This is a genomic window from Streptomyces sp. NPDC051064 (assembly GCF_044455985.1).
Lineage (GTDB): Bacteria > Actinomycetota > Actinomycetes > Streptomycetales > Streptomycetaceae > Streptomyces.
Genome location: NZ_JBITFK010000006.1, coordinates 1 through 109,055, shown reverse-complemented (window position 1 = coordinate 109,055; position 109,055 = coordinate 1). Strand labels below are relative to the sequence as shown.

Sequence of the window (109,055 nt, the reverse complement as noted above, 5' to 3'; positions counted from 1 at the left end):
GCCCGGCCCGGGACCGGCCGGTGAGCGTAGGGCCGGCCCCGGACGGCCCAGGACCGGCATTCGGGCAGAGCGGCCACGCTCCTCACCGCCCTGGCGGGAGTTCCGGCGAGGGGCGGGGGCTGCTCGTCAGGCTGGGGCTGCGCCGGCCGGGGCGCGGTGATCGATAAAGCGATTGCGCGGGGTGGTCCGCCGGGGCATCTTGGCCTCCATGCTGATCAGGGAAGCCACCGACAAGGACTGGCCCGCCATCTGGCCGTTCTTCCATGCCATCGTCGCTGCGGGCGAGACGTTCACCTACCCCGTGGAGCTCGGTGAGGACGTGGCCCAGGACTGGTGGCTCCTCCCGGAGCCGGCCCGCACGGTTGTCGCGGTCGACGACGCCGGGACCGTCCTCGGCACGGCCAAGATGAACAGGAACCACATGGGCAACGGCTCGCACATCGCCAGTGCCAGCTACATGGTGGCCCCCGAGCACTCGGGCCAGGGCGTGGGCAGGGCCCTCTGTGAGTACACAGTGGACTGGGCGCGTACGGCGGGGTATCGCGCCATGCAGTTCAACGCCGTGGTGGAGACGAACATCCACGCCGTCCGTCTGTACCGCTCGCTCGGGTTCGAGGTCATCGGGACCCTGCCCGAGGGGTTCAACCACCCCGCGCAGGGCTATGTGGGACTGCACATCATGCACAAGCCCCTCTGAAATCACCCTCACAGAGCGCCGGAAGGACTGTGAGCGCAGTGGCTTCCGGCCATCCTGGCGTGTCCGTCATGTCACAAGTAGCGGTGATCTGGGCGCGGTTGGCGCACAGCTGAGGCATGGGGCGGGTGCGCCCCCTGGGATGGGGAGCAGTACTGTGCGCCCACCGCCATCTCAGCGGTGAACTCATATGGAGGAAGAATCCATGACCATACCCAGGAGATCGTGGCGCGGCGCGGGAGCATTCGCGGCCGCCGCGGTAGTCGGCCTGGCCGGCGGAGTCCTCTCCGCAGGACCGGCCGCAGCTCACACCCCCACCTGGGCCGTGACCTGCTCCGAAGTGACGCTCAACCTGACGGCCTACTCGGCCGACGCCACCAACGAGGTGACCGTTTCCGTCGTGGGCGGGGACGATCTGCTTGCCACGACCCAGTTCGGCCGCGACTTCAGCACGAAGACGCCGCTCCAGCTCCCGGAGCACGACAAGGAGCTGACTGTCCGCCTCGTCGTCAAGGCCGGGGACAGCGACACGTACTCCGTCGACGCCACGAAGACCGCTCCGGTGTGTGAGGACGACACCCCGTCGCCCACCCCGACCGAGGCGACGCCTTCGGAGACCCCGAGCACGGAGCCGCCGGCCTCGGAGGCCCCCGAGCCCAGTGCTACGCCGAGCGAGACCGCCACGGAGGCCGCACCGGCCCCCGCGAAGCCGAGCGCCAGCGCGCCGGACCTGGCCGAGACCGGTTCGTCGTCCGCCACTCCCGTCATCGGCGGAGCCGCTCTCGCGGTTCTGCTCGCCGGCGGCGGCATCCTGTGGTCCGTCCGTAAGCGCCGCAGCGCGCAGCACTGACGCATCCCGGCACGGTGGTGGCAGAACACCCGCGGGCCGGGCGGGGGCGCACCGCATCAACTCCGTTGCGGTGCGCCCCCGCGCCGTTCCACCGCAGCGCCGCCCGCCGCTCCGTAGCCGCGCACCAGCCGCCTCCGCAGTCGGAGGATCAGGAGGCGGGACCGATCTCGCACCAGACGGCCTTGCCTTCTCCCCGGGGCTCGATGCCCCAGCGTTCGGCAACCGCGTCGAGCAGCAGCAGACCACGTCCCGAGGTCGACGTCTCGCCCGGAGTGCGCCGCCGCGGCCAGACGCTGGAGCGGTCCTGGACCGACAGCCTGATGCGCCGCACGGGTTCCGGCAGGACCTCCAGCGTCAGTACCGCCCCGCCCTCCGTATGCAGCAGCACATTGACCAGCAACTCCCCGGTGACCAGCTCCGCGTCGTCCGCCAGTCCGGCGAGCTCCCAGTCCGTCAGTGCCTGACGGACGATGGACCGGGCCTCCGACAGGCCCTGGGGGTCCGCCTGATGGACGTACTGGTGCAGCCGGGGCGCACGCGGAGACCCGAGATCCGGGCTGCGTCTCAGGACCAGCAGTGCCACGTCGTCGCCCGAACCCCACCGCTCCCACAGCCGGTCCGACAGATGGTCGGCCAGCGCCTCGGCGCCGTCGGGCCCGTCGCTCACCTCGTGGATCAGCGCCGCCACCCCCGTGTCGACGTCGGCCCCCGGTTCCTCGACCAGGCCGTCCGTGTACAGGACGAGGGTCTCGCCCGGCACCAGGTCCAGGCGTGTCTCCGGATACTCCTCGTCCCGGAAATCCGTGGAGATCCCCAGCGGAAGACCCCCGCGCACCTGAGGGACACCGACCCGCCCGTCGGTATGCCTGATCAGCGGCCCGAAGTGCCCGGCGCGCGCCACGCGCACCGCCCCCGTGGCGAGGTCGACCTGCGCGTACGTCGATGTCGCGAACCGGTCGGTGTCCAGCTCGGCGAGGAAGCGGGAGGCCCGCGCCAGCACGGTCGCCGGAGGATGCCCCTCGGCGGCGTACGCGCGCAGGGCGATACGCAGCTGGCCCATGATCGCCGCCGCGTGCGTGTCGTGTCCCTGAACATCGCCCACCACGATGCCGATGCGGCCTCTGGGCAGGGTGATCACGTCGTACCAGTCGCCGCCGACCTCGCGTCCGCTCCACGCGGCGTGGTAGCGGACCGCGATCTCGCCGCCCTCGATCTCCTGGATCCGGCGCGGAAGCATCGCCGACTGGAGCCCGGTGGCGAATTCGCGCTCCTCGTCGAAGAGGATCGCCCGCTGCAGGGACTGGGCCACGATGGCGGCCAGCCCCAGGCACAGGATCCGCTCGTCCGCGCTGAAGACCGTGCGGTCCCGGTAGAAGAGGGCGAGTCCCCCCAGCGAGCGGGCCTGAGCTATCAGCGGAAGGTAGGCGACGGCCCGGAAGTTCAGCTCTCCGATGTGCGGCTCGAGCGCCGGGTAGCGCCGGATCAGTGAGCCGAGCGAGGTGATGAAACGGGGGCGCCCGCTGAGGATGGTGTCCCCGAGCGGGAGCGCCGCGTCGAGCTGCCCGGAGCCCAGGCCTTCGAGAACCTCCACCGAGTCACCGCTCAGTGCGATGATCTTGAGCGCGGAGTTCTCCACCAGCCCGAGCGCCAGCCCGTCCGCCCCGACGCCGACCAGGCCGCCCGGACCGGTGAGCGCGGCGGTGACGTCGTCCACGGTCACCGCACGTGACATCGCGGCGGTGGTGCGTTCGACGATGCTCGTCTGGCGGCGGCGCCGCTTTTCCAGATCCAGCACGAAGGCCGAATGGGTGACCTCGGACGTCGCGTCCCGCACCACACCGATGACGCGGTGTGCCCGGCCGTCCCCGGACCGCAGGATCCGCGCCTGGACGTGCGTCCATTGGCGCGCCCCGTCCTGCAGGGGCACCTGGAAGTGGACGCTGTAGGAGCTGCTCCCGCCGGAGATCGCCTCCTGGATCGCGGCGTTCAGGCGCGCGCTCTCCGTCGCGTCCAGCTGCTCCAGCACCGCCCCCGGCCGCGCCTCGAAAGTCGCGGGATCGAGGCCGAAGACCAACAGTCCCGCGTCGTCGACGTCCAGGGTCCGGGCGTCCAGATCCCATTCGAAGCTTCCGGTCCGGTTCATGGCGAGGCGCTCCGCGGTCCCGGTCTCACCGGCGCTGCACCGGTCGATCCGGAGCCGCGACGCTGCGTCGTCGTCTGCTCGCCGTGAAGAGTCGGTCATGCCTGCTCCGGAGATCGTCCGGCGGGGCTGCTGGACGTCGCGGCCCGTAGATCTCAATTGTCGAGCCCGCGATGCCGGAGTGCCACAGCGGTATCACGGGAGACCCCGTGCCGGGACCCCGCGACGGGCGTCGCAGAATGGCACGCAGAGATCGTCCACGGCTGACCGGAGCGCACACATGAACGACGATGAGCCCGTCCTGCTGCACACCGAGGGCCACGTCCTGCACATCACCCTCAACCGCCCCCGGGCACTGAACGCGCTCACCCACACCATGGTGCGCGCGGTCGACGAGGCGCTGACCCTGGCCGCGGACGACGACGCGGTCACCGCCGTCGTGATCGGCGGAGCCGGCGGGAGGGGCCTCTGCGCCGGCGGCGACATCCGGTCGATCTACGAGGACGCCCGCGCGGGCCGACGCGCGTCCGTGGACTTCTGGCGTGACGAGTACCGTCTCAATGCCCGGATCGCCAGGTTCCCCAAACCGTACGTGGCGCTCATGGACGGCATCGTGATGGGCGGAGGGGTGGGCGTATCGGCCCATGGCGACGTGCGCGTCGTCACCGAGCGCTCACGCGTCGCCATGCCCGAGACCGGGATCGGCTTCGTCCCCGACGTCGGGGGTACATACCTGCTGGCCGGCGCACCGGGCGAGCTCGGCACCCACCTCGCACTCACCGGCCGGGCAGTCGACGCCGCCGATGCCATCCTGTGCGGGCTGGCCGACCACTTCGTCCCGTCGCACCACCTCGCCGACCTCACCACCGCGCTCGCCGGGAGCACGACACCCGCCGAGGTGACGGACACGGTGCTGCGGTACGCGACCGACGCGCCGGAAGGAGAGCTGGCCGCTCACCGCGCGTGGATCGACGACTGCTACGCCGCCGACACCGTCGAGGAGATCATCGACCGGCTGGTCGACAGCGGACTGCCCGCCGCGAAGGAGACCGCGGACGCCCTCCTCACCGCATCACCCACCGCGCTCAAGGTCACTCTCGCCGCCGTGCGGCGGGCCGGGCGGCTCAGCAGCCTCGAAGCCGCCCTCGACCAGGAGTTCCGTGTGTCCTGCCGGGCGTTCACCGGGCATGACCTGGTGGAGGGCGTGCGCGCCCGGATCATCGACAAGGACCGCACCCCGCGATGGAGTCCCGCCGACGCCCGCGAGGTCACCGACGCCGAGGTCGCCCGCCACTTCGAGCCGCTCGCCGACCAGGAACTGGGACTGGCCTCGATCTGACCGGCCACGCGCCCAACCCGGCCGTCCACGCATCGGATCCCCTGGCCGCCGCCGGCCGTCGGCGGAGGTGACCAGGGGATCTGCTCATACGCGTACCGTCAGCCGGTCCGCCGCGCGGTCCCAGGCTTCCTGGTCCCCCTGCGGGGTGTAATGACGCAGTTCCTGCGTGCGTGCGACCAGCCCGCGCATGTCCGTCAGCTCGCCCACCAGCCCGTGCGCCCGCGCCTGGAGCAGTACATTGCCCAGTGCGGTGGCCTCGGCGGGACCCGCGGTGACCGGCAGACCGGTGGCGTCCGCGGTCCACTGGCACAGCAGCTCGTTGCGCGAACCTCCGCCCACCAGATGGATCCGTGTCAGCTCGCGGCCCGCCAGCGCGGCGGCCTCGCGCAGCGTCCTGCGATGGGCCAGCGCCAGACTCTCCAGCACGCACCGCACATAACCACCGGGGCTGCCCGGCGTCACCTGCCCGGTCCGGATGAGAGCCGCGTCGATCCGCGACGGCATGTCACCCGGCGCCAGGAACACCGGATCATCCGGGTCGATCACTGCGGCGAACGGCCGTGCACGCGCCGCGTCCGCGAGGAGACCGACGAGGCCCGTCGGCGTACCGTCGCGCTCCCACGTCCGGCGGCACTCCTCCAGCAGCCACATCCCCATGATGTTGCGGAGATAGCGCACCGTGCCGTCCACACCGCGTTCGTTGGTGAAATTCGCGGCCCTCGACTCCTCGGTCAGCACCGGTGCGTCCAGTTCGAGCCCGGCCAACGACCAGGTGCCGCACGACACATACGCGAACCCCGGTTCGGTGGCGGGGACAGCGGCCACAGCTGAGGCCGTGTCGTGCGAGGCGACGGTCGTCACCGGTGTGTCCCCCGGCAGGCCGGTGAACCCGGCCACGTGCGGAAGCAGGGTGCCCGCCCGTTCGCCCGGCTCGCGCAGGGCGGGAAACAGCGAACGCTCCAGCCCCAGCCGCCCGATCAGCGCATCGGACCAGTCACCGGTCCGCGCGTCGAACAGAGCGGTCGTCGACGCGTTCGTCACTTCCGCGCCCACCGACCCCGTCAGCCAGTAGACCAGGAGATCGGGCATCAGCAGCAGCGTCCTGGCCGCCGGCCACTGGGCCGTCGAACGGTGGGCGGCCAGCTGGAAGACCGTGTTGAACGGGAGATGCTGCAGCCCGCCGATGCCGTACAGCTCCTGCGCGTCGAAACGCGCCATGACCTCCTCGGCGGCCTTCGCGTTACGCGCGTCGCGGTAATGGAACGGCAGGCCGAGGAGTGACCCGTCCGAATCCAGCAGACCGTAGTCCACGGCCCAGGTGTCCACGCCCACCGAGGCCACGGGGCCGCTGCGCGCAGCCGCGCGCAGCCCGTCCAGCATGCCCTGGTACAGGGCGAGTACGTCCCAGTGCAGCCCGTCGGGGAGCCGCACCGGCGTGTTGGCGAAGCGGTGTGCCTCGGTCAGTTCCAGCTCGTCGGGGCCCACCCTGCCGGTGATCACCCGGCCGCTGGTGGCGCCCAGGTCCACCGCGGCGAACACCGGGTCGTGCCGTGAAGTCGCAGACATGGAAAATCTCATCCGATCCGGCCGGAGCCGCGCCCCGGGTGTGCACGGAACAACATCCGGGGCGCGGCGGGGTGGCACGTGGTCAGCGCAGGAACGCCGCCGCCACACCGGCGTCGACGGGGATGTGGAGGCCGGTGGTGTGGGTGAGGTCCCCACCGGTCAGGGCGAAGACGGCGTTGGCCACATGCTCCGGGAGCACCTCGCGCTTGAGGATCGTGCGCTGGGCATAGAACTCGCCCAGCTTCTCCTCCTCGATGCCGTAGGTCGCCGCGCGCTGGGCTCCCCAGCCGGCCGCGAAGATTCCGGAACCCCGCACCACCCCGTCCGGGTTGACCCCGTTGACCCGGATGCCGTGCTCTCCCAGCTCCGCCGCCAGCAGACGTACCTGGTGTGCCTGGTCTGCCTTGGTGGCCGAGTACGCGATGTTGTTCGGGCCCGCGAACACGGCGTTCTTGGACGCGATGTAGATGATGTCGCCGCCGAGATCCTGGGCCCGCATCACCCTCGCCGCCTCGCGGGACACCAGGAACGAACCGCGCGCCATGATGTCGTGCTGCAGGTCCCAGTCCCGGGCCGTGGTCTCCAGCAGGGGCTTGGAGATGGAGATCCCCGCGTTGTTCACGACCAGGTCGACACCGCCGAAGGCCAGTGCGGCGGCCTTGAACGCTTCGGCGATCTGCTCCTCGGACGTGACATCCACGGTCACCGCGACTGCCTTGTCCGGACCGCCGAGCTCCTCGGCGACAGCCGCCGCGTTCACGGTGTTCAGATCCGCGACGACGACACACGCGCCCTCCGCGACGAGGCGGTGCGCGATGGCCTTGCCGATGCCCGACCCCGCTCCGGTGACCAGCGCGACCCGCGTCGCCAGAGCCTTGGGCTTCGGCATGCGGCGGAGCTTTGCCTCCTCCAGCTCCCAGTACTCGATCCGGAACTTCTCGGACTCCTCGATCGGCGCGTACGAGGAGACGGCCTCGGCGCCCCGCATCACATTGATGGCGTTGAGGTAGAACTCCCCGGCGACCCGGGCGGTCTGCTTGTCCTTGCCGAACGAGAACATGCCGACACCGGGCACCAGCACGATCGCCGGGTCCGCTCCACGCATCGCGGGCGAGCCGGGCACCGCATGGCGCTCGTAGTACGCGCGGTACGCCTCCCGGTACTCCCCGTGGAGCACCTCGAGCCGGGCCACCGCCTCCTCCAGCGGAGCGTCGGCAGGCAGATCGAGGACCAGCGGGCTGACCTTCGTACGGAGGAAGTGGTCCGGGCAGGAGGTGCCGAGAGCGGCGAGACGGGGGTGCTCGGCCCGCGAGAGGAAGTCCAGCACAGGTGCCGCGTCGGTGAAGTGCCCGACCTGCGGCCGGTCCTTGGACGCCAGCCCGCGGATCACCGGAGCGAGGGCCGCGGCCCGTTCCCGGCGCGCCCCCTCCTCCAGGGCTTCCCGGCCGAGGAGTACGGGGCCGAACGGCTCGGGCCTGCCATGGTCCTCGAGGAAGGTCTCGGCGGTCCGGATCATCCAGAGGGCGTTGCGCTCGCACTCCTCGGAGCTGTCACCCCAGGCCGTGATGCCGTGACCGCCCAGGACGACACCGACCGCCTGCGGATTGGCCTCCTTGACGGCAGCGATGTCGAGACCCAGCTGGAAGCCGGGCCGGCGCCAGCCCACCCAGGCGACCTTGTCACCGAAGCACTCGGCGGTCAGCTTCTCGCCGTCGGCGGCGCACGCCAGAGCGATGCCGGAGTCCGGGTGCAGGTGGTCGACATGCGCCGCCTCGACCAGCGCGTGCATCGCGGTGTCGATCGACGGGGCGGCGCCCCCCTTGCCGTGCAGGCAGTAGTCGAACGCCGGGACCATCTCGTCCTCGCGCTCCACCCCCGGGTACACGTCCTTGAGCGCTCGCACCCGGTCCAGCCGGAGCACGGCGAGGCCGGCCTCGGTCAGCGTGCCGAGGTCGCCGCCCGAGCCCTTGACCCAGAGCAGTTCGGCCTCGCCGCCGGTGACCGGGTCGGTCTCCGTCGCCTTGGCCGAGGCATTGCCACCGGCGTAGTTGGTGTTACGGGGGTCGGAGCCGATCCGGTGGGCGCGCTCCAGGAGCGCGGCGACTTCGGCGTGCGTCGCGGACGTCATGAGGGTTCCTTCGCGAAGAGGGTCGGGCGGGTGCGGCTGGACGTACGCAGGCGGGGGAGCGGGGCTCAGGCGCCCCAGCCCGCCTGCTCTCCGCCGACGCGGTCGGCGGCGATGCGCTCCTGGTTGCCGGAGGCTAGGTAGGCGGCGAACGGGTCGCGCGCCAGGCCGAGCTCTTCCCGGACCTCGGCGAGCAGCGGCCGTACGTCTGTGTTGAACGCGTCCATCAGCACTCCGTTGGAGGCAAGGACATCACCGGAACGCTGCGCCTCCGTCAGCGCCTCCGCGTCGATCAGCAGTGCCTTGGCGGTCGCTTCCTGGACATTGGTGACCGAGCGGATGACGGCCGGGATCTTGGCCTCGATGTTGTGGCACTGGTCAAGCATGAAGTTGACGTTGGTCCCGGTCTCGAGGCCGCCGTTCTTGACGACCTCGTGCATGATCCGGAACAGCTGGAACGGGTCGGCGGCGCCTGCCATCAGGTCGTCGTCCGCGTAGAAGCGGGAGTTGAAGTCGAAGGCGCCGAGCTTCCCCTCGCGCAGCAGGAACGCGACGATGAACTCGATGTTCGTGCCCGGTGCGTGATGGCCGGTGTCGACGACGACCTGGGCCTTCGGCCCGAGCTTGAGGCAGTGGGCGTACGAGGTGCCCCAGTCCGGGACGTCGGTCGTGTAGAAGGCGGGCTCGAAGAGCTTGTACTCCAGCAGCATCCGCTGGTCGTCTCCGAGCCGCTCGTACACCTCGGCGAGGGCTTCGGCCAGGCGGTCCTGGCGACCCACGATGTCGTCCTGGCCGGGGTAGTTGGTGCCGTCCGAGAACCACAGTTTGAGGTCGGGGGATCCGGTGGCGTCCATGATGTCGACGCATTCGAGCAGGTGATCGGTGGCCTTGCGGCGGACCTTCGGGTCCGGGTGGGTCACCGAGCCCAGCTTGAAGTCGTCGTCCTGGAAGACATTGGAGTTGATCGCACCGATCCGCAGCCCGAGCTCCTCGGCGTGCCGGGTCAGCGCCGCGTAGTCCTCCACCCTGTCCCAGGGAATGTGCAGCGACACCTTCGGGGCGACCCCGGTGAAGCTGTGCACCTGAGCCGCGTCCGCAAGCTTCTCGAACGGGTCGCGCGGGACACCGGGCTGGGCGAAGACCTTGAAACGGGTTCCGGAGTTGCCGTAACCCCAGGAGGGCGTCTCGATGACCTGAGACTTCAGAGCTGCCTTGACGGCCGACACATCAGACATGAACACCTCGTAAGCAGAGTCATCCGGCGACCGGTCAGGATCGGGGATGTGAATCGTTTCATCCGGAACGTACGCTAGGTTTGGGCACTGCACTAGTCAAGCGGCCAGTCCAGTTTCTCCGGGGTTTGAATCAATTCATCGCGATGGGGAGCCGACGCTCGAAGCTCTGGCGGATCCGACCCGGCGCGGCCTGCTCGACGCTCGTCGAGAGCGTGGTGGCTCGCCCGAACGACCGGACGAAGGGCTCCTCCGAGCGGCCGGTCGCGGACGGCCCGCCGCGGCGGGCGCCCCGGAAGACCCCCGGCCACATGCTCGGCCGGTCCTCCGCTCGGGACGGGGCACCTACCGCGACCTGGGAACCGTCAGCGGCCGGAACCCGTCAAGCTCGGCTGGAGCTTCCGTACGAGAGCGAAGAGCCGGTCCTCGTTCCCCGCGAGGCCCGCGCTGCGCAGGGCCTCGTCGGCCTCCTCGATCGGGGAGGCGAGCAGCGGCATGTACAGAGGGGCGTCGGCCGGGTCGGCGAGCGCGGCGCGCGTGGCGGCCAGTAAACGGACGTACGCCTGTGCCGCGGCGATTTCGGCTTCGTGCATCTCAGCATCTCCCGGTCAGTCAGAAGGTGTCGGACCGTCAAGCATCCCTCATGGGTCTGACAACGCTCTCGCGCCCGCTGCGGAGAGGCGTCAGGACCGGGCCGCAGCCGGGGGTTCGACCTCGAGGAAGCGCCGCCTGCGCGGACCGCGGTAGAGCAGGGCCGTCCACCCCAGCCGTCGCAGCACGGTGGCGCACCCGGCCAGCGCCTCCTCCTCGTCGTGTGCCGCGCCACTACCCGGCGGACCTGCCCACTCGACGCGCACGGAGCCGGACGTCTCGCCCTCGCACACGCGGTAGCCCACGGCCGACCGCTCACCGGACGGGGCGACGGCCGACGCGGGTATGCCGGCGGCCTCCAGCGCCAACGCCACGGCCCGTAGCGGCCGGTGCAGCTCCCAGGGGGCCGGCATACTTTCGGAGTCCGCGCGCCCCGCGCCGGTCAGCCGCCTGATCTGAAGCAGTCCCTCGAAGGCGGTCCGGACCTCCCCGGCGCGCCCGTCCCGGGTTCCACCGGTCTCGGGGCCGTCGCCCGTGGCGGGCTCGAATCCTCTCCCCTGTTCCCGCGACGCGCTCATGTCCTGTCCCCTCGCCGGTGCCGGGCCCTGTTGCCAAGTGTGCGCCGCTGCACCGACAGAGGGCGCGCCGCCGGAGTCGCCTACGGCCGTAAGCTTGGCGGAAACCGCTCACCGGAGGAACCAGGCACGTGCCCGACGACGACCCGACAGCCGCACCCGTCACCGAACGCCCCGCCCTGCGCGCGGACTGCGCGAACTGCTTCGGGCTCTGCTGCGTCGCGCTGACGCTCACCGCGTCGGCGGACTTCGCGATCAACAAGGAGGCGGGAAGCCCCTGCCCCAACCTGGCGGACGACTTCCGCTGTGGCATACACACCCGGCTGCGCCCCGAAGGCTTCTCCGGCTGCACCGTCTACGACTGCTTCGGTGCGGGCCAGAAGGTGTCCCAGGAGACCTACGCCGGCCGGGACTGGCGGACGGCCGCGGACACTGCCCAGCAGATGTTCCAGGTCTTCCCGGTGATGAGGCAGCTCCACGAACTGCTCTGGTATCTCACCGAAGCGCTCACCCTGCCTGCGGCCGCGAGCCTGTACGCAGATCTCCGCGACGCCCTCGGGGCGACCGACCGCCTCACTCGCCTGCCCGCCGAGGAGCTCGCGGAACTGGACGTTTCCGCACACCGGGACAGGACGGCGGCCCTGCTGCTGCGCGCCGGTGAACTCGAACGCGTCACGGTCCCCGGGCGCGGGAAGCGCAACCGACGAGGTGCCGACCTCATCGGCGCCCAGCTCAGGGGCGCCGATCTTCGCGGCGCCGAACTCCGAGGGGCGTACCTCATCGCGGCCGACCTGCGCGGAGCCGACCTCCGCCGCGCGGAGCTCATCGGCGCCGACTTCCGGGACGCCGACCTCTCCGACGCCGACCTCAGCGGCGCCCTCTTCCTCACCCAGGCGCAGCTGAACGCGGCGCGGGGCAACGCCGCCACGAAGCTGCCGGGCTCCCTGACCCGGCCTCCCCACTGGCCGGTGAGCAGTCCCGGATCCACCTCGGCACCCCACGCCGGCCGCCGGGCTCGTCGCCGTACGTGAGGGCGCCCCGGTCCCGGTGCGCGAGCACCGGTTCACATGGGCGGGGGACGGTCACAGACTTCTGACGAGGTCGTCGAGCGGAGCCGGTACCTCCCGGGGGCCGAGCGGCTCCACCAGGAGACGGCCGTATCGGATCTTGCGGCCCTTCTTCGTGCCCAGGAAACGCCGCAACTGCTGCTGCCGGGGCCTGCCGTGCTGTGCGGGCTGCCGCAGGAAGGTCTGCCAGGCCCGCAGATCGCCCTCGGCCCGGATGACCTCCTCGACCCGCGCCGTGCCCAGCGCGCGGATGAGCTCGTCCTCCAGGTCTGCCACGCACACGAAGAAGCCCCCGTGCGGAGCCCTCGCCCGCCGCAGTCCGCGGTCGTAGAAGCGCTGTTCGCGCTCGTCGCACAGTCCTCGCAGGCGCAGACCGAGACCGGGCGGCCCGAGAAGACCGGCATAGCGGCCGATGCTCATGGCCCCGCCCATCGGCACGACACACACCCCTTCGGCGGTGAGGTCCCGGCCACGCCGTTCGGCCAGTGTCTCGACTGCCGCGAGGTCGCTCGGTCCTTCCAGCAGCACCGCCGTCCGCAGCCCCAGTCGGGCCGCCAGGTCGCTCGCCGGTTCACCGGGGCCGCCGGCCGCCCAGCCGCTGACCGCGTCCCGGAATGCGCGCATGTCCGTCATGGAGTGAGTCTGCACGTCCCCCGCCCGGTACGGCACCGGATATTCGACCCCGCACGGCAGGCGCGGCGTCTCGTCACCGAGGCCGCCCGACGCGAGAAGCGGTCAGGCGAGCATTCCGGCGCGGAGCTTGCCCAGCGTGCGCGTGAGAAGACGGGAGACGTGCATCTGGGAGACGTCCAGTTCGGCGCCTATCTGCGACTGCGTCATCTCCTGCCCGAAGCGCATCTCGATGATGCGGCGCTCGCGCTCGTCGAGTTCCCCGAGGAGCGGGGCCAGGGCGTGCAGGTTCTCCACCGTCTCCATGGCCGAGTCCGGCTCGCCCAGGATGTCGGCGAACGTGCGCGACGCCTTGCCCGTGGTCTCGCCGCCGTCGGTCGGAAGGTCCAGGGACCCCGCAGTGTAGCCGTTCGAGGCGATGATGCCCTCGAGGACCTCGTCCTCGGTGAGGTCCATGAAGTCGGCCAGTTCCTTGGCCGTGGGGTCACGGTCCAGGTGTGTGGAGAGCTCGTCCTTCGCCTTGGCCAGATCGACGCGGAGTTCCTGCAGACGCCGGGGGACATGGACGGCCCAGGTGGTGTCCCGGAAGAAGCGCTTGATCTCGCCGACGATGTAGGGGACGGCGAAGGTGGCGAACTCGACCTCCCGGGAGAGCTCGAACCGGTCGATGGCCTTGATGAGGCCGATCGTGCCGACCTGGGTGATGTCCTCCATGTCGCCACTGCCCCGGTTGCGGAATCGCCGCGCGGCGAACCGGACCAGGGAGATGTTCATCTCGATGAGGGTGTTGCGCGCGTACTGGTACTCGTGCGTGCCCTCCTCGAGGACCTGCAACTGCTCGAAGAACAGGGTCGACAGAGCGCGGGCGTCCTTCGGGGCCACCTTGCCCGCATCCTCGATCCAGGGCAGCTCGCCGATGCGTCCCGGCGAAGCCTCCGTAGCCGGCGCCTTGTCAGCCGATACGGTCCCGGCGGTCTTTTCAGGAATCACTGTGTTCCCACCCTCCCTGGTACTGAGCGCACTTCGTGACCAGCCCCTGCCCCGCCCCGGGGGGCCTATGCTCGATGACGCGAATTTTTCTTGCTGCGTGGAAACAGTTGTCCCTGGACATCGTAAGATGAGCACGCCGGCCACCGGTGCGACCTCTTGGGCGCGCCGCGCTGGATCGGGTACAGGACCCGTACGCTGGAGGCCGACGGCCAGGGCCCGGCTTTCGGTGCAGCACGATGAGAAACAGGATCACGTGGACAGATTCGCTGCCGTCGAGCGGGAGCTGCGTAAGGCCGCACCCCATCTGCTCCTCGACGTCGTCACGGCGGCTCTGCGGGAGCAGTGCGACGTACAGAGTGTGGAATTGCGGCTCGCCGACTACGGCATGACCACGCTTCAGGTGGTGTCCGAGGCGCCGCTCGCCGAACCGGTGCCCATCCATGACAGTCCGCAGGGGCGTGCCTTCGGGGCCCAGGAGCCGTTCGTGGAGCCCCTGCCCGCACCGGGACCGGCGACCGTGCACCTGCCTGTGACCGTCCGGGGGGACCGGCTGGGCGTTCTCACCGTCACGGCGCCGGAGAGCAGCTGTACCCCGGCGGGCCTGGCGGGGATGCAGCAGGTCTGCGAAGCGCTCGGCCACGAGATCCTGGTCGCCGAACGGGACACCGACCTCTACCTGCTGGCCCGCCGCGCCACCCGGCTGACCCTGGCCGCGGAGATGCAGTGGCAGTTGCTGCCCGGCCGCTCCGTCTCCCGGCCCGAATTCGCGCTGGGCGCCCATCTGGAGCCCGCGTACGCCATCTTCGGCGACAACTTCGACTGGTCGGTGTCGGCCCATCACCTCACGCTCACCGTCACCAACGGCATGGGTAAGGGGATGGAGGCGGCCCTGCTGACCAACCTCGTCGTCAACGCTCTGCGTAATGCCCGGCGCGCAGGCCTCGACCTCCCCGGCCAGGCCAGCCTCGCCGATCAGGCCGTCTACGCCCAGCATCGCGGCGCGCTGCACGCGTCGGTCCTCCTGCTGCGCTTCGACCTGGCAACGGGGGAGGTGGAGGCCGTGGACGCGGGGTCCCCCCGGATGTGGCGGCTCAGGGGGCGCGCCGTCGAATCCCTCGACTTCGACGCGCAGCTCCCACTGGGCATGTTCGAGGAGACGGAGTACGTCGCGGAACACCTGCGGGTGGAACCGGGCGACCGGCTGCTGATCGGCAGTGACGGTGTCTACGACAGCGCGTCGGAGGCGGGGGAGCGCTACGGACAGCGTGCCCTCGCGCGCTCGCTGTCCGCGCACCGCTTCCTGCCGTCCGAGCAGGTGCCGCTGGCAGTGCTCCGGGATCTGCGGGACTACCGAGGGGCCGCCCCGCTGGACGACGACGCCCTGGTGGTCTGCCTGGACTGGTTCGGCCGGCTGTCCTCCGCCGGCGACGCGCCCGCGTGACCGGGGCCTGTGGGCGGAAGCGCGGTCGGCCGGTCTCTATCCGGTCGACCGCAGGCGTCTCGCGCCGCTGCTGTCCTGCCCCGAGGCCGCGGCCGCGTTGCGGAAGGCCCTGAGCCCTTCGAGGAGCGAACGCCGCGCCTTGGCCGGCATGGCGTCGATCGTGGACATCAGCACCTCCTCCCTGCGCGCACGCAGGTCGACGAGGTACGCCTTGCCGTGGCTGGTCAGCCGGAGCTCCAGCTCCCGGCGGCTCACCGGGCTGGGGGTGCGCTCCACGAGTCCCGTGGCCTGCAGGCGGTCGCACAGCCTGCTGACCGACGGGGAGGCTGATCCCAGCGCCTCGGCGAGCATTCGCAGATTGATGCCCTCCTCGCGGTCCAGCGTGTACAGCACGCGAAGCTGGGAAGGAGAGACAGGGCCCGTCGGCGCGGCCTCACGTCCGTGCTCCCAGAGGACCTCGAGGAGTTCGACGAATTCGGAACCCTCACGGGCCGCATCCCGGGACCGCTGTCCGGGTTCGGGGTTCAGGCCCATATTGATGACACTCCGATCCGGCATCGCCTCACTCGTCCGTCTGGCCACCGGACCGAGCAAACGAGCCGGGCATTCGATGCGCTCGTATGGAAAGCCAGGACAAAAGTTCAGGACACGTGCGTGGCCCCGAATATCGTACCCCTGTCTGCCGCAGGCTTCCGAGGTCGCCGCCGACACCCTGATCAGTTTCCTCATGACAATAGTTGTCATAGGGTACGGTTCTGCGGTTGACATCCGATCTGTGATCTTCCAGCGGGCCATCGCTGCTCCCGCCACGGTGGCGGCCCGCTCCCGGCCTGGAGTACTGAGACCCATGACGCACAGCCAGACCCTCGAGCTCACCGTCCGGTACCCGGCGGAGAGCGTGGCCGTCCTCACCGTCGCCGGAGAGATCGACGTGGACAGTGTTCCGGCCTTGAGGACCAGGGCTCTGGAGCTGATCAGACAGGGGAGACCTCACGTGGTTCTCGACCTGGAGCCCGTGGAGTTCTGCGACTCCTCCGGCCTCAATGCGATGATCGGCATCCTGCGGTACGCGAAGGACCGGCACGGGTCCCTGTGCCTGGCCGCCGCGCCGTCACACCTCGTGAGGCTGCTCGACATCACGGGCGTCGGTGTCCTCATTCCCGCGGTCCCCACCACGGCCGAGGCCCTGACCCGCATCGTGGAGCCCGGCGAAGCCCCCTGAGGGCCGCCGGCGAGCTCCGCGAGCACGGTCGGCCGGTGTGGTTCCACCGGACCGCACCGGCCTCTCACCCCTGGTGCGGGCCGTCCTCCACGAGACCGGACTCCGCCGTGTCGTCCCGCTCCATCGCGGCCTTGAGATGCTCCAGTGTCGTACGGATGTTTCCGCGCTGGAACTCCGCGAACGTATGCCCCCGCGTCGCGACGCGGTCGAAGGCGTCGGCGAGGAAGTCGGGCCATGCCCGCCGGTTGTCGGTCCAGGTCTCCGTGACCCGGGTGGAGCCGTCGACCGCGTCGAAGCGGTACTCCCACAGCGCGATCGCACCCGGCAGCCGCGGACGCCGCACCCCGATCGCGTGCACGCGGAACGCGAACCGCTCGCCCGGGTCGGCGGCCGTCACCGTGCACCTGGTGGTCCAGCGGAAGGCCCCGCGCTTGTTGCGGCCCTCGAAGACCATGCCGACATGTGCTCGCCCGCGGTCCCCGAGCACCCGGGCGCCCCGGTTCTCCGGACTCCACCGCCCCATCGCCGTGGGGTCGCTCAGCTGTTCGTACACGGCCGACGGTGCCGCCCGGATCAGGATGCTGTCCGATACGGACATGGTGCGGGGCATGAGAGGTACTCCTGGTCCTCGGCCGGCCGGGTCGTCTCGCAGAAGCCGGGCGGATCACCTGCGAACGCTTGACGGTGCTGGTTCGTTGGACAGTGTGGCGTACACGCAGCAGCGTCCAGGCCACCGGACCCGAGGAGCTCGCAGATGCCAAGCCCCGGCGAACCCGGCACCACCCGCACCGCCGTCACCGGCGACCGGACGCGTCTGGTGGAGCAGCTCATGGAGCGGTTCCCCCACGTGCCGAGAGAGGCCGTCCTCAAGGAGGATCTGCTGCGCGGCGGCTTGGCGTTCGACGACTCCGCACTGAGCGACAACGAGCACGGGGACATCAGACCCACGTCGTATGTCATCTTCCCCTTCGACCACAGCACCCTGCCCGAGCTGGGAGCCGCCGCACTGCGCCGACCGCCCGAGGAGATCGTGCTCACCGGAGGCCCCTACGACCTCCGCCGCGCGGTGGTGTCGGTGCAGGTCAACCCTGCCTCTCCGTCCCGCGTGGCAGCCGGATCCGACGGAGTCCTGGGGCTCTTTCTCGACGGGATCCGCGTCTCCGACGTGGGCCTGCCCCCGATGCGCCCGCCCCGGCAGGCGGGCGACGACCGCGATCAGGCCCGCCACTCGGCGGTGCGTTCCGGGGAGGCGTCGGCCAGCGCCTTCGTGATGGCGTCGGCGTCGCCCCGATTCCCGTAGACGGGCGTGCCCGGCTGCTGGCGCCATGACTCGTCGAGGCCGCCCGCGTCCACGGTGTCGAAGCCCAGCTGGTCGATCAGGTCCCGGACCGCCTGCTTGGCCGCAGGGTCGTCGCCGGCCACGGGAAGGGCCTGCCGACCAGGTGTGCCCTGGGGTCGCCCCTTGTCGAGGATGTCCTGGGCGTATGTGCCGTTGAACGCCTTGATCACCGGGTGGCCGATCTGCTTCTCGGTCCAACGGCTCTCCGCCAGCCCGTCCTCGATGGCCGCGATACGTCCGTCACGCTGCTGCGGGTAGTAGTTGCCCGTGTCGATGACGGCGACATCGCCGGTCGTGCCGTCGAGAAGGCCCGAGGGCAGGTCCGGCACCGACTTGAGCGGAACGGTCACCACGACGATTTGTGCTCCCCGCGCCGCCTCCGCCGCCGTGACCGCTGTGGCACCCGTTTCCTCGGCGAGGTCCTTGAGCGTCTCGGGCCCCCGGGAATTCGCGACGGACACGTCGTGTCCGAGCGCGGTGAGACGCCGGGTGAGGTTGCCGCCGATGTTGCCCGCCCCGATGATGCCGATCTTCATGGAAATCCGACCTTCCGATGCCGACTTGGAGTGAAAGGGTCTCGACGGATCACCAACCCCGGGGGTGCGGGCGCTATTCCGGGAGTGCCGAATCGGTTCAGCACCCGGGTGACGGATGGGAGGGCTCCGGGTGGGCACGTATGGGGGAGGGAAACGGAACCACGCTGCCCCACTTGGAGGAGGCGCCCGTGCTGCACGGCGTAGATGTCAGCGCCTTTCAGACGGACTACGACACGGACGGCTCGGACTTCGTCCTCGTCAAGTCGACCGAAGGCCGCTCCTATGTGAATCCGAGACTGAAGAGCCAGGTGAAGCGCGCGAGGGACGCCGACTGCATCGTCGGCTTCTACCACTTCCTCTGGCCCGGGAACGCGAAGGAGCAGGCGGACTACTTCCTCGACAAGACGCCGGAGAAGGAGGGCGACCTTCTCGCCGTCGACTGGGAACAGACGGGCGAGGGCACGCACGCGAGCAGCGCGGACAAGGACCGCTTCATCCGGGAGGTGAAGAGGCTGAGGCCCCATCACCGTGTGCTGCTGTACTGCAACCGCTCCTTCTGGATCAACCACGACACGAGCTCGTACGCCGGCGACGGACTCTGGATCGCCGACTACGGCAAGGCGGCCGCACCACGGATCGAAGCGGAGTGGCGCATCCATCAGTACACCGACGACCCGCTCGACAAGAACGTGGCCGACTTCCCCTCACGGAAGGCGATGCGCGACTGGGCGACGGCCTGAGAGGGGACCGGCTCCTGAGCGCGGTCCTCAGGACGGCGGCGCGCCCGTCAACACACGGTTCACGGCCATCGGCCAGTGGAGTGTCCTTTGCCAGCCACTGGTGCAGTGCGCACGGAGATGACCTGCGGTACCCCCGCGGGGAGTCCATCCTGGTCGCCGAGTCCGCAATCGGCCGTCGACCGAAGGAGTGCCGCAGTGACGACGAGGGGTCCCTCAGTATCGGCGGAAGCCGATGCCGCCTACCAGGACGAACTGCCTGTACGGCGTCGGCAGCCGGGGAAGGTGGTCATCAGCTGGCTGACCACCACCGACCACAAGACGATCGGCACGCTGTACCTGATCACCTCGTTCGGCTTCTTCATCGTCGGTGGTGTCCTGGCGCTCGTCATGCGCGCCGAGCTGGCCCGTCCGGGTACGCAGATCGTCTCGAACGAGCAGTTCAACCAGGCATTCACGATGCACGGCACGATCATGCTGCTGATGTTCGCGACGCCGCTGTTCGCAGGGTTCGCGAACTGGATCATGCCGCTGCAGATCGGCGCGCCCGACGTGGCGTTCCCGCGGCTGAACATGCTGGCCTACTGGCTGTACCTCTTCGGCTCGCTGATCGCCGTGGCCGGCTTCCTCACCCCGCAGGGTGCGGCCGACTTCGGGTGGTTCGCCTACTCGCCGCTCACCGACTCGGTCCGCTCGCCGGGCGTCGGTGGGGACCTGTGGATCATGGGTCTGGCCTTCTCCGGCTTCGGCACGATCGTCGGGTCGGTCAACTTCATCACCACGATCATCTGCATGCGCGCCCCCGGCATGACGATGTTCCGTATGCCGATCTTCACCTGGAACGTCCTGCTGACCGGTGTCCTGGTCCTCCTGGCGTTCCCGGTCCTCGCCGCCGCGCTGCTCGCGCTGGAGGCCGACCGTAAATTCGGCGCACATGTCTTCGATGCGGCCAACGGTGGTGCATTGCTCTGGCAACACCTCTTCTGGTTCTTCGGCCATCCGGAGGTGTACATCATTGCTCTGCCGTTCTTCGGAATCGTCTCCGAGATCATTCCGGTGTTCAGTCGCAAGCCGATCTTCGGCTACGTAGGCCTGATCGCTGCGACGATCGCCATCGCCGGCCTCTCCGCGACGGTGTGGGCGCACCACATGTATGTGACGGGCGGCGTGCTGTTGCCGTTCTTCTCCTTCATGACATTCCTCATCGCGGTACCGACCGGTGTGAAGTTCTTCAACTGGATCGGCACGATGTGGAAGGGGTCGTTGTCCTTCGAGACACCGATGCTCTGGTCGGTCGGCTTCCTGGTCACCTTCCTCTTCGGTGGTCTGACCGGCGTGATCCTGGCCTCGCCGCCGCTGGACTTCCATGTCTCCGACTCGTACTTCGTCGTCGCGCACTTCCACTACGTCGTCTTCGGCACCGTGGTCTTCGCGATGTTCGCGGGATTCCACTTCTGGTGGCCGAAGTTCACCGGCAAGATGCTGGACGAGCGGCTCGGGAAGATGACCTTCTGGACGCTGTTCATCGGCTTCCACGGCACCTTCCTGGTGCAGCACTGGCTGGGCGCCGAGGGCATGCCGCGTCGTTACGCGGACTACCTCGCCGCCGACGGCTTCACCGCCCTGAACACGGTCTCCTCGATCTCCTCGTTCCTGCTGGGACTGTCGATGCTTCCGTTCATGTACAACGTCTGGAAGACCGCCAAGTACGGCAAGAAGATCGAGGTCGACGACCCCTGGGGCTACGGCCGTTCGCTCGAATGGGCGACGTCCTGCCCGCCCCCGCGGCACAACTTCCTGACCCTTCCGCGGATCCGCTCCGAGTCGCCGGCGTTCGACCTGCACTACCCCTCGATCCGTTCCCTCGAGGATGCGGTGAACCGTCCTCACGAATCGGTCACCGTGGCTCCCGGGGACAAGCAGGCCTAGCCCCCCGGAGTGACGGGCCGAGGAGAGGAGGACCGTGTGAAGCCGGACAAGGAGAGTGCCCGGGGCCTGGCTCAGGTGGAGGGCTACCTGCTCTGGAACGCCGAGGTCGAGGAGGCCCGCCGACAGGCCCGCCGCTTCACCGACGCGCTGCCCTGGCTCACCAGCGCCCAGCGTGAGGACGTCGAGCGCGTCTACGCGGCGGACAGGATCGAGGCCTGCCGGGACACGCTCACAAGGATCGCAGGCCGTGCCCATGAACTCCGGGGTGAGTACACCGCGCGCTACGACCGGCTCAGGGCCCGCTGCGTGGCGCTGTCCGTCCTGGCCGTCGGCACGGTGGGCGGCACCTGCGCCGCCCTGACGCTGATCGGCCGCTGACCCCGGCCTCGGGTGCCTGGTCCCCTGATCCAGGCGCCCGAGGTCAGTGGCGCAGCAGACAGAACGGATGCCCGGCCGGATCCGCGAACACACGCCAGCCACGTGCGTCGTCCCCGCGGTCCACCAGCGTGGTCCCCGCGGTCCACCAGCGTCGCCCCCGGCGCGAGCACCTGCTCCTGGGCACGGTCCAGAACCCGGCCGCGCAGAACCGGGCCAGACGCGCCGGATCGGGACAGTCCAGCACCACACACCGCAATTCAGCGATCATGCGCGGCATCCTGGGAACCCGTGCTCACCGGGCCGGGACCGCCCATGCCCGGTCCAGCTCGGAGAGGTGCGCGGCGAGCAGTTCGGAGTGGGGCGAGGGCAGTTCGTCGGCCGGGTGCTCCAACTGCACCGCACACGCCGTCGTGGTGTCGATGAGCCTTTCCAGCGCGCTGGCCACACCCTCGGAACCGGCCGAGTGCCGGGCCACCGGAGGGAGTTCGGCTGCCGACAGCTCGATCGCCGCACGGGCCGCCGCCAGCGACCGGTAGGCGTCCCGGCGCAGTGCCGCCCTTCCGTCGTGGTCCTGCCGGGCTTCCAGGACATGCCCGAGATAGCGGTGCGCCGCCCCCACCGCCGTATCGAGAGCGGCCCGCACGGCGTGGCCCCGCCGGCCCGGCAGCGGGAGGTGCCCGACGAGCAGCACCGTCGCGCAGGCGAGGAGCGACTCCACCACCCGCCCCCACGAGGCGGGCGGTTCACCGCCCAGCACGACGAGGGACAGCACGAGGACGGTGACCACCGCTGTCTGCACGGCGAAGTGACGGGTGGCCACAGGAAGAAGCGCACCGCAGAGCGCGACCGCCGCGACCAGAGGGTACGGGCTTGACGCCAGCAGGGCCGCGCCGCCGAAGACCGCAGCGCCCACGACCGTACCCACGGCCCTGCACACCACGCGCGAGACCAGCGGCCCGAGATCGGGCTTGACGAGGAACACGGTGGTGGCGGGCAGCCAGTACCAGTGGTCGTGGTGCAGCCACTGCGCCACGACCGTACTGGTCGCGCAGCACACGCCGACCCGAAGACCGTACTCACGCCCCGCCGCACTCCACGCGCGGCGCAGGACGGACGCGTACGAGCGTGCTCCGCGCCTGCCCGGCGGCGCGGAGGCGGGGCGGTCGAAGGCCGCCGCAGCCCGCAGCAGGGCGTCGTCCAGGGCCCGCAGCCCGGCATCCGTACGGGCCGGAGCCGCCAACGGCCCGCAGGGGCCGCCGATCCGCACCGCGGCCGCCAGCCTGCGGGGGCCCTCCACGATCCTGTCCGGCAGCGGGGCCCCGGCCCACGCCAGCGCGGTCGCCGCCTCGGCCAGCGGAAACGCCGCCGCGTACTGGGCGTGCAGCCGACGCTCCGCCGCGGAGCTCGCGTAACGCCGCAGCCGTGGCCCGGACAGAGCGTCCTGCGCCTGGTCGAGCGCGGCGCTCAGCGCCGCGCGCCCCGCGCGGGCGCGCGGGCCGCCTGTGGCCCTCAGGAGCCCGGCCACCGCCTCGTACACCGCGGCGACCGCCTCCCGCTCCCCGTCGAGCCGGTACGGCCCGCTGCCGATGCTGCCCGGCGACGGGAGGACCAGCCTGAGCAGGAGGAGCCATCCCGCACCGGCGAGGAACAGCAGCGCGCGCACCGGGCCGGGCTCGGGCAACGGCATGCCGGCTCCGATCACGACTGTGACCAGCACCTGCGTGCCGCACGCGGACGCGACGGGCCCCGTGGAACTGACCGCCCCCGCGACCAGACCCAGCAGCCCGAACAGGAGCGGCAGAAGAACCAGGGACCGGCCACCGCCGACAGCCGCCGTGATCACCGTGCCGAGCAGCAGACCCGCTGCCCCCGCCATGGCGGGGAACCCCAGCCGGGCGACAGAGGAGCGGCGGCTGCCGGGCCGGTCGTTGATGCCGGCCAGCATCGCGCCGAGAGCGGCGGGGACCCCGGCGGTCGGCCGCTCGGCGAGGACCGACACGAGCAACGGCAGCGCGGCCAGCGCCCCGCGCAGTACCGCGTTCCACGGCACCGGTCCGCGCTGGGCGCGCAGCACATGGGCGAGCCAAGGGGGAAGCCGGCCGGCGAGAAGAGAAGGGGTGGGCACCGTGCTCCTGTCCGCGTGGGAAGACGAGATCGCCTGCGGACGCCTTCGGCCTGGGCTCGTGCCCAGCGTAGATCCCTTACGTGGAGAGTGTGCTACCTGCCCGTTTCCGTGACATGACGGTGTTCCGGACCGGGGGTGTCAGAGGGCGGCGCCGAAGTTCTGGGTCCACACCGGGCCGCCGGACGAGTCCTCCCTGCCGATCCCGATCTCCTTGAAGGCGCAGTTGAGAATGTTCGCCCGGTGGCCGGAGCTGTTCATCCAGGAGTCCATCACCGCCGCGGCGGTCGGCTGGCCCTTCGCGATGTTCTCGCCGTACGTGCTCCACCGGTACCCGGCGGCGGTGATGCGCGCCCCGGGGTCCGTGCCGTCCGGAGAGGTGTGGGAGAAGTAGTCCCGTGCCACCATGTCCGCCGAATGACGTGAAGCGGCCTTCGTCAGCAGGCTGTTGCCACTCACCGGCGCGCACTCCTCCTTCGCCCGCTCGCTGTTGACCAGGGCGATGACCTCTTCGGCCACCGAGGGGGCCGACGAGGCCTTCGGTGCAGGGGCCCGAGCCGGCTCGGAGGAGGGCGTGCGCGGCCTCTGCGTCTTCTCAGGAGTGCGGGTGGCGCTCCGGCTCCTGGACGCGGACGGAGACGTGGTCGCCGGAGACGACGGCGACGCCGAGGAGGGCGAGGGCGCGGGGGAGGAGGGCGACGACGGCGTGGTCACGGGTGTCGAGGGACCGGTGAGCGGAGCTACGGCGGTCGCCGGGTCTTCGCCCTCGTCGAGGTGGACGGCGGCCCCTCCGCCTCCCAGTACCGCGACCGCGGCCAGGCCGGCGAGGACCGTGGTGCGCCGGCGCCGTCTCACGCCGTCCCGCCGGCGCTCGGCACGCCCGGGGCCGGACACAGGGGCTGCCACGGGCAGGAACGCCGTCGGCAGGAACTCCGCCGCCGGTCCGCCCGCGGACGCCGCCATGGGGACCAGGGCCAGGCCCACCAGCAGACCCTCCGCCGGGACCAGCCCCGACCGGTGCCCGGCGCACACCGTGCACTCCCGCGCGTGGCGCGCCAGGCGCTTACGCCAGAGAGCGGACGGCACCCCGTCCCAGTGGGCCGTCAGGTCCTCGAGCAGGACACAGCGCGGGTCCGCCACCAGAGCGCGTACCACCACGCGGGAGGCATCCAGGCGCTCCTTCATCCGCTGGACACGCACCGCCGTGTGCTGGGGAGACAGGTCGAGGGCGCTCGCGACCTCCGCCCTGGACAGCTCTCCGGCCGTCTCCAGCCACCAGAGCGACACCAGCTCGCGGTCGTCGTCGTCGAGCCACCGCGTGGCCTCGGCGGCCTCCCGGCGCTGGCCCGTCAGACCGAGCCGGACGATCGTCAGCTCGACGAAGTCGGCGGCGGGATCGACGACGTCGTACGCGTCGTCCATCCGGTCCGCGGATATCTCCCCGGTCCTGCGCTCACGCCAGTGTCCGCGTATCTCGTTCATGGTGATGGCCACGAACCAGGACCGGAAGCTCTTCGGGGTACGCAGTGAGGGCAGGCCGCGGAGCATACGCAGCACGCTGTCCTGGACCACGTCGTCGACGTCCGCGTGCCCGTTCAGCGCCCGCCCGACGATGTTGTAGACCAGCGGCAGGTAGGACGCGACGAGCCGGTCCTGAGCCTCGGGGTCGCCCTTCTGCGCGGCCTTGATCAGCGCCGTCTCGCGTGTCTCGCCCATACTGTGCTCACTCTTCCGGGGTCCTGTTCCGTCACTTCCCACACTCGGGAGACGCCGTGCGGCGGGGACGATAACAGGAATCCGGTCAGGCGCTCGATATCCGCTCCGGAATCCGTAACGCCGCGTGCCCGGCCCGGTGACGGAGTGAACCGTCACCGGGCCGGGCACGCGGCGTTGGGGTCGGAGGACGAGCTCGACGCGTTGCCGTCAGGAGCGGGGCGGGTTGTCCTGGTCGCGGTCCGCGCCGAACTGCTGCTTCAGCTTGTCCTGGCCGGTGTCGACCTGCTTGCCGTACTTGCCCTGCGTCCGGTCGTCGATCATGTCTCCGGCCTTGTCGACGCCCTTTCCGGCCTGGTCCTCGTGGCCCTTCAGCATCTTCTTGATCTTGTCCAGCGCGGACATGGCGGATCCTCCTCGTGTCGGCTTCCCCCACTCGTCAAGGGTCACCGCACATCGCCGGGTCCGCATCCGCGAGCGCCGCCGGACGGACCTGAGGGCCGTCCGACGTGTGAAGGGCGGCTGGGTGGGCAGATACCGGGTTACCAGGAGGAGGTGGTGGCCGTGGGCCGCATCCAGATCGTCCGCCGTCCGCAGCCCCCCACGGGGCCGCCCCCGCTGGACCTGCGAACACCGTCCGGACGGCCCCTGCCGTACTGAGCCCCCGAGCTGTGCCCGGACGTGCACCCGTCGCCATCGCGGTGTGTGAGGCTTCTACATGAGCGATCACCGAAATGCACCGGCCGACCGGCTCAGGACCGACGTGCCGCACTCGGCCCGCGTCTGGAACTATCTGCTCGGAGGCAAGGACAACTACCCCGCGGACGTCGAGGCGGGGGAGATGATCCTCGCGGCCTTCCCGGACATCGCGGGCATCGCGCGTGACCAGCGGGCCTTTCTCGCCCGCGCCGTCCGTTTCCTGGCCGGGGAGGCAGGGGTCCGGCAGTTCCTCGACATCGGTACGGGACTGCCCACGGCCGACAACACGCACGAGGTGGCGCAGCGGACAGTCCCTGAGTGCCGGATCGTGTACGTGGACAACGACCCGCTCGTGCTGACGCACGCCCGCGCGCTCCTGACCAGCACTCCGGAGGGCGCGTGTGCGTACGTCGACGCGGATGTGCGTGACACCGGCAGGATCATCGAGGAGGCCGCCCGCACCCTCGATCTCAGCCGCCCCGTCGGGCTGACCCTGCTGGGCATCATGGGGCAGCTGCCGGACGACGAGGATCCGTGGGCTCTGGTCGAGCAGCTGGTGGGGGCGCTCGAGCCCGGAAGCTACGTGGCCCTCGCGGACGGCACGGACACCAGCGAGACGATGAACCGCGCGATCGAGGCCTACAACGCGCATGCGCCGAGGCCCTACCACCTCCGCAGTCCGGACAGGATCGCCGCGTTCTTCGACGGGCTGGAACTGGTCGAGCCCGGCGCCGTCAGGACGGCGGAATGGCGTCCCGACCCTGGCCCGGACGGGCGGGCCGCACCACCGAGCCCCGCCGTCAGCGGTGTGGGACGCAAGCCATGAGCCCGAGGCGGACGGAGCGTAAGCTCCGGAGGCATGATCGACCATTCGGCGTACGCCCCGTCTGCCCGCCGGACGAACTGGGCAGGCAACATCACCTTCGGTGCGGAGCGGCTGCACACACCTTCCTCCGTAGCCGAACTCCAGGACATCGTGTCCGCGGGGACGGCCGTCCGGGTGCTGGGCACCGGGCACTCCTTCAACGCTGTCGCCGACACGGACGGCGCCCTGATATCCGTCGCGGGCCTGCCCCGCTCCATCGAGATCGACCGGGAGGCGCGTACCGCGACGGTGAGCGCCGGTCTGCGTTTCGGGGAGCTGACCGGCACCCTGCACCGCAGCGGGTTCGCCCTGCACAACCTCGGCTCGCTGCCCCACATCTCCGTAGCGGGCGCGTGTGCCACGGGCACCCACGGTTCGGGCGTGGGAAACCGCTCCCTGCCGGGTGCCGTCGGGGCGCTGGAGCTTGTCACCGCCGACGGCGACATCCTGTCGCTGGAGCGGGGCGACGCGGGCTTCGACGGCGCGGTGGTCTCCCTGGGCGCACTCGGAGTGGTGACCCGGCTGACCCTGGACCTCGTGCCCGCGTTCGAGATCCAGCAGTGGGTGTACGAGGGGCTCCCGCAGGAGCAGTTGCTCGGCCGGTTCGACGAGGTGATGTCCGAGGCCTACAGCGTGAGCCTCTTCACCGGCTGGCACGGCGGTCCGATCGACCAGGTGTGGCTCAAGCGGCGTGTCGGCGGCGACGGCCCCCGCACCGCCCCGCACCAGTGGCTCGGCGCGACGCTCGCGGAAGGCGCGAGGCACCCGGTCCCCGGGGTGGCGGCGGAACACTGCACACAGCAGCAGGGTGTCCCGGGCCCCTGGCACGCCAGGCTCCCTCACTTCCGCCTGGAATTCACGCCGAGCAACGGGGAGGAACTCCAGTCGGAGTACTTCGTCGCCCGGCACGACGCAGTGGCGGCCTATGAGGCCCTCGACCGGATCCGGCAGCAGTTCGCGCCGCTCCTCCAGATCGGTGAGATCCGCACGGTGGCGGCCGACGACCTGTGGCTGAGCCCGGCACAGGGGAGGGACTCCGTGGCGTTCCACTTCACCTGGGTGCCCGACACGGCCGCAGTCACGCCCGTCCTCGGGGTCATCGAGGAGGCTCTCGCCCCCTTCGGAGCCAGGCCGCACTGGGGCAAGGTCTTCACCACCCCGCCGGGTGCGCTCCGCGAGCTGTACGGCCACTACGCCGACTTCGAGCGGCTGACCGAGCGGCTCGACCCCGCCGGCACGTTCCGCAACGACTTCCTGGTGGACCACTTCCCCCGTAACGGCTGACGCCCGGGGTTCCCCGTCCGGCATCCGGACGGGGAACCTACCTTCAGCCGGACGGCGGTCCGCCGGGCCGGCGTCCCTCTGACGGACCCGGCGCGAGCTCCTCCACGAGGGCGGCCAGCTCCTCGCACGCGAGCTCCGTCTCACGGCGGATGTTGTTGTGCTCGGTCACGATCGCCGCGAGCAGCAGCGCGGTGAGCGCCACGCAGCCGTTGAGGATGCACAGGTTGAGCATGATCCCGAGCACCGAGTGGCCGGCGAACGGTCCGATCCCCTCGGTTCCGGCGATGATCGCCAAGACGGACATCAGGAGAGCGCAGGGGGCGCTGCCGGCCAACTGGAAGCGGAGCGCCGCCCAGACGAGCACCGGGAAAAGGAGGTAGGTCATGGACAGCGGGCTTCTGGTGGCGACGGTCGTCGCCACCACCGCGACCACGGCGAGCGCCGCCGCCTCCGCCCACCGGTCGTCCCTCCTGGGCAGGCGTGCCTTGCGCAGGACGAGCAGCAGGGGTGTGACCATGAGTACGCCCATCGCGTCTCCCGCCCACCAGGCCGACCAGACCGGCCAGAACTGAGCCGCGGACAGCCCACCGCTCAGCAACTGGACCCCAGCGCCCACGGTGGCGCTGAGGAGCATGCCGCCCAGAGCTCCCAGGAAGACCAGGGAGACCCCGTCGCGCAGACGGTCCAGCTCCGTCCGGAATCCCACCGCGCGCAGAGCCAGGAAGGAGCAGAGCGGGGCCAGAGCGCTGCCCGCGGTGACAGCCAGGCCCCAGAAGGTGAACCCGTCGCTCATGGCGATGACGGTGAGCAGAGCACCGAGCGCGATCCCGGGCCAGATCCGTGGACCCAGGTACAGCAGCGAAGCCAGGGCGATTCCGGAGGGCGGCCACAGGGGGCTGACGACCGAGCTCTCGACCTCGACGTCTCTGAGGAGACCGAGCCGTCCGGACGCGAAATAGGCGGCGGCGATGCCCAGCATCTGCAGAACGAGCACGGCTCGGCGTCTGGTTTCCTCGCTGCGGATCACGCATCTCATAAGACACCGCCCGTGACGGCGGGCCGCTGTGACACGCGCGGGGGCGGACCGGCTTACCCGGGGTCCGAGGGGGCGTCACCATGGCGCAGTACGAGCACGGCCGCGTCGTCCTCATGGCCCGTGAACACCGCGGCCTGGAGCACCCGGTCCGCCAGTTCCTCGGCGTCGGCGTCGACGTGGGCGCTCACCAGGCGCCTGATCCGGTCCAGCCCGTCGTCGATCGACAGCGAGGGCCCTTCGATGACCCCGTCGGTGAGAAGGACGAACGCACCGGCCACGTCCAGATCGCGCCGGGTGACGGGGTAGTGCTGGCGCAGCTCGATACCGAGGGGGAGCCCGCCGGCGTCGGCGGTGATGCCCGAGCGTCCGTCGGCCGTCGCCCACACGGACGCGACATGGCCTGCGCGGGCACTCCGGAGCTCCCGCGTCCTCGGGTCGAGCCGGAGAAACGAGCAGGTGGCGAAGAGCGTCGAATCCATCGAAAGGATCAGATCGTTCGTGCGGCCCATCACCTCACCGGGATCGGCCGCCGAACTGGCGATGGCGCGCATGGCTATGCGGATCTGCCCCATGAAGGCGGCTGCTTCCACGTCGTGCCCCTGGACATCGCCGATGGCGAGGCCGAGCGACCCGTCCGGCAGCACGAAGCCGTCGTACCAGTCGCCGCCGATGTCCAGCCCGTCCCGGGCGGGTGCGTAGCGAGCGGCCGTCTGCAGCCCCGGGAAGACTGGCAGCGTCGCGGGCAGCATCTTGCGCTGCAGGGCCTGGGCCAGCTCGACGCGGGCCTGATGCAGCTCCACCTCTTCCCGGGCACGGGCGGTCAGATGCTGCAATGTGCTGAGCAGGTCCTCGGCGCTCGCCGACCGGGGAGTTCGACGCCGGTTCATGGGCCGCTCCGCGTTGCGATAGTCCCTGCATCCTATTTCGGCGCCGGAACTCCGGCGAGCGCTGGTGCGGCCCCCGGTCGCGGACGGGGGGCGTCAGCCTGCCCGGCCGAGGGAGGCGGTGAGCCGACCCAGGGTCTCCTGCAGGGCCAGAACCTCCTGGACGGACAGGCCCGTGGCCTTGAGGATCGAGCGGGGGACGGGCAGCGCGCGGTCGCGCAGGTCCGTCCCGGTGCCGGTGAGGTGGACCGTGACCGACCGCTCGTCCTCCGGGCTGCGCTCACGCCTGACGAGGCCGGCCGATTCCAGCCTCTTCAGCAGGGGCGACAGCGTGCCGGAGTCCAGGTGCAGGCGCTCACCGATGGCCTTGACCGGGAGCGGACCGTGCTCCCAGAGAACCATCATGGCCAGGTACTGCGGGTAGGTGAGCCCGAGGTCCTTGAGCGCTTCGCGGTAGACGCCACCGAACGCGCGGGAGGCCGCCTGCAGCGAGAAGCAGACCTGGTGGTCCAGCTTGAGCAGTTCCGTGTCCGGCAGATCGGTCAGTCCAGGTGCGGGGGTCGGTGGTGGCGTCATGAGTCCAGGGTAGCTTGCCGGCGCCATTGAGTTGTGCGCAATTGAATTGCGTGTCATTCTTATGTGGTGGCCGGGCCGCGGTCACCCCATACGAGAGAAGGTCACCCCATGGACGCGCTGTACACCGCTGCCGCCACCGCCAACGGCCGTGAAGGCCGGGCGGTGAGCTCCGACGGACAGATCGACCTCGCGCTCGCTCTGCCGCCGGCCCTCGGGGGCGACGGGGCGGGCACCAACCCCGAGCAGCTCTTCGCCGCCGGGTATGCCGCGTGTTTCGCCAGCGCGATGAGCTCGGTCGCCCGTGAGATGAAGGTCGACACCAAGGACGTCTCCGTGACGGCCGAGGTCTCGATCGGCAAGGACGATTCGGGCTTCGGCCTCGCGGTCGTCATGCGCGTCGAACTGCCTGAGGCGCTCGAGGGGGAGACCGGGCGGCGCCTGGTCGAGGCGACGCATGCGTACTGCCCCTACTCCAAGGCCACGCGCGGGAACATCGACGTCGAACTCGTCATCGAATAGCGGGCCAGGTCTCCCCGGCGTCATCGGGCGGGGAGACCGGTCCCGCAGGGGAGGCAGGAGTCGAACCTGCGGCATCCGGTTTTGGAGACCGGCGCTCTGGCCTCTGAGCTACACCCCTTCGGCGTGATCAGTGTCGCAGCCGGCCCCCGCCGCCGACAACCGGTTTTACGGAGGCCCAGGTCCGTTCCCGGGGTCCGCCCCCCGACGGCCGGAGGTGAACGCGTACACTCGGCTCCCGTTTCCGCTGATTGGCGGGCATAACCGATCGATAGGCAGTTCACGTGAGTTTCACAGAGGCATCCGACGCGCCGATCTACGCCGGTCTGGTGGAGGAACAGGGTGACGTTCCGGCCGAGGTTCGGCGGGTGGCCGAGGAGACGCTGCTCGAGGTGGAGAGCGCGCTCGACTTCAGCGCGGTGCGTTCCTCGGCCGCCGCCCGCTGAGCCCGGTCCGGACCACGGCGGATCCCCGCGGGCCCGGTCCGGATCAAGCCGGATCTCTTTGGGCAGGATCACCTCCGTCGACCCCTGGATCCTTACCCACCGGAGCCCGCGTGACCATCAGCCTGCACCGCTCGGCAACCGTCCTGTTCCAGGGCGACAGCATCACCGATGCGGGACGGCTGCTGGAAGCGGACTGCCCCCTGGGCAACGGCTACGTCCGGATGGCCGCCGAACATGTGCGGTCCGCCCTTCCGGACAGTGACATCACGTTCGTCAACCGGGGCGTCGCCGGCGACGGCGTCTCGGATCTGCGCGCTCGGTGGCGTGAAGATGCCCTGGACCTCGAGCCGAGCGTGGTGTCGGTCCTGATCGGCGTGAACGAGACCTACCACCGTTACTTCTACGGCACCGTCACCCCGGTGAGCGCGTACGAGAACGACTACCGCGCCATCCTCACCCAGGTCCGGGAGAAGTCGGACGCCCAGCTGATCCTCATCGAGCCCTTCCTCGTGCCGGTACAGGACGAGCAGTGGGCCTGGCGCGAGGATCTCGACCCGAGGATTCAGACGGTCCGCAGGCTGTCCGAGGAGTTCGACGCCGCGCTGCTGGCGGCGGACGGCCTGCTCAACCAGGCGGCGCGCGCCGCCGGCGGTGGCGAGTACATCGCCGGCGACGGAGTCCACCCGACCCCGCTCGGGCATTCCGTCCTGGCGGAGGCATGGACGGCCCTGGCCGGGCTGTAGCTCGCCGGGGGCCGGAGGACGGGAACCCTGGCCCAGACGGCCTTGCCCGCCCCGGTGGGCCGTGACCAGCCCCAGGAGCTGTTCAGCGCGTCGATGATGCGCAGACCCCGGCCACGCTCGAAGGACTCGTCCGCCGGGCGCAGTACGGGCACCTCGGGGCTGGGATCGTTGACAGCGCAGACCAGCGCACCGTCCTGGCACGCGAGGCCGAGCCGGGCCGTCGGCCGCTCGGCGGGCAGCAGTCCGTGACAGACGGCGTTGCTCGCCAACTCGCCCGCGACGAGAGCGACATCGTCCGCGCAGGAGCCCAGGCCCCACCGTTCGAGTGCGTCGCGGACGAACGCGCGCGCCTGCCGCAGGCTCTCCGGGTCCGCACCCAGGCCACGTGTGGTGAATCCCGGGGCCCCGATACCGAGGTCCCGTGCCAGCTCCTCGTGCGGGTCCGCGCCGCTCGCGGCGGGACCGGGCACGGGCGCTGCCGCTCCGTGACGTCGCGTGTTCTCCGCGAGCATGAGTGCTGACAACCCTCCGTCGAAGCCCGGCGCAATGGTGCCGTGGGGGCCGGATGACCACTAGTATCCTCGCCGTCCGCAGCTGCGGTGCAATTGCATCCGGAATTGCACCCGGGGGTGTGAGCCAGGGACACCCGTTCACCCTGAGCGGGCCCTGGTGGCGCACCAGGAAGTGTCAGCGCAACGAAAAGGACGGACCGCATGCAGCACATCGACAACGGCGTTCCCGCCAACTCCCTGACCGGCGTGGAGTGGAAGAAGAGCCATCACAGCAATCCCAGCGGGAACTGTGTCGAGATGGCGCTGCTGCCCGGTGGAGCAGTGGCCGTACGCAACTCCCGGCACCCCGAAGGGCCCGCCCTCGTGTACACGGGAGACGAAGTGCGCGCGTTCCTCGCGGGCGTCAGGGACGGCGACTTCGACACCATGACGGGCTGAACTCGCGGCAGGGCGGGCTGAAAAGTCACGGCACTCTCGCATCGGCCGGGCCATGGCGGGGCTCCTGATGGCACACTGGCATCACGACGCCCGTCCTCAGGAGTCCGCATGCCCGGCATCGAACAGCTTCAGCCGTCACGGAGGCCGACGCTCACCCCGGCCACGGGGGCCAGTCCCACGGCCCTGCGCCTGGTGCTGGGCGCGCAGTTGCGGCGGATGCGTGGCGAGGCGGGCATCACCCCTGAAGTCGCCGCGGAACGGATCCGGTGCTCGACCGCGAAGATCAGCCGGATGGAGACCGGGCACTCTCCCTGCAAGGAGCGCGACGCGGCCGACCTCCTCGAACTCTACGGAGTGACCGACCCCGCCAGGACGGCCGAGTTCATCGACCTGGTGCGCAGGGCCGGACAGCGCGGGTGGTGGCGCAACTACGCCGACGTACTGCCGGACTGGTTCGAGCCCCTGGTCGGTCTGGAGGAGGCCGCCGCGTCGATCCGTACGTACGAGGGACACTACATTCCGGGGCTGCTGCAGACAGCCGACTACGCCTATGCCGTGGTGCGTTCCGGTCACGCTCTCGAATCGGAGGAGATCACCCGCCGGCGAGTCGAACTGAGGCTCAGACGGCAGCAGTTGCTGCAGCGGCGGGACGCGCCGAAGCTCTGGGTGCTGCTGGACGAGGCGGTGCTGATGCGCCCGACGGGTGGCGCCCGGGTGATGCGTGAGCAGCTCGCCCATCTGCTGGAGATGACGGAGCTGCCTCACGTCATCGTGCAGGTCGCCCCTTTCGACGTGACCGCCCATACGTCCCCGGGCAATGGCATCACCTATCTGCGGTTCGCGGTGGACGGGCTCCCCGACGTCGCGTACATCGAGCACCTGACCAACGCCACGTCCGTGAACAAGCCGGAGAGCACGGACGAGTACCGCTGGATCCTGGACTCGCTCAGTGCCCAGTCGCCGAGCCCGGCCGAGAGCAGGGACCTGCTGAGGCTGGCGTTCGAGCGCTACAGCGCCGACCGTCAGCTCCCTGACGGCGGCCCCGCTGTGTGACCGCCCTCCCACGGGTGCTCAGCCGATCAGAGCCTCGGTGATCTGCCGGGTCGTTTGCGCGGCGACCGGGGTCGAGCACGTCCAGAGGCGGTTCGGCCCACTGCGGAAACCGGGTGTCGACAAGTCGCCCGGCCGACGGCGTGGATCGACGGGCGGGAGCCCGAGGTCCTCCCGGTCACCGGTATGACCTCCCGCGGTCGGCCCGCTCCGTGCGGCGGGGCAGGAGGGAGTCACGACGCGCCGATGACCCGCCGTGGACCCGAGGCGGTCCCACGGCAGCGGGGACGCGCCGTGCGCCGGACCCGTCAGCGCCGTCATGACGCCGCGGGATCCTTCACCACTTGCGGCCTACACCGCCGAACTCGATCCACTCGTGGGTCGCCTGCTTCGGAGCCAGATCCGAATCGGGACGCCACGTCGACACCTCCACCAGCCCGGGCTCCAGCACGTCCAGGCCCTCCAGGAACTTGTGTACATCGGCCTCCCGGCGCACCCGCCCCCACTGGTTGCCCGTGCTCTTCGCCATGAAGTCCGTGACGAAATCGCGGATGGCCTCGTCTTCACTCACGAGCTGACACACCACCAGGAAGCTTCCCGGAGCCAGACGGTCCGCCACCCGGCGTACCAGGCCCGCGGGGTCGTCCTGGTCAGGAATGCAGTGCATCACCGACACGAACAGCGCGGCCACCGGCTCGTCGAAGTCGATGAGCCGGTTCACCTCCGGGTGGCCGAAGATCCCCTCGGTGTCCCGCATGTCCGCCTGGATGACCGCGGTCCTGTCGTTCTCCTCGAGTATGGCCTTGCCGTGCGCGAGGACGATGGGGTCGTTGTCGATGTAGACGATCCTGGCCTCGGGGTCCACGAGCTGGGCGACCTGATGGACGTTGTCCTGGGTCGGCAGGCCGGATCCGTGGTCGATGAACTGGCGGATTCCGTACTCGGATGCCAGGTGGTGCACGACGCGCCGCAGGAACCTCCGGTTGTTCACCGCCAGGACCTTGGTACTCGGAACATGCTCCAGCAGTTGTTCGGATGCCACCCGGTCCGCGGGGTAGTTGTCCTTGCCGCCCAGGTAGTAGTCGTACATCCGTGCGACGCTCGGCACGTTCACGTCGATGTTCTTCGGAATGGAGGTGTCCCCGTTGCTCATCCAGCCCTCGCCGTTCTCAGGGGAGTGAAGTCGGTGTCCGTGAGGGGTCATGCTATGGATCTCGCCGGATAGCTGACAGTCCTCGGGGGAGTGAGGCCAGGCCGCAGGGTTTCGAATCAGCCACATGCGGCCCGGGGGAGAGGGCCCCCCGCGGGGCCCGGGCCTACGGGTGCGGCCGCTTCGATGCGGCGGTATGTCAAGTCTTGCTGCTGGAGGGTCTATTGTCGCATCCGGCCGATGTGTGGAACCGGTGCGCGTGTTGCGCGGAGGGCTGTTCCAATGCGGCTGGAAATCGACGGCGGCCATGTCCGCCGGTCTCCGCGAGGGCCGTCCGGAACAGGTGCCCGGGACGCGTCGTAGGGCCGGCGCCCGCACCTGGCGGTCTATCGTGGGAGCCATGTCCGCCCCTGAGCTGATCCGCATCGTCTCCCGCGACTCCCCCATGGCCCTGGCCCAGGTCGAGCGCGTGAGGGCTCAACTCGCGGTCCGTAATCCCGGCATCGTCACCGAGGTCGTCCCCGTCAGGACTACGGGTGACAAGTGGATGGGCGATCTCTCGATGGTCGAGGGCAAGGGAGCCTTCACCAAGGAGGTCGACGCCGCCCTGCTCGCCGGGGAGGCGGACCTGGCCGTCCACTGCGTCAAGGACGTCCCGGCCGACCGCCCGCTGCCCGCCGGCACGACGTTCGCCGCGTTCCTCGAGCGGGACGACATCCGCGACGCCCTCGTACACCCGGACGGGCTCACGCTCGACCAGCTCCCGGACGGCGCGCGCGTCGGCACCTCATCGGTCCGCCGGACCGCACAACTCGCGGCTTCCCACCCTCACTTGAATTGCGTTCCGTTCCGCGGCAACGCCAACCGGCGGCTGGCGAAGCTCGCCGCGGGGGAGGCCGACGCCCTGCTCCTGGCCGTCGCGGGCCTCCACCGCATCGGCCGCCCCGACGTGATCAGCGACATCCTCTCTCCGGAGACGATGTGCCCGCCCATCGGCGCGGGCGTCCTCGCCCTGCAGTGCCGCGAGGACGACACGGCGGCCATCGACGCTGTGAGCGCGCTCAACCACCCGGGCACCTACCGGGAGATCACGGCCGAGCGCATGTTCCTCCATGTCCTCCAGGGCCACTGCAACTCGCCGATCGCGGGGTACGCCACGGCCCACCGCAACGGAGATCTCTCGCTGCGCGCCTGCGTGTTCACCCCCGACGGCAAGACGGTCCTCAACGCACACGAATGGGCAGGCCCTCTCGACCCCGCCACCCTCGGCACCTCCGTGGCCGTCGCCCTGCTGCGCCAGGGCGCACGCGAGCTGATCGACACCATCGCCCACTGAACCCCGCGTGCCCGGGCATGGCCCGGCGGACCGCGTCATCCGCCGGGCCGTTCGGCTCAGGTGCCCAGCCGGACCGGCAGGGTCGAGGAACTGTTCGAGAACAGGGACGGCACCGCGACGAGGTCGTCGGGATCAACGGCCAGCGACATGCCCGGATAGCGCTCGAACACCGCCGGGAGAGCGAGCGCCGCCTCCAGCCGGGCCAGCGGCGCGCCGAGGCAGAAGTGCGGACCGTTGCCGAAGGCCAGGTGCTTACGCTGTTTCCTGGTGATGTCGAACCTGTCCGCCTCCTCTCCGTGCTGGTCCTCATCACGTCCCACCGCGCTGAACGGCGCCATGATCGCCTCGCCCTTCGGGATGGGTACCCCGGCGATCTCGACATCCTCCAGGGGGTACCGGAAGGGGAAATTGCCGATCGGGGCATCCCATCGGAGCGTCTCCTCCACCACGCCCGCCCAGATGTCCGCATCGCCCCGCACAGCCAACTCCCGCTGATGGGGGTGGGTCAGCAGCGCCCTTACGGCGTTGGTGATCAGGCTGAGGGTGGTCTCCTGCCCCGCCGAGAGCATGAGCAGCAGGGTGCCGACCAGTTCCTCCTCGCTCAGCGAGTCGGGATCCGCGGCCCGGGCCGCGATCAGTGCGCTGGTGAGGTCGTCGCCCGGCTCGCGCCTGCGGCCAGCGACCACCCTGGCCAGCAGCTGGTACTGCTCGATCTGGCTCGCGGTGACCTCCTCGGGCGCCAGGTCGGAGCGGAAGATGTTGTCCATCAGCTCCTGGAGGCGAGGACGCTCGTCCGCGGGAACACCGAACAGCTCGCAGATGACCTGCATGGGCACGGGATGCGCGAAGTGCCTGCGAAGGTCGACGCTGCCGTCCGTGCCGACGTGCGAGGGCAGCTCGTCCAGAAGCTCGTCCACGATCTGCTGGACACGGGGACGCAGGGCCTCGATCCGGCGCGGAGTGAAGGTCTGCGTGACGAGTTTGCGCAGCCGACGGTGCTCCTGCCCGTCGGAGGTCACCATGTTGGTGACCTTCACCATGCCTATGAGCGGCCAGCCGTCGGTTATCTCATCCCGGATGATGGCGTTCCAGTTGCGCCAGTCCTTGCTGAAGCGCGGATCGGTGATCATCGCGTTGAGCAGGGCGTGGTCCGTCACCGACCACGCCATCACGTCCCCGGGGAGCAGGACCTTCACCACAGGACCGAGTTCACGGAGCCGGGCGGCTTCGCCGTGGTGGTCCGTCCCATGAGGGTCCAGAGTGACGACAGGGATCCGGTCCCGGGCGGCGGAGTTCGTCTGTGACGTCATAAGGGGTCTGCTCCTGTTCTCAGGATCCACCGTTCGGCAGTCCTGTCGGATGCGGCAGTTCACCGGCCGGCCCCGTCGGGGACACGGGCCGGAATGCGGGCGGCGGAGAACTCCGCGGGCAGTGCTACCGGCACCCTGGTCCAGGGGGAGGGGCGCCAGGCCAGCTCCTCGGCCGGCACGGCGAGCCTCATGTCCGGCAGCAGGTTCAGGGCGGTCTGCACCGCCGTACGGGTGATCAGCCGTGCGGGCACCTGGGCGGGACACACGTGTGGGCCGGAGGAGAACGCCAGATGCGAGCGGTTGCCCCATGCGTCCTCCGAACCGTCCGGCCTGACCGCGGGATCGTCGTTGGCCGCGGCGTGCCCCAGGATGAGGCAATCGCCCCGCCGGATGAACCGGCCGCCGAGCTCGGTGTCGTGGAGCGCGTACCGGGCCGGCATGTTGTTCATCGGCGGGTCGCGCCACAGTGCTTCGTCCAGAGCGTCGTCCACCCCGAGCCGTCCGCCGTGCAGCCGCGCGGCGAAACGCGGATCCGTGAGCATCAGACGCAGCGTCGCCGAGATCCACGCCGTGACGGTCTCGTTCCCGGCGGAGATCATCACCACGATCGACTGGAGACGCTCCGCCTCGTTGTCGAGATTCGGGTGATTGATGAAGACCGTCGTCATGTCGTCGGCCGGATTCCGACGTCGCTCACGAACCGTGTCGAGAAGGATCTGCTCGAAGTCGCGATTGCCGGCCTGGGAGTTGTCCGCGCTGCCGAACAGGGCGATGAGCGCGTCCAGCAGTTCCCGGCCCTCCGTGCTGTCGAGGCCGAACAGTGAGGCGAGAGACAGCATCGGGACGATCGTCGCGTACTCGTTGACGAGATCGGCGCTGCCCCGCTGGGAGAACGCCGCGATCAGTTCCGTGCACAGCGCCTCGACCTCACGGCGTACCCTGCGCTGGTCCATCAGCGCGATGCCGTCGTCCAGAGGCTTGCGCAGACGCCGGTGCTCAGGACCGTCGGCACCGATGACATTGGCGCGCCAGCCCATCATCGGGATCAGTCCCGAGTGCGGCGAGACGACACCCTCGTTCAGATCACGCCAGTTGCGTGCGTCCCGCGAGTAGATCTGCTCCTGCCGGGTGATGGTCAGCAGCTCCCGGTAACCCATCACCAGCCAGGCGGAGACGCCCGGTTCGAGCTCGACCTTCGCCACGTTGCCCCACTGCTCCCGGAGTTCCCGGTAGACGGCCCGAGGATCGGGTGAACCGACCACGGAGGGCAGCGACAGAAGCCCGCTGCCGTGCGGTACGTGTGCCGGGCACCCCGGCGGCGGCGCACTCATGAGACAGCCTCCGTGCGCCGCGCCGCACCGATGCCCGACACGTGCTCCACCAGGGTGATCAAGGAGTCGACCGACGAGACCCGCTCGCGGGCGTCGCAGAGGACGATCGGTGTCTCCGGAAGCAGATCCAGCGCACCTCGCAGCTCATCCTCGGAGTACCGCTCACTGTCCGGGAACTGATTGATCGCCACCGCGAAGGGCAGCCCCCGGATCTCCAACTGCTCCAGCACGTCGAAGCTGTCCTCCAGCCGGCGGGTGTCGATCAGCACGAGCACACCGAGCGCGCCCTCTGCCAGCCCTTCCCACAGGTCCCAGAAACGGCGCTGGCCGGGCGTGCCGAACAGGTACATGACCAGTCTCGAACTGAGCGTGACACGGCCGAAGTCCATGGCCACGGTCGTCGTCGTCTTCTCGTCGAGACCGGCCAACTCGTCGACCCCCACGCTCGCCTCCGTCATCACCTCCTCGGTCCGCAGCGGTTCGATCTCGCTGACGGACCCGACGAGCGTCGTCTTGCCGACGCCGAACGCGCCGACGACGAGGATCTTGACGGCCTGCTGCACCGTGTCGGGCAGATAGCGGTCAGCGGAGCCGACGGAGACCATCCAGTACCTCCTGTAGCAGTTGCTTGTCGGGCAGCGCGGCCCGTGGGACACCCGAGCGTGCGGACAGATGCCCGCTGTCCACCAGGTCGGACGCCAGAACCTTCACCAGGCTGACCGGCAGCCCGAGGTGCGCGGCAGCCTCGACCAGGGAGAGCAGCTGCTCACACATCCGCACGAGAGCGGTCTCCTCCCTGGTCGCGGAGAGCGGGAGCGCTCGCGCGGGCTTTACCGCGACGAGCAGCGTCTCCACCCCGATCGTGTTGCGCGAAGGCCTGGAGCGCCCCTTCGTGATCACATACGGCCTTAACGCGCCCTCCGAGAAGACCTCGCCCGGCCCGCTCACTCGGAGCCCTGGCGCGGCGGACTGGTGAGGTTGCGTGCTCCGATCTTCATCACCTGGGCCTGCATCTGCCGTGCCACCAGCTTCGGGTCGACCACAGGGCCCGTCACGACGGCGAGATGCGCGCCGTTCGCACTGCGCATGAACAGGAAACCGCCGTTGAACTCCACCATCTGCTGGAGCACCGCACCCCCGTCCTCGCCGAACTCCCGCCCCAGACCCCGGCCCAGTGACTGGATCCCCGAGCAGGTCGCCGACAGACGGTCGGCGGAGTCGCGGTCCATGCCCTCCGAGCCGGCCAGCAGCAGACCGTCCGAGCTGAAGACGATGGCCTGCCGCACGCCGGGCACTGCAGCGACCTCGGAGATCATCCATCCGCGCTGCTCCGGGTTCTCCACGTAATTCATGCTCACTTCTGTCCTTCCGAGGAATCGGTGGATTCGGAGGGGTCGTACGGGGGGTCGTACGAGGCGGGGTCCGGGGGAACGGATCCCGTTGAGGGCGATGCGGTCCTGCTTCCCTCGAAGAACTGCTCCATCCAGTCACCGGCGTCCTCCGGTGAACCGGGCGGGGTGACAGCGGTCGGTGCCTCCTCCACCGCGGGGACGTGCCCCCGGCGGGACCTGCGCTGGGGGAGCCGGCGTGGGACGGCGGGACCCTCCGCGTCCGGCGGGGACGGCTCGGGGCCGCCCGCAGGCTCCGTCGGCTCCGTGGGAGCGGTGGCCACGGGTGTGTCCGCCGGTGCCTGGGGGAAGGCATCGGCCGGTGCCGGCGCCCGTGGGGGAGTGGGGACCGTCCGCCCGGCCGTCACTCCCGCAGGCGCGAGCGTCTTCAGCAGCTCCAGCGGCACCAGGATCACCGCCCGGACACCCCCGTACGGCGAAGGGCCCAGATCGACGCCGAGACCGTGACGGTGGGCGAAGCGGCCGACGACCGCGAATCCCGTCTGCGGAATCTCGCCGACGTCGCCGACGCCCAGCAGGCGACGGCCCGAGACGATGTCACGCGCCTCGGCCAGCCGGTACTCGTCCAGGCCCAGGCCGCCGTCGTCCACCTCGATGACCGCTCCGCGCTGCACCGTACGGACCGTGACGGGCACGCTCGTCCTGGGCGGTGAGTACTCGGTCGCGTTGGCGAGCAGTTCCGCGATCAGGTGGATCAGCGGTTCGACCACCGAGGCGGTGATCCCGACATCCGGGTCGCCGGTGACCTCCACACGCCTGAACGAGACGATCCGGCCCGAAGCCGCCCGCACCACATCGACGAGCGCCAGCGGCTTCTGCCATTGCTGGCCGGGCCACTCCCCGCACAGCACCTTGAGGCTCTGGGCGTGCCGGGCCTGCTGGGTCGCCGCATGGTCCACCTGCATGGTGGCCTCGAGGAGATCCGGATCGGACGGGTGGCGTTCCGCCACGCCCGACACCGTCGCCTGGATGCGGTGCGCCGAGGTCTGGACCCGGCTCGCCAGCTCGACCAGCGCGATGCGCTGCGACTCCTCACGGTTCTCGACGACCTCGGACACATCCGCGAGCAGCCGGTCGTACCACTTGGCGAGTTCCAGGGCCAGTGGCTCCCCGGTCTCCGGGGACTCGGGAATCTCGCTCCGGCCGAGCGCCGCAGGTACCCGCTCGGCCACGAGGAACTCCGCTTCCTGTAACGCCGCTTCGGCCTGCGTGCGCACGTACGCGTGCCAGTCCGCATCGCGGCGCGCTGCGTCCGCCTCCCGTTCACGTATCTCGGCGTGCAGGCGGGCGGCCTCGGCGGCGGAGGCCAGGTGCTGTTTCCGCAGGGGAAGGAGGACGGCGAACGCGAGCAGGGACGCCGCGGAGAAGGCCACGGTCGCGCCTGCGCCGAGACCGGAGACAGGCACGACCGCCGTCGCGAGCGCGACGAAGACGACGACGAGCGCCACGGCCCAGAGGCTGCTGCTCCTACGGGGTACGACAGGGGACGTGGGGGGACGAGCCATGGAGGACCTTCGGGTCGGTGACAATTCGGTGCCCGGCGGATGTGGGGCGTCGGACATCGGGCGACGTGCGGTGGGGGAGGACCGGGCGAGCGCCGACGCGGGGCCGCGCGGGCCCGGACGGTCCGCAGGCGTCGGCCCGGTTCGACTTCGTGCACATGAGAGGGACCACTCCTGCACCAGAGGTTGTGCACAGATCGTATCTCCACAGCGGCTAAGCGGAAGCGTGGAGGGGTACTAACTTCGCCTGTCTGCACCGCACTTGAAAACGGCCCGCCACAGGTCACCCCATATGGGGAACGGGTTGGACGCGTAGGGAGGGGGCTGAGGCGCGAGGAAGGGGAACGGGCGGGTCGTGCCCGTCCGTACCGGTTCCTCCCCCAGCCTCCGACCTGCGACGCCGCCCGAGCGCCCTGACGGCGTCGGCGGGCGGGGCTCCAGGTCCCGATTCCCGCGGCCGACGACACTCGATTGCACGCCGGATGTGCCTGCCCGGCTGCCGAGCGGCCGCGGAGCGCGGATCCTTGAACCAGTGCCGCCCCGGGTGCGCCGCGCCCGTCGTACTGGAGGAGACCCCATGGCCCGCTTCGAGGCGACGGTCGACATCGACCGTCCTGTCACCGAGGTATTCGCCTTCCTGGCGGATGGCGAGAACGACAGGAAGTTCAGCCCACGTGTCCAGAACATCGCGAAGTCCCCGGCCGGCCCGACGGCGGTGGGCACGGTGTTCCGCAGCACCGTGAAGGACGCCGGGATGACGACCCGGCGTGAATTCAGGATCAGTGAACTCGCCGCCCCGACACGGATCCGCTGGAACGAACTGTCGTCCAACCTCGTGACGGCCCGGGAAGGGGGCTACGACCTCGAGCCCCTGGCAGATGATCGAACGAGAGTGCGGATTTTTAATGATCTGGAGGGCCACCGTCTGGGCAAGCTCCTCGTCGGGCCGGCCGTCGCCGCCGCACGCAAGGACGCCCCGGCCTTCGGGCAACGGATCAAGGCCGCGGTGGAGGCCTCCTGACCGCGGGCCTGGCGGAGGGGCGAGAGGGCCGCTCCCCCCGCATCGTCCGCGTAGGGTCTTGACCATGGTGCACGTACTGAGCAGCAGGGTATTGCTGAGGCCCGGTGACCCGGAGGCCTCCCGTGACTTCTACGGACGGACGCTCGCGCTGCCCGTCTACCGGGAGTTCGGCACCGGACCGGACCGTGGAACGGTGTACTTCCTCGGTGGGGGCTTCCTCGAGGTGTCGGGCCGTTCGGAGACACCCCCGACCGAGTCGCTGAGGCTCTGGATGCAGGTCGCGGACTGTGCGGCGGCACATGAGGAGGTGGCGGCCCGCGGGGCGGTCGTCCTGCGCCCGCCTCTCCAGGAACCCTGGGGTCTGATCGAGATGTGGATCGCCGACCCGGACGGCCACCGCATCGTGCTGACCGAGGTACCCGCCGACCACCCCCTCCGCTACCGCCCCTGACCGCCGTGAGATGTCCTCAGGCGAAGGCGGTGAGCGCGACACGGGCCGCCTGTGCGACGAGCGCGTCCTGCGGCTCGGCTCCGCGGGCGTCTCCACGGGTCAGCACGGCGAGGACGATCGGCGCGGACTCCGGCGGCCAGAGGACGGCGATGTCGTTACGGGTGCCGTAGCCGCCCGTGCCGGTCTTGTCGCCCACCACCCAGCCGTCCGGGGCGCCGGCGCGGATGAGTGCGTCGCCGGTGGTGTTCCGCTTGAGCCAGTCGGTCAGCACCGCCCGCTTGTCACTGTCCAGAGTGCCGCCGAGCACGTAGGCCCGCAGATCGGCGGCAAGGGCGCGAGGTGTGCTGGTGTCACGGGGATCGCCGGGCGCGGCTTCGCTGAGATCGGGTTCGTAGCGGTCGCACCGGGTGGTGCGGTCGCCGAGAGCGACGAGGGCGTCCTGCAGCCCCCGGGGACCACCGAGCTCGTGGAAGAGAAGATTGGCCGCGGCGTTGTCGCTGTAGCGGATGGCCGCGTCGCACAGTTCGCGCAGGGTCAGCCCCGTGTCCACGTGCCGCTCCGTGACCGGGGAGTTGGCGACGAGATCATCAGGGCCGTACCGCACGCGCCGTTCGAGCCGCTGGAGCGTGTACTTGTCCAGCAACGCGCCCGCGAGCAGCGCCTTGCAGGTCGAGGCGTAGGCGAAACGGTCGTCCGGACGGTGCGTGACGGACAGCCCGCTCCCGGTGTCGACCGCGTACACACCCACCCGAGTGTCGAATTTCCGCTCCAGTTCCTGGAACGCGGGCTCCGTCCGGCGTGCCGCCCCTTCGGACCGTGAGGGCGCTGTCCCGGAGGGCGCCGGTGGGGCGGCGGCCGGCGGGCTCGTGTCGCACCCGGCGAGCGGAAGGGCTACGAGGCCGGCCAGAGCGGAGAGCGCGGCACGGCGGGGGAGGGAGGTGGGCACGAGAGCGGCGACTTCCTGACTCCGAGGGGGCTGCCGCGCAACCGTCCGCGGATCGCCCCGGATGGCAAGGGCGTTCGGGGCGCAGGGTCGCGGCCGACAGTGTTCTGGCGCTCCAGAGTAGGGCGGGCGCTTCCGTTCACCACCGATATGCCGCCCGTGTCGTCGTTCGACGCGACCAGATCAGCAGGCGGGGCGCGGCGTGCGAGCCTTGGGGGCTGAAGCGTATGCGCGTGATCCCGTCCTCGCCGGAGGGTCCGGAGCCGGACTTGTCGACGACGTAGGCGGTGCTGTCGTCGGTGACCCTGACGTGATTGGGGTACACGTCGGTGGTCACGCTCTCCACGGCCGTCCCCGCACGCGGGTCGACCCCCGACAGGCTTCCGGTCAGTCGGTTGGCGACCAGGACGCGGCCCGTGCACGGGTTGACGGCCACGGACTTCGCGCCCTCGCCAGTCGCCACCGATTCGGCGATGCTGCCGACTATGTCGGCCAGCTCTCGACCGTCTCGGCTCATCTCGTACTGCCGGCAGCGGAGCAGCAGCAGGTGTTCGACCGGATCATGCGGGTTCTGCCGGAGGCGGTCGAGGTCGCCGCTGACATCACCGTCCATCTCGCGCGCCGACGGCAGGAGCCGTAATACCTCGCGGGCCCCCGCGTCCGCCTTCTCGCGGGCCGACAGGGCGACCGGGCAGGCACTCGGCCGAGGGTCATGTGGGGCATGATGAGGTCATGCGGACGCGACCTGTGCTCATCTATGACGGAGACTGCGCTTTCTGTACCTCCTCCGTGATCTTCGCTGAACGGCATGTCCGGCCCAGTTGTGAGATCACTCCCTGGCAGTTCGCGGAGATGGAATCCCTAGGGTTCGCCCAAGAGCGGGCAGAGCACGAACTGTTGTGGATCACACCCCCCGGAACGATCTACGGTGGCGCGCAGGCCGTAGCCAAGATGCTGCTGAGCGCGGGAAGCGGCTGGGCTCTGCTGGGGGCGCTGCTGACCGTGCCTCCCGTCCGCTGGATCGCTCACGGTGTCTACCGGCTTGTCGCGAACAATCGCGAGCGGATGCCGGGCGGGACGCCGGCCTGCGCCCTCCCCGCGGACCGCCGGCCGCGCAACGGGACATCCACGTCGGACTCCGTGCGCTGAGCGCCGGACGACTCCTGCCGGAGCTGTCCCGAGTGCGCGTTGACGCTCACTCCGCGCCCGCGGAGGGCTATCCGTCGACGCGCCTGTCCGACGTCCGGCCTGCCGTCCGGCGGCGGGTACCTGCCGCCGGACGGACAGGGCATGGCGCCGGCCGCGCGGGCCGGTCCGCCGCTCGGCCGGTTCAGAGCTGGAATTCCGCCGGGGACAGTCCCAACGCCGCGCAGGCCTCTCGGAGAATCATGTGCTCGGCATGCGAGAAGTCGCCGTCGGAGCCGGCGATGACGATGCCCGTCTGGAGCACAGCCCTTGCCTCGGTCGGCTTCTTGGAGGTCTTCACGATCTCCTGCATGGCGTCGGTCCTGCCCTGCTGGAAGTTGAGCGTGAGCTGGTCCACATGCTTGTTGAAGCGCTGGCGCAACTGCTCCGGAGGGAAGTTCTGCAGGACGTCGTTGCCGAGGATCATCGACTCCACGTGCTGACGCTCCGCAGGATCCACACGCCCGTCAGCGGCCGCGACGAGTGCGCACATCGCCATACTCGCGTCGCGGTAGGCGCCGCTCTTGAGGTCCGTCTTGAGGGAAGCGAGCTGCGACTTCAGCGTGCTGACCAACTGGGCGCGCGAACCACCACCGGATCCCTGTCCGCCGCTTCGTCCGGCCGCGGACCCGCGCGCTCCTTGGGACTGCTGCAGATTCTTGGCCTGATCCTTGAGTCGGTCCCACACTGCCATCGAGGTCACCTCGGTCTTCATCTGAGTTGTCGGTCACGAGCCCGTGCGCTCACCCGGTCAAACGGCCGGGTACGGGTAAAGGTTCCGCAAAAAGGCAGATCGGTCCGGGTGCGGCGCCCCGACGTGATCGACGTGCTCGACCGTCAGCCCGCTGCGGGCGCGAAGGGACCGTCGAGGGCCGCCCATTGCAGCAGCATGATGGTCTTCCCGTCGGTGATGCGTCCGTCGCGGATCATGGCGAGGGCCTCGGTGAAGGGCAGTTCGAGGACCTCGATGTCCTCGCCCTCGTCCTCGAGGCCGCCGCCCGCCCCGGTCCGGTCCGCAGAGGTGTAGGGGGCGGCGAAGAAGTGGAGGCGCTCGGTCACGGAACCAGGGCTCATGTAGGCGTCGAAGACGTGGGTGAGGGGGCCCAGGTCGACGCCGAGTTCTTCCGCGCTCTCGCGTCGGACGGCGGCGCGCGGGTCGTCCGCGTCGAGCAGCCCGGCGGCCGCTTCGACGAGCATGCCGTCGGGATGGTCGTTGACGTAGGCCGGGTACCGGAACTGACGGGTGAGCAGGACGCGCCCGCGGCCGGTGTCGTAGGGCAGGACGACGGCGCCGTCGCCGCGGTCGTAGGTCTCGCGCTGCTGGGTGTCCCAGTGCCCGTCACGGCGGCGGTAGTCGAAGGTGGTGCGCCGCAGGACGTGCCAGCCGCGCGAGGTGAGCTCGACGTCGCGGACCACGACGTCGGGGTTGCGGTCCAGGCCGCGACCGGCCTGGTCGAGGCCTGTGCGGCCGCGATGGTCGGGGGAGTCGATGCCGGGGCGGCCTGTCACGCGGTCTCCTTCAGGGTGCGAAGTGAGTTCGGTTTGTCGTTCATGTGCGCTACCGTACATGCAGAAACGTGCAAGAACAGGAGAGAGTGCGCATGCTGGCTGCTGAACGGCGCGACCACCTGCTCGGTCTGCTCGCCCGCGAGGGCAAGATCGTCGCCAAGGACGTGGCCGCCGGACTGGGGATCTCCGAGGACAGCGTCCGGCGCGATCTGCGCGATCTCGCCGCAGAGGGGCAGTGCCAGCGGGTCTACGGCGGTGCGCTGCCCGTCTCGCCCGCAGTGGTCGGCTACGCCGCCCGGCAGGCCGTCGCCCCGGACGGCAAACGGAAGGTGGCCTCGGTGGCTGCCGGGCTGGTGCGACCCGGCGGCGCGGTGATCCTCGACGGTGGAACCACCGCCCTCGCCGTCGCCCGCGCGCTCCCGCCGGACCTCGCCTGCACCGTGATCACCCACAGCCCGACGATCGTCGCGGCCCTGCTCGACCACCCGGAGGCCGAGCTTTTCCTGCTGGGGGGCCGCATCTTCAAGCACTCGGCGGTCGCCTGCGGTGCCGCCGCGGTCGAGGCGGCGCAGAACGTCTCCGCCGACCTCTGCCTGCTCGGTGTCACCGGCGTCCACCCCGAGACGGGACTGACCACCGAGGACGCCGAGGAGGCGGCGATGAAGCGTGCCCTGTCGGAGAGGGCCGCGGACACCTACATCCTCGCCTCCTCCGAGAAGATCGGTACGGCTTCGCGGTTCCGCGTACTCCCCTGGGAGAAGGTCACCGGGCTGATCACAGACGCGGATCCCCGCGACGCGGCCGTCGAGCGGCTCACGGCGCTCGGTGTGGAGGTCATCGCGGCCGGCTGACACCCTCCCTTCATCCGTTCGGTACCTCTCCGTGGATGCAGTGCAACCATCCGTACCGTTCGAGGGTCACATCAAGTGGGAGCAAAACGCTCTCAGGGACGCAAGGGGGAAATATGAGAATCGTTCGCAATGTCGCGGCTATCGGGGCGGTCACCGCGCTGGCGGTGGGCAGCACGGTCGCGCTGAGCACGACGGCCTCCGCCGCACCGAACGTCACGCCGCAGGGCGTCTGCGGCAAGGCCTACAAGACCGTGAACTCCGTGCCGGTCGGCTCGCTGGGCACCGTCTACCTGACGTACAACTCCTCCAACGGCCAGAACTGTGTCGCGACCATCCGCGCCAACCCGGGGACCGTCAAGGCCATGTCCGCGTACATCTACGTCCCCGCGACCGACGAGTGGGCCGGGGACGACGGCAACTTCACGTCGTACGCGGGACCGGGCTACGTGTACGGCAAGGGCTACTGCGTGAGCTGGGGCGGGAGCATCGCCAACGTGTACGTGTCGGTGGAGAACTCCAACTGCGCCGCACGCAAGGAGCAGCGGGTCACCGAGATCCGCTGACCCGGCCTCGGTGAAGACGGGGCGTCGGTCGGCGCCCCGAGCGGTGGCGGGCCCGGCAGAGGACCATCTGCCGGGCCCGCCGGCGTATGTGGCGGCCGGTCCTTCTCAGGCTCAGTTGAACCGGGTCGAGGCCTCGGTGGCGGAGTCGCGGAACCGGTGACGTCGTGGGGGCGTGTGCTCAAGGTGCCGCTGCCTGTGTATTGAGTAGTATTCCGGGCGAAAAGGGGTGGGTCTCGGGCAGGTGCCGGGGCGCAAGCAGAACGAGTGGACCGAGGTGACCGTGGCGGCCGAGAGTGTTCAGTACCCGAGTTCGCTCGTCCCGGTCGGGCATGTAGAGCCCGTGCCGCGGCGTATCCGGGGGACGATCGGCGGTCGCGTCGCTTTCGACACCCGGCGTGCACTGTACGTGTGGGAATGGTCCGCCTACCCCCAATTCAGCATCCCGACAGCCGACTTGGTCGATGCCGTGCTCACCGACGACGACCACGTGGAACAGTTGGGTGCCGGGCCCGCGCGGCGCCACACGCTGCAGGTCGGGTCCGAGGTCCGCGAGGGTGCGGCATGGGCGTGGGACCACGGCGCCCCGGCACGTCTGCAGGGCACCGTCCGCTTCGAGTGGGAGGCGCTGGACTCCTGGTTCGAGGAGGACGAGCCGGTCTTCGTCCACCCGAGGAGCCCCTACTCCCGGGTGGACGCGCTGAGTTCGTCCAGCAGTGTCCGCGTGGAGCTGGACGGCGTCGTGCTGGCGGAAGCCCCCCACTGCGTCAAGCTGTTCGAGACCGGCCTGCCGACCCGCTACTACCTTGACCGTACGCACGTCGACTGGACCCGGTTGCGTCGCTCCGACAAGGTGACCCGCTGCCCGTACAAGGGCACGACGAGCGGCTACTGGTCGTTCGCCGGTGGCGTCACCGCCCACTCGGACATCGCCTGGGTGTACGACTTCCCGACGATCCACGTCAATCGCATCGCGGGACTGATCGCGTTCTACAACGAGCGCGTCGATCTGTCCGTCGACGGGACACCGCTGCCGCGGCCCTCGGCCCCGGCCAAGTAGAGCAACGGGCTGACGAGTGCCTGACGCAGGTCACCCCGTCGGGTGGCGCGCTGCCCGGGAACCGGGGGAGCGGTCAGAGCCCGGTGACCTTGGCGCTCGCAGACAACTCGTAGGCCAGGGTGACCGTGCGCCGGCCGCCGGGCGGGAGAGCGACGTCCCAGCGGACGATGCCTTCGGCGTCGACCGCGTCGGGCTCAGGGGAGCACGATTCCTTCCGCAGACGTACCTCCACGGCCGAGACTTCGGAGACCGGGATCCGCTCCCGCAGGGTCACCACCCGGTCCTCCTCCTCGCCGGGGGCGGAGAAGCGGGACAGGTGCAGTCGGATCGTACGGGTGATGACGGTCCGCTGGGTGATTCCGGCGGTGTCCCGTGACTCCTCGGCATGCCGGACCGCGCGGTGGTCGTCGCAGCTGCCGAAGGCGAGCTCGACCGGGGCGCCGGGGGCGGCGAAGTCCAGCGTGCCGCGCCCGGCGAACCCACTGCTGCGGACCAGATCCACGGGACCGGCGAGCAGCGCGTGACCGGCCAGGTTGTCGAACCGTACGACCCGGGTGACCAGGGGAGACAGCTCGGGTGAGCAGGCGTACTCACTGCGCGCTTCCGTGGTGAAGGCGGACAGCGGCACACGGTGCGCGCGGCCGTCACCGGGCACGGAGACCTGGGCGGGGGACCGCAGGACCCGTGCCTCGCCGCCGTCGTCCACGCCCGGCAGTCCGACGACCGGGGCCGGGCCGAGGGTCCCGATCTCCTCCTCACGCAGCTCGACACCGACCGTGCGGCGCTCCGCGGCGGAGCGGTCCGTGAGCGTCAGCCGGTCCTCGTCGAGGCGCGGCGGTTCGGTGGCGAGCGCGGAGCGGGCCGTCGACAACGTCAGCCGTACGTCGGACCAGTCCTCTCCGGTGCGCTGCCAGACCATCGCGTCGGTCTCCAGCGTCAGGGAGTCACCGTCGAGTACCGCCCGGTAGGCGGGCCGCCACAGCGCACACGAGGTGAGGTGACTCAGCCGCAGTCCGACCGGTCCGGCGACCGCGGCCTCCACGGTCAGTTCGATGTGGCCGACGAGTTCGGCGGGCTCCTCCTCGGACAGGTGCATGGCTCGCTCGGTCTGCCCGAGCTCGTCGGCGAGGGCGGTCAGCCGCGTCTCCACGGTGCGCAGCTCCTCGCCGCACGAGGCGCGTTCGCCGTCGACCCGGTCCAGTTCAGCCGCCCAGCGGGACCTGTCCGTCTCCCCTGAGCCGGCACCCTCGCCGATCTCCCGCAGCAGATCGGCGGCGAGACGGCCGAGCAGGTCCCGGCGTGCGTGCAGCCGGTCGCGCCGCTGTTCCAGGGTGAGTCGTTCGTCTTCGAGGGCGTGCAGCCGTCGGCGCAGGGCGGAGTCGTCGGCGTCGTGCGGCAGGGGCCCGCGCGGCATCCAACTGCGCATGATCCGGACGTCGAGAACGGTCGCCGGGTGATCGGAGGACAGTTCGGCATGGAGCGTCCGGTCGACGGCCGGCGCACCGACCGGGCCGAGTCGCAGCCGCTGGACCCCTGCCTCCAGGTCGAGCACGACGGCACGCTCGACGTGAGCGCGATCCTCCAGGCAGGTCACAGCGGTGACGGGAAGGGCGATGAGCTTCGGAGTCGTCGTCATGGCGTGTGTCAGCTCCTGCGGTTGCCGCCGACGAGGGCCTTGCCGGCCGGCATGCGGATCTCGTAGCCGCCGTCGAGGACGGCGGTGCCACCGGCAGGCAGTTCCACCCGCCAGACGCGGGTGCCCGGGGCATGGCGATCGGGTCCCGGGCCTTCCTGGGGCGTCGTCCAGTCGGCCCGCTCCTCGATCCGGACGTCCGGCTCGGAGGTGACGGGCACCCGCTCGCGGACCTCCAGGGTGACGGGCCCGGGGAGGCGGTTGGCCAGCTCCACGTGGACGCGGTGGTCGAGCACGGTGGTGCTGTTGCGCAGACCCGAGGTGGACTCGTGCAGGTTGGTACGGCGGGTGACCTGGATACCCTCGGCGGGCCCGAGCCCGACCCTGCGTACACCTCCGGGGGCGAGCGTGGGGAGGGCGGCGGTCAGCAGGAAGTCGTCGTCGACCGTGACTTCCACCGGGCCGGCGAGGAGGGCCTGGTCCGAGGCGTTGGAGAGGACCAGGGTCGCGTACACCGTCTGTTCCACGGACGGTACGCAGAGGTACTCGGTGTGCATGCCGACGGCGATCTCGCCGACCGTGACGGTGTGCCAGCTGCCGTCCGACGGAATGTCGGCTCGCGCGGCGGTGTCGAAGCGGTGGTCGAAGGAACCCGCCGACTCCCGGGGCCGCACCGCGTGACCGGGCAGCGGCAGCGCGGCCACGGACTCGGCCCTTCGACGGTACTCGGCCGCCACCGGGTCGAAGGGATTCTCGGGGAACAGCTTCCCCCTGCGGCCTTCCTGGGCGTCGGGTCCGTACAGGACGAGCGCGGCGTAGTCGAGCTCGACGCCACTCGGCCGCGGAGGACCGGCCGCCGGGGGCGGAGGCGGCGGAGATCCGCCAGGGGCCGCGGGCGCCTTGGCGGCGGGGGCCGCAGAGGGGCCCCCGGCGGAACTCCGCCCGCCCGTACGTGCCCGGAGCGGTGGCGCGGGGGCGGGCACCTGGCCGGCGAAGAGCTCGGTCGCGGCGCCGCCCACGTCGCTCGGCGCCGAAAACGCCGGAGGAGGCCCGCCGTAGCCCTGGGGCGCAGGCGGCGGTGGAAGGGGCCGGGACGGGACGGCCACGGGCGGGGCGGACGAGGCCGGGTGAGGAAGTGCGGCGTCGTACCCGGCGAACAGATCGTTGAGACCCGCCGGGGGCTCGCGCCAGCCGGAAGGCGCGGAGGCGGGCTGACTACGTCCGATCCGGATCGAGCGGAGCCTCGGGAGGTCGGTCCCGCGCCGCAGATCGGCCGTCGCCAGGCCGACGGACACGCCGGTCCAGTCCTCGCCGGTGCGCTGGGTCACCGAGGCACGCAGCACCAGGCGGCCGCTGCGCCCGCCCTGACGGTAGGTGAGCCGGTAGGCCGGGGCCCAGACAGCGCCCGGCACCCCGTACTCGAGCTCGAGCTCCACCTCCGCGCCGGGGTCGTCGGCGCCGGAGACGTCGACGAGCAGCACGGCGGAGACCGTGGTGTCCACGTGCGCCGACGGCGCGTCGGTGGAGGCTCGGGCGAGCCTGTCCACGGCGATCCCGAGCTCGTGCCCGGCCTGCCGCAGCGCCTCCTCCAACTCGACGAGGCGGGCGTGCAGGCCCGTCAGCCGCTCGTCCACGAAGCCGGCGAGCTCCAGCCACGCGTCGACCGGGGTGCGACGATGACCGTCCTCACGTCTGCGGGCCGGCGGGACCGGACGCAGAGCCCCGACCTCCTCGATGAGGCTCAGCTGGTGGTCCCGGCGGCCCTGCGCTGCCGTGTACTCCTCGCGAAGCCGGTCGACGCTGCCCCGCAGGCCGTCGGATACGGGCGTGCCGAGCGGCTCGGCCTCGACCTCCACCCGGGCCTCGCTGACACGGGCCCCGCCCGCCCCCTGAACGCGGGCGCGCAGTGAACCCGGATCGAGCGAGCGGGGCAGCCCTGTCACCCGCACCCTGCCGCCCGGCGGCACGACGCCCCGGGCCAGACGGCGGCAGACCGCCCCTTGCTCGTACACCACCACGGAGTCGAGGACCGACCCCCACCTCTGCACTGCCTCGACCGTCATGTGTTCCGCCCCCCGTCGGTACCGAGCCGAGTGTACGCCGGGGCTACCGCGCGCATCCGCGTCGGACGGCCCGTCGCCCCACGCGACTTCGCCCCGGGCGGGCAGCCGGCGGAGAGCTCAGCCGAGCCGCCCCACCCTGAACGTGGTCGTGTACGTGCGTTCCTCTCCGGGAGCCAGGAACGTCATGGAAGTTCGTACCTTCGCCGAACACCTCGCCCACCTGGCGCGAGCCGAGCCCCCGGTCAGCGAGGTCCTGGTGGCCACCATGTCCTGCCAGCGGCGCTCGGACGCCGCGAGGAGTGTGCTGTCGCCGGCCTCGGCCGCGACGTCGACGATCCCGGCCTCCAGGTAGAGCCCGTGCACGGCGTGGCCGGTGACGGCCGGCGTACGGCGCAGGCGCCCGAGGCCGAGCGGGCCATGGCGGCCCTCGCGACGACCCGCGTCGCGCAGGGCGGGACGGTCCTGCTCGACGCGGGCTCCACCGTCGCCGCACTCGCCCGCGCACTCCACGGCGCGAGGGACGATCTGACCGTCGTGACGCCCAGCTTGTCGGCGGTGCTCGAACTCGCGGGAGCCGAAGGCGTGCACGGTCACCTGCCTGGGCGGTCACTACCGTCCGCTCAGCCACGCCTTCGTCGGGCCGCTCACCGAGGCCGCCCTGGAGCGCATGACGTTCGATGCGGCGTTCCTCGGAACCGACGGTGTCTCGCCGTAGCCCGGCATCCGGGAGGCCGGCGTTGGAGCAGATCAGGCGCAAGGAACGCACGGCCCGCCGTTCGCGCCGGGTGTACGTTCTCGCAGACGGGGCGAAGCCGGGCACGGCCCCCTTCCACGCCTGGGTCCCCTGGCAGCCGGGCTGGACCCTGGTGACCGACGCCTCGGCGGGCCCGGACCAGGTGGACGCCCTGCGCAACCCGCGGCGCCGAAGTCCTGCTCGCTGAACCGGCGGTGAGCTGACGGGCCCGCCGGGCGCGCCGCCCCGGGCCGCTCCGTTCAGGATCCGGATCGTTCTCCGCCGCCGAGGGCCCAGGCCTCGATGTCCCGGTAGTGGATCGGCCCACGGCTGCGGCCGGCGTTGCTGCCGACCAGATGCAGACGCTCGGCAGTCCATGGGCTGCCGGTGAAGCCGGCGAGCCCCTCGGCGATCTCTGCCGCCGAGGTCCGGTCTCCTCGGCGGGCACGTGCCAATGTCAGATGGGGGCGCAGAGGCCGGTCCTCGAAAGCGACACCGGAGCCCTTCACCGCCGTACGCACATCGGCGGCGAGCATCTGCAGTTCGTCGAGCCCTCCGTCGATTCCGCTCCACAGCACCCGGTCGTCGAAGGTGCCGCTGCCGCGCAGGGCCAGCCGGGGCGGCCGGCGGTCCACTGCCAGAAGGGCGAGCGGCCGGCGCAGGAGCGGAACGGTCTCGACCGGAAGCTCCCCGAGGAAGGCCAGGGTGATGTGCCAGTCCTCGATGCGGTTCCATCGCATGTGAGGGTGCGTGCCGTACGCGAGGCGCAGCTCCCGGGCCAGCTCCTCCTTCGCGTGGTCGGGCGGGGCGAGGGCGATGAACACGCGTACGGTCGCGGGCTGGGTCTGTTCGTTCACACAGGTCTTCGTACAGCATCCGGTCGGCCGGGATCCGCACCGGGGCGAGAGTACCGATCCGGCCGGTCAGTTCGGGTTGTCACCGTGGGTGAGCGTCTCCCAGGCCACGAAGAGGTTGTTGCTGCCGGCCGGGCGGTTCCGCTCGGTCAGCCGCTGGGTGTTGGTCATGGCGGTGCCGAGGCGGTTGTGCAGCGCGTTGTAGCCGACCTCGGTGACGGGGCCGAGGCCCGGATGCAGCGATCCGCCGCACAGCCAGGCCGGCGCAGGCTCGCCGAGCTCGTACGTGGACTGGAAGCCGAGCGCCTGCCGCAGCCGCTCTCCGACGTCCGTGCCGTAGAGGTCCTGGCCCTGGATCCTGCTGGTCTCGGCGATGTGGGCGATGGCGGAGATGCCGTACCCCGCGTGCGTGAAGTCGCGGCACGTCTCCTGGGTGAGCCCGGTGACGAAGGTGGACTGACCCTGCCAGTACTTGACGATCTTCGCGGTGGTGTCGAGGTTCTGGCTGGGTACGGTCCTGGGCACGGCGCCGTCGGAGGCGAGGTAGACGTACGCGGCCGTACGCGTCCGGAATTTCGCCATGGCCTTGTCGTAGGACGTCTTGTCGTCGAGGAACACCGATATGCCGACCGCGGCCTCCATCATCGACAGCTCCCAGTTGCCGTTGGAATTGGAACCGTTGATGACCTGGGGCAGGTAGACGTCGCGCAGCATGGTCGCGAAGCGCCCGGAGTTCGACCACGTCCCGGTGTATGTGTACTTGATGATCTCGGCCGCCTTCGGCCAGGAGGAGCCGGCCCAGCCGGTCTGCAGCGGGGCGTTGCTGTTGGTGTGACTCTTGATCACGGCCGACCAGGCGTCCATCAGCTCGATCGACTTCTTCGCGTACCGCCCGTCGCGCGTGATGTACCAGGCGAGGGCGTTGGTGTAGGCGGCAATCGCGTCCTCACGCTCGTCCGTGCAGCCGTAGTTGGGGTTCGAGTAGGAACCGCACTCGACGGTCGCCCGGGGCTTGGCGGTGCGGCTCGGGTCGGCGTACTTGCTCGCCATCATCTGGTCGAACGCGCCCTTCCAGGGCTGGGCCCCGGCGTCGACCTTGCCGCGGGCGAAGTCCAGCTGGCCTTTGGAGACGGTGACGCCGGGGTGCGTGAAGGCGGCGGGCGCGGCCTCGGCAGGGTGGGCGCCGGGCAGGGAGAGGAAGCCGGCGGTCAGAGCGGCGGTCGCGACGGCCGCGCTGAGCATGAGCGCCGGACGCCGAACGTAGCGGTGGAACGCGGAAATGTCAGGCATGTGGGGGGCCATCCGTTCGTTTATGTGAACGATGCACTGGATGTTGAACACTCGCGCTGATCGGTGACCATAGGTACAGACCAGAAACCCGTCAAGACCCTGCCGCGGAACAACTGCTCAACCACCGTTCATGGATGAGAACTTGACCGAGCGGTGACCCGGGGAGGCCGTGCGTCGTTGAGCCGCTGATCGATATCGCACGGCGAACGGGGAGTACCGATGGTGACGGCTCGGCAGAAGTGCTCCCGGGCGGGCGTCGCGCTCCGGTGCGGTGCCGCGACGTTCGTTCTCGTCCTGACCGGCTGCGGAGGCGGCCATGGGCGCGGCGAAAGCGACGCGAAACCGCCCGCGGACAGGACCACGACGGCCACGTCCGCCGCACCGGTGCCCAGGACCGCGCACTCTCTCCCGCCGAGCGGCACGGCTGACGGGGCGATCGAGGCCGAGGTGCTGGACGTGTACGGCCTGATGTGGGCGGAGCAGATCAAGGCGTACCGGGCTGGTTCGGCCGACGGGACGGACCTGAAGCGGTACACGGCGCCCGACGTGTGGGCCGCGTTCGAGGCGGATCTGGTCCGCATGAACAAGGAGCGCACGGTGATGCGTGGCGACCTGGGACACGAGCCGGAGGCCACCGTGCTCGCCGGCGCGCAGCCGCCCGCGGCGACGGTGAAGGACTGCGTGGACGGGACGAACTGGCAGACCCTCGACACGACGACCGGCTGGCGGATTCCGTCGCCTCCCGGTCAGCCGGCCAGGCACGTGGTCACGGCGAGGTTGGAGCGGGCGAACGGGGAGCGGTGGACGGTCACCGAGTACACCCCGCGCACGACCCGCCCGTGCCGGGGCCTGTCCGACCATTGATCACCGAGCCCGCGTGCCCCGGGGCGCAATGGCCTTGCCATTCCGCGATCGTCCGGTGATTCTGGGCCGGTGCCAGGTCAGAGGAAGAGGAAGCATCGGCAGGAGGCTGCGAGGCAGCGGCTTACTGCTCGCACCGCCCCGGACATGGGGCGATGGGAAGTGCTGCTCGAGACCCGGGACGAGGCAGAGTTCCGTGACTGCCTGCGCCGTCTCCGGGAGGCAGGGATCGACGAGTCGCTGATCCGCATCGACACGCTGTGCGGACGTCTGGCTCAGCCGACCACCTATCGGCTGAGCCGGTTCGTGGCGGGGCCCGACGGCCGGACCGCCTGACCCGGGCGCCGTGGGGGCGGACAGAGCCCAGGGGGAGTCCTCAGCCGCGTACGGCCTTCGACTCGGCGCGGTCGGCCACCGGCACGTCCAGGGGGCGGGCGAGCCCCACCACACCCTCGTCGAGACGCTGCAGGTGACGCAGCACGCGGAAGGTCACCGTCCCCGACGGCTGGGTGCCGGACCCGTCGTCCCGCAGCGTCGAGGCGATGGTGGCACCGGACTCGACCTCACCCTTGGCACCCTCGTCCTCGACGTGGGCGCCGAGCACCTCGATGTTGTGGGCGATCCGCTGCCCCGCCCGGTGGAGCCGCGGATCGGCCGCGACGGTCTTGCTGTGCGGCACGAGCTCCGCGGTCGCCGCCAGCGAACGGGCGTGATACGCACACGTCTCCAGGAGCGCCACCAGATAGCGGACGGTCTGGCGGCGGCCCCGCAGCGGAGTGATCGGGTAGGTCAACGGGTTGGTGGAATCGCGCAGTTCGTCCAGCGCCGTGTCCAGGCTGCGCGCCTTGCCGAGCAGGTCGGACGCAGGCCCACCGCTGAGCTGCTCGACCGCCGCGGACGCGACGTCACCCAGCCGTTCCAGGACGGTTCCCAGCAGTTCGTCGGTACGGCGGTCGGTGCGCACCGGCAGCACGAGGACAGCGGCGATGACGCCGCACGCCGCGCCGATAGCGGTCTCCTCGATGCGCAGCACCAACACGTCGAAGCTGTACGAGTTCAGCAAGGTGTACAGCAGGCCCAGCATGGCTGTGACGAAGAAGGACATGACCGCGTACGACAGAGGGGCCGTGAAGAACATCGCGAAGATGAAGACGAGGACCAGCGCGAACGAGACCCACGTGTGGTCACCGACGAGCCCCGCCAGCGCGACACCCGCGACCGCGCCCAGCAGGGTGCCCAGGAGCCGCCGGTAGCCCTTGACCAGGATCTCACCGGTGGAAGCGGTGTTGAGGAAGACCACCCAGCAGGTGAGAACGGCCCAGTACCAACGCTGGGAGGAGAGGAACTCACCGCCGACCATGGCCAGCACCGAGCCCACCGACACCTGGAAGGCCGCCCTCGTGGTGGGACGCCGCAACCCGGCCCGCTCCTCGTCCCCCGGCGTCTCGGAGGAGGCCAGCGCGATGTCCTCCGCGTCGAATTCCTCACGCGAACGGGTCGTGGCCGGAGAGTCGTCCGACTCGTCCTGGGGCCCGTCCAGCGCGAGTCGCAGCCCGAGGACGGACCGGGCGGCCTCGCCGATGCCCCGGAACGCGTCCTGGATGCCCGACGGCGCGGACGGAAGTTTTTCCTCGTCGCGGTAGCCGAGCAGCCTGTTACGGATGTGGGCCACCGCCGTGCCGCCATCGCGCGCCGCCGGGCGGCTCACCAGGAGGTGCAGCGCCTTGAGGTCCCGGCGCAGGGCGATGGTCGCGTCGTCCTCAGCCGGCCTCCAGTCCCCGGTGAGTGGCACGGGCGCGTGCGGCAGGTGCAGGGTGAGGGTGTCGGCACTCTCGACGCTGCGGGCGTTCAACAGCAGCATCCCCAGCCGTTCCGTGGCGATCTCGGCGTCCGCGACCCGGCGTTGCAGCAGCGCCGCCTTGTCCGCGTCCGAGGTGCCCTCCTCCAGGCGCCCCTGGATCATCAGAGCGGTTTCATGCAGCCGCGCGGTGCGCCGCCGCATGTCGTCGAGCACCTTCTCCAGCTGCTCGGGACCGGCGTCGAGGAGCTCGATCTGCACGGAGACGAGCTGGGCCAGTCGCGTCCGGAAGGCGTCGCGCAGCCGTGCCAGGACACGTTGGGGCGTTTCCGGAACGACGCCGAACCGCACCACCGCGCTGCAGCCGAATCCGACGGCCAGAGCCAGACAGAGCTCCGGCAGGGCAGCCGTCGAGGCACCGACGAACAGCGAGAGGAAGTAGATCTGGAAGCCGATGAGGCCAAGTGCCGTACCGCGCTCGCCGAACCGGCGGCAGTAGACGGCACCGAAGATGAGGGCGATGAAGAACAGGTCGCCCGCGACGACCTGCGAAGTCAACAGGGCGCCCAGCGACATCGCGACGAGCGAGACCGGCAGACCGAGGGCGAGCGTGACCGCCTGGTCGCGCACCAGCTTGTCCTTGACGGCGAAGGTGGCGGTCATGGCCGTCATCGCACCGGCGACCATGTGGTTGACGCCGGTGCCCAGCAGGGCCAGAACCACCAGCGTGAGGGCGATCGCCGAGACGGTCCGCACCCCCGCCGTGAGCCTCAGCAGCCCCGGATCGGACGCCGCGAACCGATCCCACAACCTGGCCCCGCCCCGCCGCACTGCCCTCACCCTGCGCTTTCTCCGCTACCCGCCCTGGTTCCACGTGCCCTTCAGCATTGCACGGCAGGGAACCCGAGGACGAACGGTCGCCCCGGTCCTGAGACGCGGTGCACACTGCCGAAGTCTCACCGAGGCCGGGCTCGCGGGCCGTCGGCACGAACCGCCCGGTGACCTCGTCGGGTGACCCGGCCCAGGGAATTCCGCGAGCCGCGAGAGCCCTACGGCACGCGGCGGCCGTACTCTCGACCCGTTACCGAGGAGGACTGCTGATGCGCAGCGTGACCTATTCGATGGGCGTCTCACTCGACGGCTACATCGTCGGCCCGGACGGCAACTTCGACTGGACGGAACCCGACGAGGAGGTCTTTCGCTTCTGGATCGACGACATCCGAGAGGTCGGCGTCCACCTGATGGGGCGACGGCTGTACGAGACGATGCTGTACTGGGAGACCGCCGACAAGGACCCGTCGCTCGACGACTCGATGCTCGAATGGGCCGCCCTCTGGAAGCCGCTCCCCAAGGTGGTGTTCTCCACCACGCTGTCGGCGGTGCAGGGCAATGCCCGCCTCGCCTCCGGCGGCCTGGCGCAGGAGATCGAAAGGTTGCGGGCCGAGCCGGGAGAGGGAGACATCGCGATCGGCGGCGCGACCCTGGCCGCCGAGGCGGTCACGTCGGGTCTGGTCGACGAGTACCGGGCCGTGGTCCACCCGGTGCTGGTCGGCGGTGGCATCCCGTTCTTTCCCCGGCGCGAGCAACGGGTGGACCTCGAGCTCGTGGAGACCCGCACCTTCAGCTCGAAGTTCGTCTACCTCCGCTACCGCGCAGCGCGTCAGCCGGCTCGTCCGCATAGCTCCGGGACGCCCTGAGAAGCACGACCACGCCTGCCCATCCGCGCAGCCTTCGAACGGGTTAAAGGCGCGGGCTAAATCCGATGAGAAGGGCTGTTACTGTCCAGGGGTGGAGGTGGACAGGCATGGCATCTGAGGAAGAGCTGTTCGCGTCGGTCGACGCGCTGTTGGAGGAGGGGCCTCAGCTCCCGCCCCCGTCGGAGCGCGCCCGGCTCCGTGAGGCCGCCGGCATTACGCAGGCCCGGCTGGCGCAGGCCCTGAAGTCGACGACCCAGACGGTGAAGAACTGGGAGAACGGCCGGTCGGAGCCGAAGCCGCCCCGCCTGGAGGCCTACCAACGGTTGCTGAACGGGTGGGCGGCGAAATTTCCCACCCACGGCACCCACGGCACCCACGGCACCCACGGCACCCACAGCAGCCACGGCCCTGCGCCCCTACCCATGACGCCCCCCGTGCCGCAGCCGCAGCCCGCCCCCGACACGCTCACCCCTCCGGCTCCCGCGCCGCCGGCCGCTGTCCGGCCCCGCCCGGCGTCGCCCGAACGCCCCTCCCGCCCCGGGACGGCAGCGCGCCGCCCGGCGGCCCGGGCGGCCGAGCCCGCGCCGGACCCGCGGTTCCCGCACGGCCCGCTCGTAGTCCTGGACGGCGACGGATCCGCGTACGGCGTCGACGGCATCGTTCTGGACTGCCCGGCGACCACGGTCCCGGAACTGGTGGAGTGGACGCTCGTCGAGTCCGGTCTCGGCGCGCCGCGCCTGCACCGCAACGGCAAGGACTCCGACCCGCTGATCGTGCTCACCGCTGCCGCGGCCGTGAGGCTCGGCCTCCCCGAACGACTGGAGGGATTCGAGCAGCGCCGCTCCCTGCGCCTGCCCGACGACCACCCTGTGGTCAAGGAGGTCACCAAGGCGAAGTGGAAGCTGACCCGGCGCGGCTTCGGGCCTTGGGCACGCGTCTACCGCCCCGCCCGGACCGGACAGCGTCAGTGCGTGCAGCTCGCCGTTCTCTCCTGGGACGCCCTCGACGAGCGCTCCTGGCCGGGCGTCCAGGACATGGAGCCGGCCGATGTCGCCCGCGTCCTGGGGATCTACGCCCGACGGGTCATCACCCCGCGCGGCAGCACCGCCGTATCCGGGCTGGAACTGATGACCGCCCTGCGCCCGCCCACCAGGGCCGTGCAGGACAAGGAGAGCGGCAACTGGGTGCCGGGCCACAACCCCGGCTCGCTGGGTACGGAGCCGATGGACCCCGCCCCGCCCGAAGCCAGACCCGAACACCCCGTCGCACAGGGCTGGAAGGGCGGCTTCCTGAACGAGGAGGCATTCCAGTGGGTACGCGACGTCCCGCTGTTGACCGATGAGGAGTGCCTGCTGCCCCACGCCGTCGGCCTCGACCTCAACACCGCGTTCCTCGCGGCCGCCGCACGGCTGACGGTCGGCCTGTCCGCCCCCGACCACTTCCGCCACCCCCAGTTCAACCCGAAGATCCCCGGCTCGTGGTTCGTCGACCTCTCCCACATCGAGCTCGACCCACGCCTGCCCTCACCGTTCACACCGACCGGTGAACGGCCCACAGGCCCGGCCTGGTACCAGACCCACACCGTCGCCTACGCCCAGGAGCTCGGCCACAACGTCGCCCCGCTCGAGGCGTACCTGCGCCGCGAGACCGGTGCGTATCTCGACCCGTGGCACGACCGCCTCAAGACCGCCTACGTCGACACCCTCGCCGACCTCGGCGTCACCAAGGACCTCACCGACACCGAATTCCTCACGGTGATGGAACACCACAGGGAGACCGACCCCGCACTGGCCGCCGTTCTCACCGCGGTCAAGGCGACCGTCAAGGGAGGTGTCGGCAAGCTCCGCGAGGGCCCCCAGGGCAAGCACTACCGCGACGGCGAGAGGTGGCCGGCCCTCGAGCGTCCGACCTGGCGCCCCGACATCCGTGCCGCCGTCATCAGCAAGGCCCGGGTCAACATGCACCGCAAGCTGGTCAACATGGCCCGGATGACGGGGCTGTACCCGCTCGCGGTGCTGTCCGACTGCGTCGTCTACCCGAGCCCGGGAGCCTCGCCACTGCACTTTCTGCCCTACAGCGCTTCCGGGAAGCCGCAGCCGGGAGGGTTCCGCCTCGGCCCCGGCCCGGGCCTGGCCAAGCTCGAAGGCGTCCAGGACATGGCCTGGGCGGTCGATCTGATGGAGAAGGGCTACAACCCCGCACGGCACATCAAGGGTGGCGACGCTGTCCTCGACGAGGGCGAGTAGGGCCGTGGCCGACGCCGGTGCCACGCCCCGGCCGGAAGCCCGTACAGAGCCGGAGCGGAGACCGGACCGCCAGGACGCACGCACGGAAGCCCCGGGGTTCTCCGTACGCCCCGAAGGGAGCTGAACGACATGGGAGAGATCGAGGACGCCATCGAGCGTGCCGACCAGGAATCCTTCACCCGTGAGCCGCCGAAGACACTTCAGGGGCGTATCAACTACCTGCTTCGGCAGTTGGGGACCGCGAGGGCCGTGGCGGCGGAGGTCGGTGTCACCGCGGACTCCGTGAACCGCTATCGACGTGGCGCGAGGAAGAATCCGCCGGCGGACATCGCGTCGAGGATCGACACGGCGGTGCGATCCCGATGGCAGCCGCAGGTCCGCAAGCGCCGGCGCAAGCAGGCCGCCACCACCGGGATCACGGTGGAGACCAGGGCCCGTTTCGGCTGCACGGCACCGGTCGGCACGACCGACGACGGCCGTTTCCGCCGCCTCACGGTCCGCCTCCCCGCCGAGTTCGCCCAGCGCCTGTTCGACGCCCGTGACGCCGGAGCCGGCGACCAGCAGATGCGCGACATCATCGCCGAAGGATTCAAGGAGACCTACTTCCAGGATGGCGGGAGCCGCGCCGTGGGAATCTCGGACGTCGCCATCAACGACATCGACTACCTCGACCTCGACTACTGATCAGGACAGGCGACGGGTGCGACACATGGCCTGCTCCGTCTGCTGCGGACACGGATTCGGACCACGCCCACAAGTCGTGCGATAGGTTGCCCGCCATGACCGGACTGGGACCCGTCGCCTGGCCACCCGCCCCCATAAGGACCGCACGGCTTGTGCTCCGCGAGTCCGAGGCCCGGGACCGTGCGGCGTTCATCGAGCTGTTCTCCTCGCCGGAGGTGCGCACCTACCTCGGTGGCCCACGACCGCGCGAAGAGCTCGAACGCGCGGTGCCTGAGGTGCCCGGGCGACGCCCCGGCCTTTTCGTGGTGGACCTCGGCGGAGCCATGATCGGGATGGTCGCGCTCGACAGGCGCGAGGCCGAACGCCCGGGGCACGTCCACCCGGATGCCGGGGAAGCCGAGCTCGGCTACACCTTCCTGCCGCAGGCGTGGGGCCGCGGGTACGCCGTCGAGGCGTGCGCAGCGGCACTCGGCTGGCTCGCCGACGTACTCCCCGGCGAGCCGGTGGTGCTCTGCACCCAGACCGCCAACGAACGCTCGATGCGCCTCGCGGCCAAGCTGGGGTTCACCGAGGTGGGGCGCTTCGAGGAGTACGGCGCCGAACAGTGGTTCGGCGTGCGGTCCTCGGCCGCGCCGTCCGGTTGAGGCCCGGACCATGCGGCCTCGGGCGGCAGCGGGCCGGCCGCGTCAGCACTCCGGCTCACGGGCATCACGCAGCGGTGCGCCGACCCACCGCGTCAGCGCGGCTCGCAAACCCCTGACGTCGTCCGCCTGGTGACCGGTCCACGCGATGTGGCAGTCGGGCCGCAGCAGCAGCCCGGTCGCATTCGTCCCCTCCGTCCTGCCGCTCACGACATCCACCCGGACGAAGGCATCGGCCGGTCCACAGCACGCGAGCGGGCCCCCGATCGTGATCGGGGGCCCGCCGTTCTCTACCTCTGTCTGCTGTTCACGCCCGACGCAGTGCGGAGCGGCCCGCGTAGCGCGCCGAGTCACCCAGCTCCTCTTCGATCCGGATGAGTTGGTTGTACTTCGCCGTGCGGTCGGAGCGGGAGAGTGAGCCGGTCTTGATCTGACCACATCCGGTCGCCACCGCCAGATCCGCGATGGTGGTGTCCTCCGTCTCACCCGAGCGGTGCGACATGACAGCTGTCCAGCCCGCCTGGTGGGCCGTGGTCACCGCGGCCAGCGCCTCGGTCAGTGTCCCGATCTGATTGACCTTGACCAGGACCGAGTTGCCGACGCCGGTGCTGATGCCCTCGCGCAGCAGCGTCTCGTCGGTGCAGAACACGTCGTCGCCGACGAGCTGACAACGGTCGCCCACGAGGGCGGTCAGCTCCCGCCAGCCGTCCAGATCGTTCTCCGCCATCGGGTCCTCGATGGAGACGACCGGGTAGGCGTCGATGAGCTTGGCCAGGTAGTCGGCGTTCTCGGAGGGGGTGCGACGCACCCCCTCGCCCGCGTAGTCGTACACGCCGTCACGGAAGAACTCCGACGACGCCGGGTCCATGAGCAGGCCGATGTCCGTGCCGGGGCGGTAGCCGGTGCGCTCGATGGCGGTCATCACGAAATCGAGCGCCTCCTCGGCGGTGCGCAGCGCGGGCGCGAAGCCGCCCTCGTCGCCCACGCCCGTGGAGTGCCCGGCGGCCAGCAGATCGCGGCGCAGGGTGTGGAAGACCTCGCTGCCCATACGGACGGCCTCGGCGAAGGTGTCCGCGCCCACGGGGGCGATCATGAACTCCTGGAAATCCAGCGGATTGTCGGCGTGGGCGCCGCCGTTGACGATGTTCATCATCGGCAGAGGCAGGAGGTGGGCGTCGGCGCCGCCGAGGTAGCGGTAGAGGGGCAGGCGGTGGGCCGTCGCAGCGGCCTTCGCGGCGGCGAGGGAGACGCCGAGGATCGCGTTGGCGCCGAGCCGGGACTTCGTGGCGGTGCCGTCGAGAGCGACCAGCGCGGCGTCGAGACCCGGCTGGTCGGCCCCGTCCCGGCCGCGCACCGCCGCCGCGATCTCTCCGTTGACGTGCGACACCGCGCGGTCGACACCCTTGCCGTGCCAGCGCGAGGAGTCCCCGTCGCGCAGTTCCACGGCCTCCCGAGTGCCGGTGGAGGCGCCGGAGGGGACAGCCGCCCGCCCCAGGGAACCGTCCGCCAGTACGACGTCGACCTCGACCGTGGGGTTGCCCCGGCTGTCGATGATCCGGCGGGCGGTGACGGTCTCGATGGTGGCCTCGGTGTTTTCGGCGGGCTCGACTGCCTTTGCGGCCATGGGAGTTCCTTCCCTTCGTCATGTGCCGTGGCCCCGGCTGCGGCAACGCTGGCGCTGAGCCCGACAAGGCAAACCCTACAGCAATGCTGCTCAGTTTTGCTGTACAGCATTGCTGTGCAGGTCAGGAGCACAGCAGCGCTGACCAGCGGGGTAGAGTGCCCTATGCCCACCTCGGAAGCCGCCGCCATCGCCGCCGAACTGCGCACGGCGATGGGCAAGCTCACCCGACGCGTCAAACACGAGGACCGCATCCCGCTGGGCCAGGTCGCCGTGCTCGGTGTTCTCGACCGCGACGGCGCCATGACCACCAGTGACCTCGCCGCCGACCAGCGCGTACGACCCCAGTCGATGGCGCGGGCGGTGGGGCTGCTCATGGAGCAGAAGCTGATCACGCGCCGGGCGCACCCCACGGACGGCCGTAAATCGCTGGTCGAGCTGTCGGACGCGGGCCGGGCCGCACTCGAAGCGGAGCGCGGCCGCAGAGCCGGTTGGCTCGCGCAGGCCATCGAGGCCGAGCTCACGGAAGAGGAGCGGGCGTTGCTGGCACGGAGCGCCGCCCTGCTGGAGCGGCTCGCCACACGCTAGCGCCCCGACAGGCAACGGTCCGTACCTTCGCCGCACCGGCCGAAAGCCCGAGCGCGTTCAGTACGAGGACTTGGGGCGGCCCGCCGGGAGCACGGAACCGCTCGGTCACCAGCGCTACAACCCTGCAAGGGGTCCACGGCCCCGGACGCCCGAACGGCGTGTGGCCCCCACCCGGAGGCAGGGGCCACACATCACCGTTCGGCCGGGCACAGGAACAGTCTCCGGCCGGCGTGTAAAGGGCTCAGGCGTCCTGCCCGGCCCGTGCCATCTCGCGCACCCGGCCGCGGACGATGAACCAGCCGCCGACCAGCGCCGCCGCGATCAGCGGCAGGAACATCACGGTCGTCCGGCCGACCCCGCCGCCCCACCACATCAGGAAGGCCACGCAGCCGAGGAACAGCAGGGTGACGATCTGGGTGTACGGGGCCCACGGCAGGCGGTAGACGGGCCTTGTGACCCGGCCGTCCTGCGAGCGGTGCCAGAACACCAGGGAACAGAGCATGATCATGCCCCACGTCCCGAGGATTCCGATGGACGCGAAGTTCAGCACGATCTCGAAAGCCTGGCCGGGTACCACGTAGTTCAGCCCGACGCCCAGCACCCCGAACCCCGCCGTCAGCAGAATGCCTCCGTAGGGGACCTGCCCCTTGTTCATCAGGCCGGTGAAGCGGGGGGCGGACCCTGACAGCGCCATGGAGCGCAGGATGCGGCCGGTGGAGTAGAGGCCGGAGTTCAGGCTGGACAGGGCGGCGGTCAGCACGACCAGGTTCATCACACCGGCCGCACCCGGAATGCCGAGCTTGTCCATCACGGTGACGAACGGGCTCTGGTCCCCGGAGTAGGCGGTGTAGGGCAGCAGCAGCGCGAGCAGTGCCACCGAGCCGACGTAGAACAGTCCGACCCGCCACATGATGGAGTTGATCGCACGGGGCATGATCTTCTCGGGATTCTCGGTCTCACCGGCGGCGACACCGCACAGCTCGACGGACGCGTAAGCGAAGACGACGCCCTGGATCACGAGAAGCATCGGCAGCATGCCGACAGGGAAGACGCCGGTGTCCGAGACGGTGGACAGGCCCGGGGTGTGGCCGTCCACCGGATGCTGGGTGACGACGAGGAAGATGCCGATCAGCATGAAGGCGACCAGGGCCGCCACCTTGATGATCGCGAACCAGAACTCCATCTCGCCGAAGTACTTCACCGAGATGAGGTTGGCCGCGAGCACCACGGCGAGGGCGGTCAACGCGAGGATCCACTGCGGGATGTCACTGAACATGCCCCAGAAGTGGGCGTACGTCGCCGCCGCGGTGATGTCCGCGATCGCGGTGGTGGACCAGTTGAGGAAGTACAGCCAGCCGGCCGCGAAGGCGCCCTTCTCGCCCATGAACTCACGGGCGTAGGAGACGAAGGCGCCGGACGACGGGCGGTAGAGGACCAGCTCACCCAGCGCGCGTACGACGAAGAACGCGAAGACACCGCAGACGGCGTAGGCGATGGCGAGCGAGGGACCGGCATCGGCGAGACGCCCTCCCGCACCCAGGAAGAGCCCGGTGCCGATCGCTCCGCCGATGGCGATCATGTTGATATGGCGGGATTTGAGGTCCTTGCTGTAACCGGCGTCGCCGGCGTCCACGTGGGGGGAGCTCGCCGGTGTCTCGGCGGCGGGCTGACCGGCTGCTGCGATGCTGCCGTCACTCATGGAAGGGGTTCGCCTTTGTGAGGGGAAGATGGCCGATCCCGGCCGGGCCCGTGGGGGAGGCGCCCGGCGATGGCTCGAAGGCGCATGATCAGGAACCCTGTGATTCTGGCAGTGCGTAGCACCTGGCGAAAACAAATCTGAGGTATTTCAGAGGTTTCGGCACAGTAAAGTAAGCGAGATCTCACCCGTGGTGGAGTGGGACGAATGAGTTCTGTGCGGCCGACCCCACCTCACGCAGGCCCTGCCGACTCCTCGCCGACGGGGATGCCGAGCCGGGCGGCGACGGTGGTGAGGGCCGTTCCCAGTGGGAGCGCGATGCGGGTGACGGCGAGAGAGTCACCCCGGGTCGCGTCCTGGTTGACGATCAGCACCGGCTTCCCGGTCTGGGCCGCCAGGCGGACGAAGCGAAGCCCGGACATCACTGTCAGTGAGGAGCCGAGGACCAGCAGCGAGGCCGCCTCCCGGACCATTTCGCGGCAGTGCTCAACCCGCGGAAGGGGTACGGATTCGCCGAAGAACACCACGTCCGGCTTGAGGATCCCGCCGCAGACCGTGCAGGGCACCACACGGAAGTCCCCGACCTGCTCGTCGGTGAGATCGGCGTCACCGTCCGGGTTGATCGTGGAGGCCACCGGCCTGAACCCGGCATTGGCCGCCTCGAGCCGCTGAGCGAGTTCACGGCGCGGACTGAAGGTGCCGCAGGAGAGGCAGACCACCCGGTCCAGGCTTCCGTGGAGATCCACGACTCCCTCGCTGCCGGCGGCCTGGTGCAGGCTGTCGACGTTCTGGGTGATCACACCCGAGAGCCGGCCGTGCCGCCCGAAAGCGGCCACGGCCCGGTGCCCGGCGTTGGGGCGGGCGCGGCCGAACGTCCGCCAGCCGAGGTGGCTGCGCGCCCAGTACCGGCGCCGGGCCTGGGCGCTGGCGGTGAAGTCCTGGTAGGTCATCGGGGTGTGCCGGCTCAGGCTCCCGCCCTCGCCGCGGTAGTCCGGGATGCCCGACTCCGTGGAGATGCCCGCCCCGCTGAGCACCAGCACGCCGCCACTGCTCAGCGCATCGGCGACCGGCTCCAGATCCGTGGTGCCCGGCGGCAGGTCATGGGCAGGGGTCCAGCTCAGAGTGGGGCGCATACGCATGCCCCCAGGGTACGGAACAGTGGCCGACCGCCCGCTGCCGAGAATGCCCGGACTGAGGGGCATCAGCAGAAACCTCGTGCAGGTCGTGGTCGGCAGATGCTGCCTCGGCGATGCCGTGCGACCCGGCGAGGAGCAGGGCGCTCCTAGTGCGGTGTGTTCCGTTCCCCGGCGTCGTCTTCCCTGTTGGATAGGTGTGTTGAAGCGGATCGAGCAGGGGTGGATGCGTGGCGGGTTGGCGTACGTTCTGGGTGCCTGCGGAGCGTCGGGTGGGGGGTCGGGTGCCGGTGCTGGCCGGCTGGGAGGACCTGGTCGTTCGGGAAGAGCGTGTTGGGATTCATCCTGGGGATCCGATTCTTCTTTCGCCGGACTACCGGATTGATGAGGTGCTGAGCCGGTATTTGTGCCGGTCGTCGTTCGCCCGTCTCGCGCCGGAGACGAAGCGGAACTACACGGACGACTACTGCCTGTTCTTCGATTTCCTGTGGGGTCGCGGAAGGTGGTGGAGCGAGGCCTCGGCGGACGATCTGTGGGACTTCGAGGACTGGCGGACGCGGTCGCTGCGGAACCCCAGCCGGGTTGGCGGAGCACGGTGGAACCGAGGACTGGCAGCGCTGGCCCGGCTGTATGAATGGGCGGTGCAGCGCGAGTTCGTGCAGGTGAACCCGGTGCTGATGAGGTCGGTCGTCGGCTGGTCCGGCGACCTGGTTCTGGTGCCGTCGGGTCGGGCGAAGAACGCGCGGACCAGCGAGGTGCGCTGGCTGACGCCACGGGCGTTTCGCCGTTAGGCGGATGTCGGATTGCGCGGCTTCGGAGCGGACGAGCTACCGTCCGCCGGGTGGGCGGGACGCTTGGCCGATCGCAATGCCGCCTTCGCCGACCTGCTGTTCTCCCCCGGTGTGCGGCTGGCGGAGGGCGCCTCCCTGTTGACGGTGGAGGTACCGCGTCTGCAGTTGGAGGGCGGCCGCCACTACGCGGGGCGCTTGGCCCGTGCGGTGACGAAATCGAAGCGGGCGCGCACGTTCTACGCCTCCTCTGTGGTGGTGGGGGAGATCGAGGGGTACGTGGAGTCCTCGCGCGCGCGGGTGGTGCGGCGCGCGCAGGCGACGGGGCGGTACGACGGGCTACGGATGCGCCTGGTGACCCACGAGACCGGCCGGCACCGGCGGCTGCTGCACTGGCGGGACCGCGACGGTGTGGTGGGCCGGACATCGCTGACGGAGGCAACCGTGGAAGAGCGGATGCTCTTGTTCATCGACGGCCCGGATGGCCCGGAGCCGTTGTGGCTGTGGCTGAACGAGTCCGGGCTGCCCTTTCGTCCGGCGTCGTGGGAGAACGTCTTCCGCGCGGCGAACGAGCGGTGCGAGACGGTACTGGAGGCGTTGTCGAGCCAGCCGCCGTTTTGCACCCCACACATGGCGAGGCACAGCTTCGCGTTGGTGATGCTCGTGGTCCTCAACCACGTCATGGACCGTCGCATGGGCTTGACGCCGGAGGAGCGACGCGATTTCCGATTGCTCTACGGCGACCCCTGGCGGATGGTGCAGGACCTGCTGGGCCATGCCCAGATGGAGACCACGAAGCACATCTACCTCGCGCCGGTGGCGGATCTGCAGCTGCGCTCGCTGCTGGCCGACTACGTGCCTGCCGGCGGCCCAGTGCCGGAGGAGGAGCTGACCTCGCTGTTCGCGAGGCTGGCCCGGGAGAGCGAGGGCATCCAGGACTTGGCCGAGCAGTTGGTGGCCGAGTGAGCAGGCGTGGTCGACGGGCCGCGCTGCCCGAGGGACATCACCAGCGGCCAGCAGTCCTCGCAGCGGACGGCCTCGTGGTGACCCACCGGGACGCGCACGGCAGGGTGCGCGCCTACGACTTCAGCACCTTGCCGGTCCCGGGGCCGTGGCAGCGGTCGCTGGCCAGCGTGTTCACGGCGAAGTGTGCTCCGGGTGGCGGCTGGGACAGTGTCGAGTCCAGCGAGGGCAGCTGGTACATCGTGCGCCCGTTCGCGGACTTCCTCCGCCAGCTAGACGAGGTACCCCCGGATGTGGACCGGCTGACGGCCGGGCACTGGAAAGCGTGGCGGCTGAGCCTGCGGCCGACCTCGAACGGGTACACCAAGTACTCCACCATCGCCTCCCTGTTGCAGATGGACTCCCGACTAGCACAGCCGGTACGGGAGGCGATGGCCCAGCGGTTCGCCTGGAGCCCGGGCCGCGAGCAGGCCTACACCCCGGAGGAGTTCGACCAGATCCGCCTGGCAGCGCGACGGACGTTCCGCGCGGCGCTGCTGCGGATCAGGGAGAACACTGCCCACCTGGCGTCCTGGCGGCAGGCCGCCTTCGCCCCCGACAGCCAGGAGTGGCTACTCGGTGAGGCCTTGGACGTACTGGCCCGCACCGGGGATGTCCCCGTGTACGAAAACCGCCGCACGGTCCCCAAGCGCTACCGTGCCGCCCTGGTCGGCGGCGGGTCGGAGTACACCTGGAAGCGGCTCTACCTCAGCCGCAAGGAGGCAGCCGCGCTGGCCGTGCTCATCGTCGTGGAGCTCGGGCTGAACGCCACGACGGTCTCCGAGATGCCGGTGCCCAGTGAGCTGCCGGGTACGGCGGAGGCGGGTATGCCGGTCTACCGGCTGCAGTTGGAGAAACGGCGCCGGGCGGGCCACCGCGGCCAGTTCGAGAGCCGCAACCTCACCGACTCGGGCGCCGACTCCTCCGGGCGCATCATCAGCGAGGCGCTGGAGGCAACCGCGGCCGCCCGCCGGCTCTTGGGCCAGCTCGGTACGGATATCGACCGGCTGCTGATCTGGCGGCAGACGACCCCGCACGATGGCCAGGGGTATCCCAAGGCCGTACGGGTCGGCCCGTTCGGGTTCGGCGTGGACGAGACCGGCGGCGGGGCGTGGGCGCGTTCGGTGGGGCTGTCCGGCTCTCCGCTGCGACGGCTACGCAAGACGGTAAATGTGCTGCACCGGCGCGAGCCGGGGCAGAACACCCAGGACACGCACGACCGGGTCTACGTCATGGGTGAGCCGCAGGCCCAGCAGGCCGCGGTGCCGGTCATCGCCGACGGCGCACTGGATGCGCTGGAGGCTGCTCGCCGCACGGTCCTGGCCGCCCGTCTGGCCGACGCGCCGCACGCGGGTGACCTGGAGACGGCGACCACGGGCTGCGCGGACTTCGAGCACAGCCCTTTCAGCCCGGCCGGTGAAGGCTGCGCGGCGTCGTTTCTGCTCTGCACGGCCTGCCCGAACGCGCGGGTCACGCCCGCCCACCACCCGCGTCTAGCCCACCTGTCGAAGGCGCTGGACAACCTCCGCGATGTTGTGGAGCCAGCGGTGTGGGACGCGGACTGGGCCGATACTCATGCCCGGCTCGCCGACTTGCGCGCCCGCCTCAAACCGCCGCTGTGGCAGGCCGCACTGGACGCGGTCACCGACATCGATCGGGCGGTCATCGATCAGCTTCTGAACGGAGAGTTCGACAGTTGAGTGCTCTGCCCGCCGAACTGCCGACGCTTCCGGCCTGGAACACCCCGGTCATCGCCACGTCGCTGGTCCTGGCGCCCGGCCCGGTGCCGGTCTCGATCTACGCCGACGAGCTCTGGCATCTCGCCCCGTTGGTCGCCAACCCCAGCGCCACCAGGCCGCATCTGGACTGGGCCCGCTTCCCCGAAGCGCTGCGGCCACAGGGTCAGCTCGCGGCCTGGAAGATGATCAACATGCCGTTGCCGGCCAGCATGCTGGCCGGGCATCCGACCTGGCACTCCCGCCTGGGCCCGCACGGCATCCACGACACCGTGCTGCGCTGGCAGCGGTTCGCCCTCTGGCTGCACCACCAAGGCGTTACCGGCCTGGACCAGATCAGCGACGGCGTCTGGGTCGCGTGGGCCGATCGTGTGGCGCGGCAGCCGGGTGCCCACCGCGGCACCGTCACCAAGGACCTGGTGGCCCTGACGCGGTTGTGGGCGTTCGACTCTGCAACCCGGGCCGGGGCAGGGATGGCGATGCCGCCATGGAACCACCTGGGCGTCGACGACTTCCTCCCCACCACGCCGATACCCGGGCGGGGCGAGAACACCACCGAGCCGATCTCTCCGGCCACGATGGGACCACTGCTGATCTGTGCGCTGCGCATGGTCGACGACTTCGCCGACGACATCCTCGCCGCGTGGACGGAGAGCCAGCGACTTGCCGACATCGCCGCGCACACCGCAGCAAGCCCTGCTTCCAAGGCCCGGCTGAAGCACTACCTGCAAGACCTCATCGACCGTGGCCAACCGGTGCCCTCCCGATCCAACGCCGGCAACGTTCACGCCTTGGCCAACACCGACATTGCCGGGCATGTCGGCTGCTCGTCCGCACAGGTCAACGGACTGCTGACTGCTGCACCGTGGCAGCACCTACTCGCATACGTGCGAGAAAATCCCGGCCCCTGCCCCCTGTCCACCCCCATCACTGGCCTGGTGGGGGAAAGGCGGTGGGCGGCTTTCATCGACTTCACCGCGACCCGCGAGCTCCTGCGGCACCTGGGCACAGCCTGCTTCATCGTCCTGGCCTACCTGACCGGGATGCGCCCGGCGGAGGTACTGGGCCTGGAGAGCGGCTGCTGCCCCGACCAGGACGGCGGCCGCCACCTGATCTACGGACGGGTGTTCAAAAGCGCCGCCGATGCGGACGGCAATCACCACTCAGCCGGCCACCTTCGTGAGGTGCCCTGGGTGGCCATTGCGCCCGTGGTCACAGCTATCCGCGTGCTGGAACGGATCGCCCCCGACGGCGGGTTGCTGTTCGACGCGGCGACGCACGCCTTCCAGAACACTCCCACCGCGTCGGCGACCTCCATCGGGCAAGAAGGGCTGCGCAGGCGCATCGAGGCCTTTGCAGCCTGGGCCTCCGCCCTGGCCCGGCGCCTGGGCCGCGACCACGAGGTCGTCCCCGACGATCCGTACGGCGCGATCGGCCTGGCCCGCTTCCGCCGCACCCTGGCCTGGCACATCGCGCGCCGCCCGGGCGGCCTGGTGGCACTGGCCATTCAGTACGGGCACATGCGCACCGCGATGAGCGGCGGGTACGCCGCCCGCGGCCGCGACGGCATCCACGAGTTGCTCGATGTGGAGACCGCCCGGGCGACCGCCGACACACTCACCACACTTCACGACGACCTCGCCCACGGGGCCGGCATCTCCGGGCCCGCGGCACGACGCGCGATCCAACGCGGCCGCGCAGGCACCCACTTTTGCCGGTTCGATCCGCACCCAGCGCCAAGCCCGCGACATCCTGGGTAACCCCTCCCTGACCGTCTACGACAACCCCCGTTCCCTGTTGATGTGCGTCTACAACCGGGACCGGGCACTCTGCCATCGGCAGGACGCCACCAATGCCCCACGGCTGGACCGCTGCCAGCCGTTGTGCGCGAACATCGCACGCACCGACCACCACGCAGCCGGGCTCCTCGCTCACGCCAAGGCCCTGGAGGAACAGTCCGCTTCCGAAGCACTGCCGAGACCGCTCGCCGACCGGCTGGCGCGGCGCGCCGGGCAGTTGCGCGAGCTGGCCCGCCGCCACGAGGACGATCGCATCCACCATCAGGAGCCGACCGTATGAGCCCCGCCCCCGACGAGCGCGACCGGATCCGGGCCGCGATGAACCGCATCCTGAGTGGTACCTCTGAGCACTCCAATGGCGCTCTGACGATCGTCGCCCTCGCGGCCGAGGCCCAGGTCCCCCGCAACGCCCTCACTCAGCGCCACCCCGACCTGAAGAACGGCTTCTACGACCAGGTTCGCGCCCGCGGGCAGATGCCTGACTGCGAACGCCGGCTGCGCCGGCAAGTGCGAAGACTGAAGGAACTGCGGGCTGCGGACGCCCAGGAGATCGCCCGACTCAAAGCCGACGTCGAGGCGCTGGTTGGCGCCCTGCACCAGTCCACGGCTGAGAACAGCCAGCTTCACCAGCGCCTGGCGCAGGGCACCGGAGTGGTCCGGGCCCTGCCGCAGCCGAGGACTGTTGATGCCACCCCGCCTATACCGCCCGGCCTCGTGTGATCCGGTCGGGCCTGCCGGGCGGGGCAGCTCAGTTGGCGACGCGGATGACGATTTTGCCGAAGGCGCCGCGGGCGAGGTGCTCGTATGCCTTGATCGCGTCGTCGAAGGCGTAGACGGTGTCGATGACCGGGTCCAGGCCGTTCTTCTCGATCCAGGCGTTCATGTCGAGGAAGGCGCGGCGGTGGCCGACGGCGATGCCGCGGATGGCGGCCTGGCTATAGAGCAGGGACAGGACGTCCAGTGGGGCGGTCATGCCGCCGAGGAAGCCGACCAGGGCGATGTGGCCGGCGGCCCGGGTGGCGTGGATGGACTGGTTGAGGTTGTTGCCGCCGACGACCTCGATGACCTGGTCCACGCCCTGTCCGTCGGTGAGTTCGCGTACCTTCTCGGCCCAGTCCGGGGTGGTGCGGTAGTTGATCAGGTCGGAGGCGCCCAGGGCGGCCGCCTTCTGCAGCTTCTCGTCGCTGCTGGAGGTGGCGATGACGCGGGCGCCGAGCGCGCTGGCTATCTGGATGGCGAACAGAGAGACGCCGCCGGTGCCCTGGACCAGGACGGACTGGCCGGGCTTCAGGTTGCCGTACTCGACCAGGGAGAACCAGGCCGTCAGCGCGGCGATGGGCAGGGTCGCGGCCTGCTCGTCGGTGAGGTTGGCCGGCGTCAGCACGGCCGAGTTCGCCTCGAGGATCATGTACTCGGCAAGTCCGCCGTCGATCGGGCCGCCGAGCTGCCAGTCGGGTTCGTCCCGCGCCGGGGCGCCGTCGAGCCAGTGCGAGTAGAAGTGCGACATGACACGGTCGCCGACCTGCCACTCAGTGACACCCCGGGCCGACCTCGGCGACCACGCCGGCCGTGTCGTTGACCGGGATCAGGTTCTTCGGCATCTTCTCCGGGTTATAGACCCCGTCGACGATCGCCTTGTCACGGAAGTTCAGCGAGACCGCGGAGACCTTCACGAGGATCTCGCCGGGACCGGGCTTGGGGGTGGGGCGCTCCGCGAGGCGGAGGTTGTCCAGGCCGAAGTCTTCGAGCTGCCAGGCACGCATGACACGTGCTCCTTTCTCTTGCATCTGAGGGGAGGGAGGCCAGGGGAAACGGCCGGGGCACGGGACCGCGCCAGTGGCGGGGCGGGAACGGTGTCCTCGCCGCTGCGGCGCGGCCGGTCTCAGGAAGTGGTGCCGTCGTGGGTGACGGTGACGACGATCTTGCCGACCTGGCCGTTGGCCTCCATGTAGCGGTGGGCCTCGGCGATGTCGGTCAGGTCGAAGGTCTTGTCGACGGCGGGGTGAAGGAGCCCGGGGCGAGTCCGGCGTTGATGAACGCGACGGCGCGACGGAGCCGCTCGGGGTCGGAGTTGATCTCGAAGAGGGTGTAGGTGCTGATGTTCAGCGCGGGGAAGGACTGCGCGTTGGGCAGCGGGGCGGTGCGCGGGTCGAGGGCGCCGTAGAGAACCGCGTGTCCACTGGGGGCGATGCCCTGAGTGAGAGTCTCGGCGCCGGGGCCTGCGATCGGGTCAAAGGCCCCGGCGCACACCCTTGCCGCCGGTGAATCCGGACGGACGGACCACGTGCGCCTCACCAGCTGGGTCGAACTGCACCGCGGCAGTGGGCCTGCCTGCTGATCATGTACCCGCACCGGGGAACCTCGAGATTTCCGACGGGGTCAAGCTAGGCCTCGGGCGGCGCCGGCGGCGTGGCGGTCGAGGGTTTCTCCTGCGCGTCTTTGGGATCGGGCAGGACGATGCCGCGTCGGGCCAGCCACTGCTCGCCCCAGTTGTTGAGTCCGAGCAGCAGCGGCTCCATCGAACGTGCCTCCTCGGTCAGGGCGTACTCCACTTTGGGCGGGACGACCGGGTAGACAGTTCGCTGCACCAGACCGTCCTGCTCCAGCTCACGCAGTTGCTTGGTCATCAGGCGCGGAGCGATGCCGGGCATCTGGCGGTGCAGCTCGTTGAACCGCATGGTCCCCTCGAGCAGATGGAAAAGGATCACACCTTTCCACTTCCCGCCGATGATCTTGACTGTTGCTTCCATCGCGCAGCCCGGCAGGTCGTCAAACGATCGCGTCCGCGGCATGGGGCACCTCCGAGTCGTGCTGCCTTGTCGAGTATCCCGGGCCCTGAGGGGCCTGCCTCCCCTCCGGGCCCGGGGCCGGTCCGCCGCCCGTGCCGGGAGCGTCCGCCCCGGCCCCGGGCGGCGGCAGCGAATTCGGTGTCCTTGCCCCGGGGGGTGGTTTCGGGGCCGGGGCGGAACCGGTCAGGAGACCGTGGCGTCCATCGGCGCGGCGGGCAGCGGGGGCTGCGAGCGCTGCCAGGCCGACCCGTAGCGGGTGTACTGCAACGGGACCTCGATGGCGGCGCGCAGCTCGTCCGCGGCGGTCCGGGCCCAGAAGGGGTCCTTCAGCATCTCCCGGCCGACCAGCACGAGGTCGGCGCGGTCGTTTTGCAGGATCTCCTCGGCCTGGCGGCCGCTCTCGATCAGGCCGACGGCACCGGTCTTGATTCCCACCTCCCTGCGGATCAGCTCCGCGGCGGGCACCTGGTAGTTCGGGTAGGACTGCACCTTCACCGGGGCGATGCCGCCGGATGAGGCGTCGATCAGGTCGACGCCCTGCTCCTTCATCCACCTGCCGTAGGTGACGAAGTCCTCCGGAACGTTCCCGCCCTGCGCATAGTCGGTCGAGGAGATGCGGACGAACAGCGGGCCGTCCCACTCGCCGCGCACCGCGTCGATGGTCTCCCGCACGATCCGGTAGCGATTTTCCCGGCTGCCTCCGTACTCGTCCGTGCGGTGGTTGGCCAGGGGCGAGAGGAACTCGTTGAGCAGGAAGCCGTGTGCCGTGTGCACCTCGAGCACGTCGAATCCGGCGGCCTTCGCCCGTGCCGCCGCAGCCCCGAACGCCTCGATGACCTCCTTGATGTCCCCGACGCCAAGCTCCCGGGGAACGCGTGAGCCGTCACTGAAGGGAATGGGGGAGGGGGCCACCGCGGTCTCGGACTCCACGCCGAGCTGCCGCCCCGCGTGGCCGATCTGGGCGCCGGCCCTGGCGCCGAAACCATGGATCACCTCGACGATGCCCGACAGGCCTGCGACGTGGTCGTCGCTCCAGATGCCGAGGTCGCCCGGGCCGATCAGCCCGTTGGGCAGTACCGCCGCCGTCTCCAGCATCACGAGGCCGGCACCGCCCAGTGCACGCGCGCCGTAGTGCACTGTGTGGAAGTCGCTGGCGTGCCCCTGGGCGTCCGCGGAGTGCATGCACATCGGGGACATGGCGATCCGGTTCCGGAAGGTCACGTCGCGGATCGTGAGCGGGTCAAAAAGGTGTGCGGACACGAAAGATCATCCCTGTCGTTCAGTGGGGTTCTTGTCGCTTCCGACCGTAAAAGAAGCACACCGAATGCAACAGTATGTACTTTAAAGTCCCATATGGACAAAAAGGGAAGTGTGCTGGTCAGGTGCGTATGAGTCGTGCCATCGGCGCCTCCTGCGGCCGCCGGCAACCGCTCCGGGGCGCCGGCGGGCACAGGTCGACCTGGCCCACGGCGCAAAGTAGCGACCGGGGTCATGCGCCTGTCGAGACCACGGCCTGCTCGTCAGGTTCGCGGAGCACCCGCATGACGCCCGCGCCGCCGATGGCCTTGCCGCGTTTGCGGGCGGGCTCGTGGCCTTGGAGGGTGCGGTCGCTGATGCACTCGCGCTCAATGCCGGCCATCGCCGCCGGCACGGTGAACACGATGCCGGAGGGGCCGTGTGAGCCCTTCAGCGCGCCGGTGAGGAACTCCAGGCCGACGTCGCTCGCCTTCAGGCCCGGACGGTTCCTTCCCGGCAACCTCAAGGTCAACTCACGCCACACGTCCGCCGCGACGGGGGAAGCTCATGCCCGCCCGGCCGTGAGCGCAGCTACGATTTCGGCGCGTCGTTGGTGTGGTAGATCTTACTGACAATGCTCCACGTGCCATCGACTTTCAGCAGGTTGAAGTAGTCGGTGAAGCACAGGCCGGAGACATCGTTGGTATCGACACGCGCGTTGGCTGCAGTGCCGGTCACGTTGATGTAAGCGATCACGGCGCGGCCTTCCGGCGAGGGGCGGAAATCCCTGTCGATTCCCTGGTAGAGGCCCGTGATCGCACCGCCGGAAAGCTTGCCATTCTCCACGCCGAAAATCGTCGCCTCCGCGGCGAACGCGGGCTTCATGATCGAGCTGTCGGCCTTGGCGACGCCCTGGTTGTACTTTTCCAGTACTTCGGTGATGGCGATGTGGTCAGCGACATAGGTTGGTCTCGACATGTTGTGTCTCCAGTCTGAGGTTGCGGCGCGCTTGCGCCGGGTTGGTTGAGACGTGGATCAGTAGCAGCGGCGGCCTCTTGGCCGAGACCCGTGCTACGCCTGTCCCGGTCGTTGAGCCACCAGCCCATTGACAGCTGGGGTACCTGCCAGTTCACGGCCGGGGCACGCCGCAGGGTCCCGGAGTCATGGCGTGGCGAACACTTGGGAGTCGTCGGCGAACGCCTTGAACTCCAGGGCGTTGCCGGCCGGGTCGAGCAGGAACATCGTCCACTGCTCGCCGGTTTCGCCTGCGAAGCGCACGTAGGGCTCGATGACGAAGGCGGTGTCCGCGGCGCGCAGCCGGTCGGCGAGCCGGTGGAAGGCGTCGATGGCCAGGATCAGCCCGAAGTGCGGCACGGGGACGTCGTGGCCGTCCACCGGGTTGTGTATCTGTTCGGTGCGGGCCGGGGCGAGGTGGGTGACGAACTGGTGGCCGTGCAGGTTCCAGTCCACCCAAGTGTCGGCGCTGCGGCCCTGCTCCAGGCCGAGTGCCCCGCCGTAGAAGCGTCGGGCGGCGTCCAGGTCGTCGACCGGGACCGCGAGGTGGAAGCGGGGAATGGGGGAGGCGAGACCGGTCATGGGACTGGGATTCCTTCCGTGCGGCGTGGATTGCCTGGCGCTTACCAGTTCTGGCGGGTGGGGGAGATGACGAGGTCGTTGACGGTGACGTCTGCGGGCTGGTCGAGGGCGTAGACGACGGCGTCGGCGATGGACTCGGGGCTGATCGCGATGGCGTTGAGCTCCTGGGCGGCCTTGCGTCCGGCGGGGTCGGTGACCTTCTCGGCCCAGCCTGTGTCGATGACGCCAGGGCTGATCGTGGACGCCTTGATGCCCTCGCGTACGCCGAGTTCCCTGCGCATCGACTCGGTCATGGCCTGCACGAAGAACTTCGTCGCGCTGTAGACACCGGCGCCGTCGCCGACCTGGTGACCGGCCACCGAGTCCATGTTCAGGATGTGGCCGGACTTCTGGCGGAGCATCACGGGCAGGACGGCGTGGACACCGTTGAGGTAGCCGCGGATGTTCACGTCGAGCATCCGGTTCCAGTCATCGAGCGCGAGGTCCTTCCAGTACGAGAAGAGCATCAGGCCGGCGTTGTTGACGAGGACATCGACACGCCCGTAGGTGGCGACGGTGAAGTCGGCCAGCGCCTGCATGTCCGCGGCGTCGGCGACGTCGGTGAGCCGACCGGCTGCGGTGCCGCCGGACTTCTCGATGTCGGCGACCAGCTGGTCGAGGTCTTCCTGGCCACGGGCGGCGGCGACGATCTTGGCGCCGCGGGCGGCGAGGGCCTTGGCGCTGACGGCGCCGATACCGGAGGAGGCGCCGGTGATGACGACGACCTTGTCCTGCAGGTGGTTCATGGGGATCTCCCAATTGGAGTGATTCAGCACAGCACCGTGCGGGGGCGGAACAGCTGTGTGTGGAGGGGAGGCCGGGCAGGCTCAGTGCTTGCGGCGCTTGACGACGTAGGCGTACTGGTCGGGCCAGCGGGGCTCGACGCCGAGTTCGAGTGCGGCGTGCTGGGCCCAGTAGGGATTGCGCAGCAGTTCACGGCCGAGGAACACGGCATCTGCTTTACCTGAGGCGACGATCTCCTCCGCCTGCTGCGGCTCGGTGATGATGCCGATGGCGGCGGTGGGAATGCCAGCCTGGTTGCGGGCCTGGGCGGCGAACGGCACCTGGTAGTTGGGCCCGGCGACGATTTTGGCGTCGCGGACCATGCCGCCGGTGGACACATCCAGCAGGTCGACGCCGTGGGCTTGGAGCTCCTTGGCCAGGCGCACGGTGTTCTCGCCGGTCCAGCCCTCGCGCTCGTCCTCGGGGTTCTCGGTCAGCCAGTCGGTGGCCGAGGTGCGGAAGAAGACCGGCAGGTCCTCGGGCCACACGGCGCGGACGGCGTCGACGACCTCCAGGGCGAAGCGGATGCGGTTCTCGAAGCTGCCGCCGTAGGCGTCGGTGCGCTGGTTGGACGCCGGGGAGAGGAAGGAGTTGATCAGGTAGCCGTGGGCGCCGTGCACCTCGACCACCTGGAACCCGGCGGCCAGCGCGCGCCGCGCGGAGTCGGCGAAGTCACGTACGAGCTGCTGGATCTCCTTCACGCTCAACTCGTGCGGGACAGCGAGTCCGTCGTACGCGACCGGGCTGGGGGCAACGGGCTGCCAGCCGTTCTCGTCCTCGGTCAGGTAGCGGTCGGACAGCCAGGGCTTGTCCACCGACGCCTTGCGGCCCGCGTGGGCGAGCTGGATGGCCGGGACGGCGCCGTGGGCCTTGATGGCCTCGGTGATGCGGGTGAACGCCTCCTGCTGGCGGTCGTTCCACAGGCCCAGGTCCCAGGGGCTGATGCGCCCGTCGGGCCGGACGCCGGTGGCCTCGGCCATGACCAGACCGGCGCCGCCAGCAGCGCGCGAGGCCAGGTGGGTGAGGTGGAAGTCGGTCGGCGCGCCGGTGTCCGGGCCTTCGGGGGCGGCGGAGTACATGCACATCGGGGACATCCAGACCCGGTTGGGTATCTGAAGGGAACGCAGGGTGAAGGGGGTGAACAGGGAACTCATGCGGGGGTGCTTCTTTCGTGGTCGGTGATCGATGACCCCGGACGGGGCGGCTGCCGTCCGGGGTCAGGCGATGATCGTGTGGAGGCCCGCGATGGCCGGGGCGTAGGCCGCTTCAAGGACCGTGGCGGCTTCCTGGGCGGTGGTGCCCTCGGCCGGCTCGAAGGTGGCGTGCCAGCTGAGGAAGGCGCCGCCGGTGTCGGCGACGGCCTGGACGTGCAGCGTCGAGCGGTAGCCGCGGACCGGCAGCGGTGCCTCGACGATCTCGTAACTCAGCTTCCGCTCGGCATCGTCCAGCCCCACGAGCCGTTCCTGGTAGGTGCTGCCGTCCGTCCCGGTGAGGAGGCGGACCGCACCGGGGGTCAGCCCGTTGCCGCCCCCGACGATCTCGCTCGCCCGGATGGCCGGGTGCCAGTCGGGCAGGCCGTTGAACTGCCGGACGACGGCCCATGTCTGGTCTGCGGAGCTGGTGAAGACTGAGCTCCAGTACGCCTGTGCCATCAGACGGGCAGACGGGTATCGAGGACGAAGTTTGTCTCGATGAGCTGACCGGAGAAGAACAGCGAGGCGACGCCGATGGTGCTACTGGTGGGGCGGTGATCGCCGAAATAGGCCAGGTTGGCGGCCGCCATCGCGTTGTTGTACTTCGGCAGGTCCACGATGAACTGGGTCTCGGAGACGACCTGGTTACGGGTGGCGCCGTAGTGGGCGAGGACCTTCTCGAAGTTGGCGAAGACCTGCTCGGTCTGGGCCTCGAAGTCGCCCGGGTGCAGGAAGTTGCCCTCTTCGTCGTGGGAGAGCTGGCCCGAGACATAGATCGTGTGCTCGACCTTGATGGCCTGGGCGAAGCCGAACTCGCGCTCGCCCGAGACGCCGTGGCTGTAGGAATCGATGGCCGTCATGGTGACTGTCCTTCTCTGGTGGGGGATGCAGGGGTGGGTGGGGTGGCTGCCGGGCTCAGGCAGCGAGGCGGGCGACCGCGTCTGCGACAGAGGTGTCGCCGGAGGTCAGCTCGACGATGACGCGGCTGAGGGCGGGCTGGTGCAGGGCGGCGTCGATGAACGCGGCGACATCGTCGCGGTGCACGTCGCCGTACTCGAGGGCAGGCCCGGCGGCGACCCGCCCGGTACCCGGTCCGTCCAGCAGCGTGCCCGGGCGGACGATCAACCAGTTGAGGCCGGTGCGGGTGAGATAGACGTCGGCACTCTTCTTGACCTTGACGTAGTGCTCGAAGCCTGCGGACGCTCCCTCGCCGCGCAGGGCGTCGGGGAACACGGAGACGAGAACGAAGCGCGCGACTCCGGCGGCCTCGGCCGCGGCGGCTGCCTTCTCCAGGCCTTTGCCGTCGATGAGCGTGGTCTTGTCCATGCCGGTTCCGTGGGCGCCGGCCGAGAACACCACTGCGTCGTGCCCGGCGAGCTTGCCTGCGAGCTCGTCCACAGAGTCGGCGATCAGGTCGCCGGTCACAGGCGCCGCACCGGTCGCGCGAATCGTGTCGGCCTGTGCCGGGCTCCGGTGCATGCCGCTCACCTCGTCACCGCGCTCGGACAACAGGCCGGCGAGCCTCTTGCCAACACCTCCGGCGGCACCGATCTGGAACACCTTCATGGAAAACGCCTCTCTCCTGGCTGGACGAACGACCGGCCACTCTGTTGTCGCAATGTTGACATTCCGACAACGACTGAATGTTAACATCACGACATGGAGAAGACGCAACTCACAGGAGATCGGGCGGTGGCCCCCGCCCGCCGTCGCGGACTGGCCGACGAGGTCGCCGACCGGATCCGGGAGGCGATCTTCAGCGGTGCATACGCCCCCGGGGCACCGTTGCGAGAGGTTGAACTCTCCGGCGTGCTGCAGGTCAGCAGGGGTCCGGTGCGTGAGGCTCTGCGCGTTTTGGAGCGCGAGGGACTCGTGCACTGCGCCTGGCACCGGGGCACCGTGGTCACGACGCTGTCCGCCGAGGATGTCGCCGAGCTCGACAGCCTGCGCGGCGCGCTTGAGGATCTCGCCGTCCAACAGGTCATCGCGCACGCCTCGGACGAGGACCTCGCGGTCATCGAGAAGGCGGCCGGCGTGATGGACCGCACGACGGACCCGCACGCCATGGTCCGCCTGGACATCGCCTTCCACGACGACGTGTTCGCTGCCACCGGCCACCAGCGTCTCGTCGCGGCCTGGGAGACCATCCGCTGCCAGGTCCACCTGTTCTTGCTGACCCGCATCGGCCTCAGCACCGAGGGCTACCTCGGCTGCATCCCCCAGGAGCACCATGCGCTGGCCGCAGCCCTGCGCGCCCGCGACCCCCAGGCCGCCCTCCCCCTCTTCGCCGCCCACCGCCGCCACGCATTGGACGTCGTCACCGGCACGTCGAACCCGGCCTGACTACCGGTCCGCCACCATCTGGGCACCGCCCAGCGTTGGTGAAGCCTGCTCGTCATCGCCCGCCCCGGCAACCATGGACATGTGCGACGGCAGCCGGTCACAGGTGGCCACCGCGTACTTCTGGCACAGCTCGACCGGTCCGTCGCTCAGTAAGCCGCGCTGACGACGAAGCGACCCCGCGCTGCGCAGGACCGCATCAGGCCAGGCGCACGCCAGACCGGCCGTGTGCGTCCGCCGGTCTGCGGGGCCGTGGTACGGCGACGGCAGGATCCGGGTCGAGGCGTCGGAAGGTGCCGTACGGGTTGATGTTGGGCCAGACAGCGCGGTCAGGCCGCGCCGGTCCTCAGCGGTCAGCTTCTTCGCCCCTTTCGGCTCGGCCAGCACTCAACACGTTGAACTTGACAGAGAAGAGGTCGGCGACGATGGCCAGGAACTCGTCCTGAAGGCGTCCGGCCGCGCGGACACGGTCTACGGCCGGGGCGTCCGCCGGTCCGCACAGCGGGCAGGTTCCGATCGGCGCAGCGCCCATCGGGCGTTGAGCAGGGGCAGGCCCGCGGCGGCAGCGAGGTGAACGTGATCAGAGGACCACAGCCGCGACCACGATGCCGACCTGTTCCGTCGCGCCGCCGGAGGGCTGGGTTGCCAGAACCGAAACGCCCGACCTCTGTCGGCGCGGCAGGGCTCGCTGAATTCGTCAGGCCGCCCCCGGTGCCGGGCCCGCCCATCCCGGGGGGAGGGGTCAGCGCCTCGGCAGGCGGTGCAGGACGACCTCGTCGAGCACTCCGTCCGCAACCATGCATGTCATGTATGTGCAGTACGGCTGCCGTCTGCGGTCCGTAGGCGACCCCGGGTTCAGCAGGCGCAGCCCGCCCGGCGCTTCGGTGTCCCAGGGGATGTGGCTGTGGCCGAAGACCAGGACGTCCAGGTCCGGGTACAACGCGGCGCAGCGCGCCTCCCGCCCGGGGGCGGCCCCTGTCTCGTGGACGAGGCCGAACCGCAGGCCACCCAGCCGGAAGCGGGCCACCTCCGGCAACCGGGCACGCAGGTCCGGGCCGTCGTTGTTGCCGTACACCCCGACCAGGCGTCGCGCGCGCCCTTCCAGCAGGTCCAGGGTGGCCACGTCGACCCAGTCCCCGGCGTGGACCACGACGTCCGCCCGGCCCGTCTCGCGCAGCAGTTCATCGGGGAGCCGCTTGGCGCGCAGGGGCACATGGGTGTCCGAGATGAGCAGCAGCCGCACGGGAAGGTCCGCCGCTGCCCGGGTCGTGCCCTCGCCCATCCGCCCGCCTTTTCTCCTTGGGTGGCCCGCTTCACCGGTCGAAGGCGTCCATGCGCGGTCTTCCGGGCCTGGGTGAGCATCGGCTCGACCGGCGGGCGCAGGACCACCGGTCAGGCGTCCGGATGGGCCTGGGTCCGCAGCGACCACGCCGCACCGGTGCAGCCGGAGGGCAAGGGCGGGAAGCGGTGCCCCTGCACGTCCGTACTCCAGTGGTGGCCGCCCCCGCAGTCACACTCGTAGATCCCGCTGTCCGGGACGATCTCGCCCGGATGCCACGTGGTTTTGTCCTCGCTCATGTTCCTTGTGTACGACGATCGCTACCTCTCCGCGACCCGGCCCTGCGAGCAGGGAGAGCCCTGATGGCTTTCCCTTCGGGAGCGGGCCGCGCGGCGATCAGCGTCCGACGGGCACGCCGCACCGCGGGCACCTGCGTTCCGCAGTCAGGGCGGTGAACGTGGACGGTTACGCAGTTTGCCGCGGCAGCACGGGCGCTGGAGTACAACTCTCCGTCCTCTTTCCCGAGGGACACGCAGCAGCCCTCGCAGAAGCACTCGTTGCCGACTACTTCGAAAGTGTCGGCATCACAGACCCGACAGACAACGGGTGCGATGATGATTCGCTCATCCGGCTGACACGAGACGTTTGCGCCCACCAGCGAAAGCAAAGCACCGCTTTCCGACGCCGTTCCCCCGACCGCCTCTGAGCATCACAGCTCTTCGTCCCCCCGCGGGAAACATCCTCGCATCCGTTGCAGCGGCACTCCTGCTCGTGCGGCGTCAGCGCCGGGATGCGCCGATCGTCCGGTCGGTCGTCGCGAAGCGGTGCTCCGTCGGCTTCAGCACGTCGTGGAGATAGCGCAGACCACGGTCCACTCGTCGGGATGCTGACCAGGCCTCGCCGGCCAGTACAGGAACGCCTCCGTGCACTCCTCATGCCCACGGCAGGACCCGCGCCCCTGACCGCGAGCGTGGGGGCTGCGCCCGGCGGGGCAGCCGTAAGTCGCGACAGCCTGGGGCATCACGACCCGGACCGGCACGCGTGGTCGAACTCGTCGCTGTCGCCGGCCCGTTCCCTTTCGCCCTTGGTCGGTCCCCGCTGGGCGAGCGCGCAGAGCCGTTCGATCGACTTGTCGGCGTCGAGGGGGACCGTGAAGGAGCGGGAGCCCTCGACCGCGGTGATCCGCTCGCCTGTGGAGTCCGGCGAGAGCGTGGTGTCGTAGTACACCCAGTAGCGGTACAACATATCCCTGTCCTGGGTGTCCCAGACCACTTGCTCGCCGGCCCGGGTGGTGGTGTGCAACGTATCGCCCTTCTCGTCCAGGAAGCGGCCCAGCGCGTAGACGCCGTCGTCGGTGAGAGTGCCGTCCCACTTATCGCGTTCGATGTCCCAGAGGCGGACGGATCCGCCCGCGTAGTGCACCGCGAGTCGCTTCCCGTCAGGGGAGACGAGCAGACCGCGGATGGATTCGTCGCGCTCCTTCCGTTCGATCCACCGGGTGTACTCGCCGGTGCCGAAGTCCCACGTGCCGACCCCGTCGACGGTCCGCACGACCGCCTTGCGGGTGCCGGGCAGCGCGCCGCCCCAGGTGCCCGCCGCCGCATTGGCCAGTGCCCACTTCTCCTGCTCCGCGGGCCGGTACGTCCTGCCGTCCTGCTCGCCCGTGTCGAGGTTCCAGCGCGACATGTAGGACAGCCCCGAGATCACGGCGTGCTCGTCGTCGGCGAAGGAGGTGTTGATCCAGGACGGGGTGAGCCCGGTCAACGGGTCGGGTCCCTGGGCGGTGAGATCGGGTGGGGACGGCAGCTCCAACTCGTGTTCCACCACCAGGGTGTGGGTGGTGTCGGACCCGGATGCGCCTTCGGTCAGCCGCCAGACGAGCACGCTCCGCTGGTCCTCGGTGACGGTCAGGACGCGGGACCCGTCAGGGCTGAAAGCGGTGTAGAAGCGGGCCAGAGGCTTAGGTGATTTGGCGAAGCCCATCAGCTTGCGGGTCTTCAGATCCCACATCTGCAGAGCGTCGCCCTCGGCGTCGACCACCGCGAGGCGCTGGTGTTCCCCGTCCGGGGTGCGGAAGCCGCCGAGCAGAACGCTGGTGTCGAAGGAGTCCGGGGGGCGGACGCGTACGGTGACGACGCTGCCGCCGACCGCGACGGCGGCCCGCAGGTCGTTCGGAGGACCGGCGAGGGCCACCGCCGGAAAGGAGTTCCCGCGGGTGATGTTGACGTCTTCGAATGCGGTGGACGGCACGTCGAAGGTACCCGGCCATCCTTTCTCCAGGTCGACGACGAGGAACCGCATGCGGCCGAGATCGCCGCCCATCCGCCCCACGGGCTTGACGAGATAGCGGCCCGTTGCGTCGAGCCGGGGGACGTGGAGCGGGCAGAGCTGCACCGCCGTGCTGGTGTTGTAGGTCTTCGCGCGGCGCGGCTGGCGGCCGAGCCGCCACACTTCGAGAGCACCCTCCGCGGTGCAGGTCACCAGGGTCCGGCCGTCGCTGCTCACGGTCGCGGAGGCGGCCGCCCGCTCGCCCCAGGGACGGCTCGGTTCACCCGTCGCGAGATCCCAGGCCAGCAGGCGGCCCGGCGCGTCGTCCCGGCCCGTGCCGGCGGGCACGATCCGGGTCACCACCGTGTCGCCCGCCCCGAACCACGCCTCGACCGCGTCCCAGCCCTTCGGCGGGGTGAGCGTCCGGCCGACGCGGCTGCCGTCGTCGGTACGCCACACCAGCACCCCCTCCCGGGGGATCGCCGCGAGGACCCGATCTCCGCCGCCGTCGAAGCGGAGGTCGCTCGCGGGGCGCGGATTCCTCTCCGCGTCCTCGCGCCCGCGCAGCGAGACGTACCGCACTTTCGCCTTGGGGTCGAAGGCCGCCTCCTCAGAGGCGCGTACCCCCAGGGAGATGACACCCCACTCACTCGACCGCGCCATGACACGGTCGTTCGACGAGACGGCGAACCGCGCGTTGTCGCCGGTGCGAGTCCGCAGCCACGGCTCGGGCCGTTCGGCGTCGGCCTTGCGCAGGTCGAGCTGGACGACGTCGCCGCTGTCCAGCAGGGAGTACAACTCCTCACCGGATCCGGCCAAGGAGATGTCCTCGACGTCGGACCGGCCTTCCATGACGATGTGCTCGACGTCCTTCATCCGCAGGTACTGGGCCATCAGCGTCGATCGGGCCGGCTCCCGGTCCTCGGTGTCGAAGGCCGCGACGGCGAACAGCGATGAGGCGGTGAGGGACACACTGTCCAGCGCGGCCGCCTGCTGCGTCAGCCGGTCGGAGGTGAGCCGCCGCTGCTCCGCCACCATGCCCCGGTACAGGAACGACCCCACAACCACTGCCAGGGAGGAGACGACGGCGACGATCGCGATCAGCTGCCGCACCCGGCGGGCGCGGGTGGCGCTCCGCTTGGCCTCCCGGCGTCTGCGGTCGCGCAGCTCCCCACTGCACCGGATGAATTCGCGGTCTTCCGCCGTGAGCTCGTCCCCGCGCTCCGCGAGCCGCTGTTCGGCCAGGGCCAGGGCAGGATCCTCCAGCAGATGGCCATCGGGCCTGCCCTCCTGCTGCCAGCGCTGCCCGTCGAAGCGCAACGTGCCGAGCCACTCCAGGAAGGCGCGGTTCTCGGCGAGCACCTCGGCCAGGGGACGCCACTGTTCGATGAGCGCCTCGTGCGCCAGCTCCACTGTCTCGTGCCCCGCCTCCTCCACGCCGAGCACGAGGATGCGGGACTCGGCCAGCGCGCGGGCGATCGCCCACCGCTCCTCGCCCGCATCGCGGCGGAGCAGCCGAGCTCGCAGTGCCGTCCTCGTCCCGGGCGGGATCCGTACCAACGCACGCAACAGGCTCTCCGCGGCCGGTGAGGGATGTGCCCCCTGCACTTCATGCCAGGCCGTGTCCGCCCGCTCGCCGAGTGCACGGCCGACGCCGCCGAGGCGCTCGTAGGTGTCGAACCGGAGACGCCCGCCACGGCGCTGCTCCCACAGCGACTCCAGAAGGAACCCGAGCAGCGGCAATGTCCCGGGCCGCCCCACCGCGTCCTCGACGATCCGCGCCGCCAGACCGGCGCTGTATTCGACGCCGGGTATCCCGTCCAGCGGCCGCATGACCGCGTCGGCGAGCTGCTGCGCGGTCATCGGCCCCAGCTGATGGGCGGGCGCGCCACCGACGAGGCGGCCCAGCTCCGGATGGCTGAGCATCGCGTCCTGGAAATCGGAGCGAACCACCATGAGCACGCTCGCGTCGGGGCGCGCCGCGGCCTCCAGGAGAAGGCCGACGGTCTCCTGCAGCTCGTCGTCCGGCAGGGTGAGCAGGGCTTCGGCCTGATCAACGGCCACGACCACACGCCGCTGCCTGTCGTCCGCCGGTCGGGTTCGGACCGGGAGCCGCTGCTGCCCGGACGCGGCGCGCAGCAGGACGACCTCGACGCCCTGTTCCGAGAGGCGCGGCACGACACCCGCCATGAGCACGGAGGACTTGCCGGACCCCGAGGGACCGATCAGGGTGACGCAGTCTGCCGGCCCGCCGCGGGCCCCCAGCAGCCCGAGAACCGCCGCGACATCGGCGTCCCTGCCGAAGAAGTGCCGGCCGTCCTGCTCGGTGAACGCGTGCAGGCCGGGGAACGGGCACCGCGGGGCCAGCAGCCCGGCGAGTGCGGGGATCTGGTCGGTGATGGCGCGTGTCGGGATGCAGAAGTTCTGGCCACGCGCCTCGGAGGCGGTCGCGGTGACGATGCCCACCACGCCTCCCGTCACCTTGTCCCACACGGCCGCGCCGCTGAAGCCCGGACGGATCGGGTCCGATGCGCCGTCCGGGGACATCTGCAGCCAGCCCACACCGGTACGGCCGCGCAGCACGGCAGTGTGCCAGCCGCCTTCCGCCACGTCGTCCGGCAGCCCGAAGACGACGGCCTGGTGCGCGAAGGTGGAGGAAGGATCGGCCATGACGACCGGCCGCGCGCCGGTCAGGACACCTTTGAGCAGGAGCACCGCGAGGTCGCCGCGGCCGTCCGGGTGCTCGGGCACCCAGTCCCGTATCCGCGCTGTGACGGCCTCCGCGTCACCGGGGGTGTGCAGCAGCCGGACGTCCAGCGTGGTCTGTGGCCGCCCGGAATGCCCACGCGCCAGCCCGGCTGCGTCGGTCACGACGTGGGCGCAGGTCAGCACCAGTTGTGGGGCGATCAGTACGCCGACACCCGCAACGCCGGCCGGGCCAGTGATCCGCACCGTGGCGGCGGTGAGCGATTCCTCGGCGATCTCGTCATGGGAGGGAGACCACTCGGTCATGACCCGGCGCTCGCTTTCAGCTGACCCGGCGCGAGGTACCGGACCAGCTCAGGGTGACCGTGAAGTTCGCCTCGGTCCCTGTTGTCGCGATGACGACATCGGCTCCCGCGGTGAGCGAGATGCCGAACTCCAGGCCGATGTCGTCCGGCGGGTGGTCCATGTGAGTGAACCGGGACACGAAGCTCTCCGCCACGGGCCGCACCGCGTCCAGCATCTGGTCGAGTGTGCGCGACGCCTGAACTGCGGCCCGTGCCCCGCGTCCGACCCGGGTGACCGCTTCCTCGGGCTCCCTGATGCGCACCAGGATCGGCTCCTCGCCCGGCCGCCCCGTCGGGACCTGCACCGTCACCTCAGCCATCGCGTGCGCACTCCTGTCCCGGCCGTCCACTCGTATGACATGAGCTGACAGTAAAAGAAACAGGGAGTCAAGGCCGCAGAGCGTCAACTACGTGTACATAGTGCCTAGTTGGCGAGAAAGGGGTAGCTGGGGCCGGTCTCGAGGGCGGGCATCTCGGCGACTTCGGCGTCCGATATGAGGTCGCCGGTTTCGAGGTCAGGCAGCGCGGTGCTCCATAGTCGGGGCCCTGTGCGCCTGAGGGGCGCCGCAGGGCCCGGACTGAGGCAGCACAAGCCAACGCGCGCAGGCGCGCACATCTGGGCGTTCCCTTGGCCTCCGCTCTTTCGCACGTCTCTCCGACGGCGCGTGCGCGGGCTCCCGCTGGGACTACTCGGCGTCGCGCCGCCGGCGCGCGCGCTCGAACTCAGCGACATCCGCCATCCAAGAGCCGTGCTGTTCGAGTGCAGCGCAGCCGCCGCCGACTAGCGACATCTACATCGATCACCCGGACGCGAAGCTGCCCGGCGTCCCGCTCTGCTGAGCCGCCGTAGTGGCTCGTAAGTGGTCCGGCCGGCGCGCAGTTCCGGTCGGACCGCCGCACATTCCGGCCGAACCGGCGCCGAGCCCACACGAGAAGTCTGGCATGCATGCGTCATTTCCGTGATGTGCGTAGAGTTTCGCCGGACGGGCGTCACCGGCGCCCGTGACCACCGGGGGTGCGCGTGCTACGGGTGGACTTCACGAGCCAGGGCTGGCCCGCTTACGCGTCGCGTCCGGCGTGGACCCGCTCTGGGAGACCGCGCTGAGTCTGCACCTCCTGTCAGAACCGCCAAAGCGCCGCTCGCATTCGGGACATGGCGCCGGGAGGTGGTCGCGGCCCTGCGGCGGTCCGGCCTCGTCCCCGTGACACGCGCACTGACGCGACTCTGCCCGGACGGCTCCTACTTCCCGGATTTCCTCACGCCCGGCCGCGGGGACACGGATCTGGAGACCGGGCTCGACCGGCCGCTCTCCACACCTCGACATCGCCTCCGCGCCGAGATCGTCCGGCTCCACGCTCACACCGCAGGCCCTGTCCCGGCCGGCCTGCGCACGCTGGCCGACGGGTGCCCCGAAGCGCTGCACCGCCTGGGAACGGCCCTGCGCGCCTACCATCAGGTCGCCATCGAGCCCTACCTCACCGCGATGCGCGCGCAGACGGCGGCCGACCGGATCGTACGCGCCCAAGCCGTCCTCAGCCACGGAGCGGAGGGCCTGCTCACCGGGTACGACCAACTACCCGGGTGGCGCTACCGGGAGGGGAGGCTGCGCGCCCCGTACCCCATCGAGCGTGAACTGAGCCTGCGGGGCAGGACGCTGACGCTCGTGCCGGCCTTCTTCTGCGTACGCGCCCCGCTCGTCCTCGTCACTCCTCCGGATGCTGGACCGACCGATGACCACGATGGACATCGCCGTGGCGCTGCGCCTCGCGCCGTCGACGGCCAGTCGGCACGCCACCGTGCTCCGTGAGGCGGGACTGCTGCTCTCCCAGCGTCAGGGGGTGCGGGTGCTCCATCATCGGACGGGGCTCGGCCGGGCGGTGCTGGAGGGCGTTCTGAAGTGAGCCGGCGTGCAGGCGGTCCGGGATCCGGTGCGGGGGAGGGGAGGTGGCGGCGCGTGGCAAGACCGCCCGGCCAGGGAGGCCGTGCTTGATCCGCCCTCCGGATCTCAGGCAGGCCCTCTTCGGCTGAGGCGGGCGGACCCGGGTTGAGCGCCCGTCACCCCGACGTCCTTCAGTAGGTGTGTCCCATGTGGGCCAGAGCCTGCTTTAGAAGCACTCCGTGGCCGCCCGGCATCTCGCTCTGCACAGCCGGTGAGGCCGCCTCCTGCGGGCTGAACCAGACCAGGTCCAGAGCGTCCTGCCGCGGCCGGCAATCTCCGGCCACCGGCACGACGTATGCGAGGGACACCGCGTGCTGGCGCGGATCGTGGAACGGGGTGACGCCCGTGGTGGGGAAGTATTCGGCAACGGTGAAGGGCTGCAACGAGGCCGGGACACGCGGCAGGGCCACCGAACCGAGATCCTTCTCCAGATGGCGCAACAGGGCGTCACGGACTCGCTCGTGGTGCAGGACGCGGCCGGACACGAGGGCGCGGCTGATGGTTCCGTCGGTGCCGATCCGGAGGAGCAGCCCGATGCTGGTGACGTCGCCGCTCTCGTCCACCCGCACAGGGACGGCCTCGACGTACAGGACGGGCATCCGGGCCCTGGCCATGTCCAGTTCGTCCGTGGTGAGCCAGCCGGGCGTGGTTTCCGTCATGTCAGGCATCGCTTGATCATACTTACCAGGCTGGGATTCTGGTCGCATGTCTGCCACAGCCCGCTCGTCGGGGTCCCGCCCGCCGTGACGGCAACAGCGGCCCCAGGACCGCCCGCTGGTCATCTGGAAGCGCCTCATGGCAGGCGAAGGAGCTACGAGGCGAGCACGACAGCTTGCAGTTCGCTTGCTGTCGGCGTCGCTGCCGCTCCGGGAGAAGGAACATCAGGGCCCACATCAGCAGGAACGCCCCGATGACCTGGCCGACGGAGTCGGTGAAGGCATCGGCGACGACGGCGCCCCGGCTGCCTGCTGGCGCGGGGACGAAGAAGAGCACCGAGGTCAGTGCGGTGCCCATCGCCATGCCAGCAGCGCACCGGTCTGGGGTGCGCGGCGTCCGTAACGAGCGGCCAGCATCGCCCCTACCCGAGCGCCGCCCATCTCGCCGAGTGAGGCAGCGACGAATCCGACAGCCGCCTGCCCTGGCGACATGCCCAGACCTGCCTGCATGAACAGGGTCCAGATCAGGACGAAGACCCCGGACAACAGGCGGAAGACAAGCGCCGTGGTGACACCTGCGCTGAACGCCCGGCTCCGGACCAGCAGGCCGGCGAGTAGCATCACAATGCTCCACACCGGCCACCCTGCTCACTGCCGGCGGTCAGCGGCCACACCAGGAGCAGCAGCCCAGGGTGGACAGTCCGATGCCGAGCGGGTCGAGGTCCTGGGTGCGGCGAGGGCGAACGGCAACTGAGGGGCGTGTGCTCGGCTCCGCCCTTATCGGGGCCGATCTGTTCGGCCTTGGCTGGCGGACGGTCTGCCTGATCAATCTGCCCCTCGGCCTGGCCGCTCTGCTGCTGGGATGGCGCTTCCTCCCGGAATCGCACCTCGTCGGCCCGCCCCGCTCCAGCCGGGGCAGGGCGGGCCATCTGGGGTGTCTGGCATGTGGGTCCCGTGCCGGAGCTGCACGGACCTCTAGCTCGGGGTGGTCTCAGTCGTCGTTTCCAACACCTCGATCAGGTGCGCTCATGTCCCCCGTGGCGGGAATGCCGTCGGCGAGCCCGTAGCGCAAGTAGACGGTTCCTTTCGGGCTGGCTACCGGAGGTGCGAGGAGCGCGACGTTGGCGGGCACCGCGCCATCGTCGAACACCTTCTTTCCGACGCCGAGCACGATCGGATGCAGCCAGAGGTCGAGACGGTCGAAGAGCTTCTCGCGTAGGAGGCTCTGGACGAGGTTCAGGCTCCCGACGACCTTCACGTGCTCGTGCCGGTCACGGATCTCGCGCACCGAGTCGGCGAGGTCCGGGCCGAGCTGCGTGGACCCGGCCCACGCGAGGTCGGGCCTGCCGCGAGAGGCCACGTACTTCGGGACGCTGTTGAAGAGTGTGGCGATCTCGTTGTCCTCGCCGCCCTCCTGGTGAGGCCAGTAGGCGGCGAAGATGTCGTACGTCCGCCGGCCGAGCAGAAGGGCGTCCGTGCCCTCATACGCGGCACCGACCTGCGCCCCGGCGACCTCGTCCAGCAGAGGCGCCTGCCAGCCGCCGAACGGGAACCCCACCGGGTCCTCGTCAGGGCCGCCGGGCGCCTGCCCGACAAGGTCGAGGGTCGCGAACAGCTCAATGTGGATGAGTCCCATGGCTTACTCCCGATGAGTCGTTTGTCTCCCCCCTAGAGGTAGACCTGCGGATGCCTGCAGGCTCATCGCCACGACGGAACCCGGTTCACCCGGTCGGGGAAATAGTCATGAGGTCGCCTCCCGCCGACGCCTCGACGTCCTGTGGGCTCTCATCCGCGACCAGCGAACCTTCGACGTCCTACCACCTCAGCGCGGTCTCGCCGTGGGCTGATCACTGTTGCCGGGGCGGCGCTGCCTGGGGGGTGGCGCGTGCTTGCTGCAGCGGGAGCGTCTCAGTTCCTGATGAGAGGCTCGTAGGGGTGGCCCTCCGGCGTGAAGATGAGAACGAAGTTCTCGCCCATCCGAACAGCTACCTCTTGCAAGCGGGCCAAGACGTGCGCCCGGGCCGGCAGGTCCAGGCCCAGCGCTGCCGCGACATGCTCTCTCCGGGCCACGAGATCCGGCATGTCCTCCAAGTACTCAGCCGCGCGTTCGCGACTCTCATCGTCCGTGAACGCTTGGCAGTCGCGCCACCAAGGGGCGACCAGCAGCAGCCGTAGGAGCTCGGGCAGGCCGATCGCAACCAGAGCCGCATTTCCTTCGGAGTCGGCATAGAGGATGGGACGGTCCTCCCCGCCTTCACCGCAGAAGAAGTACGTGCCCCCGGCGCCGTCACCGGCGAAACCCTCGAGTGCGGCACCCGAGGAAAGGTGCACTTCTTCGACATGGTCGCCTCGGTCCAGATCGAGGTCACCCGGCCAAGCGAGGAAACGGGCAACTTCGTCCCTTTCGCGAATGGCAGCGATCAACGATTCCATGGGCCGCACCATACGGCTCACTGGGTTGACAGGACTCACTGGGAATCAGTCACGCCCCCTGTGACTGTGCGTCGTAGTTGGCCCGTCTGGCCAAGTAGGTGCTCAGCAGGCCCTGAAGGTCGGACTGGCACAGGACGAGCCGCGTCGGCTGTCACGATTCGGCGGTGGTGAGGTTGGTGGCAAGCAGAGCGCGACGAGCGAGGCTATGCGCGCGCCGCAACGTCGATGAGACGGGATGCGGGCATCGCCTTTGCGGAGACGCCGCAGAGATGGTGATGATCCGTTCTGCAGGGCGGACTCTCAGTCGTCGGCGATCTGCAGGGCCAGCGTGAAGTGCTCACCGTCCGTCCCTGCGAGCAGACTGTCGAACAGTGGGGTGAGTCCATTCACTGCGCCGCATTCGGCGTCATGGTTGGTCCACCATCTGGCCGCCGGTCCGAGCAGGGACACCACCCGGTCCGCCGCGCGCTCGGCGGTCTCGACGGGCAGGTGCCGGTGGCTCGGCCAGACCAGGTCGACGGCCGCCACCTGGGCCAGGAACGAGGCGGCTGCGTGCGTCTCCACCGCTTCCAGAGACGCGCAGATCTCAGGGACGGACGGCGGGTCGTACTCGGGCAGGAAGCGCCGCCAGGCATCGTCCGCTGCGATCGCGGCCAGCAGCGTACGGATCCTGGCTGCCAGCTCCGGCAGGTCGGGTTCCGGCTCGGTGAACCGCCCGGCCGCCACGTACACCCGCATTGGCGTGGACAGATCTGCCATGCCGGCTTCCAGCTCGGCCAGGGCCCCCATGGACGTCACAGCATGATTCTGCCGTACACCTCCGCCCCTCCCCGCTCCGCACCATGGGCGAATGATGCGGGGGGAATGTCACAGCAACGCAGCGATGCCCTCCCGGTCCTCGGGCAGCCCGGCAGCGCGGAACCACAACCCGTTCCCGGCGATGCCGCCGGTCGCCTCGGCGGTGTCCACGAAGGGCCGCAGCAGGTCGCGTTGGGCGGAGGTGAGCGGGTAGGTCGGGTCGTAGCCACCGGAAAAGGCTCTGAGCAGGATCGGCCCGCGTTCGTGGTCGATGACCGACGTGCCGCCGGCGGCCACGATGGCGATGGCCACCGGTGCCACCTCCTCGTGAACCGGAACCACCCGTCGAGCCCGGGCAGCGGCTCGGGGAACCATCCGTCCGTCGTTCGCGGGTCCCGCAAGGCGTCGAGGACGACGGCGAGAGCACGTGGCCGATCGACTCGGGCGGGACCGAGCGCGGCGCAGACCCGCACGGCCGGGTCGGAGTCGGCGAGCATGTCGGAGGTGTCCATCCCCACATGCCGAGCGCCCGCGCCTCGCTCGCGTCGACCCGCCACGGTGCCCAGGTGGGCCCGCATCGGCCGCCGCCCCGGTCCGGGAATGGTCGTCAGCTCGCGCGACGTGTGCCCGACCATCGGGCTGGCCCGCCTCTCCTGAGGTCAGGCCCTTGCCGTGCTGGACGAGCACGCCCTCGGCCACGCGCGGTCTTCAGCCGCCTGTTCGGGCCGAAACGCGCGAGCCAGTCCGTAGGGCGCGCCGTCCGTGGCGTTGCGCCGGGCTCGGAGCTGGGAGTTACGGAGCCCACTGTCACGATCGTGTGGGGTTCCAGTAGCGGCCCAGCGTTTCTCGCGATGGTCGGTTCGGCGGCTGGCCCGCATGCCGGGACTGCCGCAAGTCCGTGGCAGAAGCCGCCTTGAGGTGAGGCTCGGCTCAGGCGGTCCGTCGTGCCCTGGTGAGATTGGCGATGAGTTCGGCGCGGGTCTGGTGCTCGTGTGCGTTCCACGCGGGTTGGCCGGGACCGCTGCGCCATGAGTCGCTGAGCGGACTGTTGTCGACGGTGTCGAACCCGAACTGGTCGTACAGGCGTGTCGCGAGTTCCACTGCGTCGGGAAAGTTGCTGGAGGCCGACAGCGCGAGTCGGCCGGGCGTACCCGCCACTCTGCCCGCCGTGGTGATGCGGGGGGCTTGGATATGAGTGAAAGCCTTGACGACCTTGGATTGCGGCAGGTGCTCCTGGCGGAGCTCGTGAACGGTCTTCTCTCCGGAGTCGATTGCCGGAATATGGCCGTCGCGCCAGATCATGTAGTTGTTCGTGTCCAGCACGATTTTGCCTGCCAGTTGCTGTACGGGCATGTCGTTGATCACCTTCAGGGGGACCGCCACTACAACGAACTCTCCGGCGGTGGCGGCGCCGGCGGCAGTTGCGGCGTGCGCTGACGGACCGAGCTCGTCGATGAGGTCGTTCAAAGTCTCGGGGCCTCGTGAATTGGCGATGACGACGTCGTAGCCGTTCACGATCGCCGCACGCGCGACCTGACTGCCGACTTCGCCTGCACCAATGATGCCGATTACTGTCATGGTCCCTCGTCCCTGTGACTGGTGGGGCGGCTGTGCCGGTGGGTGGCGTAGCGTTGCTCGAGGGCGGACGGCCGGGCGAGGCTCCCTCTGCGCGTGCACGCCGCTGTCCGCCGGGCAGGATGCTGAGCCACCCTGATCACGGCCGTGCTGATCTCCGGGATCTGTTCGGTGCGCTGACGTGCCGCCCCGCCGAGCCGGTTTTCCCTGCCGCCGCTCCGGCGGCCGGTCTTCGTGCGCCCGGTCGGCCGGCTCGGGGCCCTCGCCTGCTGGAAGCGGAAGCAGCCCGGCCGGCCGGGCACAGGCGTCTTCGAGCTCAGATCTGGTTCAGGCCGCCGTCGACGTACAGGCTCGAACCGGTGATGAAGCTGCTCTGCTCGGAGGCGAGGAAAGCCACGGCGGCGGCGATCTCCTCCGGGCGCGCTAGTCGGCCCAGCGGGACTTGCGCCGCGAGGTGCTGCCGCAGGCCGGCGGCCTGCTCCGGATCGGGAGCGAGTCCCGACAGGCCAGGGGTGTCGGTCGGGCCGGGCGTGACGGCGTTGACCCGGATCCCGCGGCCCTTGAGCTCATTGGCCCAGGTCCGGGCGAAAGACCGGGTGGCGGCCTTGGAAGCCGCGTACACCCCGAACGCCTCCGCTCCGACGTCCACATTCGTGGAACCGTTCAGGATCACCGAGGCGCCGTCGTTGAGCAGAGGCAGCGCCTTCTGGACGGTGAACAATGTGCCCCGGACGTTGATCCCGAAGAGCGTGTCGAAGTGCTCCTCCGTGATCTGCTCCAAGGGGACGAACGCGGCAACGGAGGCGTTCGCGAACAGGACATCCAGACCCTGCCCACGGTCCCGGACCGTCTCATAGAGCCGGTCCAGATCGGCCAGGTCCGCGATGTCGCCGATCACACCGGTCGCCGAGCCGATCGTCTCGACGGCCGCGTCGAGTTCTGTCCTGCGCCGGCCGGTGATGAACACATGTGCACCCTCGGCCGCCAGCCGCACAGCGCTGGCCAGGCCGATACCAGTGCTGCCCCCGGTGACGAGAGCGGTCTTTCCTTCCAACAGTCCCACGGCAACAACCTCCCCTAAATTCCGCATCGATCGATACGGAAGTCGAACCGTAGCACTTCTGCATCGCTCGATGCGGAAGGGGTAGTCTGTGTGGGTGGGCACCAAACAGAGCCGCTCCATCGGCCGACCGCGGGGATTCGACACCGACGAAGCACTTGAGCGCGCCATGCTGGTCTTCTGGGAGCACGGCTACGAGGGCGCCAGCCTGGCCACCCTCACCGAAGCGATGGGCATCTCCACCACCAGCATGTACGCGGCCTTCGGAAACAAGGAAGAGCTCTTCCGTAAAGCCCTGGAGCGCTACACCGAAGGCCCGAGCGCCTACCTGGACCGCGCCCTCAGGGAACCGACCGCCCTGGGTGCCGTCACCGCGATCCTGACCGGCACCATCCTGACCACCACAAGCCCGGCCCACCCCCGCGGCTGCATGGGAGTTCAGAGCGCCCTGGCCGCCGGCGACTCCGGACGGACAGTCCGTGACCTCCTCGCCGCTTGGCGAAACAACGGCTGCTCCTCCCTCCGGCAGAGGTTCGAGCGAGCCGTCGATGACGGCGACCTGCCTCCGCAGGCAGATCCAGCGCTCCTGGCCCGCTACGTCACCACCCTGGCCTTCGGCATCGCCGTGCAAGCCGCGAGCGGCGTCAGTCGTGCAGAACTCCAGGCGATGGCTGACGCCGCGCTACGCAACTGGCCACTCTGCTGAGAGGCGCCAGGACGCTCCTTACCGGCCGGTGCCTCGCAGTGGACGCCGGCCCGCCGCAAGGCCTACTCCAACGACCTGGACGCCGAGCGCTCCCTGGTCGCCGTCACCGCGAAGACCAACCGCAGCAAGGCAGGACCCCTCGGCCGATCTCCCAACACAGCGTGCGGTTCGACGTACCCCGGACCTGGGACGAGCTCTGGGGCATTGAACGGCCCCGCATCTGGACGACCGAAAGGGACCAACAGGTCTGGGCGCAGCTTCAGGGATGACCACCGGACAGCAGGGAGTCCACCCTGACCCTGGAGCGCACCTTTGACCGAGGAGTCCTCGAGGCCCGGCCTCGGTTCGGGCGCCGCCGGATTCCGGGCGCGCTGGGAGGGACTGTTCAGACTTGGCACGGCTCGGCTTCGGCGAGGGCTACCCTGCCCGCCAACTCGAATGCACAGACCGACAGGTCCAGTGCTCATCCGCCATCTGCAGTGCTCAGTCACATGTGACTGAGCAGCCGAATTGGCACCGCTCGCCAACTCAGCTGCTCAGTGCACGCCGACCGCGCAGCGGCGCCTCGTCCAGATCGGCCAGGCCAGCGGGGCCCGGGCCGGCTTGGCGTGGTTGCTTCGCCGCAGCGGTCCCGGCGGTGTTCTGGTGTCCTTGCTCACGATCGGGCCGCGTCCGTGGAGGCGGCTCCGGCGGACGCGGCATGGTCGGTGTGGGCGTGGGCGTGGGCGTGTCAGAGCTGGAGGGGCATCGACCAGCAGTTGGAGGTGGCGGCCTTGCCGGTGAGGCGGTCGGTCAGCCAGGAGACGGCGTCCCCCTGGTCGGTGATGAGTGGCACGAGGTGGTTGGTGAGGATCTTGTCGCCGAGGTTCGGCAGCACGATGGCGTCATAGGTGACGTCGGCGCCTTTGTTGCACCAGTCGAGGGCGAGCTGCCGGGCCTGGGAATGAGGGACGATGTCATCCTGGACGCCGGTGGCCAGGCGTACGGGGCTGTTCGGCTTGAGCCTGCCGATGCGCTGCTTGTCAAGGGCTGCTTTCGCCCGGGGGGCGGCGGCGATGATGTCCCCGATGGACTTGCCGCTGGTGGTCCATTTGCTGCTCTTGGTGAAGCCGTAGCCGAAGAGCGCGTCGCCGACGCACATGGTGGACGCGTCCGCCAGTGCGGCCCTGCCGGTGGCGCTGACGTTGGCGTCGACGACCGCACGCAGGTCCGGGTCGGCCTGGGCGAACCCGCTGATCGACCAGGCCAGCGCCCCCGCGAGCGCGCTGCCGTCGATGCCCTTGATGACGGAGGTGAGATCGGCCGGGGGCGCACCGGCGTAGGTGCCGGCGAGTGGGACGTCCGGTGCGTAGGCGGGCTGGATCTCGGCTGCGGCGGCGCTGGCTCCGCCACCCTGGCTGTATCCGTACAGGCCGGTGCGGGAGGCCGTGGTGATGGAAGCTCCGGGTACGGCGTGGGCGGCGCGGGCGGCGTCGAGCAGGGCGTGTGCCTGGTCGAGGCGGTTGACGTAGGTGTGCAGGCGGTCGGTGGCGCCGAGGCCGACGTAGTCGGTGACGACGACGGCTGCCCCGGTGGACAGGAGGCGGTAGATCGCCAGGGCTTCGTAGCCCACTGACACCGTGTCGCCGTTGAGGGTGAGTGGGTGCTGCAGGGCGAAGGACGGGGCGCACTGGTCGCCCTGGCCCATCGTGCCCGAGGCCACCGCTACCAGGGGGCGCGGTCCGGTGCCTTTCCAGGCGGCCGAGGGCTCGATGTAGGCGCCGGTCACGGCGACGGGCCGGCCGGCCGAGTCGGTCGACTTGTACATCATGCGGGTCGCGGCGCCGGGCATCGGGCGGCCGTCCAGGCCGGGGATGCTCAGTCCGAGGGGCAGGGTCTCAGTACGGACCAAAGTGCCGTTGGCGGAGGGGAGTTCGGTCGGCGGGGTGTAGAAGGCGGGGATGGTGACCCCGCGGGAGACGATGGGTGTCGGCGCGGCGGCGGAGGCCGGTACTGTCGACAGGCCGGTGCAAACGGTGCCTGCGGCGACGACACCGGCCAGCAGACGCCGACCGGTCTTGTCGCTCCGGCCGGTGGTCCTGGCGGGGGAGGGGAGTGTGGAACGGGAACGGGTGCTCTTGCGGTTCATGGCGTGCTCCTCGTTCGTCGCTTAGATGACGGTGTCGATGTCGTGGGCGGTGATGTGGTCCATGGCTCGTTCGGCCACGGCGGCGATGGTCATCGAGGGGTTGCAGGCGCCGGTCGTGCCGGGGATCAGAGCCCCATCGAGGACGTAGAGACCGCGCTGGCCCCGGACGCGTCCTTCCAGGTCGCAGACTGTGCCCATCGGGGCGCCGCCCAGCGGGTGCCAGGTGCTGTTGACCAGCGCGTTGGTGTCCGTGAGGACGCCGAGCCCCCGGGCGACCTCGGTGACGCGGCGTTGGATGCTGCGGTGGCTGGCGGCGTCTCCGCCGAGGGGCCAGTGCAGGGACACGGAGTCGGTGGCGGCGTTGTAGCGGAAGCGGCCGCGGTCGGCGCTGACTCCGAAGCCGACGAGCATCGTGGTTCGGGAGTTGAGGCCGAGCGGCGGGAGTGACGCCTGGATGATGGTGTTCGCGGTGCCGGGGTCGTCCCACGCCTTGCTGCCGTAGACGACCGGGCCGCCCTGCTCGGCCCCGAAGTCCTCCTGGAGGTTGGTCCAGGCGTAGATGCGGTCGCCGTTGGTTCCCCAGCCCTCGCCGAGACCGTCGGGCAGGTCGGGGATGGCGTCGGTGGCTCCCGCGCGGACGAGGAGCTTGCTGGTGTTCATGCTCCCTGCGGCCATCACCAGGGCGCGGGTGGTGAGGATCTTCTGCTCCACGACGCGGCCCGTGTCGTCAGTCCGGTCGACGTGCACCTCCCAGCGGCCGTCCGCGGCTCGCGCCACGGAGGTGACGTTGTGGTGCGTTTCGACTTGCACCTTTCCGGTTGCCTCGGCCTGGCGGAGGTAGGTCACGTCGACGGAGTGCTTGCCGCCGTTGTTGACGCCCAGTGCGCAGTCCCCGTTCGTGTAGGACGGCTTCATCTCGCCGCGCAGCTCGGCCAGGGCGTAGTCCCAGTCGATGGGCATCGGGATCTTTTCCAGGCCGTACCCGGCCCGGCGCACCCCCTCGGCGAAGACCCGCGCTGCGCGATAGGTGGAGGAGCTGACCAACTCGTCCGGCGCCGTCACCGCGCCGAGCATGGCGGCGACCCGCGGATAGTGGGTCCTGTCCATGCGCCGGTAGTCGAGCTCCTGGGGCAGCCAGGTGTCGAAGACCGCCTCTGAGGGCTGAAGCGTCATGCCCTGGTAGACGAGGGAGCCGCCGCCGACCCCGGCCGCGCAGACGCCCAGGATGTTCTCTCCGAGTACCGGCTCCAGCAGTCCCGCGTAGGGGGCGAAGTGCAAAGGGGCGCCGATGAGTTCGGCGAGCGGCCGGAGGGCTGCGGGGAGAGTTCCGTACCAGAGGGCCCGCCGGTCGAGGCCGGAGACTCGTGGGAAGGTCTCCGCGTTCGGGCCGGTCGGCCAGCGCCGGCCGCGTTCCAGCACGGTGACCGGCACGCCGGCCTGCGCCAGGCGCAGCGCGGCCACTCCGCCGCCGAAGCCCGAGCCGATGACGACGGCCCGGTGTTCCTCCCGGGCCAGCAGCACCCGGGACGTGGCCGCCGAGGCGGCGGGCGTGGGGAGAACGCTCGCGGCTGCGAGTCCAGCAGCGCCGGTGAGCAGGGCGCGCCTGGTGGGAGTGGGCATGTGCGGCTCCTTGGGTGGGGTGGGGCGCCGTTCGATCGGTTGGCCGTGCGAGCGGCCCAGGGGGGCGGATCTCCGGTGGTTGATGTCGCCTGGACTCGTACGGGATGGCAGGGGCATGCCAAATTCCTGTGAAGCCAGCACTGTTACTCACTGGTCACTTACGGCAGCGTAGGTCTGTGTGTCAGTGAGAGACAAGACGTCTGCATGCGCCATTCTTGAAGGGCTCGCTATGCTGCGACGACTGACGTGGGCCGGAGGGAGTGAAGGTGCACGAAGCGCAAACGGCGATATATGCGGGAGCAGTTCAGGCCGAAGCCAGGCCGTCGCTCGCCGAACGACGGAAAGAGACACTCCGCTTCGAGATCGCCACCGAGGCCGTCCGCCTGTTTGCCGCGCATGGCGTGACCGGAACGACGGGCGAACAGATCGCCCGGGCCGTCGGCATCTCCTCGCGCACCCTGTGGCGCCATTTCCCCACCAAGGAGAGCTGTGTTCTGCCGCTGCTCTCCGCCGGGCTCGATGTCGCGGTCGCCCACCTGCGACGCTGGCCTGCGGACATGAGCCTGCTGGACTTCGTCACGCGATCGCTGCGGGCCGGTGAACTGCCCGCCGGGGCCCCCGTCATCCTTGACTTGATCCGCATGACCACCACGGACCCGGCGCTGCGCGCCGTCTGGCTCCAGGCCCACGACGAGGCCCTGCCCGTCCTGGCCCGCCTCCTCGCCGAGCGGTCCGGCGGCAGCGTCGGCGATCTGAGGACCAGGGTGCACGCGGCCACCATTAACGGGGCCCTGCGAGCGGCGTCTGAGGACTTCGCCCGCCGCTACGCGGAGGAGCCCGAGGCAGCAGGCAGCGAAATCGCCACCTGCCTCCTGGCCGCTCTGCGCGCAGCCTCTGAGGGCCTGCCCTACTGAGTTCCGTTCGCGTGGGCGGCATTGCCTTCCCGACCGGAGGCGCCTACTGCGCGCTAGACGATGCCATCGGTGAAGCGTTCGCCGGGCAGGTAGCCGGTTCGCGACGTACACCGATCAGCTCCTGGAGGAGCGACCCTTCCACCTGGGCTGGAAAGAACGAAGGCCGAGGAATGGATCGAATGGGCCACGGGACATGTAGCGCGCGTCCATCCGATGGTTCAACAGCTTCGGCTCCCCGACATCCCCGAACCTCGCGCCGACGATCTGAAGCCATTCCTCCGAGGCTGGAGCCCCTACGGCGCCTACTGACTCGACCCGACATCTGCGGGCACTTCTGTCTTTTCTGGCACCTCTGCTTGCTGACTGTGGTCTTCCTGATAGGCCATCTGGGGTGAATTCACTACGGTGAGTGATCTTGTGTTACTGATCGGGGGCTGCCGGTGGCATCGGGCGGGGAACAGACAGGCGGCCGCGGCCGCAAAGCCAGCAGGGTGCAGGATGCGGTCCGGATTGTGTTCCTCCTGGACCACTGCCCGCATCCAGATACGCGCTGCGGGGCACATCCCGATGCCGTGGCGGCCTTGCGTGGACAGAAGACGCTGCAGGCACTCGACTTCTGGCTGCGCAACCCTGACGACCTGGCCGACGAACTCCTAAACGTCGCCGAAAGCGAACGCGTCCTGCCCGGTGTCGACCTCGTCGGACAGGCGCGGTCGCTCCTGGCAGGCGACGAGCCGGACCTTGAGTCGTATCCGGTGGTCCGCTGGCGGTTCGGTGCATTCGAGCAGCTCGACGACGTGCTCGGCCTGCTCCTGTCCCACACCTTGATCGGCATCGACGCAGGAAGCCGCCAGTCCGAGATCGGCGACAGCGGCAGGCCCCGTCTACGGGTAGATAGTGCTCCAGCTGAGGGCCCGCCCGCGCGGTCGCCGCCGACGTCCTCCGCTGCGCAGAACATCTGGTAGCAGACCGGGTCTGAGCCCATCCGCTGCGTGCCCATACGTATCCCGAAGCCGGTGCTGCCGGGCTTCCGCAGCACTCTGGTCGCTTACGAAGATGGTCTCTATGAGTACCTCGGTGTGGATCGGTGCGGTCGCGGGGATTGTCGGAACGGCCACAGGCGGCGCGCTGTCCATCTGGTCAGGACGGTGGACCCACAGGGCACAGGAGCGCTCCGCGCGCACCGCGCAGCAGAGGGCGCGCGCGGCTGCGGCCGCAGAGGCCGCACTGACCGAACTGCTGGAGATACATAGCGAGTTCCGCAAGGCCAGGACGTCCGACGAACATGAGTGGCAACAACGCCTCCGCTTGCTGCACGACCGCATCGTGAAGGTGCAAGTCCTGCTTCACAGCATCCCGGACACCAAGCTGCGTACCCGCGTCAGAGAAGACACCTTCTACATGCCTCTCTCCCCGCCCGACGACATACGAACAGGGAGCGAGCGACGGGTCGCCATCATCGATCTGTGCGCCGACGCTGTCGCCTGCCTCGGTGCCTTCCTCCGTGACGAGGGATTGCCCCCACGAAGCGCCGGGGTCGAGAACACACGCAATCTTTGGCCTGAGTGGAAGCACAACGACGACAGCCACTTTTACATGTGGGAATCCGATGACGGGGAATCGTTCGATTAACCTCGCCGTTTCGGTTGCCGTGACGGGATGCTGATCGTCGTCAACTTGTAGGTGGCCGTGCCGCTTTCGTTGTGTGGGCATGCCGGGGTGCCGACGCGGGGGCCGGAGTCTCCAGGGTCTTTCGGATCGCGGGCGGTCAGGACAGCCAGCGGTCAGGAGACCGGGCGGGGCAGGGCGGCGAGGCGGTGGAAGGCGGTGGCAAGTTCGTTCCGCCAGGGCCAGGTTTTGGAGATCCGCAAGCGAAGGCGGCGGCCGCCGCGGGTGAGGCGGGCGGCGACGTGCAGGAGCCGGTAGCGGAGCTTCTTTGGTTCTGCGGTGGCCAGGTCACCGTCCAGCAGCAGGGTGCGGGACCATGCGAGCAGGTCGATCGCGGCCAGGGACATCTCCAGCCAGGCCGCGTTCACCAGGAAGTGGCGGGAGGGGAAGCGGCCGAAGCCGGTGTCCTTGCCGCAGCGGATGTGGTCCTCGACCGTGGCGTGTCTGCGGTGCCGGACCTCCAGATACTGGATCGAACCGCGGCCGTCGTAGCTGGTGTCGGTGAGGAACACCTGGTGACGCAGGCCCTCGTCCTGGTCGAACAGGGAGAGCTGTGCGCCGGGATGCGGGCGTTCGCGCCGCACGATGAGGCGGGTGCCGGCCGGATAGCCGGCAAGATCGACCAGCCCGGTCAGCTCGGCGACCTGGGCGCCTTGACGCAAGGAGCCTTCCTGGTCGAGAGCGGGGTGCCAGACGCGCTCGGGCAGCGAGCGGATCGCGCGGCGGACGTCGGAAGTGACCGACATGCCGACCGAGAAGCCGATGTCCATCCCGTGACTCCGCAGGTCGCGCAGGTGGTGGAGCAAGGCTTTCGCGGAGCCGGCGGAGTCCGTCCGGATCAGGATCGGGATGCCGTAGCGGTGGGCGTCGGGGAGTTGGGCGAGGGCGTCATCGAGCACCGTGATGTGGTCGGCGGCGGTGTTCGCTCCGGCGTTGCCCGGTCGTAGCCGTCCGGACAGGGCCTCGCCGGTGTTGGCCAGGAAGCACAGCAGCGGGTGAAAGCCGAAACCGCCTTTGTAGGTGGCGGCGGCCTGTTCCTTCTCCGAGTGGCAGGCCACCAGCGTCGCGTCGATGTCCAGGACCAGGCCGGGCAGAGCACGGCCGCCGGCCCGGGCGGCGGGTATACCCTCACCGTTTTCGGCGGCCTGCAGCCAGGCCACCTCGCGCGCTTGGGCACGGGCCGTCCGCAGCCGGGCCAGCACCCGCTCGTCGACGGCGGCGAGCAGCCGCCAGGCCGTGGGTGTGGACGCCACTGGGCCGAACACCTCGGCCTGGTCGCGCAGGACCGCCAGATCCGTGATGGTCTCGCCGCCGTCGGCGAGCATCACCGCGAGATCGGTGGCGATGCGGCCCGGGTCGTGCCCAGTCCCACGCGGCCGCAACGGCCGCAGTGCGGTGGAGTACGCAGCTGTGAGACCGGTTGCCTCGGCGAGATCCGCCAGCAACCGCGCTCCAGCATGCCCGACCACCCCCGCCCCGTCAGCGGTGACATGAACCCTGGGACGCAAACCGATACCCTGCACGCAGAAAGTGCCTTCCGCTTGGAACGACAGAACCCCTCGACAAGGTTCATCATCCCAGCTCAGAAGGCACTTTCGCGTTCCAGTCCACCAACTGGCCCCGCCTCAACCGAAACTTTGATCAAGGACCGGACAAGCCCCTCGCGAAAGCCCGACGCTAGGGTTGGACCGGAGTGATCCGTACGGTCGCAGAACGTGCGGCAGGACTCGCGACGAGGGCGCTGGAACGCCCGTACTTGGTTTGGTACGCGGCGTCGATCGGTTCGGCAGGCCCGATGTCGTGGGTCTCCAGGAGGACGTCGCGCGTGTGGTTTCCCACGCGGATCCGTCCGTGTCCCTGGTCCGCTGCCGTTCGGTACCAGGCGGACTGGACTCCCCGATGGGCGCGGACGTAGAGGTCGCCGTGCACGATGATCATGCCGATCTCCACCTCGGCGTGTTCGTCGTCACCGGCGCGGAGGACGAGAGAGTCGGAAGCAGTGAGCCAGGTCAGTTCTTCTGGCGTCCAGGTTGTCATGGGTCGAGCCTCCTTCGGGTTCAGGGGTGGGTTCGCCGACCGGCCGACGGCGGCAGCATGCAGGGCACCGCCGCGACTGCCTTCTTGGCATCGGTGGCGCGCTAGGTGTATTGCCCTGTGAGGTTGGGGACGCGGCTGGCGGGTGGTTTGCCTGCGAGCGCGGTGTGTCCGCGGTGGTGATTGTAGGAGTGCAGCCAGCGG

Annotated in this window: 116 protein-coding genes, 1 tRNA gene and 5 pseudogenes (1 of these 122 running past the window's edge); 50 read left to right on the top strand and 72 right to left on the bottom strand. The window is 70.0% G+C overall.

Annotated elements, in window-relative coordinates; genetic code table 11:
• From ACIBCU_RS21825 to ACIBCU_RS21815, 3 genes are all read left to right on the top strand, one after another.
• Window positions 1–167, top strand: the end of a protein-coding gene (locus ACIBCU_RS21825; RefSeq protein ID WP_399233233.1) for a DUF6397 family protein. 826 nt of this gene lie to the left of the window's left edge; 167 of the gene's 993 nt are visible here — the last part of the coding sequence; its start codon lies off the left edge, out of view; it ends in the stop codon at window positions 165–167.
• A 41-nt stretch (window positions 168–208) separates the two neighbouring features.
• The gene (locus ACIBCU_RS21820; RefSeq protein ID WP_399233231.1) at window positions 209–697 is read left to right on the top strand and encodes a GNAT family N-acetyltransferase; all 489 of its coding nucleotides are present in this window, start codon (window positions 209–211) and stop codon (window positions 695–697) included.
• 202 nt (window positions 698–899) lie between these two features.
• A complete protein-coding gene (locus ACIBCU_RS21815; protein WP_362940549.1) occupies window positions 900–1,544 on the top strand; it encodes an LAETG motif-containing sortase-dependent surface protein in 645 nt (214 codons plus the stop codon).
• 148 nt (window positions 1,545–1,692) lie between these two features.
• Here the strand turns inward: ACIBCU_RS21815 and ACIBCU_RS21810 are convergent, their stop codons facing one another.
• Entirely contained in the window at window positions 1,693–3,786 is a 2,094-nt protein-coding gene (locus tag ACIBCU_RS21810) for a SpoIIE family protein phosphatase (RefSeq protein WP_399233228.1), read from the bottom strand.
• Between the two features lie 178 nt (window positions 3,787–3,964).
• Here ACIBCU_RS21810 and ACIBCU_RS21805 point away from each other — a divergent pair, with 178 nt between their 5' ends.
• Window positions 3,965–5,023, top strand: a complete 1,059-nt coding sequence (locus ACIBCU_RS21805) for an enoyl-CoA hydratase/isomerase family protein (RefSeq protein ID WP_362940555.1) — start codon at window positions 3,965–3,967, stop codon at window positions 5,021–5,023.
• A gap of 84 nt (window positions 5,024–5,107) precedes the next feature.
• On the opposite strand, the gene ACIBCU_RS21800 is transcribed toward ACIBCU_RS21805, so the two are convergent.
• From ACIBCU_RS21800 to ACIBCU_RS21780, 5 genes are all read right to left on the bottom strand, one after another.
• The gene (locus ACIBCU_RS21800; RefSeq protein WP_399233226.1) at window positions 5,108–6,589 is read right to left on the bottom strand and encodes a rhamnulokinase family protein; all 1,482 of its coding nucleotides are present in this window, start codon (window positions 6,587–6,589) and stop codon (window positions 5,108–5,110) included.
• Window positions 6,590–6,671: 82 nt separating this feature from the next.
• The gene (locus tag ACIBCU_RS21795) at window positions 6,672–8,717 is read right to left on the bottom strand and encodes a bifunctional aldolase/short-chain dehydrogenase (protein ID WP_399233223.1); all 2,046 of its coding nucleotides are present in this window, start codon (window positions 8,715–8,717) and stop codon (window positions 6,672–6,674) included.
• 65 nt (window positions 8,718–8,782) lie between these two features.
• Window positions 8,783–9,949: an L-rhamnose isomerase gene (gene rhaI, locus ACIBCU_RS21790; RefSeq protein WP_362940564.1), complete on the bottom strand. Its 1,167-nt coding sequence runs from the start codon at window positions 9,947–9,949 to the stop codon at window positions 8,783–8,785.
• Window positions 9,950–10,311: 362 nt separating this feature from the next.
• Window positions 10,312–10,539, bottom strand: coding sequence for a hypothetical protein (locus ACIBCU_RS21785; protein WP_362940567.1), 228 nt, complete (start codon window positions 10,537–10,539; stop codon window positions 10,312–10,314).
• A 90-nt stretch (window positions 10,540–10,629) separates the two neighbouring features.
• On the bottom strand, window positions 10,630–11,115 hold the full coding sequence (locus tag ACIBCU_RS21780; RefSeq protein WP_362940570.1) for a hypothetical protein: 486 nt from the start codon (window positions 11,113–11,115) through the stop codon (window positions 10,630–10,632).
• A 128-nt stretch (window positions 11,116–11,243) separates the two neighbouring features.
• Between ACIBCU_RS21780 and ACIBCU_RS21775 the strand changes: the two genes are divergently transcribed.
• Window positions 11,244–12,143, top strand: a complete 900-nt coding sequence (locus ACIBCU_RS21775; protein WP_362940573.1) for a pentapeptide repeat-containing protein — start codon at window positions 11,244–11,246, stop codon at window positions 12,141–12,143.
• Between the two features lie 51 nt (window positions 12,144–12,194).
• Here the strand turns inward: ACIBCU_RS21775 and ACIBCU_RS21770 are convergent, their stop codons facing one another.
• Window positions 12,195–12,812 (bottom strand): TOPRIM nucleotidyl transferase/hydrolase domain-containing protein, encoded by a 618-nt coding sequence (locus ACIBCU_RS21770; protein ID WP_362940576.1) that lies wholly within the window; start codon window positions 12,810–12,812, stop codon window positions 12,195–12,197.
• Between the two features lie 102 nt (window positions 12,813–12,914).
• A complete protein-coding gene (locus ACIBCU_RS21765) occupies window positions 12,915–13,799 on the bottom strand; it encodes a SigB/SigF/SigG family RNA polymerase sigma factor (RefSeq protein ID WP_399233219.1) in 885 nt (294 codons plus the stop codon).
• Window positions 13,800–14,052: 253 nt separating this feature from the next.
• Between ACIBCU_RS21765 and ACIBCU_RS21760 the strand changes: the two genes are divergently transcribed.
• Window positions 14,053–15,240 (top strand): PP2C family protein-serine/threonine phosphatase, encoded by a 1,188-nt coding sequence (locus ACIBCU_RS21760; RefSeq protein ID WP_399233217.1) that lies wholly within the window; start codon window positions 14,053–14,055, stop codon window positions 15,238–15,240.
• 36 nt (window positions 15,241–15,276) lie between these two features.
• Here the strand turns inward: ACIBCU_RS21760 and ACIBCU_RS21755 are convergent, their stop codons facing one another.
• Window positions 15,277–15,774 (bottom strand): MarR family transcriptional regulator, encoded by a 498-nt coding sequence (locus ACIBCU_RS21755; protein ID WP_362940618.1) that lies wholly within the window; start codon window positions 15,772–15,774, stop codon window positions 15,277–15,279.
• Between the two features lie 313 nt (window positions 15,775–16,087).
• Here ACIBCU_RS21755 and ACIBCU_RS21750 point away from each other — a divergent pair, with 313 nt between their 5' ends.
• Window positions 16,088–16,462 carry an STAS domain-containing protein gene (locus tag ACIBCU_RS21750; RefSeq protein ID WP_362940581.1) on the top strand — a complete coding sequence of 125 codons (375 nt, stop codon included), beginning with the start codon at window positions 16,088–16,090 and terminating at the stop codon, window positions 16,460–16,462.
• 64 nt (window positions 16,463–16,526) lie between these two features.
• Here the strand turns inward: ACIBCU_RS21750 and ACIBCU_RS21745 are convergent, their stop codons facing one another.
• On the bottom strand, window positions 16,527–17,072 hold the full coding sequence (locus ACIBCU_RS21745) for an SRPBCC family protein (protein WP_362940584.1): 546 nt from the start codon (window positions 17,070–17,072) through the stop codon (window positions 16,527–16,529).
• Window positions 17,073–17,216: 144 nt separating this feature from the next.
• On the opposite strand from ACIBCU_RS21745, the pseudogene ACIBCU_RS21740 reads away from it, so the two are divergent.
• Window positions 17,217–17,645: pseudogene (locus ACIBCU_RS21740) on the top strand (radical SAM protein); the annotation flags it as partial.
• A gap of 32 nt (window positions 17,646–17,677) precedes the next feature.
• On the opposite strand, the gene ACIBCU_RS21735 reads toward ACIBCU_RS21740, so the two are convergent.
• Window positions 17,678–18,337: an NADPH-dependent F420 reductase gene (locus ACIBCU_RS21735; protein ID WP_399233215.1), complete on the bottom strand. Its 660-nt coding sequence runs from the start codon at window positions 18,335–18,337 to the stop codon at window positions 17,678–17,680.
• A gap of 188 nt (window positions 18,338–18,525) precedes the next feature.
• Between ACIBCU_RS21735 and ACIBCU_RS21730 the strand changes: the two genes are divergently transcribed.
• From ACIBCU_RS21730 to ACIBCU_RS21720, 3 genes are all read left to right on the top strand, one after another.
• A complete protein-coding gene (locus ACIBCU_RS21730; RefSeq protein WP_362940590.1) occupies window positions 18,526–19,077 on the top strand; it encodes a glycoside hydrolase family 25 protein in 552 nt (183 codons plus the stop codon).
• A 195-nt stretch (window positions 19,078–19,272) separates the two neighbouring features.
• A complete protein-coding gene (gene ctaD, locus ACIBCU_RS21725) occupies window positions 19,273–21,003 on the top strand; it encodes a cytochrome c oxidase subunit I (RefSeq protein ID WP_362940593.1) in 1,731 nt (576 codons plus the stop codon).
• Window positions 21,004–21,039: 36 nt separating this feature from the next.
• A complete protein-coding gene (locus ACIBCU_RS21720) occupies window positions 21,040–21,381 on the top strand; it encodes a hypothetical protein (protein WP_399233211.1) in 342 nt (113 codons plus the stop codon).
• A gap of 43 nt (window positions 21,382–21,424) precedes the next feature.
• Here the strand turns inward: ACIBCU_RS21720 and ACIBCU_RS21715 are convergent, their stop codons facing one another.
• From ACIBCU_RS21715 to ACIBCU_RS21700, 4 genes are all read right to left on the bottom strand, one after another.
• A complete protein-coding gene (locus ACIBCU_RS21715) occupies window positions 21,425–21,649 on the bottom strand; it encodes a VOC family protein (protein WP_362940599.1) in 225 nt (74 codons plus the stop codon).
• A 24-nt stretch (window positions 21,650–21,673) separates the two neighbouring features.
• Window positions 21,674–23,506, bottom strand: a complete 1,833-nt coding sequence (locus ACIBCU_RS21710) for an FUSC family protein (RefSeq protein WP_399233209.1) — start codon at window positions 23,504–23,506, stop codon at window positions 21,674–21,676.
• Between the two features lie 138 nt (window positions 23,507–23,644).
• On the bottom strand, window positions 23,645–25,219 hold the full coding sequence (locus ACIBCU_RS21705; protein WP_399233207.1) for a sigma-70 family RNA polymerase sigma factor: 1,575 nt from the start codon (window positions 25,217–25,219) through the stop codon (window positions 23,645–23,647).
• 207 nt (window positions 25,220–25,426) lie between these two features.
• Window positions 25,427–25,621 (bottom strand): antitoxin, encoded by a 195-nt coding sequence (locus ACIBCU_RS21700; protein ID WP_362934525.1) that lies wholly within the window; start codon window positions 25,619–25,621, stop codon window positions 25,427–25,429.
• Window positions 25,622–25,934: 313 nt separating this feature from the next.
• Between ACIBCU_RS21700 and ACIBCU_RS21695 the strand changes: the two genes are divergently transcribed.
• The gene (locus tag ACIBCU_RS21695) at window positions 25,935–26,741 is read left to right on the top strand and encodes an SAM-dependent methyltransferase (RefSeq protein WP_362934522.1); all 807 of its coding nucleotides are present in this window, start codon (window positions 25,935–25,937) and stop codon (window positions 26,739–26,741) included.
• Window positions 26,742–26,774: 33 nt separating this feature from the next.
• Window positions 26,775–28,064, top strand: coding sequence for an FAD-binding protein (locus ACIBCU_RS21690; RefSeq protein ID WP_362934519.1), 1,290 nt, complete (start codon window positions 26,775–26,777; stop codon window positions 28,062–28,064).
• Window positions 28,065–28,107: 43 nt separating this feature from the next.
• Here the strand turns inward: ACIBCU_RS21690 and ACIBCU_RS21685 are convergent, their stop codons facing one another.
• The 3 genes from ACIBCU_RS21685 to ACIBCU_RS21675 all read right to left on the bottom strand — a co-directional run bounded on the left by ACIBCU_RS21685 (window position 28,108) and on the right by ACIBCU_RS21675 (window position 30,560).
• Window positions 28,108–29,091: an MASE1 domain-containing protein gene (locus tag ACIBCU_RS21685; protein ID WP_362934516.1), complete on the bottom strand. Its 984-nt coding sequence runs from the start codon at window positions 29,089–29,091 to the stop codon at window positions 28,108–28,110.
• A 62-nt stretch (window positions 29,092–29,153) separates the two neighbouring features.
• The gene (locus tag ACIBCU_RS21680) at window positions 29,154–29,987 is read right to left on the bottom strand and encodes a PP2C family protein-serine/threonine phosphatase (protein WP_362934513.1); all 834 of its coding nucleotides are present in this window, start codon (window positions 29,985–29,987) and stop codon (window positions 29,154–29,156) included.
• A gap of 93 nt (window positions 29,988–30,080) precedes the next feature.
• On the bottom strand, window positions 30,081–30,560 hold the full coding sequence (locus ACIBCU_RS21675; RefSeq protein WP_362934510.1) for a MarR family transcriptional regulator: 480 nt from the start codon (window positions 30,558–30,560) through the stop codon (window positions 30,081–30,083).
• Window positions 30,561–30,668: 108 nt separating this feature from the next.
• Between ACIBCU_RS21675 and ACIBCU_RS21670 the strand changes: the two genes are divergently transcribed.
• Window positions 30,669–31,079, top strand: coding sequence for an organic hydroperoxide resistance protein (locus tag ACIBCU_RS21670; protein WP_399233202.1), 411 nt, complete (start codon window positions 30,669–30,671; stop codon window positions 31,077–31,079).
• Window positions 31,080–31,124: 45 nt separating this feature from the next.
• On the opposite strand, the gene ACIBCU_RS21665 is transcribed toward ACIBCU_RS21670, so the two are convergent.
• Window positions 31,125–31,197, bottom strand: a tRNA-Trp gene (locus ACIBCU_RS21665).
• 163 nt (window positions 31,198–31,360) lie between these two features.
• On the opposite strand from ACIBCU_RS21665, the gene ACIBCU_RS21660 reads away from it, so the two are divergent.
• Together ACIBCU_RS21660 and ACIBCU_RS21655 are read left to right on the top strand one after the other, a co-directional pair.
• Window positions 31,361–31,522, top strand: a complete 162-nt coding sequence (locus ACIBCU_RS21660; RefSeq protein WP_362934507.1) for a hypothetical protein — start codon at window positions 31,361–31,363, stop codon at window positions 31,520–31,522.
• 110 nt (window positions 31,523–31,632) lie between these two features.
• Window positions 31,633–32,265 carry an SGNH/GDSL hydrolase family protein gene (locus ACIBCU_RS21655; RefSeq protein ID WP_399233199.1) on the top strand — a complete coding sequence of 211 codons (633 nt, stop codon included), beginning with the start codon at window positions 31,633–31,635 and terminating at the stop codon, window positions 32,263–32,265.
• 38 nt (window positions 32,266–32,303) lie between these two features.
• On the opposite strand, the pseudogene ACIBCU_RS21650 reads toward ACIBCU_RS21655, so the two are convergent.
• Window positions 32,304–32,777, bottom strand: a pseudogene (locus tag ACIBCU_RS21650) (ATP-binding protein); the annotation flags it as partial.
• Between the two features lie 201 nt (window positions 32,778–32,978).
• Here ACIBCU_RS21650 and ACIBCU_RS21645 point away from each other — a divergent pair.
• Complete coding sequence (locus ACIBCU_RS21645; RefSeq protein WP_356710816.1) at window positions 32,979–33,215, top strand: DUF397 domain-containing protein; 237 nt, start codon at window positions 32,979–32,981, stop codon at window positions 33,213–33,215.
• A gap of 108 nt (window positions 33,216–33,323) precedes the next feature.
• Window positions 33,324–34,268, top strand: a complete 945-nt coding sequence (locus tag ACIBCU_RS21640) for a helix-turn-helix transcriptional regulator (protein WP_362934501.1) — start codon at window positions 33,324–33,326, stop codon at window positions 34,266–34,268.
• 334 nt (window positions 34,269–34,602) lie between these two features.
• Here ACIBCU_RS21640 and ACIBCU_RS21635 read toward each other — a convergent pair whose 3' ends face one another.
• Entirely contained in the window at window positions 34,603–35,418 is an 816-nt protein-coding gene (locus tag ACIBCU_RS21635; protein WP_362934498.1) for an SAM-dependent methyltransferase, read from the bottom strand.
• A gap of 397 nt (window positions 35,419–35,815) precedes the next feature.
• Here ACIBCU_RS21635 and hemC point away from each other — a divergent pair, with 397 nt between their 5' ends.
• Window positions 35,816–36,751, top strand: a complete 936-nt coding sequence (hemC, locus tag ACIBCU_RS21630) for a hydroxymethylbilane synthase (protein ID WP_362934495.1) — start codon at window positions 35,816–35,818, stop codon at window positions 36,749–36,751.
• Window positions 36,752–36,807: 56 nt separating this feature from the next.
• Here hemC and ACIBCU_RS21625 read toward each other — a convergent pair whose 3' ends face one another.
• The 6 genes from ACIBCU_RS21625 to ACIBCU_RS21600 are packed head-to-tail and all read right to left on the bottom strand — an operon-like array spanning window position 36,808 to window position 42,306.
• A complete protein-coding gene (locus tag ACIBCU_RS21625; protein WP_362934492.1) occupies window positions 36,808–38,061 on the bottom strand; it encodes a cytochrome P450 in 1,254 nt (417 codons plus the stop codon).
• Between the two features lie 59 nt (window positions 38,062–38,120).
• Entirely contained in the window at window positions 38,121–39,392 is a 1,272-nt protein-coding gene (locus ACIBCU_RS21620) for a cytochrome P450 (RefSeq protein WP_362934489.1), read from the bottom strand.
• Window positions 39,389–39,997: an ATP/GTP-binding protein gene (locus tag ACIBCU_RS21615; RefSeq protein ID WP_362934486.1), complete on the bottom strand. Its 609-nt coding sequence runs from the start codon at window positions 39,995–39,997 to the stop codon at window positions 39,389–39,391. The genes ACIBCU_RS21620 and ACIBCU_RS21615 overlap by 4 nt, the downstream gene beginning before the upstream one ends.
• Entirely contained in the window at window positions 39,975–40,340 is a 366-nt protein-coding gene (locus ACIBCU_RS21610; RefSeq protein WP_362934483.1) for a DUF742 domain-containing protein, read from the bottom strand. The genes ACIBCU_RS21615 and ACIBCU_RS21610 overlap by 23 nt, the downstream gene beginning before the upstream one ends.
• Window positions 40,337–40,744: a roadblock/LC7 domain-containing protein gene (locus ACIBCU_RS21605; RefSeq protein ID WP_399233195.1), complete on the bottom strand. Its 408-nt coding sequence runs from the start codon at window positions 40,742–40,744 to the stop codon at window positions 40,337–40,339. Before ACIBCU_RS21605 ends, ACIBCU_RS21610 begins: the two co-directional genes overlap by 4 nt.
• Window positions 40,745–40,746: 2 nt before the next feature.
• Window positions 40,747–42,306: an ATP-binding protein gene (locus tag ACIBCU_RS21600; RefSeq protein WP_399233193.1), complete on the bottom strand. Its 1,560-nt coding sequence runs from the start codon at window positions 42,304–42,306 to the stop codon at window positions 40,747–40,749.
• Window positions 42,307–42,880: 574 nt separating this feature from the next.
• Between ACIBCU_RS21600 and ACIBCU_RS21595 the strand changes: the two genes are divergently transcribed.
• Both ACIBCU_RS21595 and ACIBCU_RS21590 read left to right on the top strand, forming a co-directional pair.
• Window positions 42,881–43,324: an SRPBCC family protein gene (locus ACIBCU_RS21595; RefSeq protein WP_399233191.1), complete on the top strand. Its 444-nt coding sequence runs from the start codon at window positions 42,881–42,883 to the stop codon at window positions 43,322–43,324.
• A 64-nt stretch (window positions 43,325–43,388) separates the two neighbouring features.
• Window positions 43,389–43,775, top strand: a complete 387-nt coding sequence (locus ACIBCU_RS21590) for a VOC family protein (protein ID WP_362934474.1) — start codon at window positions 43,389–43,391, stop codon at window positions 43,773–43,775.
• A gap of 16 nt (window positions 43,776–43,791) precedes the next feature.
• Here the strand turns inward: ACIBCU_RS21590 and bla are convergent, their stop codons facing one another.
• A complete protein-coding gene (gene bla / locus ACIBCU_RS21585) occupies window positions 43,792–44,721 on the bottom strand; it encodes a class A beta-lactamase (RefSeq protein WP_399233189.1) in 930 nt (309 codons plus the stop codon).
• Window positions 44,722–44,857: 136 nt separating this feature from the next.
• On the bottom strand, window positions 44,858–45,331 hold the full coding sequence (locus ACIBCU_RS21580; protein ID WP_399233187.1) for a YncE family protein: 474 nt from the start codon (window positions 45,329–45,331) through the stop codon (window positions 44,858–44,860).
• Window positions 45,332–45,450: 119 nt separating this feature from the next.
• Here ACIBCU_RS21580 and ACIBCU_RS21575 point away from each other — a divergent pair, with 119 nt between their 5' ends.
• The gene (locus tag ACIBCU_RS21575; RefSeq protein ID WP_362934465.1) at window positions 45,451–45,867 is read left to right on the top strand and encodes a DUF393 domain-containing protein; all 417 of its coding nucleotides are present in this window, start codon (window positions 45,451–45,453) and stop codon (window positions 45,865–45,867) included.
• A gap of 181 nt (window positions 45,868–46,048) precedes the next feature.
• Here ACIBCU_RS21575 and ACIBCU_RS21570 read toward each other — a convergent pair whose 3' ends face one another.
• The gene (locus ACIBCU_RS21570) at window positions 46,049–46,597 is read right to left on the bottom strand and encodes a tellurite resistance TerB family protein (RefSeq protein ID WP_399233184.1); all 549 of its coding nucleotides are present in this window, start codon (window positions 46,595–46,597) and stop codon (window positions 46,049–46,051) included.
• A 143-nt stretch (window positions 46,598–46,740) separates the two neighbouring features.
• Window positions 46,741–47,412, bottom strand: a complete 672-nt coding sequence (locus ACIBCU_RS21565; protein WP_362934459.1) for an NUDIX domain-containing protein — start codon at window positions 47,410–47,412, stop codon at window positions 46,741–46,743.
• Between the two features lie 92 nt (window positions 47,413–47,504).
• Between ACIBCU_RS21565 and ACIBCU_RS21560 the strand changes: the two genes are divergently transcribed.
• The 3 genes from ACIBCU_RS21560 (at window position 47,505) to ACIBCU_RS21550 (ending at window position 49,883) form a co-directional block, all read left to right on the top strand.
• A complete protein-coding gene (locus ACIBCU_RS21560; RefSeq protein ID WP_399233181.1) occupies window positions 47,505–48,263 on the top strand; it encodes a DeoR/GlpR family DNA-binding transcription regulator in 759 nt (252 codons plus the stop codon).
• A gap of 113 nt (window positions 48,264–48,376) precedes the next feature.
• Window positions 48,377–48,826, top strand: a complete 450-nt coding sequence (locus ACIBCU_RS21555) for a spore-associated protein (RefSeq protein ID WP_362934453.1) — start codon at window positions 48,377–48,379, stop codon at window positions 48,824–48,826.
• Between the two features lie 280 nt (window positions 48,827–49,106).
• Window positions 49,107–49,883, top strand: coding sequence for a DUF427 domain-containing protein (locus tag ACIBCU_RS21550; protein WP_399233890.1), 777 nt, complete (start codon window positions 49,107–49,109; stop codon window positions 49,881–49,883).
• Between the two features lie 73 nt (window positions 49,884–49,956).
• Here the strand turns inward: ACIBCU_RS21550 and ACIBCU_RS21545 are convergent, their stop codons facing one another.
• Both ACIBCU_RS21545 and ACIBCU_RS21540 read right to left on the bottom strand, forming a co-directional pair.
• Window positions 49,957–51,519 (bottom strand): mucoidy inhibitor MuiA family protein, encoded by a 1,563-nt coding sequence (locus ACIBCU_RS21545; RefSeq protein ID WP_399233179.1) that lies wholly within the window; start codon window positions 51,517–51,519, stop codon window positions 49,957–49,959.
• 8 nt (window positions 51,520–51,527) lie between these two features.
• Window positions 51,528–53,579: a DUF4139 domain-containing protein gene (locus ACIBCU_RS21540; protein WP_399233177.1), complete on the bottom strand. Its 2,052-nt coding sequence runs from the start codon at window positions 53,577–53,579 to the stop codon at window positions 51,528–51,530.
• 184 nt (window positions 53,580–53,763) lie between these two features.
• Here ACIBCU_RS21540 and ACIBCU_RS21535 point away from each other — a divergent pair, with 184 nt between their 5' ends.
• The 4 genes and pseudogenes from ACIBCU_RS21535 to ACIBCU_RS21520 all read left to right on the top strand — a co-directional run bounded on the left by ACIBCU_RS21535 (window position 53,764) and on the right by ACIBCU_RS21520 (window position 54,520).
• Window positions 53,764–53,931, top strand: a complete 168-nt coding sequence (locus ACIBCU_RS21535) for a hypothetical protein (protein WP_399233175.1) — start codon at window positions 53,764–53,766, stop codon at window positions 53,929–53,931.
• 65 nt (window positions 53,932–53,996) lie between these two features.
• Window positions 53,997–54,122: pseudogene (locus tag ACIBCU_RS21530) on the top strand (DeoR/GlpR transcriptional regulator); the annotation flags it as partial.
• A gap of 55 nt (window positions 54,123–54,177) precedes the next feature.
• A complete protein-coding gene (locus tag ACIBCU_RS21525) occupies window positions 54,178–54,294 on the top strand; it encodes a hypothetical protein (protein ID WP_399233887.1) in 117 nt (38 codons plus the stop codon).
• Between the two features lie 22 nt (window positions 54,295–54,316).
• Complete coding sequence (locus ACIBCU_RS21520) at window positions 54,317–54,520, top strand: hypothetical protein (protein WP_399233938.1); 204 nt, start codon at window positions 54,317–54,319, stop codon at window positions 54,518–54,520.
• Window positions 54,521–54,572: 52 nt separating this feature from the next.
• On the opposite strand, the gene thpR is transcribed toward ACIBCU_RS21520, so the two are convergent.
• Window positions 54,573–55,169, bottom strand: a complete 597-nt coding sequence (gene thpR, locus ACIBCU_RS21515) for an RNA 2',3'-cyclic phosphodiesterase (protein ID WP_399233173.1) — start codon at window positions 55,167–55,169, stop codon at window positions 54,573–54,575.
• 66 nt (window positions 55,170–55,235) lie between these two features.
• Window positions 55,236–56,456, bottom strand: a complete 1,221-nt coding sequence (locus ACIBCU_RS21510; protein WP_362934435.1) for an alginate lyase family protein — start codon at window positions 56,454–56,456, stop codon at window positions 55,236–55,238.
• Window positions 56,457–56,675: 219 nt separating this feature from the next.
• On the opposite strand from ACIBCU_RS21510, the gene ACIBCU_RS21505 reads away from it, so the two are divergent.
• Window positions 56,676–57,320: a secreted protein/lipoprotein gene (locus ACIBCU_RS21505; RefSeq protein ID WP_399233171.1), complete on the top strand. Its 645-nt coding sequence runs from the start codon at window positions 56,676–56,678 to the stop codon at window positions 57,318–57,320.
• Between the two features lie 144 nt (window positions 57,321–57,464).
• Window positions 57,465–57,653 carry a hypothetical protein gene (locus tag ACIBCU_RS21500; protein WP_399233169.1) on the top strand — a complete coding sequence of 63 codons (189 nt, stop codon included), beginning with the start codon at window positions 57,465–57,467 and terminating at the stop codon, window positions 57,651–57,653.
• A 40-nt stretch (window positions 57,654–57,693) separates the two neighbouring features.
• On the opposite strand, the gene ACIBCU_RS21495 is transcribed toward ACIBCU_RS21500, so the two are convergent.
• A complete protein-coding gene (locus ACIBCU_RS21495; protein WP_399233167.1) occupies window positions 57,694–59,955 on the bottom strand; it encodes an FUSC family protein in 2,262 nt (753 codons plus the stop codon).
• A gap of 260 nt (window positions 59,956–60,215) precedes the next feature.
• Here ACIBCU_RS21495 and ACIBCU_RS21490 point away from each other — a divergent pair, with 260 nt between their 5' ends.
• The 4 genes from ACIBCU_RS21490 (at window position 60,216) to ACIBCU_RS21475 (ending at window position 64,386) form a co-directional block, all read left to right on the top strand.
• Window positions 60,216–60,812, top strand: a complete 597-nt coding sequence (locus ACIBCU_RS21490; RefSeq protein WP_362934425.1) for a dihydrofolate reductase family protein — start codon at window positions 60,216–60,218, stop codon at window positions 60,810–60,812.
• A gap of 107 nt (window positions 60,813–60,919) precedes the next feature.
• Entirely contained in the window at window positions 60,920–63,058 is a 2,139-nt protein-coding gene (gene tap, locus ACIBCU_RS21485; protein ID WP_399233165.1) for a telomere-associated protein Tap, read from the top strand.
• A 129-nt stretch (window positions 63,059–63,187) separates the two neighbouring features.
• Entirely contained in the window at window positions 63,188–63,742 is a 555-nt protein-coding gene (gene tpg, locus ACIBCU_RS21480; protein WP_399233162.1) for a telomere-protecting terminal protein Tpg, read from the top strand.
• Window positions 63,743–63,837: 95 nt separating this feature from the next.
• On the top strand, window positions 63,838–64,386 hold the full coding sequence (locus ACIBCU_RS21475; protein ID WP_399233160.1) for a GNAT family N-acetyltransferase: 549 nt from the start codon (window positions 63,838–63,840) through the stop codon (window positions 64,384–64,386).
• 42 nt (window positions 64,387–64,428) lie between these two features.
• On the opposite strand, the gene ACIBCU_RS21470 is transcribed toward ACIBCU_RS21475, so the two are convergent.
• Entirely contained in the window at window positions 64,429–64,602 is a 174-nt protein-coding gene (locus tag ACIBCU_RS21470; RefSeq protein ID WP_399233158.1) for a hypothetical protein, read from the bottom strand.
• A gap of 88 nt (window positions 64,603–64,690) precedes the next feature.
• Window positions 64,691–66,007: a phosphopyruvate hydratase gene (eno, locus tag ACIBCU_RS21465; protein ID WP_399233156.1), complete on the bottom strand. Its 1,317-nt coding sequence runs from the start codon at window positions 66,005–66,007 to the stop codon at window positions 64,691–64,693.
• 162 nt (window positions 66,008–66,169) lie between these two features.
• On the opposite strand from eno, the gene ACIBCU_RS21460 reads away from it, so the two are divergent.
• Window positions 66,170–66,592 carry a MarR family transcriptional regulator gene (locus ACIBCU_RS21460; protein ID WP_362934410.1) on the top strand — a complete coding sequence of 141 codons (423 nt, stop codon included), beginning with the start codon at window positions 66,170–66,172 and terminating at the stop codon, window positions 66,590–66,592.
• 241 nt (window positions 66,593–66,833) lie between these two features.
• On the opposite strand, the gene ACIBCU_RS21455 is transcribed toward ACIBCU_RS21460, so the two are convergent.
• The gene (locus ACIBCU_RS21455) at window positions 66,834–68,291 is read right to left on the bottom strand and encodes an amino acid permease (RefSeq protein WP_399233153.1); all 1,458 of its coding nucleotides are present in this window, start codon (window positions 68,289–68,291) and stop codon (window positions 66,834–66,836) included.
• A 230-nt stretch (window positions 68,292–68,521) separates the two neighbouring features.
• Window positions 68,522–69,427, bottom strand: coding sequence for an NAD-dependent protein deacetylase (locus ACIBCU_RS21450; RefSeq protein ID WP_399233151.1), 906 nt, complete (start codon window positions 69,425–69,427; stop codon window positions 68,522–68,524).
• A gap of 278 nt (window positions 69,428–69,705) precedes the next feature.
• Between ACIBCU_RS21450 and ACIBCU_RS21445 the strand changes: the two genes are divergently transcribed.
• From ACIBCU_RS21445 to ACIBCU_RS21420, 6 genes are all read left to right on the top strand, one after another.
• Window positions 69,706–70,212 (top strand): site-specific integrase, encoded by a 507-nt coding sequence (locus tag ACIBCU_RS21445; protein WP_399233149.1) that lies wholly within the window; start codon window positions 69,706–69,708, stop codon window positions 70,210–70,212.
• A 63-nt stretch (window positions 70,213–70,275) separates the two neighbouring features.
• Entirely contained in the window at window positions 70,276–71,175 is a 900-nt protein-coding gene (locus ACIBCU_RS21440; protein ID WP_399233147.1) for a hypothetical protein, read from the top strand.
• Between the two features lie 74 nt (window positions 71,176–71,249).
• A complete protein-coding gene (locus ACIBCU_RS21435; protein ID WP_399233145.1) occupies window positions 71,250–72,911 on the top strand; it encodes a hypothetical protein in 1,662 nt (553 codons plus the stop codon).
• Window positions 72,908–74,707 (top strand): integrase, encoded by a 1,800-nt coding sequence (locus ACIBCU_RS21430; protein ID WP_399233143.1) that lies wholly within the window; start codon window positions 72,908–72,910, stop codon window positions 74,705–74,707. The genes ACIBCU_RS21435 and ACIBCU_RS21430 overlap by 4 nt, the downstream gene beginning before the upstream one ends.
• 40 nt (window positions 74,708–74,747) lie before the next feature.
• A complete protein-coding gene (locus tag ACIBCU_RS21425; RefSeq protein WP_399233141.1) occupies window positions 74,748–75,026 on the top strand; it encodes a hypothetical protein in 279 nt (92 codons plus the stop codon).
• Window positions 75,023–75,466: a hypothetical protein gene (locus ACIBCU_RS21420; protein ID WP_362934389.1), complete on the top strand. Its 444-nt coding sequence runs from the start codon at window positions 75,023–75,025 to the stop codon at window positions 75,464–75,466. Before ACIBCU_RS21425 ends, ACIBCU_RS21420 begins: the two co-directional genes overlap by 4 nt.
• Before the next feature lie 28 nt (window positions 75,467–75,494).
• Here ACIBCU_RS21420 and ACIBCU_RS21415 read toward each other — a convergent pair whose 3' ends face one another.
• The 14 genes from ACIBCU_RS21415 to ACIBCU_RS21350 all read right to left on the bottom strand — a co-directional run bounded on the left by ACIBCU_RS21415 (window position 75,495) and on the right by ACIBCU_RS21350 (window position 83,948).
• Window positions 75,495–76,253 carry an NAD(P)-dependent alcohol dehydrogenase gene (locus ACIBCU_RS21415; protein WP_399233139.1) on the bottom strand — a complete coding sequence of 253 codons (759 nt, stop codon included), beginning with the start codon at window positions 76,251–76,253 and terminating at the stop codon, window positions 75,495–75,497.
• 22 nt (window positions 76,254–76,275) lie between these two features.
• Window positions 76,276–76,509, bottom strand: a complete 234-nt coding sequence (locus tag ACIBCU_RS21410; RefSeq protein ID WP_399233137.1) for an alcohol dehydrogenase catalytic domain-containing protein — start codon at window positions 76,507–76,509, stop codon at window positions 76,276–76,278.
• Window positions 76,510–76,628: 119 nt separating this feature from the next.
• Window positions 76,629–76,715 (bottom strand): hypothetical protein, encoded by an 87-nt coding sequence (locus ACIBCU_RS21405; RefSeq protein WP_362934537.1) that lies wholly within the window; start codon window positions 76,713–76,715, stop codon window positions 76,629–76,631.
• 5 nt (window positions 76,716–76,720) lie between these two features.
• Window positions 76,721–76,996, bottom strand: coding sequence for a hypothetical protein (locus tag ACIBCU_RS21400; protein WP_399233135.1), 276 nt, complete (start codon window positions 76,994–76,996; stop codon window positions 76,721–76,723).
• A gap of 134 nt (window positions 76,997–77,130) precedes the next feature.
• Window positions 77,131–77,538 carry a helix-turn-helix domain-containing protein gene (locus ACIBCU_RS21395; protein ID WP_362790235.1) on the bottom strand — a complete coding sequence of 136 codons (408 nt, stop codon included), beginning with the start codon at window positions 77,536–77,538 and terminating at the stop codon, window positions 77,131–77,133.
• Window positions 77,539–77,718: 180 nt separating this feature from the next.
• Complete coding sequence (gene namA / locus ACIBCU_RS21390; RefSeq protein WP_362934377.1) at window positions 77,719–78,795, bottom strand: NADPH dehydrogenase NamA; 1,077 nt, start codon at window positions 78,793–78,795, stop codon at window positions 77,719–77,721.
• Window positions 78,796–79,024: 229 nt separating this feature from the next.
• Window positions 79,025–79,297 carry a hypothetical protein gene (locus tag ACIBCU_RS21385; RefSeq protein WP_399233132.1) on the bottom strand — a complete coding sequence of 91 codons (273 nt, stop codon included), beginning with the start codon at window positions 79,295–79,297 and terminating at the stop codon, window positions 79,025–79,027.
• Window positions 79,298–79,362: 65 nt separating this feature from the next.
• The gene (locus ACIBCU_RS21380; protein WP_362934371.1) at window positions 79,363–79,749 is read right to left on the bottom strand and encodes a nuclear transport factor 2 family protein; all 387 of its coding nucleotides are present in this window, start codon (window positions 79,747–79,749) and stop codon (window positions 79,363–79,365) included.
• A gap of 183 nt (window positions 79,750–79,932) precedes the next feature.
• Complete coding sequence (locus ACIBCU_RS21375) at window positions 79,933–80,367, bottom strand: VOC family protein (RefSeq protein WP_362790247.1); 435 nt, start codon at window positions 80,365–80,367, stop codon at window positions 79,933–79,935.
• 41 nt (window positions 80,368–80,408) lie between these two features.
• Entirely contained in the window at window positions 80,409–81,152 is a 744-nt protein-coding gene (locus tag ACIBCU_RS21370; RefSeq protein WP_362790249.1) for an SDR family oxidoreductase, read from the bottom strand.
• A gap of 81 nt (window positions 81,153–81,233) precedes the next feature.
• On the bottom strand, window positions 81,234–82,343 hold the full coding sequence (locus ACIBCU_RS21365; protein WP_399233129.1) for an NADH:flavin oxidoreductase/NADH oxidase: 1,110 nt from the start codon (window positions 82,341–82,343) through the stop codon (window positions 81,234–81,236).
• A gap of 63 nt (window positions 82,344–82,406) precedes the next feature.
• Complete coding sequence (locus ACIBCU_RS21360) at window positions 82,407–82,841, bottom strand: SRPBCC family protein (RefSeq protein WP_362790255.1); 435 nt, start codon at window positions 82,839–82,841, stop codon at window positions 82,407–82,409.
• Window positions 82,841–83,242 (bottom strand): RidA family protein, encoded by a 402-nt coding sequence (locus tag ACIBCU_RS21355; RefSeq protein ID WP_399233126.1) that lies wholly within the window; start codon window positions 83,240–83,242, stop codon window positions 82,841–82,843. Before ACIBCU_RS21355 ends, ACIBCU_RS21360 begins: the two co-directional genes overlap by 1 nt.
• Window positions 83,243–83,297: 55 nt before the next feature.
• A complete protein-coding gene (locus ACIBCU_RS21350; protein WP_362790260.1) occupies window positions 83,298–83,948 on the bottom strand; it encodes an NAD(P)H-binding protein in 651 nt (216 codons plus the stop codon).
• Window positions 83,949–84,041: 93 nt separating this feature from the next.
• On the opposite strand from ACIBCU_RS21350, the gene ACIBCU_RS21345 reads away from it, so the two are divergent.
• Window positions 84,042–84,725 (top strand): GntR family transcriptional regulator, encoded by a 684-nt coding sequence (locus tag ACIBCU_RS21345; protein WP_399233123.1) that lies wholly within the window; start codon window positions 84,042–84,044, stop codon window positions 84,723–84,725.
• On the opposite strand, the gene ACIBCU_RS21340 is transcribed toward ACIBCU_RS21345, so the two are convergent.
• The 6 genes and pseudogenes from ACIBCU_RS21340 to ACIBCU_RS21315 all read right to left on the bottom strand — a co-directional run.
• On the bottom strand, window positions 84,726–85,109 hold the full coding sequence (locus ACIBCU_RS21340) for a hypothetical protein (protein ID WP_399233121.1): 384 nt from the start codon (window positions 85,107–85,109) through the stop codon (window positions 84,726–84,728). It abuts the gene before it with no gap.
• Between the two features lie 355 nt (window positions 85,110–85,464).
• The gene (locus tag ACIBCU_RS21335) at window positions 85,465–85,965 is read right to left on the bottom strand and encodes a metallophosphoesterase family protein (protein ID WP_399233884.1); all 501 of its coding nucleotides are present in this window, start codon (window positions 85,963–85,965) and stop codon (window positions 85,465–85,467) included.
• A gap of 149 nt (window positions 85,966–86,114) precedes the next feature.
• Window positions 86,115–86,300: a hypothetical protein gene (locus tag ACIBCU_RS21330; protein ID WP_362934353.1), complete on the bottom strand. Its 186-nt coding sequence runs from the start codon at window positions 86,298–86,300 to the stop codon at window positions 86,115–86,117.
• 721 nt (window positions 86,301–87,021) lie between these two features.
• The gene (locus ACIBCU_RS21325) at window positions 87,022–91,281 is read right to left on the bottom strand and encodes a trypsin-like peptidase domain-containing protein (RefSeq protein WP_399233118.1); all 4,260 of its coding nucleotides are present in this window, start codon (window positions 91,279–91,281) and stop codon (window positions 87,022–87,024) included.
• Between the two features lie 16 nt (window positions 91,282–91,297).
• A complete protein-coding gene (locus ACIBCU_RS21320; protein WP_399233115.1) occupies window positions 91,298–91,639 on the bottom strand; it encodes a CU044_2847 family protein in 342 nt (113 codons plus the stop codon).
• Between the two features lie 366 nt (window positions 91,640–92,005).
• Window positions 92,006–92,107 (bottom strand): annotated as a pseudogene (locus tag ACIBCU_RS21315) (DUF6357 family protein); the annotation flags it as partial.
• Between the two features lie 414 nt (window positions 92,108–92,521).
• On the opposite strand from ACIBCU_RS21315, the gene ACIBCU_RS21310 reads away from it, so the two are divergent.
• Together ACIBCU_RS21310 and ACIBCU_RS21305 are read left to right on the top strand one after the other, a co-directional pair.
• Window positions 92,522–93,127, top strand: coding sequence for a hypothetical protein (locus ACIBCU_RS21310; protein WP_399233112.1), 606 nt, complete (start codon window positions 92,522–92,524; stop codon window positions 93,125–93,127).
• Window positions 93,051–93,221, top strand: coding sequence for a hypothetical protein (locus tag ACIBCU_RS21305; RefSeq protein ID WP_399233109.1), 171 nt, complete (start codon window positions 93,051–93,053; stop codon window positions 93,219–93,221). The genes ACIBCU_RS21310 and ACIBCU_RS21305 overlap by 77 nt, the downstream gene beginning before the upstream one ends.
• Window positions 93,222–93,390: 169 nt before the next feature.
• Here the strand turns inward: ACIBCU_RS21305 and ACIBCU_RS21300 are convergent, their stop codons facing one another.
• The 8 genes from ACIBCU_RS21300 to ACIBCU_RS21265 all read right to left on the bottom strand — a co-directional run bounded on the left by ACIBCU_RS21300 (window position 93,391) and on the right by ACIBCU_RS21265 (window position 99,784).
• Complete coding sequence (locus tag ACIBCU_RS21300) at window positions 93,391–93,918, bottom strand: NUDIX hydrolase family protein (protein ID WP_362934531.1); 528 nt, start codon at window positions 93,916–93,918, stop codon at window positions 93,391–93,393.
• A 339-nt stretch (window positions 93,919–94,257) separates the two neighbouring features.
• A complete protein-coding gene (locus ACIBCU_RS21295) occupies window positions 94,258–94,536 on the bottom strand; it encodes a hypothetical protein (protein ID WP_399233107.1) in 279 nt (92 codons plus the stop codon).
• A gap of 370 nt (window positions 94,537–94,906) precedes the next feature.
• Window positions 94,907–95,551 carry a dihydrofolate reductase family protein gene (locus ACIBCU_RS21290; RefSeq protein ID WP_362934335.1) on the bottom strand — a complete coding sequence of 215 codons (645 nt, stop codon included), beginning with the start codon at window positions 95,549–95,551 and terminating at the stop codon, window positions 94,907–94,909.
• Between the two features lie 272 nt (window positions 95,552–95,823).
• A complete protein-coding gene (locus tag ACIBCU_RS21285; RefSeq protein ID WP_399233104.1) occupies window positions 95,824–96,348 on the bottom strand; it encodes a hypothetical protein in 525 nt (174 codons plus the stop codon).
• A 300-nt stretch (window positions 96,349–96,648) separates the two neighbouring features.
• Complete coding sequence (locus tag ACIBCU_RS21280) at window positions 96,649–97,137, bottom strand: hypothetical protein (protein ID WP_399233881.1); 489 nt, start codon at window positions 97,135–97,137, stop codon at window positions 96,649–96,651.
• Window positions 97,138–97,215: 78 nt separating this feature from the next.
• Complete coding sequence (locus tag ACIBCU_RS21275) at window positions 97,216–97,458, bottom strand: hypothetical protein (protein ID WP_362934331.1); 243 nt, start codon at window positions 97,456–97,458, stop codon at window positions 97,216–97,218.
• Window positions 97,459–98,076: 618 nt separating this feature from the next.
• A complete protein-coding gene (locus ACIBCU_RS21270; protein ID WP_399233101.1) occupies window positions 98,077–98,724 on the bottom strand; it encodes an NADPH-dependent F420 reductase in 648 nt (215 codons plus the stop codon).
• A gap of 313 nt (window positions 98,725–99,037) precedes the next feature.
• Window positions 99,038–99,784 (bottom strand): SDR family oxidoreductase, encoded by a 747-nt coding sequence (locus ACIBCU_RS21265; protein ID WP_362934326.1) that lies wholly within the window; start codon window positions 99,782–99,784, stop codon window positions 99,038–99,040.
• A gap of 94 nt (window positions 99,785–99,878) precedes the next feature.
• On the opposite strand from ACIBCU_RS21265, the gene ACIBCU_RS21260 reads away from it, so the two are divergent.
• Window positions 99,879–100,487 (top strand): TetR/AcrR family transcriptional regulator, encoded by a 609-nt coding sequence (locus ACIBCU_RS21260; RefSeq protein ID WP_362934323.1) that lies wholly within the window; start codon window positions 99,879–99,881, stop codon window positions 100,485–100,487.
• Window positions 100,488–100,511: 24 nt separating this feature from the next.
• Window positions 100,512–100,619, top strand: a pseudogene (locus ACIBCU_RS21255) (HNH endonuclease); the annotation flags it as partial.
• Window positions 100,620–101,217: 598 nt separating this feature from the next.
• On the opposite strand, the gene ACIBCU_RS21250 reads toward ACIBCU_RS21255, so the two are convergent.
• Together ACIBCU_RS21250 and ACIBCU_RS21245 are read right to left on the bottom strand one after the other, a co-directional pair.
• On the bottom strand, window positions 101,218–102,615 hold the full coding sequence (locus ACIBCU_RS21250) for a lipase family protein (RefSeq protein ID WP_399233098.1): 1,398 nt from the start codon (window positions 102,613–102,615) through the stop codon (window positions 101,218–101,220).
• 21 nt (window positions 102,616–102,636) lie between these two features.
• A complete protein-coding gene (locus ACIBCU_RS21245; protein ID WP_399233096.1) occupies window positions 102,637–104,235 on the bottom strand; it encodes a GMC oxidoreductase in 1,599 nt (532 codons plus the stop codon).
• A gap of 266 nt (window positions 104,236–104,501) precedes the next feature.
• On the opposite strand from ACIBCU_RS21245, the gene ACIBCU_RS21240 reads away from it, so the two are divergent.
• The 3 genes from ACIBCU_RS21240 (at window position 104,502) to ACIBCU_RS21230 (ending at window position 106,781) form a co-directional block, all read left to right on the top strand.
• On the top strand, window positions 104,502–105,149 hold the full coding sequence (locus tag ACIBCU_RS21240) for a TetR/AcrR family transcriptional regulator (protein ID WP_399233094.1): 648 nt from the start codon (window positions 104,502–104,504) through the stop codon (window positions 105,147–105,149).
• Between the two features lie 572 nt (window positions 105,150–105,721).
• On the top strand, window positions 105,722–106,114 hold the full coding sequence (locus ACIBCU_RS21235) for a hypothetical protein (RefSeq protein ID WP_399233091.1): 393 nt from the start codon (window positions 105,722–105,724) through the stop codon (window positions 106,112–106,114).
• Window positions 106,115–106,214: 100 nt separating this feature from the next.
• Entirely contained in the window at window positions 106,215–106,781 is a 567-nt protein-coding gene (locus ACIBCU_RS21230) for a hypothetical protein (RefSeq protein WP_399233089.1), read from the top strand.
• Between the two features lie 152 nt (window positions 106,782–106,933).
• Here the strand turns inward: ACIBCU_RS21230 and ACIBCU_RS21225 are convergent, their stop codons facing one another.
• Window positions 106,934–108,340 carry an IS1380 family transposase gene (locus ACIBCU_RS21225; RefSeq protein ID WP_399233086.1) on the bottom strand — a complete coding sequence of 469 codons (1,407 nt, stop codon included), beginning with the start codon at window positions 108,338–108,340 and terminating at the stop codon, window positions 106,934–106,936.
• 154 nt (window positions 108,341–108,494) lie between these two features.
• Complete coding sequence (locus tag ACIBCU_RS21220) at window positions 108,495–108,854, bottom strand: DUF2255 family protein (RefSeq protein WP_399233084.1); 360 nt, start codon at window positions 108,852–108,854, stop codon at window positions 108,495–108,497.
• Window positions 108,855–109,055: the final 201 nt, after the last annotated feature.

What these genes read in the sequence shown, in the direction of transcription:
- ACIBCU_RS21820 (WP_399233231.1), top strand. Translation starts at nt 209, where the DNA reads ATGCTGATCAGGGAAGCCACCGACAAGGACTGGCCCGCCATCTGGCCG.
- ACIBCU_RS21815 (WP_362940549.1), top strand. Translation starts at nt 900, where the DNA reads ATGACCATACCCAGGAGATCGTGGCGCGGCGCGGGAGCATTCGCGGCC.
- ACIBCU_RS21810 (WP_399233228.1), bottom strand. Translation starts at nt 3,786, where the DNA reads ATGACCGACTCTTCACGGCGAGCAGACGACGACGCAGCGTCGCGGCTC.
- ACIBCU_RS21805 (WP_362940555.1), top strand. Translation starts at nt 3,965, where the DNA reads ATGAACGACGATGAGCCCGTCCTGCTGCACACCGAGGGCCACGTCCTG.
- ACIBCU_RS21800 (WP_399233226.1), bottom strand. Translation starts at nt 6,589, where the DNA reads ATGTCTGCGACTTCACGGCACGACCCGGTGTTCGCCGCGGTGGACCTG.
- ACIBCU_RS21795 (WP_399233223.1), bottom strand. Translation starts at nt 8,717, where the DNA reads ATGACGTCCGCGACGCACGCCGAAGTCGCCGCGCTCCTGGAGCGCGCC.
- rhaI (WP_362940564.1), bottom strand. Translation starts at nt 9,949, where the DNA reads ATGTCTGATGTGTCGGCCGTCAAGGCAGCTCTGAAGTCTCAGGTCATC.
- ACIBCU_RS21785 (WP_362940567.1), bottom strand. Translation starts at nt 10,539, where the DNA reads ATGCACGAAGCCGAAATCGCCGCGGCACAGGCGTACGTCCGTTTACTG.
- ACIBCU_RS21780 (WP_362940570.1), bottom strand. Translation starts at nt 11,115, where the DNA reads ATGAGCGCGTCGCGGGAACAGGGGAGAGGATTCGAGCCCGCCACGGGC.
- ACIBCU_RS21770 (WP_362940576.1), bottom strand. Translation starts at nt 12,812, where the DNA reads ATGACGGACATGCGCGCATTCCGGGACGCGGTCAGCGGCTGGGCGGCC.
- ACIBCU_RS21755 (WP_362940618.1), bottom strand. Translation starts at nt 15,774, where the DNA reads ATGGGCCTGAACCCCGAACCCGGACAGCGGTCCCGGGATGCGGCCCGT.
- ACIBCU_RS21750 (WP_362940581.1), top strand. Translation starts at nt 16,088, where the DNA reads ATGACGCACAGCCAGACCCTCGAGCTCACCGTCCGGTACCCGGCGGAG.
- ACIBCU_RS21745 (WP_362940584.1), bottom strand. Translation starts at nt 17,072, where the DNA reads ATGCCCCGCACCATGTCCGTATCGGACAGCATCCTGATCCGGGCGGCA.
- ACIBCU_RS21735 (WP_399233215.1), bottom strand. Translation starts at nt 18,337, where the DNA reads ATGAAGATCGGCATCATCGGGGCGGGCAACATCGGCGGCAACCTCACC.
- ACIBCU_RS21715 (WP_362940599.1), bottom strand. Translation starts at nt 21,649, where the DNA reads ATGATCGCTGAATTGCGGTGTGTGGTGCTGGACTGTCCCGATCCGGCG.
- ACIBCU_RS21705 (WP_399233207.1), bottom strand. Translation starts at nt 25,219, where the DNA reads ATGGGCGAGACACGCGAGACGGCGCTGATCAAGGCCGCGCAGAAGGGC.
- ACIBCU_RS21700 (WP_362934525.1), bottom strand. Translation starts at nt 25,621, where the DNA reads ATGTCCGCGCTGGACAAGATCAAGAAGATGCTGAAGGGCCACGAGGAC.
- ACIBCU_RS21695 (WP_362934522.1), top strand. Translation starts at nt 25,935, where the DNA reads ATGAGCGATCACCGAAATGCACCGGCCGACCGGCTCAGGACCGACGTG.
- ACIBCU_RS21690 (WP_362934519.1), top strand. Translation starts at nt 26,775, where the DNA reads ATGATCGACCATTCGGCGTACGCCCCGTCTGCCCGCCGGACGAACTGG.
- ACIBCU_RS21680 (WP_362934513.1), bottom strand. Translation starts at nt 29,987, where the DNA reads ATGAACCGGCGTCGAACTCCCCGGTCGGCGAGCGCCGAGGACCTGCTC.
- ACIBCU_RS21675 (WP_362934510.1), bottom strand. Translation starts at nt 30,560, where the DNA reads ATGACGCCACCACCGACCCCCGCACCTGGACTGACCGATCTGCCGGAC.
- ACIBCU_RS21670 (WP_399233202.1), top strand. Translation starts at nt 30,669, where the DNA reads ATGGACGCGCTGTACACCGCTGCCGCCACCGCCAACGGCCGTGAAGGC.
- ACIBCU_RS21645 (WP_356710816.1), top strand. Translation starts at nt 32,979, where the DNA reads ATGCAGCACATCGACAACGGCGTTCCCGCCAACTCCCTGACCGGCGTG.
- ACIBCU_RS21640 (WP_362934501.1), top strand. Translation starts at nt 33,324, where the DNA reads ATGCCCGGCATCGAACAGCTTCAGCCGTCACGGAGGCCGACGCTCACC.
- ACIBCU_RS21635 (WP_362934498.1), bottom strand. Translation starts at nt 35,418, where the DNA reads ATGAGCAACGGGGACACCTCCATTCCGAAGAACATCGACGTGAACGTG.
- hemC (WP_362934495.1), top strand. Translation starts at nt 35,816, where the DNA reads ATGTCCGCCCCTGAGCTGATCCGCATCGTCTCCCGCGACTCCCCCATG.
- ACIBCU_RS21625 (WP_362934492.1), bottom strand. Translation starts at nt 38,061, where the DNA reads ATGACGTCACAGACGAACTCCGCCGCCCGGGACCGGATCCCTGTCGTC.
- ACIBCU_RS21620 (WP_362934489.1), bottom strand. Translation starts at nt 39,392, where the DNA reads ATGAGTGCGCCGCCGCCGGGGTGCCCGGCACACGTACCGCACGGCAGC.
- ACIBCU_RS21615 (WP_362934486.1), bottom strand. Translation starts at nt 39,997, where the DNA reads ATGGTCTCCGTCGGCTCCGCTGACCGCTATCTGCCCGACACGGTGCAG.
- ACIBCU_RS21605 (WP_399233195.1), bottom strand. Translation starts at nt 40,744, where the DNA reads ATGAATTACGTGGAGAACCCGGAGCAGCGCGGATGGATGATCTCCGAG.
- ACIBCU_RS21600 (WP_399233193.1), bottom strand. Translation starts at nt 42,306, where the DNA reads ATGGCTCGTCCCCCCACGTCCCCTGTCGTACCCCGTAGGAGCAGCAGC.
- ACIBCU_RS21595 (WP_399233191.1), top strand. Translation starts at nt 42,881, where the DNA reads ATGGCCCGCTTCGAGGCGACGGTCGACATCGACCGTCCTGTCACCGAG.
- ACIBCU_RS21590 (WP_362934474.1), top strand. Translation starts at nt 43,389, where the DNA reads ATGGTGCACGTACTGAGCAGCAGGGTATTGCTGAGGCCCGGTGACCCG.
- ACIBCU_RS21580 (WP_399233187.1), bottom strand. Translation starts at nt 45,331, where the DNA reads ATGGACGGTGATGTCAGCGGCGACCTCGACCGCCTCCGGCAGAACCCG.
- ACIBCU_RS21575 (WP_362934465.1), top strand. Translation starts at nt 45,451, where the DNA reads ATGCGGACGCGACCTGTGCTCATCTATGACGGAGACTGCGCTTTCTGT.
- ACIBCU_RS21570 (WP_399233184.1), bottom strand. Translation starts at nt 46,597, where the DNA reads ATGGCAGTGTGGGACCGACTCAAGGATCAGGCCAAGAATCTGCAGCAG.
- ACIBCU_RS21560 (WP_399233181.1), top strand. Translation starts at nt 47,505, where the DNA reads ATGCTGGCTGCTGAACGGCGCGACCACCTGCTCGGTCTGCTCGCCCGC.
- ACIBCU_RS21555 (WP_362934453.1), top strand. Translation starts at nt 48,377, where the DNA reads ATGAGAATCGTTCGCAATGTCGCGGCTATCGGGGCGGTCACCGCGCTG.
- ACIBCU_RS21545 (WP_399233179.1), bottom strand. Translation starts at nt 51,519, where the DNA reads ATGACGACGACTCCGAAGCTCATCGCCCTTCCCGTCACCGCTGTGACC.
- ACIBCU_RS21540 (WP_399233177.1), bottom strand. Translation starts at nt 53,579, where the DNA reads ATGACGGTCGAGGCAGTGCAGAGGTGGGGGTCGGTCCTCGACTCCGTG.
- ACIBCU_RS21535 (WP_399233175.1), top strand. Translation starts at nt 53,764, where the DNA reads ATGGAAGTTCGTACCTTCGCCGAACACCTCGCCCACCTGGCGCGAGCC.
- ACIBCU_RS21510 (WP_362934435.1), bottom strand. Translation starts at nt 56,456, where the DNA reads ATGCCTGACATTTCCGCGTTCCACCGCTACGTTCGGCGTCCGGCGCTC.
- ACIBCU_RS21505 (WP_399233171.1), top strand. Translation starts at nt 56,676, where the DNA reads ATGGTGACGGCTCGGCAGAAGTGCTCCCGGGCGGGCGTCGCGCTCCGG.
- ACIBCU_RS21500 (WP_399233169.1), top strand. Translation starts at nt 57,465, where the DNA reads ATGGGGCGATGGGAAGTGCTGCTCGAGACCCGGGACGAGGCAGAGTTC.
- ACIBCU_RS21490 (WP_362934425.1), top strand. Translation starts at nt 60,216, where the DNA reads ATGCGCAGCGTGACCTATTCGATGGGCGTCTCACTCGACGGCTACATC.
- tap (WP_399233165.1), top strand. Translation starts at nt 60,920, where the DNA reads ATGGCATCTGAGGAAGAGCTGTTCGCGTCGGTCGACGCGCTGTTGGAG.
- tpg (WP_399233162.1), top strand. Translation starts at nt 63,188, where the DNA reads ATGGGAGAGATCGAGGACGCCATCGAGCGTGCCGACCAGGAATCCTTC.
- ACIBCU_RS21475 (WP_399233160.1), top strand. Translation starts at nt 63,838, where the DNA reads ATGACCGGACTGGGACCCGTCGCCTGGCCACCCGCCCCCATAAGGACC.
- eno (WP_399233156.1), bottom strand. Translation starts at nt 66,007, where the DNA reads ATGGCCGCAAAGGCAGTCGAGCCCGCCGAAAACACCGAGGCCACCATC.
- ACIBCU_RS21460 (WP_362934410.1), top strand. Translation starts at nt 66,170, where the DNA reads ATGCCCACCTCGGAAGCCGCCGCCATCGCCGCCGAACTGCGCACGGCG.
- ACIBCU_RS21455 (WP_399233153.1), bottom strand. Translation starts at nt 68,291, where the DNA reads ATGAGTGACGGCAGCATCGCAGCAGCCGGTCAGCCCGCCGCCGAGACA.
- ACIBCU_RS21450 (WP_399233151.1), bottom strand. Translation starts at nt 69,427, where the DNA reads ATGCGTATGCGCCCCACTCTGAGCTGGACCCCTGCCCATGACCTGCCG.
- ACIBCU_RS21425 (WP_399233141.1), top strand. Translation starts at nt 74,748, where the DNA reads ATGTGCGTCTACAACCGGGACCGGGCACTCTGCCATCGGCAGGACGCC.
- ACIBCU_RS21420 (WP_362934389.1), top strand. Translation starts at nt 75,023, where the DNA reads ATGAGCCCCGCCCCCGACGAGCGCGACCGGATCCGGGCCGCGATGAAC.
- ACIBCU_RS21415 (WP_399233139.1), bottom strand. Translation starts at nt 76,253, where the DNA reads ATGTCGCACTTCTACTCGCACTGGCTCGACGGCGCCCCGGCGCGGGAC.
- ACIBCU_RS21410 (WP_399233137.1), bottom strand. Translation starts at nt 76,509, where the DNA reads ATGCGTGCCTGGCAGCTCGAAGACTTCGGCCTGGACAACCTCCGCCTC.
- ACIBCU_RS21395 (WP_362790235.1), bottom strand. Translation starts at nt 77,538, where the DNA reads ATGCCGCGGACGCGATCGTTTGACGACCTGCCGGGCTGCGCGATGGAA.
- ACIBCU_RS21380 (WP_362934371.1), bottom strand. Translation starts at nt 79,749, where the DNA reads ATGTCGAGACCAACCTATGTCGCTGACCACATCGCCATCACCGAAGTA.
- ACIBCU_RS21375 (WP_362790247.1), bottom strand. Translation starts at nt 80,367, where the DNA reads ATGACCGGTCTCGCCTCCCCCATTCCCCGCTTCCACCTCGCGGTCCCG.
- ACIBCU_RS21370 (WP_362790249.1), bottom strand. Translation starts at nt 81,152, where the DNA reads ATGAACCACCTGCAGGACAAGGTCGTCGTCATCACCGGCGCCTCCTCC.
- ACIBCU_RS21365 (WP_399233129.1), bottom strand. Translation starts at nt 82,343, where the DNA reads ATGAGTTCCCTGTTCACCCCCTTCACCCTGCGTTCCCTTCAGATACCC.
- ACIBCU_RS21360 (WP_362790255.1), bottom strand. Translation starts at nt 82,841, where the DNA reads ATGGCACAGGCGTACTGGAGCTCAGTCTTCACCAGCTCCGCAGACCAG.
- ACIBCU_RS21355 (WP_399233126.1), bottom strand. Translation starts at nt 83,242, where the DNA reads ATGACGGCCATCGATTCCTACAGCCACGGCGTCTCGGGCGAGCGCGAG.
- ACIBCU_RS21350 (WP_362790260.1), bottom strand. Translation starts at nt 83,948, where the DNA reads ATGAAGGTGTTCCAGATCGGTGCCGCCGGAGGTGTTGGCAAGAGGCTC.
- ACIBCU_RS21345 (WP_399233123.1), top strand. Translation starts at nt 84,042, where the DNA reads ATGGAGAAGACGCAACTCACAGGAGATCGGGCGGTGGCCCCCGCCCGC.
- ACIBCU_RS21330 (WP_362934353.1), bottom strand. Translation starts at nt 86,300, where the DNA reads ATGAGCGAGGACAAAACCACGTGGCATCCGGGCGAGATCGTCCCGGAC.
- ACIBCU_RS21325 (WP_399233118.1), bottom strand. Translation starts at nt 91,281, where the DNA reads ATGACCGAGTGGTCTCCCTCCCATGACGAGATCGCCGAGGAATCGCTC.
- ACIBCU_RS21320 (WP_399233115.1), bottom strand. Translation starts at nt 91,639, where the DNA reads ATGGCTGAGGTGACGGTGCAGGTCCCGACGGGGCGGCCGGGCGAGGAG.
- ACIBCU_RS21305 (WP_399233109.1), top strand. Translation starts at nt 93,051, where the DNA reads ATGACCACGATGGACATCGCCGTGGCGCTGCGCCTCGCGCCGTCGACG.
- ACIBCU_RS21300 (WP_362934531.1), bottom strand. Translation starts at nt 93,918, where the DNA reads ATGACGGAAACCACGCCCGGCTGGCTCACCACGGACGAACTGGACATG.
- ACIBCU_RS21295 (WP_399233107.1), bottom strand. Translation starts at nt 94,536, where the DNA reads ATGCTACTCGCCGGCCTGCTGGTCCGGAGCCGGGCGTTCAGCGCAGGT.
- ACIBCU_RS21290 (WP_362934335.1), bottom strand. Translation starts at nt 95,551, where the DNA reads ATGGGACTCATCCACATTGAGCTGTTCGCGACCCTCGACCTTGTCGGG.
- ACIBCU_RS21285 (WP_399233104.1), bottom strand. Translation starts at nt 96,348, where the DNA reads ATGGAATCGTTGATCGCTGCCATTCGCGAAAGGGACGAAGTTGCCCGT.
- ACIBCU_RS21280 (WP_399233881.1), bottom strand. Translation starts at nt 97,137, where the DNA reads ATGGGGGCCCTGGCCGAGCTGGAAGCCGGCATGGCAGATCTGTCCACG.
- ACIBCU_RS21270 (WP_399233101.1), bottom strand. Translation starts at nt 98,724, where the DNA reads ATGACAGTAATCGGCATCATTGGTGCAGGCGAAGTCGGCAGTCAGGTC.
- ACIBCU_RS21250 (WP_399233098.1), bottom strand. Translation starts at nt 102,615, where the DNA reads ATGAACCGCAAGAGCACCCGTTCCCGTTCCACACTCCCCTCCCCCGCC.
- ACIBCU_RS21245 (WP_399233096.1), bottom strand. Translation starts at nt 104,235, where the DNA reads ATGCCCACTCCCACCAGGCGCGCCCTGCTCACCGGCGCTGCTGGACTC.
- ACIBCU_RS21230 (WP_399233089.1), top strand. Translation starts at nt 106,215, where the DNA reads ATGAGTACCTCGGTGTGGATCGGTGCGGTCGCGGGGATTGTCGGAACG.
- ACIBCU_RS21220 (WP_399233084.1), bottom strand. Translation starts at nt 108,854, where the DNA reads ATGACAACCTGGACGCCAGAAGAACTGACCTGGCTCACTGCTTCCGAC.